This window comes from uncultured Pontibacter sp., assembly GCF_947495565.1.
Taxonomy (GTDB): domain Bacteria; phylum Bacteroidota; class Bacteroidia; order Cytophagales; family Hymenobacteraceae; genus Pontibacter.
Genome location: NZ_CANLZM010000004.1, coordinates 1 through 115,343 on the forward strand (window position 1 = coordinate 1; position 115,343 = coordinate 115,343).

At 46.5% G+C, this 115,343-nt stretch carries 102 protein-coding genes and 2 tRNA genes (1 of these 104 running past the window's edge); 45 read left to right on the forward strand and 59 right to left on the reverse strand.

Features of this window, described 5'->3' with window-relative positions:
• Positions 1 to 137: 137 nt before the first annotated feature.
• A complete protein-coding gene (locus Q1B04_RS06290; protein WP_299756962.1) occupies positions 138 to 1,244 on the forward strand; it encodes an AI-2E family transporter in 1,107 nt (368 codons plus the stop codon).
• 42 nt (positions 1,245 to 1,286) lie between these two features.
• Here the strand turns inward: Q1B04_RS06290 and Q1B04_RS06295 are convergent, their stop codons facing one another.
• Positions 1,287 to 2,024: a LytTR family DNA-binding domain-containing protein gene (locus Q1B04_RS06295; protein WP_299756965.1), complete on the reverse strand. Its 738-nt coding sequence runs from the start codon at positions 2,022 to 2,024 to the stop codon at positions 1,287 to 1,289.
• 150 nt (positions 2,025 to 2,174) lie between these two features.
• The gene (locus tag Q1B04_RS06300; RefSeq protein WP_299756968.1) at positions 2,175 to 3,188 is read right to left on the reverse strand and encodes a histidine kinase; all 1,014 of its coding nucleotides are present in this window, start codon (positions 3,186 to 3,188) and stop codon (positions 2,175 to 2,177) included.
• Positions 3,189 to 3,397: 209 nt separating this feature from the next.
• Here Q1B04_RS06300 and Q1B04_RS06305 point away from each other — a divergent pair, with 209 nt between their 5' ends.
• Positions 3,398 to 5,851 (forward strand): outer membrane beta-barrel family protein, encoded by a 2,454-nt coding sequence (locus Q1B04_RS06305; RefSeq protein WP_299756970.1) that lies wholly within the window; start codon positions 3,398 to 3,400, stop codon positions 5,849 to 5,851.
• A gap of 134 nt (positions 5,852 to 5,985) precedes the next feature.
• Here Q1B04_RS06305 and Q1B04_RS06310 read toward each other — a convergent pair whose 3' ends face one another.
• Entirely contained in the window at positions 5,986 to 8,760 is a 2,775-nt protein-coding gene (locus Q1B04_RS06310) for an outer membrane beta-barrel protein (RefSeq protein ID WP_299756973.1), read from the reverse strand.
• 296 nt (positions 8,761 to 9,056) lie between these two features.
• On the opposite strand from Q1B04_RS06310, the gene Q1B04_RS06315 reads away from it, so the two are divergent.
• Positions 9,057 to 9,578: a DUF2062 domain-containing protein gene (locus Q1B04_RS06315; RefSeq protein WP_299756975.1), complete on the forward strand. Its 522-nt coding sequence runs from the start codon at positions 9,057 to 9,059 to the stop codon at positions 9,576 to 9,578.
• Between the two features lie 93 nt (positions 9,579 to 9,671).
• Here the strand turns inward: Q1B04_RS06315 and Q1B04_RS06320 are convergent, their stop codons facing one another.
• The 4 genes from Q1B04_RS06320 to Q1B04_RS06335 all read right to left on the reverse strand — a co-directional run bounded on the left by Q1B04_RS06320 (position 9,672) and on the right by Q1B04_RS06335 (position 13,210).
• Positions 9,672 to 10,550, reverse strand: a complete 879-nt coding sequence (locus Q1B04_RS06320; protein ID WP_299756978.1) for an OmpA family protein — start codon at positions 10,548 to 10,550, stop codon at positions 9,672 to 9,674.
• A 157-nt stretch (positions 10,551 to 10,707) separates the two neighbouring features.
• Entirely contained in the window at positions 10,708 to 11,568 is an 861-nt protein-coding gene (locus tag Q1B04_RS06325; RefSeq protein ID WP_299756981.1) for a methylated-DNA--[protein]-cysteine S-methyltransferase, read from the reverse strand.
• 105 nt (positions 11,569 to 11,673) lie between these two features.
• Positions 11,674 to 12,390: a hypothetical protein gene (locus Q1B04_RS06330; RefSeq protein ID WP_299756984.1), complete on the reverse strand. Its 717-nt coding sequence runs from the start codon at positions 12,388 to 12,390 to the stop codon at positions 11,674 to 11,676.
• A gap of 91 nt (positions 12,391 to 12,481) precedes the next feature.
• Positions 12,482 to 13,210, reverse strand: coding sequence for a hypothetical protein (locus tag Q1B04_RS06335; RefSeq protein WP_299756987.1), 729 nt, complete (start codon positions 13,208 to 13,210; stop codon positions 12,482 to 12,484).
• 128 nt (positions 13,211 to 13,338) lie between these two features.
• Here Q1B04_RS06335 and Q1B04_RS06340 point away from each other — a divergent pair, with 128 nt between their 5' ends.
• The 3 genes from Q1B04_RS06340 to Q1B04_RS06350 all read left to right on the forward strand — a co-directional run bounded on the left by Q1B04_RS06340 (position 13,339) and on the right by Q1B04_RS06350 (position 15,787).
• The gene (locus Q1B04_RS06340) at positions 13,339 to 13,791 is read left to right on the forward strand and encodes an antitoxin Xre/MbcA/ParS toxin-binding domain-containing protein (protein ID WP_299756989.1); all 453 of its coding nucleotides are present in this window, start codon (positions 13,339 to 13,341) and stop codon (positions 13,789 to 13,791) included.
• Positions 13,788 to 14,252, forward strand: a complete 465-nt coding sequence (locus Q1B04_RS06345) for an RES family NAD+ phosphorylase (protein ID WP_299756991.1) — start codon at positions 13,788 to 13,790, stop codon at positions 14,250 to 14,252. Before Q1B04_RS06340 ends, Q1B04_RS06345 begins: the two co-directional genes overlap by 4 nt.
• A gap of 263 nt (positions 14,253 to 14,515) precedes the next feature.
• Positions 14,516 to 15,787: an ectonucleotide pyrophosphatase/phosphodiesterase gene (locus tag Q1B04_RS06350; RefSeq protein WP_299756994.1), complete on the forward strand. Its 1,272-nt coding sequence runs from the start codon at positions 14,516 to 14,518 to the stop codon at positions 15,785 to 15,787.
• Between the two features lie 54 nt (positions 15,788 to 15,841).
• Here Q1B04_RS06350 and Q1B04_RS06355 read toward each other — a convergent pair whose 3' ends face one another.
• Entirely contained in the window at positions 15,842 to 16,441 is a 600-nt protein-coding gene (locus Q1B04_RS06355) for a hypothetical protein (protein ID WP_299756997.1), read from the reverse strand.
• A 322-nt stretch (positions 16,442 to 16,763) separates the two neighbouring features.
• Here Q1B04_RS06355 and Q1B04_RS06360 point away from each other — a divergent pair, with 322 nt between their 5' ends.
• Positions 16,764 to 18,029 carry a serine hydrolase gene (locus Q1B04_RS06360; protein ID WP_299756999.1) on the forward strand — a complete coding sequence of 422 codons (1,266 nt, stop codon included), beginning with the start codon at positions 16,764 to 16,766 and terminating at the stop codon, positions 18,027 to 18,029.
• A gap of 81 nt (positions 18,030 to 18,110) precedes the next feature.
• Here Q1B04_RS06360 and Q1B04_RS06365 read toward each other — a convergent pair whose 3' ends face one another.
• From Q1B04_RS06365 to Q1B04_RS06395, 7 genes are all read right to left on the reverse strand, one after another.
• Positions 18,111 to 18,497 (reverse strand): DUF4625 domain-containing protein, encoded by a 387-nt coding sequence (locus Q1B04_RS06365; protein ID WP_299757002.1) that lies wholly within the window; start codon positions 18,495 to 18,497, stop codon positions 18,111 to 18,113.
• A gap of 286 nt (positions 18,498 to 18,783) precedes the next feature.
• Positions 18,784 to 19,740, reverse strand: coding sequence for an N-acetylmuramoyl-L-alanine amidase (locus tag Q1B04_RS06370; protein WP_299757005.1), 957 nt, complete (start codon positions 19,738 to 19,740; stop codon positions 18,784 to 18,786).
• A gap of 298 nt (positions 19,741 to 20,038) precedes the next feature.
• Positions 20,039 to 21,490, reverse strand: coding sequence for a M48 family metalloprotease (locus Q1B04_RS06375; protein WP_299757007.1), 1,452 nt, complete (start codon positions 21,488 to 21,490; stop codon positions 20,039 to 20,041).
• A gap of 357 nt (positions 21,491 to 21,847) precedes the next feature.
• Positions 21,848 to 22,978, reverse strand: coding sequence for a tetratricopeptide repeat protein (locus Q1B04_RS06380; protein WP_299757009.1), 1,131 nt, complete (start codon positions 22,976 to 22,978; stop codon positions 21,848 to 21,850).
• Between the two features lie 70 nt (positions 22,979 to 23,048).
• On the reverse strand, positions 23,049 to 25,598 hold the full coding sequence (gene gyrA, locus Q1B04_RS06385; RefSeq protein WP_299757011.1) for a DNA gyrase subunit A: 2,550 nt from the start codon (positions 25,596 to 25,598) through the stop codon (positions 23,049 to 23,051).
• Positions 25,599 to 25,675: 77 nt separating this feature from the next.
• On the reverse strand, positions 25,676 to 25,918 hold the full coding sequence (locus tag Q1B04_RS06390; RefSeq protein ID WP_299757013.1) for a hypothetical protein: 243 nt from the start codon (positions 25,916 to 25,918) through the stop codon (positions 25,676 to 25,678).
• Positions 25,919 to 26,049: 131 nt separating this feature from the next.
• Positions 26,050 to 26,820: an SDR family oxidoreductase gene (locus Q1B04_RS06395; RefSeq protein ID WP_299757016.1), complete on the reverse strand. Its 771-nt coding sequence runs from the start codon at positions 26,818 to 26,820 to the stop codon at positions 26,050 to 26,052.
• 169 nt (positions 26,821 to 26,989) lie between these two features.
• On the opposite strand from Q1B04_RS06395, the gene Q1B04_RS06400 reads away from it, so the two are divergent.
• A complete protein-coding gene (locus Q1B04_RS06400) occupies positions 26,990 to 27,721 on the forward strand; it encodes a hypothetical protein (protein ID WP_299757018.1) in 732 nt (243 codons plus the stop codon).
• A gap of 24 nt (positions 27,722 to 27,745) precedes the next feature.
• On the opposite strand, the gene Q1B04_RS06405 is transcribed toward Q1B04_RS06400, so the two are convergent.
• Positions 27,746 to 28,765, reverse strand: coding sequence for a metal-dependent hydrolase (locus Q1B04_RS06405; protein ID WP_299757020.1), 1,020 nt, complete (start codon positions 28,763 to 28,765; stop codon positions 27,746 to 27,748).
• 115 nt (positions 28,766 to 28,880) lie between these two features.
• Here Q1B04_RS06405 and Q1B04_RS06410 point away from each other — a divergent pair, with 115 nt between their 5' ends.
• A complete protein-coding gene (locus Q1B04_RS06410) occupies positions 28,881 to 29,918 on the forward strand; it encodes a potassium channel family protein (protein WP_299757023.1) in 1,038 nt (345 codons plus the stop codon).
• 42 nt (positions 29,919 to 29,960) lie between these two features.
• Here the strand turns inward: Q1B04_RS06410 and Q1B04_RS06415 are convergent, their stop codons facing one another.
• The 5 genes from Q1B04_RS06415 to Q1B04_RS06435 all read right to left on the reverse strand — a co-directional run bounded on the left by Q1B04_RS06415 (position 29,961) and on the right by Q1B04_RS06435 (position 34,305).
• Complete coding sequence (locus tag Q1B04_RS06415; RefSeq protein WP_299757026.1) at positions 29,961 to 31,127, reverse strand: hypothetical protein; 1,167 nt, start codon at positions 31,125 to 31,127, stop codon at positions 29,961 to 29,963.
• Positions 31,128 to 31,287: 160 nt separating this feature from the next.
• A tRNA-Thr gene (locus Q1B04_RS06420) sits at positions 31,288 to 31,360 on the reverse strand.
• A 57-nt stretch (positions 31,361 to 31,417) separates the two neighbouring features.
• Positions 31,418 to 31,490: transfer RNA gene (locus tag Q1B04_RS06425), tRNA-Thr, on the reverse strand.
• A gap of 133 nt (positions 31,491 to 31,623) precedes the next feature.
• A complete protein-coding gene (locus Q1B04_RS06430) occupies positions 31,624 to 33,708 on the reverse strand; it encodes a DUF349 domain-containing protein (protein WP_299757028.1) in 2,085 nt (694 codons plus the stop codon).
• 24 nt (positions 33,709 to 33,732) lie between these two features.
• Positions 33,733 to 34,305 (reverse strand): YqgE/AlgH family protein, encoded by a 573-nt coding sequence (locus tag Q1B04_RS06435; RefSeq protein WP_299757031.1) that lies wholly within the window; start codon positions 34,303 to 34,305, stop codon positions 33,733 to 33,735.
• Between the two features lie 262 nt (positions 34,306 to 34,567).
• Here Q1B04_RS06435 and pdxH point away from each other — a divergent pair, with 262 nt between their 5' ends.
• The 4 genes from pdxH to Q1B04_RS06455 all read left to right on the forward strand — a co-directional run bounded on the left by pdxH (position 34,568) and on the right by Q1B04_RS06455 (position 38,471).
• Positions 34,568 to 35,218, forward strand: coding sequence for a pyridoxamine 5'-phosphate oxidase (gene pdxH, locus Q1B04_RS06440; protein ID WP_299757034.1), 651 nt, complete (start codon positions 34,568 to 34,570; stop codon positions 35,216 to 35,218).
• A gap of 59 nt (positions 35,219 to 35,277) precedes the next feature.
• Entirely contained in the window at positions 35,278 to 36,576 is a 1,299-nt protein-coding gene (locus Q1B04_RS06445) for a DUF1015 domain-containing protein (protein ID WP_299757037.1), read from the forward strand.
• Positions 36,542 to 37,126 carry a Maf family nucleotide pyrophosphatase gene (locus Q1B04_RS06450; RefSeq protein WP_299757040.1) on the forward strand — a complete coding sequence of 195 codons (585 nt, stop codon included), beginning with the start codon at positions 36,542 to 36,544 and terminating at the stop codon, positions 37,124 to 37,126. Before Q1B04_RS06445 ends, Q1B04_RS06450 begins: the two co-directional genes overlap by 35 nt.
• A 160-nt stretch (positions 37,127 to 37,286) precedes the next feature.
• Entirely contained in the window at positions 37,287 to 38,471 is a 1,185-nt protein-coding gene (locus Q1B04_RS06455; RefSeq protein ID WP_299757043.1) for a class I SAM-dependent rRNA methyltransferase, read from the forward strand.
• A gap of 80 nt (positions 38,472 to 38,551) precedes the next feature.
• Here the strand turns inward: Q1B04_RS06455 and Q1B04_RS06460 are convergent, their stop codons facing one another.
• The 3 genes from Q1B04_RS06460 to Q1B04_RS06470 are packed head-to-tail and all read right to left on the reverse strand — an operon-like array spanning position 38,552 to position 41,439.
• On the reverse strand, positions 38,552 to 39,952 hold the full coding sequence (locus Q1B04_RS06460; RefSeq protein WP_299757045.1) for an rRNA methyltransferase: 1,401 nt from the start codon (positions 39,950 to 39,952) through the stop codon (positions 38,552 to 38,554).
• Between the two features lie 41 nt (positions 39,953 to 39,993).
• Positions 39,994 to 40,404 carry a (deoxy)nucleoside triphosphate pyrophosphohydrolase gene (locus tag Q1B04_RS06465; RefSeq protein ID WP_299757048.1) on the reverse strand — a complete coding sequence of 137 codons (411 nt, stop codon included), beginning with the start codon at positions 40,402 to 40,404 and terminating at the stop codon, positions 39,994 to 39,996.
• Between the two features lie 48 nt (positions 40,405 to 40,452).
• On the reverse strand, positions 40,453 to 41,439 hold the full coding sequence (locus tag Q1B04_RS06470; RefSeq protein WP_299757050.1) for an acyltransferase family protein: 987 nt from the start codon (positions 41,437 to 41,439) through the stop codon (positions 40,453 to 40,455).
• 121 nt (positions 41,440 to 41,560) lie between these two features.
• Between Q1B04_RS06470 and Q1B04_RS06475 the strand changes: the two genes are divergently transcribed.
• Entirely contained in the window at positions 41,561 to 42,067 is a 507-nt protein-coding gene (locus Q1B04_RS06475; RefSeq protein WP_299757053.1) for a hypothetical protein, read from the forward strand.
• 47 nt (positions 42,068 to 42,114) lie between these two features.
• Here Q1B04_RS06475 and Q1B04_RS06480 read toward each other — a convergent pair whose 3' ends face one another.
• Genes Q1B04_RS06480 through sdaAB form a run of 4 tightly spaced genes read right to left on the reverse strand, consistent with a single transcriptional unit; the run spans position 42,115 to position 46,650 of the window.
• Positions 42,115 to 43,104: an NAD(P)H-dependent glycerol-3-phosphate dehydrogenase gene (locus Q1B04_RS06480; RefSeq protein WP_299757055.1), complete on the reverse strand. Its 990-nt coding sequence runs from the start codon at positions 43,102 to 43,104 to the stop codon at positions 42,115 to 42,117.
• A gap of 5 nt (positions 43,105 to 43,109) precedes the next feature.
• Positions 43,110 to 44,495: an efflux RND transporter periplasmic adaptor subunit gene (locus tag Q1B04_RS06485; RefSeq protein ID WP_299757056.1), complete on the reverse strand. Its 1,386-nt coding sequence runs from the start codon at positions 44,493 to 44,495 to the stop codon at positions 43,110 to 43,112.
• A 4-nt stretch (positions 44,496 to 44,499) separates the two neighbouring features.
• On the reverse strand, positions 44,500 to 45,957 hold the full coding sequence (locus Q1B04_RS06490) for a TolC family protein (RefSeq protein ID WP_299757058.1): 1,458 nt from the start codon (positions 45,955 to 45,957) through the stop codon (positions 44,500 to 44,502).
• A 15-nt stretch (positions 45,958 to 45,972) separates the two neighbouring features.
• On the reverse strand, positions 45,973 to 46,650 hold the full coding sequence (sdaAB, locus tag Q1B04_RS06495; protein ID WP_299757060.1) for an L-serine ammonia-lyase, iron-sulfur-dependent subunit beta: 678 nt from the start codon (positions 46,648 to 46,650) through the stop codon (positions 45,973 to 45,975).
• A 265-nt stretch (positions 46,651 to 46,915) separates the two neighbouring features.
• Between sdaAB and Q1B04_RS06500 the strand changes: the two genes are divergently transcribed.
• From Q1B04_RS06500 to Q1B04_RS06510, 3 genes are all read left to right on the forward strand, one after another.
• Complete coding sequence (locus Q1B04_RS06500) at positions 46,916 to 47,875, forward strand: tryptophan 2,3-dioxygenase family protein (protein WP_299757063.1); 960 nt, start codon at positions 46,916 to 46,918, stop codon at positions 47,873 to 47,875.
• Positions 47,876 to 48,038: 163 nt separating this feature from the next.
• Positions 48,039 to 49,619 carry an FAD-dependent protein gene (locus Q1B04_RS06505; protein WP_299757065.1) on the forward strand — a complete coding sequence of 527 codons (1,581 nt, stop codon included), beginning with the start codon at positions 48,039 to 48,041 and terminating at the stop codon, positions 49,617 to 49,619.
• 157 nt (positions 49,620 to 49,776) lie between these two features.
• The gene (locus tag Q1B04_RS06510) at positions 49,777 to 50,139 is read left to right on the forward strand and encodes a CoA-binding protein (protein WP_299757067.1); all 363 of its coding nucleotides are present in this window, start codon (positions 49,777 to 49,779) and stop codon (positions 50,137 to 50,139) included.
• A gap of 202 nt (positions 50,140 to 50,341) precedes the next feature.
• Here Q1B04_RS06510 and Q1B04_RS06515 read toward each other — a convergent pair whose 3' ends face one another.
• The 3 genes from Q1B04_RS06515 to Q1B04_RS06525 form a co-directional block, all read right to left on the reverse strand.
• The gene (locus Q1B04_RS06515; RefSeq protein WP_299757069.1) at positions 50,342 to 51,175 is read right to left on the reverse strand and encodes an SDR family oxidoreductase; all 834 of its coding nucleotides are present in this window, start codon (positions 51,173 to 51,175) and stop codon (positions 50,342 to 50,344) included.
• Positions 51,176 to 51,374: 199 nt separating this feature from the next.
• Positions 51,375 to 53,957, reverse strand: a complete 2,583-nt coding sequence (locus tag Q1B04_RS06520) for an FtsX-like permease family protein (protein ID WP_366524642.1) — start codon at positions 53,955 to 53,957, stop codon at positions 51,375 to 51,377.
• Between the two features lie 54 nt (positions 53,958 to 54,011).
• Positions 54,012 to 54,710 carry an ABC transporter ATP-binding protein gene (locus Q1B04_RS06525; protein WP_299757743.1) on the reverse strand — a complete coding sequence of 233 codons (699 nt, stop codon included), beginning with the start codon at positions 54,708 to 54,710 and terminating at the stop codon, positions 54,012 to 54,014.
• 143 nt (positions 54,711 to 54,853) lie between these two features.
• On the opposite strand from Q1B04_RS06525, the gene Q1B04_RS06530 reads away from it, so the two are divergent.
• Positions 54,854 to 55,579 carry an arylesterase gene (locus Q1B04_RS06530; RefSeq protein ID WP_299757072.1) on the forward strand — a complete coding sequence of 242 codons (726 nt, stop codon included), beginning with the start codon at positions 54,854 to 54,856 and terminating at the stop codon, positions 55,577 to 55,579.
• 134 nt (positions 55,580 to 55,713) lie between these two features.
• On the opposite strand, the gene Q1B04_RS06535 is transcribed toward Q1B04_RS06530, so the two are convergent.
• The 3 genes from Q1B04_RS06535 to Q1B04_RS06545 all read right to left on the reverse strand — a co-directional run bounded on the left by Q1B04_RS06535 (position 55,714) and on the right by Q1B04_RS06545 (position 61,700).
• Complete coding sequence (locus tag Q1B04_RS06535; protein ID WP_299757075.1) at positions 55,714 to 56,868, reverse strand: efflux RND transporter periplasmic adaptor subunit; 1,155 nt, start codon at positions 56,866 to 56,868, stop codon at positions 55,714 to 55,716.
• 2 nt (positions 56,869 to 56,870) lie between these two features.
• Complete coding sequence (locus Q1B04_RS06540; RefSeq protein WP_299757077.1) at positions 56,871 to 61,256, reverse strand: CusA/CzcA family heavy metal efflux RND transporter; 4,386 nt, start codon at positions 61,254 to 61,256, stop codon at positions 56,871 to 56,873.
• 123 nt (positions 61,257 to 61,379) lie between these two features.
• Positions 61,380 to 61,700 carry a hypothetical protein gene (locus tag Q1B04_RS06545; protein WP_299757080.1) on the reverse strand — a complete coding sequence of 107 codons (321 nt, stop codon included), beginning with the start codon at positions 61,698 to 61,700 and terminating at the stop codon, positions 61,380 to 61,382.
• 256 nt (positions 61,701 to 61,956) lie between these two features.
• Here Q1B04_RS06545 and Q1B04_RS06550 point away from each other — a divergent pair, with 256 nt between their 5' ends.
• The 3 genes from Q1B04_RS06550 to Q1B04_RS06560 are packed head-to-tail and all read left to right on the forward strand — an operon-like array spanning position 61,957 to position 64,546.
• Positions 61,957 to 62,490 (forward strand): sigma-70 family RNA polymerase sigma factor, encoded by a 534-nt coding sequence (locus tag Q1B04_RS06550; RefSeq protein ID WP_299757083.1) that lies wholly within the window; start codon positions 61,957 to 61,959, stop codon positions 62,488 to 62,490.
• Between the two features lie 15 nt (positions 62,491 to 62,505).
• Complete coding sequence (locus Q1B04_RS06555; protein WP_299757085.1) at positions 62,506 to 63,414, forward strand: hypothetical protein; 909 nt, start codon at positions 62,506 to 62,508, stop codon at positions 63,412 to 63,414.
• A 10-nt stretch (positions 63,415 to 63,424) separates the two neighbouring features.
• Complete coding sequence (locus tag Q1B04_RS06560) at positions 63,425 to 64,546, forward strand: outer membrane beta-barrel protein (protein ID WP_299757087.1); 1,122 nt, start codon at positions 63,425 to 63,427, stop codon at positions 64,544 to 64,546.
• A 61-nt stretch (positions 64,547 to 64,607) separates the two neighbouring features.
• On the opposite strand, the gene Q1B04_RS06565 is transcribed toward Q1B04_RS06560, so the two are convergent.
• Positions 64,608 to 65,354, reverse strand: coding sequence for an RNA methyltransferase (locus Q1B04_RS06565; RefSeq protein ID WP_299757089.1), 747 nt, complete (start codon positions 65,352 to 65,354; stop codon positions 64,608 to 64,610).
• Positions 65,355 to 65,407: 53 nt separating this feature from the next.
• On the opposite strand from Q1B04_RS06565, the gene Q1B04_RS06570 reads away from it, so the two are divergent.
• Positions 65,408 to 67,813, forward strand: coding sequence for a BamA/TamA family outer membrane protein (locus Q1B04_RS06570; RefSeq protein ID WP_299757092.1), 2,406 nt, complete (start codon positions 65,408 to 65,410; stop codon positions 67,811 to 67,813).
• Between the two features lie 166 nt (positions 67,814 to 67,979).
• Here Q1B04_RS06570 and Q1B04_RS06575 read toward each other — a convergent pair whose 3' ends face one another.
• Entirely contained in the window at positions 67,980 to 70,058 is a 2,079-nt protein-coding gene (locus Q1B04_RS06575; RefSeq protein WP_299757094.1) for an alpha-ketoacid dehydrogenase subunit alpha/beta, read from the reverse strand.
• Between the two features lie 227 nt (positions 70,059 to 70,285).
• Between Q1B04_RS06575 and hemF the strand changes: the two genes are divergently transcribed.
• The 4 genes from hemF (at position 70,286) to Q1B04_RS06595 (ending at position 75,124) form a co-directional block, all read left to right on the forward strand.
• Positions 70,286 to 71,188, forward strand: a complete 903-nt coding sequence (gene hemF, locus Q1B04_RS06580) for an oxygen-dependent coproporphyrinogen oxidase (RefSeq protein WP_299757097.1) — start codon at positions 70,286 to 70,288, stop codon at positions 71,186 to 71,188.
• Positions 71,188 to 71,763, forward strand: a complete 576-nt coding sequence (locus tag Q1B04_RS06585; protein WP_299757099.1) for a phosphatase PAP2 family protein — start codon at positions 71,188 to 71,190, stop codon at positions 71,761 to 71,763. The genes hemF and Q1B04_RS06585 overlap by 1 nt, the downstream gene beginning before the upstream one ends.
• A gap of 108 nt (positions 71,764 to 71,871) precedes the next feature.
• Positions 71,872 to 74,184: a TonB-dependent receptor gene (locus tag Q1B04_RS06590; RefSeq protein ID WP_299757101.1), complete on the forward strand. Its 2,313-nt coding sequence runs from the start codon at positions 71,872 to 71,874 to the stop codon at positions 74,182 to 74,184.
• 4 nt (positions 74,185 to 74,188) lie between these two features.
• Positions 74,189 to 75,124 (forward strand): DUF4249 domain-containing protein, encoded by a 936-nt coding sequence (locus Q1B04_RS06595; RefSeq protein WP_299757103.1) that lies wholly within the window; start codon positions 74,189 to 74,191, stop codon positions 75,122 to 75,124.
• Here Q1B04_RS06595 and Q1B04_RS06600 read toward each other — a convergent pair whose 3' ends face one another.
• The 5 genes from Q1B04_RS06600 to Q1B04_RS06620 form a co-directional block, all read right to left on the reverse strand.
• Positions 75,125 to 75,946: an ion transporter gene (locus Q1B04_RS06600; RefSeq protein WP_299757106.1), complete on the reverse strand. Its 822-nt coding sequence runs from the start codon at positions 75,944 to 75,946 to the stop codon at positions 75,125 to 75,127.
• 99 nt (positions 75,947 to 76,045) lie between these two features.
• Positions 76,046 to 77,437, reverse strand: coding sequence for a TIGR00341 family protein (locus Q1B04_RS06605; RefSeq protein ID WP_299757108.1), 1,392 nt, complete (start codon positions 77,435 to 77,437; stop codon positions 76,046 to 76,048).
• A gap of 71 nt (positions 77,438 to 77,508) precedes the next feature.
• Positions 77,509 to 78,849 (reverse strand): DUF2254 domain-containing protein, encoded by a 1,341-nt coding sequence (locus Q1B04_RS06610; RefSeq protein WP_299757111.1) that lies wholly within the window; start codon positions 78,847 to 78,849, stop codon positions 77,509 to 77,511.
• A gap of 179 nt (positions 78,850 to 79,028) precedes the next feature.
• On the reverse strand, positions 79,029 to 79,568 hold the full coding sequence (locus tag Q1B04_RS06615) for a plastocyanin/azurin family copper-binding protein (protein ID WP_299757113.1): 540 nt from the start codon (positions 79,566 to 79,568) through the stop codon (positions 79,029 to 79,031).
• Between the two features lie 51 nt (positions 79,569 to 79,619).
• On the reverse strand, positions 79,620 to 81,359 hold the full coding sequence (locus tag Q1B04_RS06620; protein WP_299757116.1) for a L,D-transpeptidase family protein: 1,740 nt from the start codon (positions 81,357 to 81,359) through the stop codon (positions 79,620 to 79,622).
• Positions 81,360 to 81,688: 329 nt separating this feature from the next.
• On the opposite strand from Q1B04_RS06620, the gene Q1B04_RS06625 reads away from it, so the two are divergent.
• Complete coding sequence (locus tag Q1B04_RS06625; RefSeq protein WP_299757118.1) at positions 81,689 to 83,587, forward strand: M1 family metallopeptidase; 1,899 nt, start codon at positions 81,689 to 81,691, stop codon at positions 83,585 to 83,587.
• A gap of 155 nt (positions 83,588 to 83,742) precedes the next feature.
• Here the strand turns inward: Q1B04_RS06625 and Q1B04_RS06630 are convergent, their stop codons facing one another.
• Positions 83,743 to 84,234: a ferritin-like domain-containing protein gene (locus tag Q1B04_RS06630; RefSeq protein ID WP_299757121.1), complete on the reverse strand. Its 492-nt coding sequence runs from the start codon at positions 84,232 to 84,234 to the stop codon at positions 83,743 to 83,745.
• 320 nt (positions 84,235 to 84,554) lie between these two features.
• Here Q1B04_RS06630 and Q1B04_RS06635 point away from each other — a divergent pair, with 320 nt between their 5' ends.
• Complete coding sequence (locus tag Q1B04_RS06635) at positions 84,555 to 85,448, forward strand: cyanophycinase (protein ID WP_299757123.1); 894 nt, start codon at positions 84,555 to 84,557, stop codon at positions 85,446 to 85,448.
• A gap of 51 nt (positions 85,449 to 85,499) precedes the next feature.
• Here Q1B04_RS06635 and Q1B04_RS06640 read toward each other — a convergent pair whose 3' ends face one another.
• Entirely contained in the window at positions 85,500 to 86,432 is a 933-nt protein-coding gene (locus tag Q1B04_RS06640) for an isoaspartyl peptidase/L-asparaginase family protein (protein ID WP_299757125.1), read from the reverse strand.
• Positions 86,433 to 86,609: 177 nt separating this feature from the next.
• On the opposite strand from Q1B04_RS06640, the gene Q1B04_RS06645 reads away from it, so the two are divergent.
• Positions 86,610 to 86,981 (forward strand): DUF3127 domain-containing protein, encoded by a 372-nt coding sequence (locus tag Q1B04_RS06645; RefSeq protein WP_299757127.1) that lies wholly within the window; start codon positions 86,610 to 86,612, stop codon positions 86,979 to 86,981.
• A 195-nt stretch (positions 86,982 to 87,176) separates the two neighbouring features.
• On the forward strand, positions 87,177 to 87,797 hold the full coding sequence (locus Q1B04_RS06650) for an ATP-binding protein (RefSeq protein WP_299757129.1): 621 nt from the start codon (positions 87,177 to 87,179) through the stop codon (positions 87,795 to 87,797).
• A gap of 86 nt (positions 87,798 to 87,883) precedes the next feature.
• On the opposite strand, the gene Q1B04_RS06655 is transcribed toward Q1B04_RS06650, so the two are convergent.
• Entirely contained in the window at positions 87,884 to 88,366 is a 483-nt protein-coding gene (locus Q1B04_RS06655) for a hypothetical protein (RefSeq protein WP_299757131.1), read from the reverse strand.
• A gap of 288 nt (positions 88,367 to 88,654) precedes the next feature.
• On the opposite strand from Q1B04_RS06655, the gene Q1B04_RS06660 reads away from it, so the two are divergent.
• Complete coding sequence (locus tag Q1B04_RS06660) at positions 88,655 to 90,088, forward strand: PhoH family protein (protein ID WP_299757133.1); 1,434 nt, start codon at positions 88,655 to 88,657, stop codon at positions 90,086 to 90,088.
• 105 nt (positions 90,089 to 90,193) lie between these two features.
• Here the strand turns inward: Q1B04_RS06660 and Q1B04_RS06665 are convergent, their stop codons facing one another.
• Positions 90,194 to 90,739 carry an SRPBCC family protein gene (locus tag Q1B04_RS06665; protein WP_299757135.1) on the reverse strand — a complete coding sequence of 182 codons (546 nt, stop codon included), beginning with the start codon at positions 90,737 to 90,739 and terminating at the stop codon, positions 90,194 to 90,196.
• Positions 90,740 to 91,039: 300 nt separating this feature from the next.
• Between Q1B04_RS06665 and Q1B04_RS06670 the strand changes: the two genes are divergently transcribed.
• The 6 genes from Q1B04_RS06670 to Q1B04_RS06695 all read left to right on the forward strand — a co-directional run bounded on the left by Q1B04_RS06670 (position 91,040) and on the right by Q1B04_RS06695 (position 97,540).
• On the forward strand, positions 91,040 to 91,390 hold the full coding sequence (locus tag Q1B04_RS06670; RefSeq protein ID WP_299757138.1) for a YkvA family protein: 351 nt from the start codon (positions 91,040 to 91,042) through the stop codon (positions 91,388 to 91,390).
• A 232-nt stretch (positions 91,391 to 91,622) separates the two neighbouring features.
• Positions 91,623 to 93,911, forward strand: coding sequence for a S46 family peptidase (locus tag Q1B04_RS06675; protein ID WP_299757140.1), 2,289 nt, complete (start codon positions 91,623 to 91,625; stop codon positions 93,909 to 93,911).
• 96 nt (positions 93,912 to 94,007) lie between these two features.
• The gene (locus Q1B04_RS06680; RefSeq protein ID WP_299757143.1) at positions 94,008 to 94,811 is read left to right on the forward strand and encodes an alpha/beta hydrolase; all 804 of its coding nucleotides are present in this window, start codon (positions 94,008 to 94,010) and stop codon (positions 94,809 to 94,811) included.
• 288 nt (positions 94,812 to 95,099) lie between these two features.
• A complete protein-coding gene (locus tag Q1B04_RS06685; protein WP_299757146.1) occupies positions 95,100 to 96,287 on the forward strand; it encodes a dipeptidase in 1,188 nt (395 codons plus the stop codon).
• 112 nt (positions 96,288 to 96,399) lie between these two features.
• Positions 96,400 to 97,017, forward strand: coding sequence for a trimeric intracellular cation channel family protein (locus Q1B04_RS06690; protein ID WP_299757149.1), 618 nt, complete (start codon positions 96,400 to 96,402; stop codon positions 97,015 to 97,017).
• Positions 97,018 to 97,084: 67 nt separating this feature from the next.
• The gene (locus Q1B04_RS06695) at positions 97,085 to 97,540 is read left to right on the forward strand and encodes a DoxX family protein (protein ID WP_299757151.1); all 456 of its coding nucleotides are present in this window, start codon (positions 97,085 to 97,087) and stop codon (positions 97,538 to 97,540) included.
• A 19-nt stretch (positions 97,541 to 97,559) separates the two neighbouring features.
• Here Q1B04_RS06695 and Q1B04_RS06700 read toward each other — a convergent pair whose 3' ends face one another.
• Together Q1B04_RS06700 and Q1B04_RS06705 are read right to left on the reverse strand one after the other, a co-directional pair.
• Positions 97,560 to 97,865 carry a hypothetical protein gene (locus Q1B04_RS06700; protein WP_299757153.1) on the reverse strand — a complete coding sequence of 102 codons (306 nt, stop codon included), beginning with the start codon at positions 97,863 to 97,865 and terminating at the stop codon, positions 97,560 to 97,562.
• Positions 97,866 to 97,945: 80 nt separating this feature from the next.
• Complete coding sequence (locus tag Q1B04_RS06705) at positions 97,946 to 98,530, reverse strand: riboflavin synthase (RefSeq protein ID WP_299757155.1); 585 nt, start codon at positions 98,528 to 98,530, stop codon at positions 97,946 to 97,948.
• A 223-nt stretch (positions 98,531 to 98,753) separates the two neighbouring features.
• Between Q1B04_RS06705 and Q1B04_RS06710 the strand changes: the two genes are divergently transcribed.
• The 3 genes from Q1B04_RS06710 (at position 98,754) to Q1B04_RS06720 (ending at position 100,690) form a co-directional block, all read left to right on the forward strand.
• Positions 98,754 to 99,413, forward strand: coding sequence for a protein-L-isoaspartate(D-aspartate) O-methyltransferase (locus tag Q1B04_RS06710; protein WP_299757158.1), 660 nt, complete (start codon positions 98,754 to 98,756; stop codon positions 99,411 to 99,413).
• An 86-nt stretch (positions 99,414 to 99,499) separates the two neighbouring features.
• A complete protein-coding gene (locus Q1B04_RS06715; protein ID WP_299757159.1) occupies positions 99,500 to 100,033 on the forward strand; it encodes an acyl-CoA thioesterase in 534 nt (177 codons plus the stop codon).
• A 6-nt stretch (positions 100,034 to 100,039) separates the two neighbouring features.
• The gene (locus tag Q1B04_RS06720; protein ID WP_299757161.1) at positions 100,040 to 100,690 is read left to right on the forward strand and encodes a hypothetical protein; all 651 of its coding nucleotides are present in this window, start codon (positions 100,040 to 100,042) and stop codon (positions 100,688 to 100,690) included.
• Between the two features lie 89 nt (positions 100,691 to 100,779).
• On the opposite strand, the gene Q1B04_RS06725 is transcribed toward Q1B04_RS06720, so the two are convergent.
• The 3 genes from Q1B04_RS06725 to alaS all read right to left on the reverse strand — a co-directional run bounded on the left by Q1B04_RS06725 (position 100,780) and on the right by alaS (position 106,071).
• Positions 100,780 to 101,907 carry a TlpA disulfide reductase family protein gene (locus Q1B04_RS06725; protein WP_299757163.1) on the reverse strand — a complete coding sequence of 376 codons (1,128 nt, stop codon included), beginning with the start codon at positions 101,905 to 101,907 and terminating at the stop codon, positions 100,780 to 100,782.
• Between the two features lie 2 nt (positions 101,908 to 101,909).
• A complete protein-coding gene (gene gatB, locus Q1B04_RS06730) occupies positions 101,910 to 103,367 on the reverse strand; it encodes an Asp-tRNA(Asn)/Glu-tRNA(Gln) amidotransferase subunit GatB (RefSeq protein WP_299757166.1) in 1,458 nt (485 codons plus the stop codon).
• A 67-nt stretch (positions 103,368 to 103,434) separates the two neighbouring features.
• Entirely contained in the window at positions 103,435 to 106,071 is a 2,637-nt protein-coding gene (gene alaS, locus Q1B04_RS06735; protein WP_299757168.1) for an alanine--tRNA ligase, read from the reverse strand.
• Positions 106,072 to 106,270: 199 nt separating this feature from the next.
• On the opposite strand from alaS, the gene Q1B04_RS06740 reads away from it, so the two are divergent.
• Entirely contained in the window at positions 106,271 to 106,618 is a 348-nt protein-coding gene (locus tag Q1B04_RS06740; protein ID WP_299757171.1) for a MerR family transcriptional regulator, read from the forward strand.
• 22 nt (positions 106,619 to 106,640) lie between these two features.
• Entirely contained in the window at positions 106,641 to 107,762 is a 1,122-nt protein-coding gene (gene dprA / locus Q1B04_RS06745; RefSeq protein WP_299757173.1) for a DNA-processing protein DprA, read from the forward strand.
• Here the strand turns inward: dprA and Q1B04_RS06750 are convergent.
• From Q1B04_RS06750 to Q1B04_RS06760, 3 genes are all read right to left on the reverse strand, one after another.
• Entirely contained in the window at positions 107,757 to 108,302 is a 546-nt protein-coding gene (locus Q1B04_RS06750) for a ketopantoate reductase C-terminal domain-containing protein (protein WP_299757177.1), read from the reverse strand. The two genes, dprA and Q1B04_RS06750, sit on opposite strands and share 6 nt — an antisense overlap.
• Positions 108,281 to 108,697, reverse strand: a complete 417-nt coding sequence (locus Q1B04_RS06755; RefSeq protein ID WP_299757179.1) for a 2-dehydropantoate 2-reductase — start codon at positions 108,695 to 108,697, stop codon at positions 108,281 to 108,283. Before Q1B04_RS06755 ends, Q1B04_RS06750 begins: the two co-directional genes overlap by 22 nt.
• Positions 108,698 to 109,031: 334 nt before the next feature.
• Positions 109,032 to 109,328: an excinuclease ABC subunit C gene (locus Q1B04_RS06760; RefSeq protein ID WP_299757181.1), complete on the reverse strand. Its 297-nt coding sequence runs from the start codon at positions 109,326 to 109,328 to the stop codon at positions 109,032 to 109,034.
• Between the two features lie 170 nt (positions 109,329 to 109,498).
• On the opposite strand from Q1B04_RS06760, the gene Q1B04_RS06765 reads away from it, so the two are divergent.
• Together Q1B04_RS06765 and Q1B04_RS06770 are read left to right on the forward strand one after the other, a co-directional pair.
• Positions 109,499 to 109,900, forward strand: coding sequence for an STAS/SEC14 domain-containing protein (locus Q1B04_RS06765; protein WP_299757183.1), 402 nt, complete (start codon positions 109,499 to 109,501; stop codon positions 109,898 to 109,900).
• A gap of 23 nt (positions 109,901 to 109,923) precedes the next feature.
• Positions 109,924 to 110,184 carry a hypothetical protein gene (locus Q1B04_RS06770; RefSeq protein ID WP_299757186.1) on the forward strand — a complete coding sequence of 87 codons (261 nt, stop codon included), beginning with the start codon at positions 109,924 to 109,926 and terminating at the stop codon, positions 110,182 to 110,184.
• 2 nt (positions 110,185 to 110,186) lie between these two features.
• On the opposite strand, the gene Q1B04_RS06775 is transcribed toward Q1B04_RS06770, so the two are convergent.
• Positions 110,187 to 110,387, reverse strand: a complete 201-nt coding sequence (locus Q1B04_RS06775) for a hypothetical protein (RefSeq protein WP_299757188.1) — start codon at positions 110,385 to 110,387, stop codon at positions 110,187 to 110,189.
• Positions 110,388 to 110,541: 154 nt separating this feature from the next.
• Between Q1B04_RS06775 and Q1B04_RS06780 the strand changes: the two genes are divergently transcribed.
• Positions 110,542 to 111,303, forward strand: coding sequence for a pseudouridine synthase (locus Q1B04_RS06780; protein ID WP_299757190.1), 762 nt, complete (start codon positions 110,542 to 110,544; stop codon positions 111,301 to 111,303).
• On the opposite strand, the gene Q1B04_RS06785 is transcribed toward Q1B04_RS06780, so the two are convergent.
• The 5 genes from Q1B04_RS06785 to Q1B04_RS06805 all read right to left on the reverse strand — a co-directional run.
• Positions 111,293 to 111,646, reverse strand: a complete 354-nt coding sequence (locus Q1B04_RS06785; RefSeq protein WP_299757192.1) for a hypothetical protein — start codon at positions 111,644 to 111,646, stop codon at positions 111,293 to 111,295. The two genes, Q1B04_RS06780 and Q1B04_RS06785, sit on opposite strands and share 11 nt — an antisense overlap.
• A gap of 31 nt (positions 111,647 to 111,677) precedes the next feature.
• Positions 111,678 to 112,610, reverse strand: a complete 933-nt coding sequence (locus Q1B04_RS06790) for a J domain-containing protein (RefSeq protein ID WP_299757193.1) — start codon at positions 112,608 to 112,610, stop codon at positions 111,678 to 111,680.
• 185 nt (positions 112,611 to 112,795) lie between these two features.
• Positions 112,796 to 112,978, reverse strand: coding sequence for a YqaE/Pmp3 family membrane protein (locus tag Q1B04_RS06795; protein WP_046314625.1), 183 nt, complete (start codon positions 112,976 to 112,978; stop codon positions 112,796 to 112,798).
• Between the two features lie 563 nt (positions 112,979 to 113,541).
• The gene (locus tag Q1B04_RS06800) at positions 113,542 to 114,261 is read right to left on the reverse strand and encodes an N-formylglutamate amidohydrolase (protein ID WP_299757194.1); all 720 of its coding nucleotides are present in this window, start codon (positions 114,259 to 114,261) and stop codon (positions 113,542 to 113,544) included.
• Positions 114,255 to 115,343: the 3' portion of a glutamate-cysteine ligase family protein gene (locus tag Q1B04_RS06805; protein ID WP_299757197.1), read on the reverse strand. Its footprint extends 186 nt past the window's final position; only the last 1,089 of its 1,275 coding nucleotides appear in the window; its start codon lies off the right edge, out of view; it ends in the stop codon at positions 114,255 to 114,257. Before Q1B04_RS06805 ends, Q1B04_RS06800 begins: the two co-directional genes overlap by 7 nt.

Below are 115,343 nucleotides of genomic sequence, written 5' to 3' on the forward strand. Positions count from 1 at the left end.
ATCTGAGACAATGATACGAGTGGCTATGATTCACTTGATGCTTAAAAAATTATCAAAATAAAATCAAAACAGCCTCTTAGCAGCATGCTATATTAATAAGTATAACAAAAACAGCCTCTTAAGCAGTAGTAAGGGGTATGGTGAAGCATTCAGAAAAAATCAGGCATTATACATTTATACTTCTTTTCGGAATACTGCTAGTGTATGTGCTGGTGTCCGCCCGCGAGTTTCTGTACCCGATCTTTATGGCCATACTTTTCGCTTACCTGCTGTACCCCGTAGAGAAGTTTCTGGAGAAAAAAGGCCTGCCACGTATACTGGCAAATTTTATAACAGTGATAGTGGCGATGGCTTTGTTTGTGGGAGCCATCGTGCTGCTTTACAAGCAGCTGACTGTTTTTCTGAGTGATTTTCCGGCGCTGCAGGAGCAGGCCATTGAGAACCTGGACCGGCTGCAGCTGGCTATAGACAAGCGCTTCGGGGATACAAACCCTGATAACGAGCACTGGTTGCAGATGCAGGTGAGCAATGCCCTGGAGCTGAGCGGCAACTTCCTGAGCGATATTGTGATGGCTACCACGGGCACTTTGGCCAAGATTGGCTTGATGCCGGTTTATATTTTCCTTTTCCTATACTACCGCAATAAGTTTGAGCATTTCATTTACCGCCAGTTACCTACTCAAAAACTGGACAAGGTGAAGAAGATCATTTTTGAGATCTCGCATGTAACCAAGCATTATATGGCCGGAGTGGTAATTGTCATACTTATACTTTGCGTCATCAACTCCACTGGCTTGCTGCTGATCGGGGTAGAGTATGCGCTGCTATTAGGTATTATCTCTGCCTTTATAAACTTTATCCCGTACTTCGGCACTTTAATTGGCGGCGCTATACCGCTACTTTATACCCTGATGGTGCAGGGCGACCCAAACAAGGCATTGCTGGTGCTGGTTTTTTTCCTGCTTGTTCAGTTTACAGAAAACAATATACTTACTCCCAACATTACAGGCAGTAAGGTGAACATCAACCCGCTTTTTACTATTCTGAGCATTATTGTCGGCGGCATGATCTGGGGCTTGCCGGGCATGTTTCTGGCGGTGCCATACTTAGGCATGTTTAAAATTTACTGCGATTACAACGATGACCTATCCGCCTGGTCTTACATGCTGGGCACAGAAGGCACGGAGGAGCATGCGCTTACTTTGGAGAAGATAAAGGATAAGTTAGGTTTAGAAAAAAAGTAGCAGCTGATGCTGCAGCAGTAGTTTATACAGTGCAAATTACTTTTACCGAATCATGCTCAGGAAACTGTCGCGGTAGGTTTCTCCAATCGGGATTTCCGTGTTGCCAACGTATATGGTGTTGCCATCTATCATACTTACTTTATCAATCGAGATAATGTAGGAGCGGTGCACGCGGTAAAAAGGCGGCTGTGGCAGTTGCTCCGTTAAATCAGTTAATGATTGGTAGGTAACCAGCCGCTGGCCCGGCAAGTATAGCGACACATAATTTTTTAGCCCTTCCACATAAAGTATGTCGCTGTAAGCCACTTTCAGGAATTTGTTTTTGCTTTCGCCCTTCACAAACATGTAGTCAGGAGCCGGCGAAGGAATATTCTGATCGGCAGAGGGTGCGAGTTCTGCAGCCTCTGGCTTACCCACGTCCTGCAACTGCAGCATACTTTGCGCCTTGTGCACGGCTTTAAAAAAGCGGTCGAACGGAATGGGCTTTAGCAGATAATCCACCACGTCGTGCTCGTAACCTTCCAGGGCATACTCGGGATAAGCCGTGGTAAGTATAACTTTGCACTTGCTGCCGCAGATCTTCATAAACTGTATCCCGGTCAGCTCTGGCATCTGTATATCCAGGAACACCAGGTCCACTTTGCCGTCCTGTACCCAGTTGATAGCCTCAATCGGGCTGGTAGTTTTGCCAACCATTTCCAGGAAAGGCACTTTACTGATATAGTCAGCAATAATATTGGCAGCGTAAGCTTCGTCGTCAACGGCAATGCAGCGGATCATTTCAAGTTAGAAAGTTAAAGAGTTTAAAAGTAAGGATTTTGGATTTCAAGATGGACAGGATTTATGCGAAATGTTTTTGTTTTGATAATGACTTTTCATCCTCTTCAACTATCAAAGTCCTGAAAGTCCTTTAATCCCGCAAACCCTGACTCAGAGGGTTTGCAGCTTTAGCGTGGCCGTATACTGCTGCCCATCATCCTGTACCTCCAGCTCATACTTTCCGGGGTAGCTCAGCTCCAGCCTCCGGCGGATATTTGGCAGGCCGATGCCGGTAGTATGGTCTTTTTGGTTTTGGTTGATGCGGTTGCTCACGTTAAAGTATAAATTGTCTTTTTCCAGTTGCAGGTTTATGGTGATGGGCGCAGCCGCGTTATCTACCACACCGTGTTTCAGGGCGTTCTCTACAAAAGGAATCAGCACCAGCGAAGGCACCCGTTGGCCGTTTACATGGCCTTGGATGTTAAAGTTCACAAAGAAATTATCTTCAAAGCGCAGGCGGTAAATCTCGAGGTAATTGTGCAGGTAATCTACTTCCTTCTGCAGTTCTACCTTCCCGTCTTTGCTCTCGTGCAGCATGTAGCGCATCAGGTCGGATAATTTGATAATAGCATCGGCCAGTTTGTCTGAAACCGGATAAGCCAAAGAGTATAAATAGTTTAACGAGTTGTATAGAAAGTGCGGGTTGATTTGTGTTTTCAAGAAGGCCAGCTCGGCTTGCGTTTTTTCCTGTTTTAAGGTGCGGTTTTCGCGTTCCTTTTGCAGGGTTGCCTCCAAAGCCCAAACCACAGCTCCCAAAAAAATGCCCGGCATGGCCCAGTACAGGTTATCGAAAAAGTAATAAGAAAGTGTAATGGTAGTGTAATTACTAAAACCGAAAACAGCCATAAAGAACACTTCTTCTATGGTATACCGTAGGGCGATGTAAGTAAACATCACGCCAATTATACTTAATGCCAGCACCCACCATTGCTTATACTTTAGCCAGAGCGGAAAAACCAAGAGGTAGCAAAGGTAAAACTCAATGATTTGCAGCACGTGCTGCGACAGCGTCAGCATCAGCACCTCAAACCTCCAGTTGTAGAGGAAGTAACCTAGTAAACTATAACCGATGTAGAGCATCCAGCCCAGCAGGTGCAGCCCTATCTTTTTTTGTAGCGCATTCATGTTCTAAAACTATAAATAAGTTATCTCAACCGCACTTTTATTATATCAATCCGGTGGATTATTATGCTAACCCCCAATTTTACTGATTCCAACCCGTGTTTGGTGGCTTAATCAGCTTAGCATAATATTTTGGGAGGTTGGGATAGTATAATTTATATAGAATAAGCCGTGCTGCATCTTTGGCTCAATCAATAAACGAAACGTGAGCCATGAAAAAATCTTCTACACCCAACCCGCATAACCAGGTGCAGCATAAGCTAAAAAGTATAGTCCTGATCATTATGTTCTGCTTTTTCGCAATCACTGCCTGGGCACAGTCTGCAACTACTTTGAAAGGTGCCATAACCAATGCTGCCACGCAAAAGCCGCTGGATTATGTGTCTGTGGTGTTGCTGCAGTTGCCAGATTCGGCAGTGGTGGCCTCTGAGATGACGGATGCTGCAGGCGCTTATAGTTTTGCGCAGGTGAAGCCAGGCAGGTATATTGTAAAAGCCCTGATGGTGGGATTTGCCCCGGCCCAAAGTATAGCATTTGAGGTGCAGCAGCAGGAGGTGCAGTTGTCATTAATAACTATGCAGGAAAAAGCTAATGCGCTGCAGGAGGTAGTGGTAAAAGGCCAGAGGCCGCTGCTGGAGCAGGAGGCAGACCGCGTGGTGATGAACGTGGAGCAGCTAAACACGGCAGGCGACAACGCCCTGGAGGTTCTGAAGTATGCGCCGGGTGTGCGGCTGGACAAAGACGATAACATTGTGTACAGAGGCAGCAGCAGCGTGCAGGTGATGATCAATGGTAAAATGACTTATATGAGCGGTGCGGAACTGCAAAGCTACCTGAAATCGCTGCCCGCCACGGCTGTTAGCAAAGTAGAACTGATCGCCAATCCGCCGGCCTCGTTTGATGCTGCAGGCACAGCCGGTATCATCAACATCAAATTAAAAAGAGACGAGACGCTGGGCATCAACGGTTCCGCGAACCTGGGCGCTGGCTATGGCAAGTATGAGAAAGTATGGGGAGGCCTGAACCTGAACTATAATACCGGAAAGGTGAGCCTGTACACACGCCTGGATGCCGGTCATTACAACTCGTTTAACCGCCTTACCCTAAAGCGTAACATAAACGATAGCCTTTATAACCAGGTAAACTACTGGCACCCTGTTACCAAGAGCTATAACCTGACGGCAGGCGCCGATTATTTCATCAGCAGGAAGCACACCATTGGTGTTATGGCCAAAAGTTACGCCTCTCCGGAAGAAACGCTGACCACCAGCAACTCTACTAATTTTGATGCGGTTGGCAGGGCTTTCGGAAGTATGAGCATGCGGAACCCTAAAACCTCCGGCACCGACAACTACAGCCTAAACCTAAACTATAAGTATGAGATAGACAGCACCGGCCGCAGCCTCACTTTTGATGCAGACTATGTAAACTACAGCACCGATGCCGATGAGCTGTTTACAAATAACTTTTACGCCGCCACCGGTGAGGCTACGCAGGCACCGCTTGAGTTACGCAGTCTCAGCAAAGCCGAGGCAAGTATAAAAGCATTTAAACTGGATTATGTGCACCCCTTCGGGAAAGGCTTTAAGGCTGAGGCTGGTTTAAAAACGAGCAGCGTCAGCAACAACAGCAATATCCGGTTTGAGGAGCAGCAGGAGCAGGGCTGGGTAAACGATGCGAACCGCACCAACAGCTTTGCCTATTCCGAAACTATACATGCGGCCTACCTGAGCCTGAGCGGTAAGCTCAGCGAGAAACTAAGTTTAAAAGCCGGGCTTCGGGCAGAGCAAACCCTTGCAGATGGCCATTCTGCCACAACAGGTGAAACAGTAGACCGTGACTATCTTCAGTTCTTCCCAAGCATATTTGTAAGCTACAGCGCGAATGAGAACAATCAGTTTTCGGCATCCTACAGCCGCCGCATCAGCCGCCCTTCTTACCGCAGCTTAAACCCTTTTACTTTTTACTCTGATCCTTATACAGCCATACAAGGCAATCCTTTTCTGGAGGCTTCTTTCTCCAACTCGCTGCAATTTAATTATAACTACAAGAGCTTCCAGTTGCTGAGCCTGAGCTACATTGAATCGAACAATTTTGTAACGGATGTGATCAGGCAGAACGATGGGACTAGAGTGAGCATCAGCAAACCTGAAAATCTGAGCAAAGCAACCTACCTGAGCGCCAGCAGCGGCGGTACTTTACCGGTAAACGACTGGTGGACAACTACACTGCAACTGGAAGGATCCTACAATACCGTTGCATCGCCATTACAAGGCACTAACTATAACAGCTCCCGCTTCAGCTGGTCGGCGAGTGCAGAAGAAAGCTTTAACCTGCCTCATGATTTCAAGCTGCAGCTTTCTGGGTATTACATGTCGCCGTCGGTGCAGGGTCTGTTCCAAACTAAATCTAACTATCAGGTTGACTTAGGAGCACAGAAAATATTGATGGACGGCAAAGCTACCCTGAGCCTGAAACTGCGCGATGTGTTTAACACCAGCCGCTCCAGAGCGACACTAGCCTATAACAACGTGGATATGTACTGGCAAAACCAATGGGAGAGCCGCCGCCTGAACCTAACCTTTAATTACAAATTTGGCAGCAACAAGGTAAAAACAGCCCGTAACCGCAAAACCGGCACCGGCGAAGAGGAGGGAAGGCTGTAAGAAAGTATGTCTGCAGTGCTCAATCAAAAGTATGAGTATAGCAGATGTAGCCACCATACTTATACTTGCTCACGTTAAATAAAAAAGCCCGGACCAACAGGCCCGGGCTTAAAGACAGGTATAAAGTAATTTAATTAATTTCCTCCGGGTCTGCCGCCCCAGTTGCCTCGGCGGTTCTCGTTCGTGTCAGGCGCGTCTCCGCTCACAAACTTCCTAAGGTTGTAAGTAAAGGTCAGCATAAAGTAGCGCTGCAGCACATCAGACTGCACATCCTCCACATAATCAGGAGTGATATTGCGCTGGATGCTTATATTCTGCTTCAGCAGGTCATTTACGCTCAGGCTAATTTCTCCCTGCTGGTTCTTGAATACTTTTTTGCCAAGGCTCATATTCCAGAGCAGGTAGCTATTGTCTATGCCTTCAGAAAGGCCTGAATTGTACTGGTGGTTCAGCTCGGTACGGTACACGATGCCTTTCCAGATAATCGAGTTCAGGCGAAGATTGGTGGCATGTGTGTAATAATTGTTGTTCTGGGTGGTGCGCAGTGTATTTTCCACCAGGTTGTAAGTGCCGCTGGTAGATACATTAAAGTCTACTTTCTCGCTAATGTTGCTGCTCATGTTTAACCCTACCCTGAAGTTAGTATTGTTGGCGTAGTTGATTTCTTCGTTAATCATGCCCGGTATCCTGGAATAGCCTACGGATCCGTTCAAGTCTAGATTAGAACTTAGAACATTGATCGGCTGGCCGTAGTTAAAGAAAGAGCGCACACTCCAGAAGCCGTCCAGGTTAACAGGACGCGAGAAACGGGCACCTGCTCTGCGAACGTAATCTTCAGGCAGCTCAAAGGGCGCATCTCTGGTATAAATGCTGTTGGTGATGTAGTTCTGCGTCATCGTTCCGAAAATACCCATAAAGAATACCTTATTTGTTTCGGCGTTAAAGTTGCGGAAGCGCACGAAAAGCCTGTTTTGGTATTCCTGGTTTAGCTGCGGGTTACCAATGTTTGGCTGCAGCGGGTTAGATAAATCCAGTACGTTTTGCAGCTGCTCCACAGACGGCTCGTTGGTGCCGGTGCGGTAGTTGATTCTTAAGTTTGTTGACTTTGAAAACTTGTATTCATACTCTGCCGATGGCAACACATTGCTGAAGTTCCTCTTTAACGGAGACTGCTCCGGAAACTCGCTTTCGCCGCGAAGTGTGGCGTGCTGGTACCTGGCGTTCAATTGAAAGTTAGACTGCTCGGACTTAAACTGATAGCTTGGCCCGAAACGCTGTGTTAGGTAATCACTCTCAAACGTGTTGCTCAGCGGTATGTTGAAGTCGTTATAGCCTTCTCCTTCCACAAAATCAAAGGTTCTTCTATCCAGGTCATTTTCTCGGTTGCTGATGTTATACTCCAACTGCAGACGCGATTGCTCACCTAGACGCTGCGAATAATCAAGGTTGCCAGACCATTCAAACTTTGTTTTATCGAGGTTGATGAACTGGTTGCGGTTCACGTTCAGCTCTGGGTCTGAGTTGTTGATCGTGTTCTCGCGCTGGAACGTTTCCCCGTCAGTGGTGCTGTAGCTGGTGTTAACCTCCGAGGTCAGAATTCTGCCTGAATCGCCGAATCGGTGGGAGTACAGGATGCTGTTGCTGAAGTTAAGCGTGGTGTTATCCGCGTTATCCGAGTTGATGGAGTTCGTGATTTCCTCTGCGTTGGCAATTGTGCTTGCGTTCCTGCCTACTAAGGATTCCCTGCGCTGAATAGAAATGTTAGGCTTTACCAGCAAGCGGTTGTTCTCGTTGATGTTATACTGTAGCCTGAAATTAAAGCGATGGCTATCAGTTATGTTCTGGTTCAGGCTGTTTTCAGTGTATGTCGTGTCGCTGTTCACATAGTCACGGAAGCGGTACTGGTTGTTTACCACATCCTGGTTGGAGTAGTTATAGTTGCCGCCAACCTCTATGCGCTTGCCCCACATATCATTATAATTCAGGCCTAAGGTGTTGGTGTTGATGATGCCGTTAGGAGAACCGCCGCCCCAGCCTCTGCGACCACGCATGCCTCCGCCCGGTGTCTCGCCGATGGAGAAGTCAAACATGTTGATGTTGTTGGTAAGGCCGGTTGCTGTAATGCGCTGATCCCCGTTAAAGTAGTTTACCGTAGCGCCAAGCATATAGCGCTCATCTGTACCGTAGCCGGCAGATGCTTTCCCGACATAGCCTTCGCGTCGGTTTTTCTTCGTTACAAAATTGAGTGTTTTTACGCGGTTGCCATCATCAAAGCCGCTGAAGGCAGCCCGGTCGCTGGGGCCGTCAAACACCTGCACGCTTTCCACCATATCCGCGGATAGGTTACGTACCGCCGAGTTTACATCCTCGCCAGTGAATCGTTTACCGTCGATCATTACCTGCTGCACGTCTTCACCCTGGGCTTGCAATTTTCCGTCCTGCATGGTTACGCCAGGCATCTTAGTTACCAGGTCTTCGGCGCTGGCGTCAGGTAAAGTTTTAAAGGCCTTGGCATTAAACTGTGAGGTATCGCCTTTCTGCTCGCCCAGCGGTGCACGGCCGATAATCTGCACCTCCTTTATGGCCGTGGAGCCGTCTTCCAACAGCAACTGGCCAAGGTTAACAGAAGCGCCACTAACCTGAAAACTGCGCTTGAAACTTTGGAAGCCAATGTAGTTAATCTCTAAAGTATACTGCCCCTGTGCCACACGCTCAAACTTGAAGCGGCCTTCAGCGTCTGTGGCTGTTACGGCTTTGATGGCATCTGCTGCTCGTGTCAGCACAACGTTGGCGCCCGGAAGCGCAGTCTTATCGCTGTTGCTCTGCACTGTGCCGGAAACAGAGCCTGCCTGTGCAAACGCCTGCAGCACGGCTACAAGCATCAGTAATGTGGTAAAAAACCTCTTCATTTTCTGGTGTGAATATGGAATATTATCTCGCTCGATTAGACATGGGTTTAGTTATTTGGTTTAACACACTTATCAAATATTGTTAATATTTAGTAAACCCTTCATCTACAGGTAAAATGTTGGATTTTCTGCTGCAAGAAATTTAAAACTATTTAGCACTAGGCAGGTTACTTTTGCGTTGATGTAAGTATAAAAAGCAGCTGCAAAACATTTATCTGCAGCATGTGCCATGAGTGGCACGTAGCTCTTTGCTTTTTATGTGTAAAGCATCTTTCCTATATCTTAATTTACCTCCAGTGGCCGCTTACCAAGTCATTACCGATTTTCTGAAACGAAGGCTGCTGCAGCCGGTTTCTAACTTGCTGCGGCAAGGTATGACGCCGCGCAGCTTGTCGGCTACAGTTGTGGTAGGCAGTGTTATTGGAGTAGTGCCGGCTATAGGGATAACCACACTGCTGAGTACTGCCGTTGCTGCCCGCTTTAAGTTAAACATTGCAGCCACAGTGCTGGTCAGCTACCTGGTGCAGCCACTGCAGCTGCTGCTGGCTATCCCGTTTATTCGGTTAGGTATTTCCTTTTTTGGACTAGGGGAGCTTCGCCTGTCAATTGCGGAGATTCAGGCTATGTTTAAAGCGGATTGGCTGGATGCCATCAGCAAACTATGGCTGGCTAATTTGGCCGGTATTGCAGCCTGGGCCATACTTTCTATACCTGTTGGAGCCGTTCTATACTTTATGCTTCTACCCATATTCCGGCAAGTGCTGCCAAAACCTAAAATGGTTGCCGTAGCGACTGAGGGAGTAACGCAGGAAGTATAGATTTTAAAAAATAAATCTTAAAGTATAAAAATGAAACAGCCAGCTTCTGTAAGGAGGCTGGCTGTTTGTTTAATGTGTATTCTGTTCAGTGGTTTAAGTTGTCTCTAGTATTTTGAACAGTTCGTCAAGTTTCGGTGTCAGGATGATCTCGGTACGGCGGTTTTTCTGGCGGGCTTCTTTGGTCTTGTCCTCAGCCAGAGGAATATACTTAGAGCGTCCAGACGGTGTTACTCGTGTTGGGTCAACTCCTGCGTTTGCCAGTATACGTGTAATCTCAGTGGCGCGCAACACGCTCAGGTCCCAGTTATCCTGCATGCCTACAGTGCCTCTCGCAATCGGAACATCATCCGTATGGCCCTCTACCAGCACGTTTACATCCTGCTGCTCCTTCAGTACGCTAGCCAGCTTACGCAGGGCGTCTACACCTTTAGGGTCTACTTTAGTTGAGCCGGAGTTAAACAGCAGCTGCTCTGCCAACGATACGTATACTTTACCGTTGCGCACATCAATAGTCAGGTCCTTGTCGTTGAAGCCAAGCAGGGCTTTGCTTACGCGGTTGCGCAGGTTGGCTACGGCTGCATCCTTCTCATCCAGAATACGCTGAAGTTCTGCGAGTCTTGCCTCACGGGCTTTCAGGTCTGCGTTCAGGCGCTCAATCTGCGATTTGCTCATATTCAGGTTCTCGCCCAGCGCTTTTCCTTCTTTCAGGGCTTTGGCCAGGCTTTCCTCATACTCGCGTTTCTGCTGCTCTAGCTGTGCACGCTCTTCCTCCAGGCTGGCTTTGGCTGCCTCTAAATCGGATTTCTGCTGCTCCAGTGTAGATTTCTCTTGCTGCAACCCGGCTTTGTCTACCTCTAAGGCATTTTTACGGGACATCAGGTCATCGTACTTTTTCTTAGAAACCACGCACGACGAAAGCGACATACTACCAGCCAAAAGTATGATAGAAGCTTTAAATAGATGTTTTCTCATTTGCTTTAGCTAAAAATTTGTAATAGGGTGTTAGCAAATATAGCAAAAAACCAGTGATTTACTCAGCTTACTCTATATATGGAAATGATGCGCTAATATTTCACACCAATCTTTAATCAGCAGGTTTTGTAGATCAACTTAAAGAGTTGCTTAATAATTAATCGAAGTCGAATGTTAAACCATGTGTTGGAGCAGGAGGAGTAGATGCAGCCTCACGCCCGATCATCGCCATTTTTCTTTCGCTTCCCCAGCGGTATTCCCCAATGCCGCCCACACTTTTAATGACGCGGTGGCAGGGGATAAGAAAGGCAATAGGATTACTGCCGATAGCAGTACCCACAGCACGACTGGCCTTGGGCATATTTATGTGGCGCGCCAAGTTGGCGTAGGAGCTAAGGTGCCCTTCCGGAATGCGCAGCAGTGCCTCCCATACTTTAAGTTGAAAGGGCGTACCGCTCAGGTGAAGCTTTATTCGCCCCTGCGCCGGCGCTATTGAATTTTGTAAGAAGGCGTTTACCTGCAGATGCATCGCTTCCTGCTGCTGCACAAGTATAGCCTTAGGCCATGCCTGCTGCAGCTCCTGAAAAGCCTGCTCCTGGTTTTGGTAAAAATGCAGGTGGCAAATTCCTTTATCTGTGGATGCTATAATGTATGCTCCGAAAAAGCAGTTGCCATAGCTGTAGTTAAGCTGAAGCTGACTTCCTTTCATTTTATACTGACCGGGTGTCATTCCCTCTATACTTACAAAGAGATCGTGCAGCCTGCCGCCGCCAGAGAGACCGGTGGTTGAGGAAGCCTCAAAAACCGATGCGCTTTGTGCCAGAACGGTTTTAGCGTGGTGCAGGGTTAGGTACTGCAGGAACTTCTTGGGGCTTACGCCTGCCCACTCTGTAAATACCCGCTGGAAATGGTGCGGACTTAAGTGTACATGGCTTGCCACCTGGTTTAAGGTAGGTTGCTGCTTGGCGTGCTGCCTGATGTAGCTTAAAGCCTGCGCAACAATATCATAATGATTCATGGGGCAATTAGCTAAAACACGGCCATACTTTCAACCCGATTCTTGCGGATTTTATACTTGGTGCTAACAAAAAATCCCCGGCCTTTGGGGCAGGGGATTAAGTTTTTATTTTGAGGCACTCTCAGTGGTAGTGGCGTTAAAGAAACCTTGCGGGTCTGGCATCTGCGCTACCAGCTCCATAATGTAAGTATAATCTATGAGAGTCATGTTGATGTTGCGGCTCTTATGCAGGTAATCCCAGGCGTCGCTGTATTTTTTCTCGTGATATTTCACCATCGATAGATTATAGAGAGCATAAGCATTGGTTGAGTCCGCTGCGGTAGCTGTTTTCAAGTATGCGGCAGCCGCCTTCAGGTTTTTCTTCTTCTTTTTCTCCTTATATACGGCTAGGTATGATGAAGCCGCGTCTGAGAGCAGCAGGGAGTTGTTTGGTGCCAGCGCCATAGCTTTTTCGTACATAGAAATGGCATGCTGATGGTCTCCTCTGGCTGATGTTACCAAGCCAAAAGCCCAATAAGCATCTTTGTTATCCGGGTTCAGAAGCCAGGCTAGGTTAAAGCGGTACATGGCTGTATCAGCTTGGCCCTCGTTCAGGTACTCCCAACCACGCGCCATAAAAAAACTGCTGGCCTCCTTGCGGTCCCTGAAGTTTTTATCGCAACTGGTCAGGAACTTCTCGTCTTGTTTTTGTTCGGCTTCGGTTTTCTGAATTTCACCGAACATCGGTAAAATTTTTGGGCTAAGCTCAGCGGGATGTTCCTGGGCAAGGCTAAGGGTTGTGGCGCATGCAAATGCCAAAACGGCTAAAAATATTCTTTTCATAAAAAGGTTAGAGCTATACTATAAAAGACATGGCGCTCGCTATCAGGAGCGGTAATGTATAAAAGTAGCACAGCCGCGCTATACTTGCAAATTACCTTTCCGGTTGGGCAACATAAATTCCTTGCGGGTCACGCTCCTGCGCTAACAGGGCTGCTATAAATGTTTTGTCTTCTTTCTCCTTATCCTGCCGGATGCTCTGGTGCAGGTAGTCCCAGGCCGGCCCGAACTCAAGCAGATAGTAGCTACTCACGGCAAGTTTATAATATGTGTCCGCCGTGTCGTCAGGGTTTAGCTGAAGGGCCCGCTCCAGTAGTTTTTTACTTTGCTGCAGATCGTCCGGTGTACTGTATTGGTAAAAGCGGGCCAGGTGGGTTGTAGCCACATCTGTTAGCAAGCGTGCGTTCTCCTTATCTTTGTCCAAGGCGCGGTATAGGATGTAAAGCGCTTTGTCGTACTCTTCCTGCTGCCCGTATACCAAACCGTATCCCCAGTAAATTTCGTTGTTGCTGCGGTCCATAAGCCAGGCGCGGTTAAAAAACACCAGTGCCGAATCCAGCTTATCCTCATTGAAAGTCCGCTTTGCCTGCAGCACATAATAATCGGCTGCCAGTTTCGTGCTCTTAAATTTACCTTTGTTCTCCTCCAGAAATTTATTCTGCTTGGCCGCGGCTTCTGGTGTGGCTGGCGCCATTGGCGGAATTACTTCCTGCATCGTCAGCCTTGCCTGCTGTGGCTGGTGGTTTTCTGTCAGGGCATTTTGCATGTTACATCCACTTAAACCTAAGGCTAATGCTCCTGCCGCTGCTATCCATTTCTGCATTTTATACTTTAACTGGTTTTGCTCTCTAACGCAGTTGCACCTGCTTTAGTACCAACATGAGTCAGATACTGGCATCGAGAAACTATAATGCGACAATTGGCGTTATAATACCGACAAGTTTCTTATATTTGAAACACTTAACAGCCAACACCATGGGACAAGCCTTCAGTCTGGACAGTAGCATGAGCTACAAATTAATAGATGATAAGGACGTATTTATGCTGATCAGCACAGTGCGTGAAGGTATAAAATACGCCTTGTTTCAGACCATTGCCGATAAAATACCCTTTAGTGTAGGGGAGTGGTCTAATTTCCTGCATCTGTCGGAACGTACTTTTCAGCGATACAAAAAAGAGAAACGCACTTTTGACCCGCTGCACTCTGAGAAGATTCTGGAGATTACGCTGCTGTATAACAAAGGCACAGAAGTATTTGGCGACAAGGCAAATTTCAATGCCTGGCTTGAGGCTAAGAACGTGGCGTTGGGAGGCTTAAAACCTAAAGAATTATTAGACAGCACCTTCGGTATTAACCTTTTGCGCGATGAGTTAACGCGCATCGAACATGGTGTGCTGGCATGATTGTTTACCGCCTCAGCAGAGGTCCCTATCGTAACGACCTTTCAGGGCGCGGTGCGGAAATAGCGGGCGGCCGCTGGAACAGCAAAGGCACAGCCATACTTTACACCAGCGAGTCTATAGCCCTTTGCACCGTTGAGATTGCCGTACATATGCCGCTGGGTATTGTGCCGAAAGATTATTACCTCGTGCGCATTGAGATTCCGGATGATGTAAGTATAAAAACACTGTCCGAAGCAGATATGCCCGCTGACTGGAAATCATTGCCGCACGCTAACAGTACGCAAGAGCTCGGCGACAATTTTGTGCAGCAGCAGGAGCATTTGGTACTGAAAGTCCCTTCAGCTACAGTGCAGGGCAACTATAATTTTCTGGTAAACCCATACCACCCTGAGTTCAATAAAGTAAAAGTAATAGACACAGCTATTTTTGAGTTCGATAAGCGGCTATTCGTTAAAGAATAGTAAGGTATAACTTTACCAGGTGCAGAAATCATACTTTGTAATAAGTCCATCAGCACCTTTGAAAGGCTCAGGTTAGCACTAATTTCCAGGAACAGCGCTAAATGGTCTTCAGGCAATATATTTCTCCCCTCGCAGCGTGTTCAGACATGTTTACAACAAGTAACATGAGAATACAGGCTGATAAAGCTACTAAACTGATGGCTTAACATTAAATTGACTTCAGGTATATATATTGTTTCCGTTGTAGATCCTAACTTAGCGGCATGAAACGTTTTAAGACTTTACTACTTGCCCTGTTTATGGCAGCGCCCGCAATGGCGCAAAGTATAACAGCGCAACAGGTGGTGGAAGGGCGCAGCAACAGCCCTGAGCAAATGGAGAAGCCGTATGTGATCATGGTCTCGGCGGATGGTTTTCGCTACGATTATGCAGAAAAGTATAGGGCCAAGCATTTAAAAGCATTTGCAGCAGAAGGTGTGCAAGCGGAGTCTATGGTGCCGTCGTTTCCGTCTAAAACTTTTCCGAACCATTATACGTTGGTAACCGGCATGTATCCTGTTAGCCACGGCCTGGTTGGCAATAGCTTTTATGACCCAAAGCGAAATGACACTTTCTATATCAACGACAGAAAGAAAGTAACGGATGCCAGTTGGTATGGAGGGGTGCCGCTGTGGGTATTGGCTGAGCAGCAGCAATTGCTTTCTGCCAGTTTTTATTGGGTGGGTTCTGAGGCGCCCATTTTAGATACTTATCCTACGTATTGGTATCGTTATAACGAAGATGTGAAATTCAAGAAACGTGTGCAGGCAGTGGTTGACTGGTTGCAGTTGCCGGAGGAAAAGCGCCCGCACCTGATCACCTTTTATATGCCGGAAGTGGACCATGCTGGCCACACATTCGGACCTGAGTCGCCGGAAACGTCTTCTGAAGTAAGGCGATTGGACAAGCGGATGAAGCAGCTTACAGACGCAGTTGCCAAAACGGGGCTGCCTGTCAATTATATTTTTGTGTCTGATCATGGCATGACGCAGATAGACCAGCAGTCTACTATTTTGCTGCCGCCCTTTATCAATGAAAATGATTTTAAGATAGTAAGTGGAGGTACAATGACAGAACTCCATGCCACCAATGCAGCGGCCATACTTCCTCTCTACCAAAAACTGAAGTCTAACCCTAGCCAGTATTATGATGCGTACCTGAAAGATGAAATGCCGGCGCATTTAAACTATAGCGGCAAACAGGATCGTTACAATCGGGTGGGAGATATAGTGCTGGTAGCAAAGGCGCCTAAACTGTTTGCCTCGTCTTCAGGGCGTATGCCAGCGCCAGGCAACCACGGTTTCGACCCAATAGCTGTAAAAGATATGCATGCCACGTTTATAGCCTGGGGCCCGAATTTTAAAGAAGGCCTTAAAGTCGGGACTTTTAGCAATGTGCAGGTGTACGCGATAGTGGCAAAGTTACTGGGCCTGCCATACAGCCACCAGATTGACGGGGACGATACAGTTGCTGAGCAAGTGTTAAAAGCTGAATAATGAACGGATGGAGCTGCTATACTTTAGTAGCTCCATCCATGGTTCTGAAAGAAGTTATCTGCCCGGTAAATACACCTGCAGGCCAAGTGCCAGGTTCAAGCCGGACTCACCGCTTCCCACAGATATATCGGCGCTGGTGCGGGTGTAGCCAAGTATAGCTTCAAGTGCTACGTTTTGAGCCACAAAATGAGCATAACCTGCTCTTAAGCCAAATACACCTGAAAACACGGAATCTCCTTCGCTATCTTCTTCGGAGCTACCTCCTATACCTGCAACTACCTCACCAAACCAGCGGTGTGTAGGGGCGGCACCCTCCGGGAAGTAATACCGTGCAAACGGTGTTAAGCCATACCTGAATGTTTCTCCTCCGTCATAGATATCGAGCCCTAGCTGTATTTCCGTTCCGATAGCCGCATTATCGCTTAAAAAGTAGCCTGCTCGGGGATTAACGTTCAAGGTAAAGAAATCTGAATCGAAGTTGAACCCGATATTGCCTATACTTGCACCCACAAGCCAGTTGCCCTCCCGAATAGCCTCTGCTGAGACAGGGGCAGTGGTTTGCGGTCCTCTTTGCCTTATTTCTTCTTCAACCTGCGCCGAGGCGGAGATAGTTACTAATATCAGCATTGCAGCCAGTAAAATTGTTCGTTTCATAATATACTTGATATTTAGATACAGATAATTCATATTTTTTTGTGATAAAATTAGTATTTATATTAACGATACAATATTTTAAGAGTTATTTAATATGGTAAAGCTCCTTGGAAATCAAGTGTTTAGCTGTTTTAAGTAAGTACATGTACTTAGCAGATTGTGAGCTTTGATTGTACTTAAAAGATTTTAGTAACGCAATTAATTTAGCCAGAGCATTGCCGGAAGCTAATCATCAGGAATACAATAATTTATAAAGGACAGGACTCCTTTAGTATAAGAAATTCATATATAGTATATTAGACCATAAATCAAAGTAACTGATATGTCAAAAACGATTCTTGTGCTGCTTCTGCTGTTTTTGCCCATTACTTTTGCTTCGCATGCCCAGTCCAGAAAAGATAAAAAAATGCTGGAGCGGCTCCTGAAAAAACAACAGGACTCGCTGGTTAAGGCCGTCATGCAGAAACCTGAAAAATATCACCTTCAAATTATTTATACTCAGATTGACCGGGATGACAAGAACAGGGCTATATTTAAGACTTACTCTTTTGGCGTTGATACAACCCGCTACTTTTACCCTGCCAGCACAGTAAAGCTAGCCGCCGCTGCCGCTGCCCTCGAAAAACTGAATGATCTGAACATAGATGGCCTGAACAAGTATACTCCGCTCCGAATTGACAGTGCCTATGCGCAGCAAACCCGAGTTTTAACGGATAGCAGTGCTGTCGATAACCGCCCATCTGTGGCTCATTATATCCGGAAAGTTTTTTTGGTAAGTGATAACGATGCCTTTAACAGACTGTATGAGTTTGTGGGCCAGGAGCGACTAAACAAGACCTTGCATGATAAAGGCTACAGAGAAGTGCGCCTGCTGCACAGGCTGTCGGTTTTAGACGGGGAGGAGCGGGCGCGCTACACCAACCCAATGACTTTTTATACTTCAGAAGGAAAGATTGTTTACGAACAAGCACTTGCGTTAAATGCCCATACTTATTCTAACAGACTTAAGACAACTAACCTGGGTAATGGCTACTACAGCAAAGGCAAATTGGTAAATAAGCCAATGGATTTCTCAGATAAGAACTACATTTCCTTGGCAAGCCTGCACGGCATTTTACAGTCTTTGGTGTTCCCGAAAGATGTAGCTCCTGAGCGCCGGTTTAACCTGACGGAGGAGGACTATACTTTTCTGTACCGTTATATGAGTATGCTGCCCCGTGAAAGCGACTACCCAAAATATGACCCCTCAGAATATTATGACAGCTATGTGAAGTTCTTTATGTTCGGAGATAACATAGGGCAAATGCCTGAAAACATCCGGATATTCAATAAAGTCGGGAATGCCTATGGCTACATGATTGATAATGCTTATGTGGTTGACTTCGATAACCGGGTAGAATTTCTGCTATCAGCTGTGATACTTGCTAACGAAAATATGGTGTTTAATAGTGATGATTATCAGTATGAAACGGTTGCCCTTCCGTTTCTGACAAAATTAGGCCAGGCAGTTTACCAGCATGAGTTAAACCGTAAGCGCAAGTATAAACCAAACCTGGCGCGTTACAAAGCTGCTGCCAATATGCCCTAAGTATGTCAAGTTATATGAGCTTAAACGATAAGCCCTGTATCAGACAGGGCTTATCGTTTAATGTTTTTGACGTGGAGTTGATTACATCAGCACGCTAATAGTAACTGATTCTTCTGCAGTGTTTCCTTGTTCATCTGTAGCTTCTACTGTTATAACGTAAGCACCTTCCGGAGCATCATTAGGAAGCGTAATATTAATGTCTAAGTCCTTCTCCCGGTTATCGTTTAGGAAGTCACTAATGTCATCGTCCTCTACTTCGCTCGTGGTGCCGGTAGGGTTAGTTACCCAAACCCTTACATTTTCCAAACCTAAATTGTCTCTGATATCCGCTCTCAGTTCAACTTCATCTCCCGGTGCATAAATAGTATTTTCAGAAGGAGAAGATATCGTTATAGTCGGAGCCGTTACATCCAGGTCAACATCATCATCGTCATCATCGCATGCAATAAATGCAAAACTCAGGAGCAAAACGAATAGCCAATTTAACTTTTTCATAGCTTGGTGATTTTAAATGTGAACAAATAAATAGCTGTAATTCAATAATTTAATAAAAAAATATATATGCTTTAAATATACTTGCTAAGGCAGTACAGCACTTATAACGAAGAAGTATGCATTAAGTTTTTAAGGACCATTTTGTGCAAAAAATAATAAAATTGCATTCTTTGATAAATTATATTGATTCAGTTTGAAGCTTTAGCAATAAAAAAGGAGCTCCGTCTGAAGCTCCTTTTTAAAGATAGATTTATCAAGATCAGTTACCTGCTTTAAAATCATCTATGATACCGTCGCATAGCCAGTTTGCTAGGGCTTGTCTGTTATTCGGAATCACAAATCTTCTTTGGTCTTTGTCATTTTTAATATTGCCCAACTCCACAAAAACCGTGGGAGGGTTGCTATACTTGATCACATATAGACTACTGCGCGGCGTTACTGTACCAAAATAATCGCGGTTTGGCTGATATTGGTTATACTTTGAAGTAAACACTTCATGTATCCGCTGCGCTAGCGCAAGGCCGGGTGCGCTGTTTTCATGGTGGTAAAAGAACACATCAATGTTCTGGCCTTTGCTACGGCTGTCTATATGGATGGAAAGCATGCGCTGATGCGCTCCAATGTGCTTCTGATACAGCTTGTTTACATCCGCTACTCGGTTCCGAAGCCTCTGTTTATGATCATAAGGAATGGGCTTGCCAAAGTAGCTCACTTCATCTGTGTCCATTTTAAGGATGTTCTCATCCCGTATGCCATCGTCCTCATCCTGAACAATCATATAAACAGTAGCGCTGTGCTCCATTAACCGGCGTGCCAGCCGGATGGTAACGTCATATGCATACTCATCTTCACTTAGCAGATACGAGCCATACTTGCCGATTGCGCCTGGGTCCGGACCGCTATGGCCGGCAACCAAATAGTAAACAGCTCCCTGAAGCTGCCTATCTTTAATTTCTACACGTGCGTAGTTTTTGCCAAACAATGGCTCAACGAGCACAGCGGGAGAGGGGGAAGCTATTTTTTCGACTGGCTTTATTTCCACAGCTTCAACTGCTGAGCCAGATATGGGCAGCAAGTATGTTTTACCTGCATAAATGCTGTTGCCCTGGCCCAGGTTCTTTTGGTTAAGATCCAGAAACGGCTGCAAATGCTGACTTGGGTCTAAGCCGTGCCTACGAAGTAATACAAAAATGCCATCACCGTTCTTTGCTACCACTTTGGGGTAGCTTTGGCTAAAAAGGGTAGAGACATTTAAAAAAAGGATGAAGAAAAGTATATATCTACGCAATGCTATTACTGTTTATATCCTACTATATGTTACGAACTGGTAGCAGAAAAAATTTTACAAGCGTGAAAATATTCGGTTGTAACAGAGATAAAGTTATACTTTTTAAGCGAGAATTTGCCAATGGCAAGGGCATCAATCAATTAAAATTTTAGTGAATGGAAAAAAGGGTAGGGGCACTTCCATGCAAAACCCTGCTTCAGATAGCAGGGCTCCGACTCATAGCATCTTATTTCGAGATAAGTTTGATCATGGTGCCTCTCTCAACCTGGTCAGTCAGTTCCAGTCCATTAAGTATAGCCAGTTCCTCCATACGATCTTTCGAAACGTTATTATTCTGGAATATCTGGGATAAACTAGCTGGCTGCTGCACTGTTACAATTTGGATGCGTTTTGGTTGCCTGTTTAGCTTGTCAGCTTCTGTCAGCTCTGCAAAATTCTGCATGGTATTGCTGAAGGTTTGAAAATAAGTGTTAAAATCATTCGCCGTGGTAATGCCCATCAAACTATAGTTATAACCGCCATACCTGATCAGGTAAGTCAATGTTCTGATAACCTGCTGTTGCTGCTGCTGCTGCTGCTGTTGTTGGTCTGCCACAATCGCAATTGCAGGCAATCCGCTTACTGTTATGTTTTTAGACTCAACCGGCTGCAAATTATAGCCTTGCATTAACTGTTGCGCAGCCTCCTCAAGAGTTTCTCCTGGCACCAGCATCAGGTTCATCATTGCCTTGCCATCTTTAGGTGCCATTTGAAAAACCTGGGGAGAGTTCATGTAGTCCCAGCCTGTTGGTACCGGAAACCTAAACTTTAGCTCCGGATGATAAAAGGTATTATTTTCTACAAACCCTTGGCGCGGATCTTCACCGTAAACCATACCTTCAATTCGTTTCAAGTAGCTGTTGCGCTCAATCTGGGCTGTCGTAAGATTTTCCTTTTTTTTCCATTGCGCAGCCAGTTCGTGCACCGTAGTATAACGGTCAGCGGGGTTCGGGTGCGTCGACAGGAAATCAGGAATAGCCTGACCATTACCGGACTGTTTACGCTGAAGTGTAAGGAAGAAGTCGGCCATTTCAGCTGCATCATACCCAATCTTAGTGGAGTATTCTACACCAAGTTCGTCTGATTCACGTTCATCATCGCGCCCAAACTTCAGGAATAAAAGACCAAGGCCTTGCGAGGCCAAGTCGCCAAATTGCGCAATCTCCGGAGAGATAACCATACCGGCTATCAGGCCGATCTGCGCTAAAGTAGCTTTGGATTGCTGCTGAACAGAGTGTCGTGCAGTTATGTGGCCGATTTCGTGGCCAAGTACACCGGCAAATTGTGCTTCATTATTAAAATGGGCCATAATGCCGCGCGTGAAATAAACGTATCCGCCTGGCAAAGCAAAAGCATTTATAACCGGTGAATCAACGATTTTAAATTCAAAATCGAGATTTGGACGGTGCGAAACGGCCGCCATCGCTTGGCCTTTTTGCTGAATAAACTGTTGTAGCGCCTTATCTTCATACAAACCGAACTGGGCTATCACGGCAGGGTCTGATTGCGCTCCAAGCGCGATTTCTTGTTCCTCAGACATCAGAACAATATCTTTTTTGCCAGTAACCGGATTGGTTGCACAAGAGTTAAATAATAGAAGTATGGCTGTAAAACTTGCTACAAGCGTGCTTTTCTTCATAATTTGATTGTTTATACTTAAGAGGCGAGTAGATATAAGCTTATATATAACTATTGCATAATCTTTGTATGAACGGCGCAGCAAAATGTTTAGTTGCGAGATGTATTTAGCTTAAGCCATGGCAATGCGTGGTCCTGATAAACAATTATCTCTATTTAACATAAAGTAAATTATAAGTGACACTTCAAATAGATATTTTATATCGTACATTTTAAGTCTTATAATTTATATTATGTTAAGTAGCAAATGTAATTAGCCTTTGTTCTTATATGTTTCCTGCTCCTTATGAAGTGATTAAATAAAAAAAGGAGAAGCTTTTAAAGCCTCTCCTTTTTTTTTTATTTTAAGCAGTGTTGCTTAGTTCATCTTTGCAGATAATTTAGCAGCATCTGCTTTACGGCCTAAACGCGTGTAAACGTTTACAAGGTTCTGCATAGTTGCTTTATCCTCTGGCTGAATCTCATGCGCTTTCTCAAAGTATGGTAAAGCAGCCTGATAATATTTCTTTGCTTCGGCTTCTACAGCTTTACCGCGTTTCTGGTAAGTTGCATAGTCCATTTTAGCAGCTTTGTTATTAACCTCAGCGCCTTTGTTATATTCTAACACACCTAAGTTGTAGTAAGCATCAAAGTTAGTCGGGTCAGCTTGTATAGCTTTTTTATATACTTCTCTAGCGCCTTCGATGTCTTTTTTACGCTCCAGCAAGTTGCCTTTTACTGCGTAAAGGCTGGCATTTTTAGGATCTGCTTCGATAGCCTTGTCTAATTTAGCCATTGCCTCGTCAGCGCGATCGTTCTTCAGGTAGTATTTTAGCTCTTCCTGCATCAGGTACACACTGTTCGGGTGCTGCTCAAGGCCTTTAGATAATGTTGCCATCACAGCATCGTCGCTGGCTTCTGTAGCCTGCTGCAGCTGCACCTTAGCTTTGTATACGTCTTCAGTATTATGGCCCATGTTAATCAGCTCGTCATAGAAGCCAATTGCCTGGTCATACTTGTTATCCGCTGTGGATGCGTAAGCTGCGTAAAGTACTGCAGTTGTATCTTCAGGGCTGATTTTGTGCGCCAATTCATACTTTTGAATTGCGTTTGGCCAATCCTGGTTATTATGAAATTCAACAGCCTGGTTCAATACCTGGCCGTAAAGCATTTGCTTACGCTCTGGCACCTGCTTGCCATACTCACCGTTCTGGCCATCAAGTTCTAAAGCTTTGTCAAAAGACTCCAGTACTACTGTAGGTGTTTTATCATCAGTTAGTTTACCATAAATCGGGTTGCCGATCATGTCCTGATAAATCACGCCTCTGTAGAACCAGGTTTTAGCCTTATCTTTTGTCTTTTTATGCTCTGTAGCCTTTTCAATGTCAGTCAGGGCCTTATCAAGCGTACCATTCTTATGGTTTAAGACTGCACTGTTCACAGCCGAATTTTGAGCACTTGCAACCGAAATGGTACCGGCTACTAAGGCTGTTAAAAGTACTTTTTTCATGCTTTTTATAATGGTTTGAGTTGTTGTTTGCTTAACGTATTATGTTTGTAAATAATTCGTTCTTAACAATTTAGGCTTCCTCAGAGGTTTCCGGATCAATCATGGTGTCAGGCTGCAGAGAGTCATCTACTGATAGTTCAGACTGCTCCATTACCACTTCCTCCACATCTTCCTCGTTCTCCACCTCTACTTTAGCCACAGACGAAATCTGATCGCCTTCATTAAGCTTGATCAAACGGACGCCTTGCGTAGCACGACCAATTACGCGCAGATCACTTACGCGCAACCTAATGGTAATGCCCGAGCGGTTAATGATCATCAAATCATCCGTATCGATAACGCCTTTTATAGCAACGAGTTTACCGGTTTTGTCAGTAATATTCATTGTTTTGACACCCTTGCCACCTCGGTTGGTGATGCGGTACTCATCCAATGGAGAGCGTTTGCCAAAACCTTTTTCAGAAACTACCAACACGTCTGTGCTCTCATTCTCTACACAAACCATACCAACAACCTTATCATCTGGGCCCGCAAGCGTTACGCCGCGTACACCGGCAGCAGTTCGGCCCATTGGGCGCACTTGCGTTTCGTTAAAACGGATTGCTCTACCAGACTCCAGCGCAATAATAATCTCGCTGCTCGTATTGGTCAGTTGAACATCTAGCAGACGGTCACCATCATTAATTGAGATGGCATTGATACCGTTAGTTCTTGGACGCGAATAAGCCTCTAAAACCGTTTTCTTGATCGTGCCCTGCTCCGTAATAAAAACGAGGTTGTGGTTGAGTACGTAATCCTGATTTTTTAGGTCATGTACATTAAGCACCGCACGCACCTTGTCTTCTTTTTCAATCTGGATCAGGTTCTGGATAGCACGTCCTTTAGTCGTCTTCCCTCCTTCCGGAATCTCGTAAACCTTAAGCCAGAACACGCGCCCGAACTCTGTAAAGAACAGCATGTGATGGTGCGTATTCGCGATAAACAAGTGTTCTGTAAAGTCACTTTCCTTAGATGCAGCCACACCTCTGGAGCCTACTCCTCCTCTACTCTGGCTACGGTACTCGTTCAAGGAAGTACGCTTGATATAACCTTCATGAGAGATGGTGATTACCATATTCTCCTCCGGAATCATGTCTTCATAAGAGATATCGCCTGTGCTGGCTTCTATACCAGTGCGGCGGGCATCTCCATAGCGCTCCCTGATTTCTATTAATTCATCTTTGATGATCTGCATGCGCAGGGCTTCATCATTCAGAATAGAAGTCAGGTAATCTATGAGTTTCATTATCTCCTGGTACTCTGCCTGAATCTTATCACGCTCCAGACCGGTAAGGCGCTGCAGACGCATATCCAAGATAGCACGGGCTTGTATCTCGCTAAGTGCAAAGCGCTCCATCAAGCCATTGCGGGCGATTTCAGGGTCCCGAGATGAACGGATCAGGTTGATAACTTCATCCAGGTTATCAAGGGCAATTAATAAACCCTCCAGAATATGCGCACGCTTTTTCGCTTCATCCAGTTCATACTGTGTTCTGCGGATAACCACTTCATGTCTGTGGTCCACAAAGTGCTTGATCAAGTCCTTCAGGTTCAGCGTCATCGGGCGACCTTTAACCAAGGCCACGTTGTTTACGCCAAACGAAGACTGCAGCGCTGTATACTTATACAGGTTGTTGAGTACCACATTCGGAATGGCATCGCGCTTCAGGTCATACACAATGCGCAGGCCATCACGGTCTGATTCATCGCGTAAATCCGCAATACCTTCAATCTTTTTATCATTGATGAGCGCAGCTGTTTTCTCTATAAGAGAGGCTTTGTTCACCATGTAAGGGATTTCGGTAACGATGATTTGCTCTTTGCCGCTTGGCGATGTTTCAAACTCAGCTCTGCCACGCATCAGCACACGGCCACGACCAGTTTCGAAAGCAGACTTTACACCATCGTAACCATGTATGATACCACCGGTTGGAAAGTCTGGCGCAGTAATGTGCTGCATCAGCTCGGCAATGGTGATTTCAGTATCGTCAATAAAAGCAATGATGCCGTTAACTACCTCTGTTAGGTTATGCGGTGCCATGTTTGTTGCCATACCCACAGCAATACCGGACGTGCCATTGATAAGCAGGTTGGGGAGCTTGGCAGGCATTACGCTCGGCTCTTTCAGCGAGTCGTCAAAGTTTGGCACAAAGTCTACCGTATTCTTTTCCAGGTCGGCCAGCAGTTCATCGGCAATGCGCTTCAGGCGAGCCTCAGTATAACGCATGGCAGCCGGAGAGTCTCCGTCTATGGAGCCGTAGTTACCCTGGCCATCAACCAGCGGGTAGCGCAGCGACCAGTTCTGAGCCATACGCACCATCGTTTCGTATACAGAGGAGTCACCGTGCGGGTGATATTTACCCAGCACCTCTCCTACAATACGAGCAGACTTCTTGTAAGCCTTGTTATAGGATACGCCAAGCTCAGACATGCCATAAAGCACGCGGCGGTGCACTGGTTTTAATCCATCCCGCACATCGGGTAAGGCTCTGGAAATGATAACAGACATTGAGTAATCGATATACGCACCGCGCATCTCATCTTCAATGTTGATCGGTATTATTCGTTCGCCTTCTGTCATGTTAAAAGGTCTAAATAATGTAAATGGTGTGATAGAAAAGGCAAGTTAGGCAAAAATGGCCTTAACGCCTATATAGCTTAATTCTTATTTTTGGCTTTTGAGTGCCCCTCGTGAGTTTTTTCCTCCGAAACCTTATTCATTTTCTCTCCCATTTTAGGGTTCTGCTTTTTCCAGATAGGTTGTCCGCGGTATTCCTGATCGCCATGGATATGCTCCATGCGGACCTGGCAAGGACCAATAGGACAAACTGGTTTACAGGAAACTATAGAAGCAGAGAAAAGCGCGAAGGCAAGTATGAAAAGCGGTTTTTTGTGTGTCATGAGTTAAGTTTATGAGCAATGCATAAAACTAACGGGCGCTCAAATCCATATCATACAAAAATAAGCATTTTTGCTGACATTCAACATTATTTGACACGTTTATTGCCCCTTTTACAGGGCTTTTGAAGGTTTTACAGGGGATGAAACCCATTCACGGTGAAACCTCCGTCTACGGCTATGGTTTGCCCTGTAATATACGCTGCTGCAGGCATGCAAAGAAACGCCACCGTACCGGCCACATCTTCCGGTTCTCCAACTTTTTGCATAGGCGTGCGGCTAACCACATTGTTATAAAACTCCGGGTTCTGCAGCACAGTCTGGGCCAATGGCGTGCTGATGTACCATGGTGCCACCGCATTTACACGAATGTTGTCTTTTGCCCATTCTGCAGCCAGGTTGCGGGTAAGCTGCGTGAGTGCGGCTTTTGTCATGCCGTAAATGCTGCCGGTGCGCACATGTACCAGTCCGGCCACGGAGGTTACATGTATGATATTGCCTTGTTCTGATTTCTGCAGCAGCGGGTAAAGCAGCCTGTTAAGCTCAAAAGCAGACTGCAGATTTGTTTGCATGATAAAGCCGTATTCTTCCGAAGTATAGTCGGCGGTAGGTTTACGGATATTTGTGCCCGCGTTATTGATAAGCGCATCCAACACACCCCACTTTTGCTGCACCCAATCTGCCACAGCGGCTCTGCCCTCTGGCTGGCTTACGTCTGCAGATAATACATACAGCCGCTCCGGATGCTGCTGCTTTAGAGCATCCAGGTCTTCTTGTTTGCGGGCTACAGCCAGCACCTTAGCACCGAGAGCCAAAAACTCTTTAACGGTTGCCTCTCCAATACCTTTGGACCCTCCGGTTACTACAGCCTTCTTTCCAGATAGCTGCCATCTATTTTGTGTCATTATAAGTTTATTGTAAAGTGTACTAATCAATAAAACAAAAAAGAATTTAAAATCCTTAAGCTATAGACAATATTCTAGCTAAAAGACATCAAGATTAGCTTTCAAAAGTATAAATTGAACTTTGTTAAAAGGGTGCAAATCAAACTATCCTCAGCAAAAGATTATCGTTATGAAAACATTAATTTTGTTAGCAGCACTTGCTTTGCCTGTTCATGCTGCATTCTCGCAGATAAATAATACGCCAGCCGGCATCAATGCTCAAAGAAACCTGCAGGTTTTGGGTGAAGATGGCAATAGTACCCCAGTACAATTGTTTGATAACAGGTACGAAGGTGTGAAGGGTAGCCCATACTTTTTAGAAAACTGGGGGAAAGGCTCTATTACTGTTAATAACGTGACGGTGGAGGGTGTGCAGCTGAAGTATAATGTTTTTAAAAACCTGCTACTATACATAAATGCCAAGGGGCAACCTTATGAAACAAGCCTTAATGGCATCCATCAGTTTGAAATACAAGACAGCCTGACCTCGCAAAAGTATGTTTTCAAGCGCTTACCTCCTTTAGGCGCAACGGATACTGAACTGGCGCACCGCCTAGTTTTGTCGCTGTACGAAGGGCAGCAATTAAAGCTTGTTATGGTGCCCACTAAAGTATTCTTGAAAGCAAATTACCGGGGAGCCTATTCGGCGCATAAGGCGCATGATGAGATAAGAGATGAAGCTGTATTTTATCTGATTGGCCCGGACGATGCTGTCTCTAAAGTTAAACTAAACAAGAAGAACCTACTGAAGGCGCTGCCAGGCAAACAAGAGCAGGTTCAGGAATTTATGGCTAAGCAACAAGTTGATGCCAATACTGCCGAAGGCTGGAAAAAAGTGCTGGCGTACTATGAAGGACTTTAATGCACTAAGCGTAAGTTGATTAACTTACTTTTTGCCAAGTATGCGGTGCCAATAGGCAAGCAGGTAATTCTTATCTACTTTAGGCCGATTGTTTACTTCCTCAAATTTTAGCTTACCCTGCTGGTTTTGCCATACTTTATACACAAATACATAGTCGCCGCCACTCTCCTGCCAGCCGTCAAATTTGCCAAAGCGGAGGTCTTTTATCAGTAACGTGTCACTTTCTGTTTCTTCAACAGCGTAATAACCTTTCGTGATCTGGAGCAGCCGCTCTAGCTTTGGATGGCCGCGGTACGGCGCAAGGAGTTCGGCATGTTTAGGCTCAAAATCATACTTGATGGTTTTGTCTTCATCGAGCAAAGAGTAAAAGCCATTGTAGAAGCCGTCTGGGCCTTCAACTGTAACAGACCAGAAAACCGTATTTAGCGGTGTCGGTTTGCTGATGTAGGAAGTATACGGAATGCATTGCTTATCCATGCTCTTCTCAAAAGTATGGTCTGCTATACTTTTAGCCACGAAAGACCATAGTAGATAGCCTGTGCTGATAAACAAACCAGTATAATTCAAGCGTCGTCTTGTTGGGTTGTCACGGCTGTAAAAGGCAGCTGCAATAACCAATGCAAAAAAAGGCAGCGTGTACAGCGGATCAATAACAAACACATTATAAAAAGCTACCCCATAAGTTGAAAAGGGCCAGAAAAGCTGGGTTCCCCAGGTGGTGCAGCTGTCTAACAGAATGTGAGTGATAAACCCGAAGAAAAACAAAAGTGACCAGTCCCGGAAGGTAGCCGCGCTGCTTTTGTAAAGCCGGTGCAGCAGCCAGCCAAGTAAAGGCGACACCACCAACGCAAATAAAATGGAATGGGTAATGGAGCGGTGAAAGCTTAACTGTTGCACCGTATCAAGCCATGGGTTTAACAGCACATCCAAATCCGGAATGGTGCCGGCTATGGCCCCCCAGAGCATGGCCTTGTTTCCAAGCCTCTTCCCTGCTACAGCCTCTCCAACTGACGCCCCTAAAACAATCTGCGTTAATGAATCCATTTTAATTAAAAGTAAAGGTCATGGCAAGATTAAGTAGCTGCTGCAACCATGCCTTGCCTGTAAAGGTATAAACAAGCTGCTTTGCTGCAAAAGCGGCAGCCTATACTTGCACATTATGAACGAAAACCTTTACCTGATTTTAGGGATTTTAATTATTTGTCTTGGCACCTATGATTTGCTCTATACCACATTCGCGCCTAGAGGTGCCGGACTGTTGAGTGGCATTAGCTCCACGTTTATCTGGCGAGTATTTCTGGGGATGAGCAACCTACTGAAAACAAGAAAGGCTTTAGCAGGAGCTGGCATCGTGATTATTATGACAACCTTGCTGAGCTGGGTTTTTATACTTTGGGCCGGCCACTCTTTCATTTATTTATCTGATGTAGATGCCGTGATAAACAGCACGACAGAAGTGCCCGCCACTGCCTTTGACAGGGTTTACTTTACCGGCTACACGCTTTCTACATTAGGCAACGGCGATTTTAAAGGCGGAACTGATAACTGGCGAATCTACAGTGCCTTTATTTCTTTTTCCGGATTGATACTGATTACCATCGCTATTTCGTACATGGTGCCTATACTTTCAGCGGTTACAGAACGTCGTGCGCTGAGCATTCGAATCGCCTCCATTGGCCACAGCCCGCAGCTGATGCTGCTAAACAGCTGGAACGGAAAAGACTTCTCAAGTATAGAGCAACACTTCAGCGGTTTGGCACAGGAAGTTGCAAAGCAAGGGCAGCTGCACTTGGCATACCCTCTGTTGCACTACTTTTATCATTCCGAAAAATATGTGGCGCTCCTGCCTAACCTGGCAGCGCTAGACGAAGCTATCTCCATACTTCTGCTTTATGTTCCGGAGAACAAGCGGCCGAGTAATCAAACACTGGTGCCGCTGCGCCGCTCCATCACTACTTTTCTGCAGTCCTTAACTGCTATCACCCCGACACCTGAATCTCTGGAAGAGCCGGTTATAGACATAAAGCAGTTGGAAGATGCAGGAGTTCCGCTTCAGTTGCCTGAGGCTGAGCAGTTGGAGCAGCTGTGCAAAAGGCGCAAATTCCTCAACGCCATGCTAACCTATACTGGCTGGGATTGGGAGGAAATCGCAAACCCTAAATTTATAAGTGATCTGGACCTTCAGGAGATCAGGTGATTTTGTTTATACCTGATCTCCTGAAGACCATCCAGGCCAAACTTAATGTATAATCTTAGCTCGTTTAAATTCTTTTGATCTATCAAAAAGGTAGCGGTAGGTGATATGGGTTTTATAGATTTTGCCGCCGATCTGCTCCACTAAGCGCATCATTTTAGGATTAAAATCGCCAATCCAGTTCATCTGCAAATCATAATAAGGAATGCTGGGATTGTTGATTACTTTCTGGCCCGCAGCCACAATGATAGCAGCCTCCACTCCTTTGCCCTGATGCTCTGGCGTTATGCCGAATACAATTCCGTAGATGGTTTTGCAGGCGCCTCTCCAGCGGTGAAACAAGAACTTAAGTTTCCCCCAAAGGTTCAGTTTGCCGTTGTTGTACTTAAATAGCTGATTAAGCTCAGGGATGGCTATGAAAAAGCCAACAGGCTGGTCGTTGTAATAGGCAAACCAAATAATGCGCTCATCCAGAATTGGCTTCAACTGGTTCATGATGGCTGTAGCTTGCGCCTCACTCATTGGCTTTACGCCCTCATGCTTGGCCCAACCTTTATTGTAAACCTCCCTGAAGTCGCTGGTGTACTTGGGCAGGTTCTTCTTATCAAGGTGCCTGAAATGATAGTTTTTATCGTTTAGTATACGCTGTGCCTTTGCCTCATATTTTTCCGGAATCGGATCATGAACGGTGCGGTAATAGGTGTACTGCTTAAAAAACAGCTGAAACCCATAGTTTTCCAGCAACTGTTGGTAGTACGGGAAGTTGTAAGGCATGCAATAAGTCGGCTTGTGAAAACCATCCACCAGCACTCCCCACCACTTATCGCGCTCACCAAAGTTAATTGGGCCGTCCATTGCTTCCATTCCTCTTTCCTGCAGCCAATCGCGGCAGGCGTTAAGTAAGGTATCAGCAGCTGCCTGATCGTTGATGCAGTCAAAGAAGCCCATGCCGCCTGTTGGCTGTTCATTAGCTTTCGCCGTTTTCTTGTTAATGAAAGCCGCTACTCTGCCAATCGACTTGCCCTTGTCATCTTGCAGAATCCAACGGATAGCTTCGCCATCGCGCAGGAGTTTGTTTTTTTTGGGATCAAAAATATTATGAATGTCCTTGTCCAGCGGACGAATATAATTTGGGTCTTCTTTGTACATCCGCACCTGCACCATCAGGAATTCTTGGGCAAGTTCAGGTGTGGTTACCTCTAGTAGTGTCATAGTATGCTTTAATTCGGAATGCTAAATAAACTATAATCCCTAAGAAAAAGAAGTATAAACTGTTCGCTTAAAGTATGGCAAGTTCAATTTGGCGGATTTGTGCGAAAAGCCTATAAAACAAAAAAGCCTTTAGATTTCTCTAAAGGCTTTTTTGTTTAAGAGCCCCCTGCCGGGATCGAACCAGCGACCTACTGATTACAAGTCAGTTGCTCTACCAGCTGAGCTAAGGAGGCTTGTACTTATTTTGAACTTAAAAGCAAATGCAGTACAAACATTTGCTTTTGGAGTTGAGCCCCCTGCCGGGATCGAACCAGCGACCTACTGATTACAAGTCAGTTGCTCTACCAGCTGAGCTAAGGAGGCTTAACTTTTTTTGTGCTGCTTTATTGTGTTAAAGCGTTGCAAAGGTATGGTTAAGATTTTATTCTGCAAATACCTGGTTCAAATTTTTCTCCTGACTTTCTCTAAAAAATTGAGAGTCAGGAGAAAAAAATTTTTAACCTCTATAGGCATGGAGCTGGTGCTGCAGGTTAGATATGCGTTTTTGAGCCTCTTCTATGCGGCCTTCATACTCCTCTCGTAGCTTGTCCGCGTTTTTAGAACGGCCGAAGAATTCAATGTTAGTGCGCAGCGTCTGGATGTCGTTCTGCAACTGCGAAATCTCGCGCTTCAACGTGTTTTCGCGCTGGTGCAGTTTTTGGCTGGCATCCGGGCTGTGCTTAATGCGCTCCACTTGCAGCTTCACAAGCATATCGGTTCGCTCTTCCAGGTTCAGCTCCGGTACACGTTCCAGGTATTTCTCCATTAAAGAGATAAACTTATCTTCTGCTTTAGGGCTTGTGCGCTTGCCGCCTTTGTCTGTGTCACGCCACTGCTGTACAAGGCTTTTAAACTCTTCTACGGAGCCTGTGGCGCTTGGCTGAGCCAGTTTATCAGCTACTTTGTCACAGATCTCCATTTTCTCTGCAGAAAGCTTTTCAAGTTCCGCAGATTTTTGCTGCTCATTTACCTGTTTGCGGTCAAAGAACTCGTTGCAAGCCAAGCGGAAACGCTGCCATATTTTGTCAGAATGCTTGTCTGGCACACGGCCGATGGTTTTCCATTTTTTCTGGAGTTGTATGAGTTTTTCTTTAGTGCTGGCCCAGTCTGTGCTGTCTTTAAGGCTTTCTGCTTCTTCGCATAACTGCGTCTTCAGCTGCAGGTTTTGCATCTTCTGCTCATCAAGCGCTTTAAAGAAATGATTTTTACGCTGGAAGAATGCCTTGTAGTTGCTCCAGAAAGTCTTGTTAACATCTTCGGCATTCTCTTTAGGCACCAGGCCTGCTTTGTCCCACTCCTCCTTCAGTTTCTGTATCTCGTCCGTCTTGTCGCGCCACTCGTTTATTCGATCTGTATCGAAGCTTGCAAACGGCTGCAGACGCTCTAAGAGCCCTCGTTTTACAGTTAGGTTCTGTAGTTCACGGGTGGATCTTTCTTCGTGGTAGGCGCGGCGGCGGTCATGGATTTTTTCAGATGCTTGGGTAAATTGCTCCCAGATCGGGTCGCGCTGATCGTTAGGCACCGGCCCGATGTTTTTCCACTCCTCGTGCAGATGACGCAGCTCCTGCAGCGCTTTGTTTATACTTGGTTCCTCCTGAAGTGACTGCGCACGCTCTATCAGCTGTAGTTTGGCTTCCAGGTTGCGTCTGCGGTCCAACTCCTTCATCTCAAAAAACATGCTTCTGTTGTTGTAGAAGATGTCGAGAAGGGCGTGGTACGAGTTCCAAAGCTCCTGTGCTTCTCCGGCTGGCACAGGCCCTATCTGTTTCCACTCCGCCTGAAGCTTTTTAAGCTCATCACCGCTGTTCTTAGTCTCAGCTGACTCCACTAACTGGCGCAGCTGGCTAAGCAGTTCCTGTTTGCGGTCCAGGTTACGCTGGCGCTGCTCTTCCTGGCTCTGGCGTTGCTGGTAACGTGAATCACGGTATGCAGTCAGTAGCTTTTCGAGGTCCTGGTGCTCTTTGGAAGTATGGTAGTCAAAGTCTTCTTCAGTGCCGCCTTCCTCTTTAAACTTATTCAGAGCCTCCTGCCGCTCCGCCTGAAACTTAAGGTCATACTGGCGCTGCATTTCATTTATAGCTTTGAATTTGCGCAGAGCTTCCGTATTTTTCAGCACACTGCCCAACTGCTGCCGCAGCTCCTCTAAAGATAGCTGGCTATAGTCGGTATGGTCTTCTTCATCCTCCTCCTCATCGGAGTGGCTGTTTGAGTCTGAACCTTGATTTGCAGTTGTGGGTTGATCTTTTGCCTCTGAAGCTGTTTCGTCAGTTATACCTGGCTTCGCCTCTTCCTCTACCACATTTGTATTAGCGGCTGCAAAAGCTTCTGTTATATGTTCGGATTTCTCGCTTTCCTGCACGGATGCCAGGTCTGGTTTCACCTCAGGCTGTTGCTCCTTGGGCACTTCCTGCTCCGCTTCGGCATTTAACTTATTGATGTTGGTTTCTGGCGAGGCTGTGTTTTGCTCGTTTGCAGCAGCCTGGTTCTCTGGTTTGTTAGCCTCAGCACCGGTGGTGTCCATATGATTTTTATCAGTTGTCATGTCTACATTGTTAAGTACAACGGTTCAGTTCAGGCGTGGGTCGTCGGGGTAATTGCTTAGCACCTTAAACTTGCCTCCCATTTGCCGCAGAATGCTGCGCCAGAGGGTTTCTGTATCCAAAGTAAATAATTTATTTGCAGCATTGTTGTTAACGATCCAAACATTTTTATCTATTTCCTCCTGCAGCTGCCCAGGCGTCCAGCCGGAGTAACCGAGAAAGAATTTTATATCCTCTTTATCAACCAGGCCAGTCTCGATCATGGTGCGAAGCGTACTGAAGTCGCCGCCCCAGTAAAGGTCATCGCTCAGCTTCACGGCTTGAGGCAAATCAGGCATACGGTGAATGTAATGCAGCGTATTATACTGTACTGGTCCGCCAATGCCTAAAACCATATCAAACGAATCATCAAATACATCCAGCACATCCGAAAGGTGCAGGTTAGAGGCACGGTTCAATACTAATCCAAATGAGCCCTCTTCTTCTTCGTGGCTGCACAGCAGTATAACACTGCGCTCGAAGTTAGGATCGCCCAGATACGGTTCTGATATTAGTATGCTTCCGTTTTGCGGTTTTAAAACCTTGCTTTCTGCCATCATTCTTTCATCACGTTTATACATTGGTACCTTCGATAGCCCAAGGAAACCTGTTTTATTACAAATTTCTAGATAGTTATAATCATGTTAATATAACTACGCAAACCAGTGGATATGGTAGTAAAACAGTGCCCGGTGCTCGGCATTTTTGATGCTATACTGTAATAACTACTTTACAGTTGGCTTGTTAAGGCAATGTATTGCATAAAGAATTACTTTAGGGGCAGCGGATATTTTTATAATTTTGAACAAAACGATCAGATCAATGGCGCTAACTCATAATATTGCCGATATCCGGATTAACTATAAGAAGCACGCTTTATCGGAGGATTCTGTGGCAGCAGACCCAATAGAGCAGTTTCAAGTATGGCTTCAGGAGGCTCTCAGCTCGCAGGTGGAAGAACCCACCGCTCTGGTGCTCTCCACAGTAAATGCTGCCTGCAAACCATCTGGCAGAGTAGTTTTGCTAAAGGGAGTCGACAAACGAGGCTTCAGTTTTTACACGAACTACGCTAGCCGCAAAGGCCATGAACTGGAGCAGAACCCCTATGCCTCCCTCACGTTTTTCTGGCCCGCCCTGGAGCGCCAGGTGCGTGTAGAGGGAAGAGTAGAGAAAGTAATGCCCGAGGAGTCTGACGCATATTTCCACAGTCGCCCGAAAGGTAGCCAGATTGGTGCATGGGCCTCTCCGCAGAGCCAGGTTATACCTTCGCGCCAGGTGCTGGAGGAGCGTGAAAAAGAGCTGAATACACAGTTTACCGCAACGGACGCAGTACCAAGGCCGCAACACTGGGGCGGTTACCGCTTAATGCCCGTTTACCTGGAGTTCTGGCAAGGCCGTCCAAGCCGCCTGCACGATCGTATTGCGTACGAATCTGAAGGTGAAAGATGGGAGATAAAGCGCCTGGCTCCTTAGTACCTAAAGCAACCCGGGTTAGCTGCTAATGGCAAAATCATACTTTGTAAATTAAACGAATGGCTGAAATATTACCTCTGCGCGCCTGGCGCTACAACGACATCCTGAATGATAATATTGAAAAGCTCACTTCCCCGCTTTTTGATGTTGTGTCGCAGAAGCAGCGGGAGGCGCTGTACTTAAACCCTAACAACAGCATACATTTGTCTGTGCCCAGAGGCCAAAACCCTGCAAAAGATGCAGCCCGGCTGCTGCAGGATTGGAAGGAAAGCGGCTTGCTGCAGCAGGACGAGTTACCCGGTATTTATGTTTACTATCAGTATTTCAGGCTGCCTGGGAGCGAAAAAGAATATGTGCGCAAAGGATTTATATGCAACATAAAAGCATATGATTGGCACGAGCAAGTGCTGCTGCGCCACGAAAACACAATTCCGAGTGCAGTTAATGACCGGATTCAGCTTTTAGAGGAAACGGAGCTTAACTCAAGCCCGACCCATGGCCTCTACACCGATCCTGCTTTTACGCTGGAGCCCTATATGGATGAGAGTATCCGCACGCCGCTGTATGAAACGGAGGATTACCAGGGTGTGCGCGATGTGCTTGCCGTTATACATGACCACGAGGTGCTCAAGCTGATTTTACAGACGCTGGCGGATAAACAGATTCTGTTAGCGGATGGGCACCACCGGTACGAGGGATCACTCTTTTACCGCCGCAAAATGATGGCCCAAAACCCGGATCACACAGACCTGGAGCCATACAATTACCACCTCATGTACCTGACGAACTCTGAGCACGACGACCTGCGCATTTTGCCTACACACCGCCTGCTTCAGCATTTGCCTATGCCTGACGGAGAGTTTGTGGAGCGATTGCAGGAGTTTTTTACGGTAACGCCCAAAGAAGACCCTTACGAGCTGAATGAGGTGATTGTAGGCAAACCCTGGGCCTTTGGCTTGTACATAGACGGCAATGCTTACAAACTGCGCCTGAAACCGGAGATCCATAAAAGTATAGAGTGGAATTTTCCAGAGGAGGTGAAGCAGCTGGACTTGACCGTGATGCATTATTTCATTTTTGAGAAGGTTCTTGGCATCTACCGCCAGGAGCAGCGGGATTACAAAGGCCTCAGCTACGAGCGTAATTTTACAGCCTGCATCCAAAAAGTAGACAAAGGGGAAGCGCACCTTGCCCTGATTACCAATGAGGTATCTATGGAGCAGGTGAAGCGCGTGTGTAACAGCGGTGCCGTCATGCCTCAGAAGTCTACTTTCTTCTACCCAAAAGTTATCTGCGGATTTTTGTTTAGCTCAATTAAAGAAGATGAATTTACAACGGCCGCTGCTGCTTGCCTCTAACTCGCCGAGGCGCAAAGAACTGCTCTCTAGCCTTGGGCTAACGTATGAGGTGCTGGTAAAAGACGTTCCCGAAGACTTTCCGGCGCACCTGAAACGTGAGGAGATAGCAGAATTCCTGGCTTCGCACAAAGCCGATGCCTATGTTACCGATATCACCAATCATGCCCTGATTACAGCGGATACAATTGTATGTTTGGGCGATAGGGTTTTAAATAAACCAGCTGATTACCAGGAAGCAAAAAAAATGCTGCAGGCGCTATCAGGAACTCATAACGAAGTTATCACCGGCGTGTGCATACTTACCCGGGAAGGCAAAAGTGTGTTCCATGATGTAACCAAAGTATACTTTAAGCGGCTCACAGAAGCGGAGATTGACCATTACATCACCTATTTTAAACCCTACGACAAAGCCGGAGCCTACGGTATTCAGGAGTGGATCGGTATGATCGGAATAGAGCGTATAGAAGGTTCTTATTTTAATGTGGTGGGCCTGCCGGTGCAAAAGTTGTACGCAAAGCTGGAGGAGCTGGAAATTATAGCTGCCGGTTAATAATTGCTGATCGTTTTTCCTCATTAAGCTGTATTGCCACACCCTACAACTAATAACGCCGAAATGGCTACCTTTGCATAAAATTATACTTTGGTTGATTGTTTATACTTAGGCTCAGTCTAAAGTATAAACAATCAGCAATCAACCATTAGCAATTAAGATGTCACTTATTAAATTATACTTAGCGCCAGGTAAGGAGCACTCCCTCAAGCGCCAGCATCCGTGGGTATTTTCCGGGGCTATTAGAAAAGCAGACGGTGAGCCGGCGGAAGGCGATGTAGTAGAAGTATACTCCAGCAAGCGTGAGTTTCTGGGTATGGGCCATTATGCACCGGGCTCTATTGCCGTGCGTATTTTCTCTTTTGAGCAAGCAGAACCGGACTATACGTTCTGGAAAAGTAAAGTGCAGAAAGCGTTTGATTACCGTCAGGGCCTGGGCCTGATAGATAACCTGGACACAGATGTTTACCGCTTAGTATATGCTGAGGGTGATGGCGTGCCAGGTCTGATCGTGGATTTTTACAAAGATACTGCTGTTGTACAAACACACACTGTGGGCATGTATAATGTGCGGGAATACGTGACGCAGGCGCTACAGGAGATCTACGGCGACAGACTGCGTGCTGTATATGATAAAAGCGCGGAGTCGCTGCCACCAAAAGCACCTGTTCAGGCGCAGAACGGCTACCTGTATGGCCAGTCAGAAGGTGGCGTGGTCGTAACGGAGTATGGCAACAAGTTTTTTATCGACTGGGAAACCGGTCAAAAGACAGGTTTCTTTATTGACCAACGCGAAAACCGCGACCTGCTGGCACGTTACGTGAAGGACAAATCAGTCTTGAATACTTTCTGCTACACAGGCGGTTTCTCGGTGTACGCCTTAAACGCAGGTGCTAGTCAGGTACACTCTGTAGACGTTTCTAAGAAAGCAATTGAGCTGACGGTGAAAAACGGGGAGCTGAGCCAAGCACCCGAAAAGCATGAGGCTTTTGCCGTTGATACTTTCGAGTTTTTGAAGGGCAAGGAAGACTTGTATGATGTCATTATACTGGACCCTCCGGCTTTTGCCAAGAGCCAGAACGTGCGCCACAATGCGTTAATGGGCTACAAGCGCCTGAATGCAGAGGCGATGAAAAAGATTAAGCCCGGCGGTATTCTGTTTACCTTCTCCTGCTCCCAGGTGGTCGATAAATACCTGTTTAATAATACGGTGATGGCTGCCGCTATAGATGCCGGACGCAATATTAAGATCATGCACCACCTCTCCCAACCCGCTGATCATCCTATTTCCATCTTTCATCCGGAAGGAGAATATCTGAAAGGCTTGGTGCTGTTTGTAGAGTAAAGAGGAATAGCATCAGCAATAAACGGCAAGGCCGGAGCTAAATTAAAAGCTCCGGCCTTGCCGTTTATACTTTACAACTATCATTTAATAACCAGTCCGTCTTCGGGCAGCTCTGCAGGAAGCTCCATCCGGATGCGCCACTCTTTTGGGTAATAATTATTGAGTCGGCTGCCGATTTGCTTTGCCCAACCAAGTGGCAGGCCTTTGTACTGCAGCAGCAGCCAGTTATTTCCGCTTAAGCCCAGGCTGATATCCTCTTTGCGCAAATAGCGCAGCGCCTGCTCCAAATCAAGATCCGCAACCTCGAAAGCCTCCTTGTTGAGGTGCTGTGAGAGCGCCATTCCCTGCAACGGCTTAAGCTTTTTACCTTTAACTTCGGCTACCTCAGTGCCAGCGTAGATCACATACAGGCTTTGGTATACTTCATCTGCGGCTTCAAACAGGTTAGCAGGCAACGCCGAAATAACCTCGCCGTACTGCAGGAAAGTATACTTCTCAGGTTGCAGCAGCCAGTTCTGCACTAGCGCCTGCTCTTTCTTTCCGGCAGCAGTCAGCTTATACTTCTTCTTCCGGCTTTTGCCGTGGCTAACAACTTCTGCGCTACCTGCTTTCCTCACCACAGCCATAAAGAAACCTTCGCCTTGCACGCGGTGCGGGTAAAAGCGATAACCCTCCACGCCCTCAAGCTGCGTTGGAACCACTCCCCACTCCGGCTGCAGCTGCAATTTTATACTTTCCGCACCTTCCTGGTCCGACAGCCAGGCAATATTTTTCTCGTTTTCCTGTTCGTTCCAAGTGCAGGTGCTATAAATCAGCAATCCTCCCGGTTTCAATGCCTCCCATACATCCATCAAAATACGTTGCTGACGCTGTGCGCAAAGGTTCACGTTCTCCTCCGACCACTCTCCTATGGCTTGCGGATCTTTACGAAACATGCCCTCGCCACTGCAAGGAGCATCCACTACCATCACATCAAAAAAATCAGGAAGCCTGCCGAAGTCACGCGGGTCGTTGCTGGTGACAAGCACATTGCCGCTGCCCCACTTGGCAACATTTTCAGCCAGTATGGAGGCTCGGCTACGAATCACTTCATTCGAAACCAGCAGGCTCTCCTCAGAAATAAGGCTTGCCAGAAGTGTAGATTTTCCGCCTGGTGCGCCGCAGAGGTCCAGTACCTGAAGCGGCTCATCCAGGTTTGCCGCCTGCCTTAGCGCTTGCTCCACAAACATAGAGCTTGCCTCCTGCACGTAGTAAGCACCCGCATGTATGGCAGGATCTAGGGTGAACAGTGGGCGCTCAGGCAGATAAAAACCAGTTTCAGCCCAGGCTACAGGCTGTAATTCGGCTGCCGCTACTGCTTTGGCTTTGTTGATGCGGACACTCACAGGTGGCGTCTGTTGCAGGGCTTTCAGAAAATTTTCATAGTCCTCTGAACCCAACAGGCGCTGCATGCGCTCAGTAAATGAAACAGGAAATTGCATGGCACAAAGGTACGGCTAAATTGCAGGTTCTGAAAGTATGGCTATCGGCAGGCATTTCTTAGCTGCAGGTATTCCTGAACTATTGGCACATCAGCTGGGCACCAATTATAATGAGGCAGTTCATCTGGAGTTGCCCAACGGTAAGCCCGGTGCTCATGCAGCTTAATAACACCGTCGGTATAATGGCAGATATACGGGATCAGTTCTATACTTCGGATTGGGGAGTGATGCAATACTGGCGACAAGCGCTGGTAAGGCTGAACAGTTATATTGAGTTCCTCCTGCAGTTCTCTCGCTACGCACCCAGTTTCTGTCTCCCCCGGCTCCACTTTGCCGCCCGGAAACTCCCAAAGCAGCGCCTCATGCATCAACTCACCTCGTTGCGTAATAAGCAGATTACCGGAGTGCTCCACCAACGCGCAAACTACCTTAATCACTTTCTCTTTAGCCATAACTGTATAGAAGCAATGTCAGCTAATCTCCTGAATATTTAAAGTAACTCAGCCAAACAGTAATTTGGGTTCAAGCTTGTAAAACATATACCCTAAAGTGATAGGTATGAAGATGTTGGCCAGGTGCGGCAGGTCTTGATTGGCAATCCCAAAATATACCACCTGCACCAGAAAAATATGGTACGATGCTTTGCCCAGTTCCGACAGCACAAGCAGTGGTATGAAATTAGAATAATTGGGAAGCAGCTTAATCAGCAACCATATAAGCAGCGCAGCATAGCCAAAGGTTAGCAGTTGCTGGGTTTGCCATTCAGGCCGGATTATATTCTCAATTCTGATCTCTCCGTACTGAAGCAAGTATAAAGAATAGCCTGCCACCAATCCTAATGCGGCAAGAAGTATGAGATACCTCCACCTGAATGGCTCCCAAACCAATTTAGATAACCACAGCCCATATGCAATTGCGGTGAAATAGCGCGGAAAAGCAGCATCATAGAGATAGTTATTATTATTAAAAAACGAAAAATGTGCCGCCCACAGCTGAAAAGCTACTTCCAGAAGTATAAGTATAAGTGTGGTAACCATAGGAACTCTACTGAAACCAAACCCTATAACGGGCAACAGCAGCACAGATTGCAGGAGGAGCGTAATAAAGTAGTTGCCACGGCCAGTTATAGGTAACACGCCAACCCAGGTATAACCGCTAAATTCCAGCAGCTTTTCTCCTGTCAACCACTCCCATAGCAAACCTATAAGTATGGAAAGCAGGAAGATGATGATGAAGGGCACAAAGATACGCGCGGCTTTTTTTGTAAAGTATTTTCTGGTGTACAGCAACTGCAAATGCTGTGTTTTTCCGTGCAGCGATAAACTGAGATTGAGCCCCATAACGACCATAAACAGCGGCACAGCCTGCCAGATATGATACACGGCAAAGCTCTGCTCCAGCGACTGCCGTGTAAGGGAGTGCAGCAGCAGCACGGCCAGCATGGCAATGCCTTTTATAACGTCTATCTGCTGGAGGTGCTGTTTCATGCCTGTTTAAATTTGTGTTCTCAACAGCCGTTGCTAACGCAAAGATTTGCAATTTCTTGTGCTTCTATATCCTTATGGCTCATTAATAAGTATAGGTAATTGTACAGAAAAGGTTGAACTCATGCATATAAGCCTGAACTATAGGTTTTTACTTTCGCTGGCAGCTATACTTGCGGTGGCCTCCGTCACCCTTAGTATGTTGCTTACGGCTATCATGTGGATGCCCTACAAAGAACTTCCGCTTTGGGGGCAGCAGAGCATTGCGACACACCTATTCGCCTATAGTATGATAGCCGGATTTGCTATCGGTTGGGTAGCCACCATAGCCACACGCCGTGCGTTGCGCAGCCGGAAGGTTTTGCCGCTGCACTGGCACTTAAGAAGCCAGACGCTAATAGACAGATTGCCTTCCAGAATGTTTAATCGGGCTTTTATGTTTGCCTTGGCAGGCTTTGCTATTGCTTCTATCATGCTCCTGCTCCTGGATCTGCTGCAGCTTTACCATATACCTTATACTGAATTTCAGGTGCTTGCCAGTGTCTATAGTATTTGCTTTTCGGCGGCTATTACAATCATGGCAGTTTACCGAGCTCTTGGCGATAGCATTATGCGGCATTCCAACTTATAAAAAAGGCACACCTGATTCAGGTGTGCCTTCTATGTTTGTCAATCCTTTTATTTAAGCTTCTCTTTCAGAATCTCAAATTCTACAGCCGGAGAAATACGCTCGTACAGTATATGGTATACAGCCGTTGTAATAGGCATACTAACCTTTAGCTTCTTGTTGAGCTCATAAATACTTTGCACCGCATAGTATCCTTCAGCCACCATGTTCATCTCTATTTGCGCCGATTTTACGGTATACCCCCGCCCTATCATATTACCGAATGTGCGGTTGCGGCTAAACTGGGAGTATGCGGTTACTAATAAGTCGCCGAGGTAAGCGGAGCCGCTCAGCGCCCTGTGTATCGGCATAATAGCATCCAGAAAGCGCTCTATCTCAAACATCGCATTGGAAACCAACACTGCCTGAAAGTTATCTCCGAAGTTCTGGCCACGGGCAATCCCGCAGGCAAGCGCAATAATGTTCTTCATCACGGCGCAATACTCAATCCCGTCCAGATCGTCCAGCGGGTTTGCCTTAACGTAACGGTTCCGGAGCAACTCGCAAAAATGCTCTGCAGTGGCTAAATTGTGAGAGCCGATGGTGAGATAAGACTGCTTCTCCAGCGCTACTTCCTCAGCATGGCATGGTCCGGCAATAACCAGCAGGTTCTCACCAGGCACATGATAGGCATGCTTCACATAATCCGTAATCAGCACGTTATCTTTCGGTATCATACCTTTGATAGCGGAGATGATCACTTTGCTGGTAAAAGCATCTTCCTGTAAATCGGCAAGTGCCAGCTGCACGAATGCGGCTGGCACTGCTAGAATTACCCAATCCGCAGAGGCTACAACAGCCTGTATATCTGTGGATGGTTTAACGTAAGTAAGATCAAACGAAACCTGGCTTAAATAGCGCGGGTTATGTTTAAATTTGATCAGGTGCTGCACATCATTTTCATTGCGCATCCACCAGTTTACTTGGGATTTGTTTTCGGAAAGGATTTTGACCAAAGCAGTCGCCCAACTTCCTCCTCCCAGTACTGCTACTTTTTCCAAATCTGTTAGTTGTCTTTAGTATCCGCAGCGATAGCCTGTTTATTTAGAGATTCCTCTTCTTTAACTGCTACCTTAGCGCCATTTTCCAATGTTTTTGAAACTGCTCTAAATGGCCCTGCTACAATTTTCTGCCCAGGTTTAATGCCGCTTAGTATCTCAATATTCTCAAAATCGCTGATGCCGGTTTTAACGTTTACAGCTTTTACTGTGTTAGTGGCTTCGTCATAAACAAAAACTACTTCGTTAACTTCTGCCGGTGCAGCTTCTTCCTGATCGTTCTGCTGTCCGTTCTCCTCTTCTTCTGCTTTAGCTTTATTCTCGGCTTCTGGTTTGGCAGAGCGGGTAGTAACAGAAGACAAAGGTACAGATAAAACATTAGGTTTTCGCTCCGTTATAATATCTACAGAGGCTGTCATGCCGGGTCTGAACGGGCGGGACGAGGTGCCGCGTAAGTGGTCGTAAGACTTATTCAGCAGTCGGATGCGTACTTCAAACTCAGTAACGGCCTCAAGTGTGGTGGCATCTTTGGCCGTGTTGGCTATAGCTGTTACTACGCCTTTAAATTTTTCGTCCTGACTGGCGTATGAATCTACTTCTACTTCAACAGAGTCGTTTAAATTAACGCGGATAATGTCGTTCTCATTTACATTTACACGCACCTCCATGTTGTTAAGGTTGGCAATACGCATAATCTCCGTACCGGCCATCTGCGAGGTACCCACTACGCGTTCGCCTTGCTCTACGTTCAGCTTAGAAACCGTTCCGCTTACAGGGGCGTAGATCGTTGTTTTGTTAAGGTTTTCACGAGCATCTTTGAGTGATGCCTGGGCGTTCTGAACATTATACTCAGAAGCTCTTACACTTTGGCGGGCAGACTCAACCTCAGACTTAGTAGCCAGGTAGTTTGCTTCAATTTGTTGCCACTCAGATTGAGAAATAACTTTTTTCTCGAATAGAGGCTGGTTACGCTTATAGTTTTGCTCTACCTGTGCAAAATTCGCCTGCGCCTGTGTCAGCCTTGCTCTAGCCTGAGCTAAATTTGCGCGCTGGGTATTTACAGATGCCTGCTGTGCATCCACCATTGACTGATAATTGTCTGGGCGAATGCGAAGCAGCAGCTGTCCTTTTACCACAGAGTCGCCCTCCTCTACATTCAACTCAATTATCTCACCGGATACGTCCGGGCTGATCTTCACCTCAGTCTCAGGCTGCACCTTTCCGGATGCGCTTACTTTTTCAATGATGTCTACTGGTTTAGCCTCAGCCAGCACAACTTCAGTGCCTTCTTCCTGGCCTATCCAGCCGGCTTTTTTAGCAACAACGATAAATCCTATCAGCAATACCAGTACACCGATCAGGATAGGGATAAGCCTTGATTTTTTCTTAGCCATAGTTTTAGAAAGATATGTCTTTGCCCTGGTAGAAGTCCAGAACTTTTAATTTGAAAATATAATCATACTTTGCCTGCAGTAACTCTGACTGTGCACTGCGGAAGGTGTTGGCTACTATAACATACTCTACAGAGTTTATAATGCCTGAATTTAGCCTAAGCTCAGCATTGCGCACATTTCGTTCAGCAGCTCTTACCTGTTCACGGGAGGCGTTATACTTGCGCTTTGCAGCCACGGCATCCACATAGGCTTGCTCAATAGTCTGGCGCAGGTTGTTGCGTGCTATATCAGCGTTCAGGTTAGCGTTCTCCTGAGAAATTATAGCCCGCTGCACACTGTTTCGCACCTGAAACCCATTAAAGATTGGCACCGAAAGTGTGAAACCATAGTTCTTGCCCACGTTATCTTTTGCCTGGTCTAAAAATGAGTAATCGTCATAAATCGGTGCAGGCTGGAGCAGGTAAAAAGACTGCTGTTCCGTGCCTTGAGGGTTGGTGTAGAAAACCTGCTCTATAAATCTGTCTTCACGGCCAACAATAAAATTACTCGTGCTTGAGTAACGTGTATTTATACCGGCGCCTAAACTTATACGAGGGAAATAATTGCCTCTGGCGGCGTCAACACCTTTTTGTGCGCTTTGCACCCTTAGATCAACAGCTTTAATAGCTGGCAAGGTTTGCACCGCTATATCGTATACTTGTGATCCGTCTACAACAAGCGGGTATTGGTCTGGTTCCGGCAGCTCAGGTATCTGAATAGAGAATTCCTCATTCGCTTTGATGTTAAGCAGTTGCATCAGGTTCAGGCGAGAGATATCGCGCTGATTTGTAGCGTTAATAACGTTCAGCTCATCTGTAGCTAACTGAGACTCCAGGTCCAGCACCGAGTTTTCGGCTACACTGCCGGCATCGAAAAGTATTCGAGTGCGATCCAGTTGCTGCCTGGTGGCATCACGTTGCAGCTCCGACGTCTTTATTAGCTCGTCTGAGAAAAGGATGTTCAGGTAAGACGTTACAAGCTGAATAGTGATGTCATTTTGTGTAGACAGCACATCTTGCTGGCTTGCTTCTAACTCAAGCTTATTTTGCTTAATTAAGTTGGTCTGCCTAAAGCCTTGAAAAAGAGGGACAGAAGCACTTGCCGAGAAATTGGCTGTTTGCGCCTCCTGAGTCTGTACCGAAAACGTTACCGGGTCCTGAAATGAACCTGTGTTAAAGAAGTAGCTTCCGTTAGCATTAAGGATAGGCAGGCGATCCAGCTGAGACTGCTTATAGTCAATCTCGTTTATTTTGCGGTTAAGGTTTGTTTGCTTTACCTGCAGGTTATTTACCTTGGCATACTCCACCGCCTCCTGGAGTGTCCATACGCCATCGCCACTCGGGTCTTGCTGAGCCCAGGCGCCGGTGGTGCCAGCCAGCGAAATACCCAACGCCAATAACAGCGTTTTTGATGTTTTTTTCATAGTAGCTATACTTGTTTAAAGGTCAATATTAGGAATATAGACCACATGCTTTACCCAGCTCAGCTGTTTAAGGTATTCGAGCGTTATCGGTTTAATTCCTGAGTCCATTTCAATAAACTGTCGTGCCCGCTCGTGCTTTCCTTTCCGCGACACGCTCATGGTAGCAATATTACAGTCATCATGAGCCAACACCGACGCAATAAAAGCTATACTGCCTTTCACGTCAGCCGCATCTATGATGAGTGTGTGCAGCGTAGCCGAGAAATTTGCTGAAAACCCATCTACTTCTGAAATATTGATGACCCCACCTCCACGGCTTTGGCCAACAACCTCAACCTCACGCCCTTCGGCTTTCAGGTTGAGTTTTATAGTATTGGGGTGCATGGTAGAGGCATTGCCAACCGATCTGAAAGTATACTTAAGGCCTCGCTCCTTTGCAAAGTCAAAAGCTTCTTTAATCCGCTTATCGTCAGTTTTAAAATCCAGTAAACCGGCTACAATGGCGCGGTCGCTGCCATGTCCCTCATAAGTGCGTGCAAATGAATTGTAAAAAGTGATAATTACCTCTTGTGGCGCCGCTCCCAAAATACGAATGGCAGCTCTGGCAATTCGTACCACCCCAGCCGTGTGGGAACTGGATGGCCCTATCATAACTGGCCCGATCATATCAAAAACACTACTTTTCTCAGCCATACGCTCTATATCGTGAAAACCAAATTTAGCAATTTACTAGCAGCTTTGCGCTATTCTGGGTTTAAATTAGCTTTAATTCTACAAACGCCTGTATTCCATCTACAAAATTGAACCGAATTTCTATTAAGCAAATGCGGCTGCTTCTTAATCCGCAGCGAATTGCAATTTGTAAGGTTGTTTTATGCCGCAGTTTAAAACAAAGCTGAATTTAATGCTGCCTCTAAATGTTTTCTTATTTTTGCATGGATCATCCCAAGTTATAAAAATGGAGCATTCTTTTAAACCTGAAGTACTGGAACAGCTAAAGCGGCTGGAGGAAAAATACGTGCCTTTGGGCCAGGATCTTGCCGCTTATCTGGAAGGGCTTTATCACACCAATTTTCTGACTTACTGGGATTACATTCATCTGGACACCCTGCTGAGTTTACAGAACCCGCGCACCAATATTCCGGATGAGAAGATCTTTATCATGTATCATCAGATTACCGAATTATACTTTAAGCTCTGCCTTGAAGAATATCGGCAAATAGGTGAAGATAAGTCAATTAAAGTTGATGTGCTGTTGCTTAGGTTGAAGCGCATTAACCGGTATTTTGATAACCTGATTAACTCTTTTGATGTGATGGTGGATGGCATGGACCCTAAGCAGTTCCTGCAGTTCAGGATGGCTTTGATGCCCGCCAGCGGGTTTCAATCGGTTCAGTATCGCCTTATTGAAATCGCATCCACGGACCTGCGCAATCTAGTGGATAAAGCCAAGCGCGCCGTGCTTGGGCTGGAGAGTACGCATGAGGAGATGATCGGCTGTATTTACTGGAAAGAAGGTGCGACCGAGGTTGCCTCCGGCGCTAAAACCCTTACTCTAAAGCAGTTTGAGGATAAGTATACGGCTCATTTAATCAGTTTTGCCAAAGAGTACGCTGATAAAAACGTGTGGCACGTTTATAAAAACCTGCCCGAAGAGGATCAGCAAAACCCTAAGCTAATACAGGCATTGCGTAACCTGGATAGCAATGTAAATGTGAACTGGCCTCTGATGCACTACAAATCCGCTGTTCGCTATCTGCAGCGCGACCCGGAAGTTATTGCTGCCACAGGAGGCACTAATTGGCAGAAATACCTGCCTCCCCGCTTCCAGAAACGCATTTTTTACCCAGCGCTTTACACAGAGCAGGAGATGGAGGAATGGGGAAAAGGATGGGTTGAGAAAGTACTTAACGATTAACAGTAATCAAGCCTAAAGCAAGTAAAGTCTGCAACATGTTTTGCAAGGCAAATTTATACTTTAGTTTGAATTACGCCGACTTCCTTTTTGTTGGTAAGTAACGCATACATCCAAGCGAATTATTAATCTATAAGTTTAAGGTTAACTACCTTACCTGTTAAGAATGAGAAAAAAGGAAATTGACCTGGTGCTTCCGCCAGAGTTGGGTTTTGATGCCCAGCAGTTAGAAAGGGAAATTTTAAAAAATGCTAACGTACAGCCAGAGGATGTTAAGTTTCTGCACCGAATAAAACGCTCTGTTGATGCCCGTGGTCGCCAGGTGCAGGTTCGGGTGCGGGCAGATCTATACTTGGACAACCCTCCTACTGAAATCATCTCTCCTCGGTATGATTACCCGGACGTAACAAATGCCAATAAGGTAATCATCGTGGGCGCAGGGCCTGCCGGACTCTTCGCTGCACTGCGATGCATAGAACTTGGCTTGAAACCGATCGTGCTGGAACGTGGCAAAGACGTAAGAAGCCGCCGCCGGGACTTAGCAGCCATCAACAAAGAACATACGGTTAACCCAGACTCTAACTACTGCTTCGGGGAAGGCGGAGCCGGAACATACTCTGACGGAAAACTTTATACCCGTTCTAAGAAGCGTGGTGATTTGCAGCGTATTCTGCAGATACTGGTGCAGCACGGCGCCACTCCTGATATTCTGTTTGATGCCCACCCGCACATTGGTACAAACAAATTACCCAAGATCATTGAAGCCATACGCGAAACTGTCCGTAACTCCGGCGGTGAAGTGCATTTCGATCAGCGCGTTACTGATTTTATACTTCAGCAGGGCAAAATACGAGGGGTTTTTACGCATAATGGCCAGGAATACACCGGAGAGTCAGTTATACTTGCCACAGGCCACAGCGCACGCGACGTCTTTGAATTGCTGCACCATAAGGGTATAACTGTTGAGGCAAAGCCTTTTGCCATGGGAGTGCGTGTAGAGCATCAGCAAAGCTTAATCGATAAAATACAGTATAAATGCGAAGATAGAGGGCCTTATTTGCCGGCATCTTCTTACGCACTCGTGCATCAAACGCACTATAAAAATAAACAGCGCGGGATATTTTCGTTTTGCATGTGCCCCGGCGGGTTTATAGTGCCTTCAGCCACTGCTCCCGGTGAGGTAGTGGTAAATGGAATGTCTCCCAGCCGCCGCGATTCACGTTTCTCAAACTCCGGTATTGTAGTAGCCATAGAGCTTGAGGACATGGACTTGCATAAACACGGAGCTTTGGCAGGCTTGCGCATGCAGCAGGCCTTGGAGCAGAGAGCTTGCCAAATGGCGGGTGGCACGCAAGCTGCACCTGCGCAGCTTTTGCAGGATTTTACAAAATTCAAGTCGGGCGGAGAGCTGCTCGAAACATCCTACCAGCCAGGGCTTGTACCTGTAGATATGAATGAGCTTTTCTCGGATGATATGGCTTATCGTATGCGGGAAGGTTTCAAGGCTTTCGGCAACAAAATGCGTGGCTACTTAAGTAACGAGGCGCAAATCGTGGGGGTTGAAAGCCGGACTTCCTCCCCTGTCCGAATCCCTCGTGATCGGGACACACTGGAGCATGCGCAGGTAAAAGGCTTATATCCGTGTGGTGAAGGAGCAGGCTATGCCGGTGGTATAGTTTCGGCAGCCATGGATGGCGAACGATGTGCTGAGAAGGCAGCTATAAGCGCTGGAATAGCAATAAGTTAAATCTGCTTACTGAAAGTATAAATTTATATTTTAAAAAGCCTCCCGCCCAGATGGACAGGAGGCTTTTTAATGGTCTATTAGCGTCTTGGATTAACTTTTTACGGGGCTGCAAAGTACAAGAGGTATACAATGTTGAATCTGAACTGAAATTTAATGTATGAAAAAAACAGTCGTATTAGGAGCCTCTGACAACCCAACCCGCTATGCTTACAAAGCTGTGCACAGGTTGCAGCAGCATGGCCATGAGGTTGTGCCTGTAGGTATAAAAAATGCTGAAGTTGGCGGGCAGAAAATTGTAACTGATAAATCTGAGCAAATTACGGATGTAGATACCGTGACTTTATATGTTGGCCCACGCAACCAGCCTGTTTGGTATGATTACATACTGGATCTAAAGCCTAAGCGCATCATTTTTAACCCTGGAACGGAAAACCGGGAATTAGAGGAAATGGCTCAAAAGGCTAACATAGAAACGCTCCATCACTGCACGTTGGTTATGCTGGCTTCGGATAGCTATTGATAAAAATTTCTAGGACAAAGTATAACCTGCCAATTAGTAAACCGTATATAAAAATAAGAAGAACAGATGGCATTTGTTGTCTATGTTCTATATAAACAGGGATTCTTAAAAGATCCCTGTTTTGCTTTAGTCACTAAAAAGGCGCCACCGATATAATATACTTATAACGGTGGCGCCTTTTGGTTTTATACTTACTTAGAAATTATCTGTTCTCTTCTGCAGGTTGTTCGTCCTCCTCTTCTTCCATTAAATGCCGCATGTTAGCTGCCAAAGCCATATCCGGCATAATGTTAGCGCTGGTAGCCTGCAGTTTATTTTTAAGACCTGATATGGTTCGCGTTTCCCCATGCATCAGTGCGTCATAACCGTCTTTAGCTACTTCTGCAGGCTCTGATAAGGATCCGTTTGCTGCGCGGGTATGTGCTGCGCCTGCTCTCCTGAAAAACATGGTGTTGCTTGCCCCAGGGCAAAGTGCGGTAACCGTAATGCCCGTGTCCTTTAGCTCGTTGGATAAAGCCTCTGAAAATGAAAGTATAAAGGCTTTAGTGGCTCCATAAATAGCCATCAACGGTGATGGCATAAATGACACAACTGAGGCTAGATTCAATATCTTTCCTGATTTTCTGCGCTTCATATCCTGCAGGAAAAGCTTTGTGAGCTCCACCGGCGTATTAATGTTAAGCTGTATAATAGCTTTTTCACGATCAAGATCTGTTTCAGCAAATAGGCCATGTATGCCAGCACCAGCATTGTTGATCAGGATATCTACTTCAAGTCCACTGTTTTTAACTTCTTCGTATACTTCTCGCGGCGCTTGCGGACGTGTCAGGTCTGCCGTTATGATACAAACGTGCTCTAGCTGATGTTCGTCCTGCAGGAAATAACCAAGTTTTCTTAGTCGCTCTGTGCTGCGGGCCACCAGAATCAGGTTATAGCCGTCTTTCGCGAAGATTTTGGCAAACTCCATTCCGAAGCCATTAGAGGCTCCTGTTATTAATACTGTTTTGTTTTTATTCTCGTCTTTAGATGTTCTCATAGCCTTACAAGTCTTGCTTTTGAATTATGCATTAGTAATATAACGTATTACCATTTCGCAAGCATTAGGGTTACTTATTAAGATATTGGTAAGTACTAAAAACTTGTATGGAGCAACTTTTCCGGAAGATGCTCCTTGTTATATACACTACCTTATGAGGCTGTTTACTGTCTAAAAATCAAGTTATTTAGTTCGCTATTTATGCTGCTTCACGGCGCAAGACCTCTAACGGCGGCCGGTTCAGAATACCACGGCTATTAAGCATGCCAATAAAGACAGTAAGCACTGTAATGCCAATAAACACAGGAGGCAATGGCGACAGGTCTGGCACAAAAGCCACCTCAAAACTGAAAACAGCCAGGGCCCAACTTGCCACTACAGAAAGTATAATGCCTGTGCCGGCTGCTAATGCGCCCAGCAGTAGGTATTCGAAAGCATTTATACTTAGTATCTGCTTACGGCTAGCACCAAGAGTACGCAGTAGCACACTTTCCTGCACGCGCTGGTACTTACTGTTGTTAATAGAGCCTATCAGCACTAATAAGCCTGTACTGATACTGAAAAACGCCATAAAGCGTATCACAAAGGATATCTTGCCGAGAATGTCGTCTAACGTTTCCAAGATCAAGCCAAGGTCTATAGCCGAAACATTTGGGAACTGGCGGACGAGCGTCTGCTGAAATAGCGCCGCCTGCTCATCGGTTTTGGTGCGCGTCATGAGCACATGAAACTGCGGCGCCTCTTCCAGTACGCCTTTCGGGAAGACGATGAGGAAATTGGTTTGTACACGGTTCCATTCCACCTCTCGTAAATGCGTGATCACAGTAGGTAAGCGTGCGCCCTGCACATTAAATAATAGCGTGTCGCCAAGCTCTGCTTTAAGCCTTTCGGCATAACCCTCTTCTACAGAAATAGGTATAGGCGCATTCTGATCTGTAACTTCTCCCTGCCACTCGCCGGCGTTAGTTTTTTCTGAGCTGATAAGGGAGTCGCGGTAAGTCACACGGAATTCACGGGTAAAGGCTCGTTCAGAGATACCTAAGGTAGTATCTGCCCGAACATCTGCAGCGGTAAATCCATTAATTTCTTCCAGGCGCATTGTTACCACGGGCACCAACTGTAGTACTGGCAAACCCTCCTGCCTGGTAAGCGCAGCCACTTCGTCTCTTTGCGCATTCTGTATGTCGAAGAGCACCATGTTTGGTTGGTTCTCGCTGGCTGCAAAAGCCACTTCGCTTAAGAGTATGCGTTGCATCAAAAACAGAGTGGCAATTAGAGCTGTGCCAAGCCCGATGGACACTGTAAGGAGTAAGGTTTGGTTATTGGGCCTGTACAAATTTGCTAGGCTTTGGCGCCACACATAACCCCAACTCACAGGAAAGAAACGTTTTACCAGCCACATCATCAGCCTAGCAATAAGCGCCAACACAACAAATCCGATTAATACACCACCTGTAAAGCCCAATGCTCTTAGCCAGGTGCCCAGCTGGAAGTATGAAAACATGAAAATAAACGCAATAATCAGAAAGTACACACCCCAGCGCAGCTTATCTGGTTTCTTAGAGACATGCTCTATGCCGGCGCGAAGTGTGATCAGCGGGGAGATGTTGCGAATAGAAAGCAGCGGCAACAGGGCAAATAAAACAGCTACCACCACACCAATTGCTATACCTTGCAGAATGGCTGACCAAGATACGGCCAACGTCACCTCCACCGGAAGGAAAGATTTAAACAACTCAGGTAAGTATAACTGAATCAGGCTTCCAAGTATGGCTCCCAACACAGATCCGATTAGACCCATTGCCAGCACCTGAAACAGGTAAATCAGAAAAGCCTGACTGCCGCTTACGCCCAGGCAACGGAGCACACCTATCGTGGCCAGTTTCTCCCGAATGTACACATGCACTGCACTCGCTACGCCCACACAACCTAATAGCAAGGCCACAAAACCTACAAGCGCCAGGAACCGGGCCAGGTCTTCATAAGACTTGCCCGTGCTTTCCTTGCGGCTTTCGATCGTGTCGTATCCAAAACCGGCTTCATCCAGCCTTTTCTCCAGTTTGGCAACCAACTTGTCTGCGTCTGTATTGTCGGCCAGTCTGTAGTAATGATAGTAACTGACGCGGCTGCCTTTCTGAACCAGACCTGTTTCGGCCAGGTACTGCTTAGGTATGTAAACAGCCGGCGCTATGGTAGCCGTCATGGCAGACTGCCCCGGTATTTTGTGTAAGGCACCGGCTATCTCGAATGTTTGGTTGCCAACACGTATGGAGTCTCCGGGCTTGGAATTGTACTGCAACAGCAAAGTTTGGTCTACCAAAGCCTTGCGTCCTTCTTCCCTGAAGGTAGTGCTGGCATTTACAGGCTCAGTTTCTATGGCGCCGTAATACGGGAACCCGCCTTGCTCCAGCGCCCTAACCTGTACCAGCCGAGTGCCCCCGGAAGACTTGAACAGCACCATAGACACAAACCGGACTTCATCTGACCGTTCGCCGCCAATTGCGATAGAGTCTAGTAGTTGCTGCTGATCCTCTTCAATTTCTTTGTTAGCGGCAATTACTAAATCAGCGCCTATCAGTGATTTAGCTTGCTTGTCTATATCGGTGCGCAGGTTGTCAGAAAATGAATTGATCGCTACTAAAGCCGCTATGCCCAGCACAATAGAGGAAATAAACAGTGCCAACCTGCCTCTGTTGCGGCGGCTGTCGCGCCAGGCCATTTTTAAGAGCCAGCGCAGGCGTAAAGGTCGTTTCTCAATTGAATGTATGTTGGAGTCTGACACAGTTACTTTGTTTGATTGTTGAGGATGAACAGAGATTTAGGCCTATACTTTGTATTACTCTTTGCTAGCAAAAGCCGTCACCTCGTCAGAAACTACGGTACCGCCTTTAATGCGGATAATACGGTCTGTCTTGGCGGCCAACTCCAGGTCATGGGTTACAAGCACCAGCGTAGTGCCTGCTTCCTGGTTCAGGTCAAACAGCAGTTTCTCTACACGCTCTCCTGTTTCTTCATCCAGATTCCCGGTTGGTTCATCTGCAAAAAGTATGGTTGGTTTATTAGAAAAAGCCCTTGCCAGCGACACCCGCTGCTGCTCTCCTCCTGAAAGTTGTGTCGGGTAATGGTCGTGGCGCTCGGCTAAGCCAACTCTGGCCAGCAGTTCCATTGCTTGCTGCTGCACGTTGCGCTCGCCCCTTAGCTCCATCGGCACCATCACATTCTCCAGCGCTGTGAGGGTAGGAATCAGCTGGAAGTTCTGAAAGATAAAGCCCACATGCTGGTTGCGCACCTGTGCCCGCTCATCCTCAGAAAGCTGATCCAGCTTAATGCCGTTAAGTATAACAGAGCCTTCAGAAGCTCTATCTAAGCCGGCGCAAAGGCCAAGCAGTGTTGTTTTGCCACTGCCGGACGGCCCGACAATAGAGCAGACATCTCCAGCCTGTAACGAAAAATTTATACCTTGCAGCACGGTCAGGTGGCGATCGCCGCTGTCATAGGTTTTCTTCAGATTCTGAATATCAAGTATAGTAGGCACTTGCGAAGTATAAATTAAAGGTGGACGAAAGAAAGGAGGCATTTAAAGGCTAAGGCAGCAAACGCGTCCTCCGAACAAAATAACTCTTTGCATACGTTATAGGTTTAGCTCAGGCCAAGTATAAATTTAGTAAAAAATAAAAGATGACGATAAAGAATCAATTTTTAGCCATAGGTTTAGCAGTCATTACCACCCTGAGTGGCTGTAGTGAGAACCAGGCAAACGAGCAAATTACTGATCAGCAGGAAACCAGAACTGTAGGAGATGCAAATGCGCAAGCCGCAGCAGAGGCTGAAACAAAAACTATCTTGTTCTTCGGCAATAGCTTAACGGCAGGTTATGGTTTAGACGACCCTGATCAGGCATTCCCGGCGCTTATTCAGCAAAAAATAGACTCTCTGGACCTACCCTATAAAGTAATAAACGCAGGTTTGAGCGGAGAAACAACAGCCGGAGGCAAAAGCCGTGTGGATTGGCTTCTGAAGAAACAGCAGGTGGATGTATTTGTGCTGGAGTTAGGCGCAAACGACGGTTTAAGAGGAATTGCTACCGAAGAAACGTATGCAAACCTCAAAGCTATAATTGAGAAAGTCCGTGCCAGCAACCCTGATGTGGAGATAGTGCTGACAGGTATGCAGGTGCCGCCAAGTATGGGGCAAAAGTATTCTATAGACTTCAGGGAGGTGTTTACCCGTGTTGCTCAGGAAGAGAATGTTGCCTTGGTGCCTTTTCTGCTGGAAGGTGTGGGCGGAGAGGCAGACTTAAATCAGTCTGATGGCATACACCCAACAGAAGAAGGGCAAAGGATACTTGCCAGCAATGTTTGGGAAATTCTGCAGCCGCTACTTCAGGAGAAAGGGCCCGCTTAAAATTTTTTCCTGCTTTGTAACCTTCTTTAACTACAGGCGTTAGAGAGAATGGCTAAAAGTTGAAAATTAGATTTTCAAAACCAAAAGGGCTCCTCAATAATGAGGAGCCCTTTTGGTTTAAGCTAAAAATACAGCTACTCAGCAACTTCAGTCTTCATTTTTTCAGCAAGTATATAGGAAGCCCCCTGCTGCACAAATTGCGCATCCTGCGGTAGCTCTTGCCCTATCCTTACTTCTGTAAATCCTTTTTCTGTTATACCTGTTTCCACAGGCACCATTTTAAATGTTTTGTCATCTAACTGCTGAAATATGTACTGCTGATTTTTGTATAGCACGATGGCTGCCTCCGGTACAGAGGATGTGGTATGCTTGCCCGTAAGTATAAAACCATTTATATACATGCCAGGAAGCAGCCCTTTATTTTGATTGTTTTTAATCTCCGCGTGGACCGGCACTACCCGCGCCTCCCCTTCAAATGATTTTCCGATGGCAAAAATCTCTCCTTCCACCTCTTCACCGGATACATTGGGTAAGGAGAACACTACTTTCTGCCCCTTCTCCAGCCTTTGGAAATCCTTTTCAAATACATTCAGGTCAAGGTGCAGATGGCTATCATCTATTATTTGCAAAATAGGTGTGTTGGGTTCTGTATAGGAGCCCAAGTTTACTGCTATGGACTGAACAAATCCTGAGATAGGAGCTCGTAGGCTTAATGATCGCGTGATACGGCCCTTCTCAACATTATCTGGTGAAATCCCCAAAGTTTGTAGCTGCTCACGTAACGAATTGCGCTTTGCCTCCAGCACCTGCACATCAGCTGATGCCTGCTGATACTTTTTCAATGCGCCCACTTGTTCATCCGATAACATTTTCTGGCGCTCGTATTCCTGCCTGGCCATGCTTAACTGGCTATTTACTGAAAGATATGCTTCCTGTAACTCTAAAATACTCGGGTTCTCTATAGTGGCTAGTACCTTGCCTTTCTGAATATAGTCACCTTCTATCACATGTATGCTGCGTACCATGCCCCCTACAAGCGGGCTGACACTTGCCTTGCCCTGAGGAGGCAAAGATAATTGCCCCTTTGCCGGCACACGAGTGGAGAGGGTGCGCTCTTGTAGCGGCCCCACCTCTACCTGGCTAACCTGCTGCATTTCTTTTGTAAAAACTATGATGTCTGTTGCCGTTTCCTCTGCAGCATGAGGCTCATTTACCGCCTCCGTTTGCTTTGAACATCCGGCTGCTAATAAAGTAGCTGCTAGCGCTGCTGGTAAAATATATCGTTTCATGCTTATTCTTCTCCGGTTAAATACTGTAGGTTAATGATACTTTGGTTGTAATTCAGCAGCGTAACAAGGTACTGTAGCCGAAGCGTATAAGCCTGCTGCATAGCCTGCACAAACTCAATGTAGTCTGCTTCGCCTAATCTAAAAGTTAATGCTGCGGCTTTCTCCAACTGAGCCGCCTGCCGCAGTGCACCTTGCTCATAGTACAGCAACTGCTGCCCCTGTTTTTTTAACTCATAAAGGGCGCTCTGTAAGTCAGCGCGAATAATAGCTTCTCTGGCCTCTGCTTGTTTCTGCACGGCCTGCTCGTTCAGTTTGGCAGCATTTATTTTGGCTTTTTGAGCTCCGAACCATATCGGAACGGCTATGCCGGCTTCCACGCCTGCGAAGCGGTCAGAGCTGTTATAGATATGAGAAGGGTCACGAGCCGGACTCTCTCCAACAAAAGTTTGGTTAAAGTACCCTATGCTAAAGTCAGGCAATAGCCTAGCTTTTTCCAGTTTCGTCTGCGCTTGTGCCACTTCCACCTCATTTTGTAGCATCTGAAGCCAAACCTTAGCAGCGGCAGTATCGGTAAGTATAACAGCACTATACTTTTGATGCGGTTCTACTACAAAGCTTATTGTGCCTTCAGGTGCGTGCAGCAACTGGCGCAGTCGGGTCTGGGCTTTGGCTGCGTCTGCGTTTACCTGCACCAGTTCAGCTTTCATGCTGAGTCGCTTGGCTTCTGCTGTGGCTCTCTCCAAAGCCCCTGTTTCACCGGCCTGTTGGCGGACACGGGCTGCCTTCTCGAAGTTTTCGTAAAGCGAGTCTTGCGCCAGCACCAATAGCCTAACAGCCTGCATGTGCTGCCATTCTCCGTAAGCAAGCTTTACATCGCGCAGTACCTGCCGTTCCACTAGGCGCTGACTAATTTCCGCCTGGCTTGCTTGCGCACCCGCTAAACGGGCCTGCCGCCCGTAAACTGTCGGGAAGGCAAATTGCTGTGCAACTGTAATCTCTTCATCGGTTTCGTTAGTACTTATCTGGCCGCGCCTATAATTAACCACTGCCTTGGGTAAATCAAACGCGGCACTTTGCAGCATTCTTTGCCGTTCGGTTTCGAGTAGTGCAGCGCGTAGTGTTGGGTTATTCTCTTTGGCATACTCCAACGCTGCCTTTAAATCCAGTTGCTTTGTCTGTTGCTGCGCTTGCGTGGATAAGCTGCTTCCAAAGTATAAACTTATACTTAATATTATAAGCACAACATTTTGTACCACTGAAACTTGAGGTTTTCTCTCATCTCTGGATGTGAAAATAAAATACAGCACTGGCAAGACTACTAGTGTTAACAGAGTGGATGTAACTAAACCGCCAATTACCACAGTTGCCAGAGGCTTTTGTACCTCGGCACCAGCCGAAGATGAAAGCGCCATAGGCAAGAAACCGAGGGCTGCCACCGAGGCTGTCATCAGTACTGGCCGGAGCCGCACAGTGGTTCCTTCAATAATGCGCTCGTATACATTATCCCAGCCATCTTGTTTGAGTTGGTTCAGGTAACCTATCAGTACAATGCCATTTAATACAGCTACACCGAAAAGGGCTATAAAACCAACGCCTGCCGAGATGCTAAAAGGCATGCCTCTAAGCCACAAGGCAAAAATACCTCCAATTGCAGCCAGCGGTATAGCACTGAAAATTAGCAGGCTTTGTTTTACCGACTTAAAGGTAAAGTATAGGAGCACCAGGATAAGCAGCAATGCAGCAGGCACTGCAATCTGCAGTCTTTCTCTAGCGTTCACTAAGTTCTCGAACTGACCACCGTAGGTAATGTAATACCCAGCAGGCAGCTCAAGACGCTCAGCAAGTTTTTGTCTTACCTCCAGCACAATTGACTCCACATCACGGTCACGCACGTTAAAACCGACAACAATGCGCCGCCTGCCTTCTTCACGGGATATCTGCATCGGACCATCCTCATAGCGGATGTTGGCTACCTGCAGCAGCGGCACCTGCCCTCCATTAGGCAAGGGAACAAACAGTTCTTCTATATCGCTCAGGTTGTTACGGTAATTTTGCTCAAGCCGTACCACCAGGTCAAATCGACGGTCACCTTCGTAGACAGATCCAGCAGTCTCACCTGCAAAAGCCGTTCGCAACACACGGTTTACGTCCTGCACATGCAGCCCATACTGCGCCAGGCGATCTCGCTTGTATTCAACCACAATCTGGGGAAGGCCGGTTACCTCTTCCACATATAAATCCTGTGCACCCTGAACCGGCCTGATCAAACGTTCTGCCTCACTGGCAAGCTCACTTAGTTTTTCCAGGTCTTCTCCATAGATCTTAACTGCTACGTCCTGACGGGCACCGGTAATAAGTTCATTGAAGCGAAGCTGAATTGGCTGCTGAAAACCATAATTTATACCTGGTATAACCTGCAGAGCAGAATCCATTTTGGCAGCTAGTTCTTCACGGGTGCTGGCGCTTGTCCATTCGTCACGGTCTTTTAGCAGGATCATCACGTCTGCCGCCTCTATTGGCATAGGGTCAGTAGGGATTTCAGCCGTACCTATTTTACCGATTACCTCTTTTACCTCCGGGAATCTGCTTTTTAGTATCTCGCTGGCTTTTAGGGTTGTATTTATAGTTTGCTCAAGTGAGGCTCCAGGCACGAGCCGCAGGTCCATGGCAAAGTCTCCCTCATCCAGCGTAGGTATAAACTCACCTCCCATGCGGCTAAATATCACTAAGCTAATAGCCAACAACCCTATGGCAAAACCCAAAATTAGCATTTTGCTGTGCAGTGCGAACCGTATTACAGGCTGGTACAAGTGCATGATCTTGTCCATGATTCGGTCTGAGATATTGCGCTTGTGCTTAGTCTTTTTGCTCAGTGCCAGCGTTGAGATCATAGGAACGTAGGTGAGTGATAGTATGAATGCGCCCATAATGGCGAAGCTCACTGTCTGCGCCATCGGCTTAAACATTTTCCCCTCAATACCCACCAACGCCAAAATAGGCAAGTATACAATCAGGATAATGATCATCCCGAAAGCCGCTGAGTTCATGATTTTTGATGCGGCACCCTCCACTTCCAGGTCCATTTCGCGCTGCGAGAGTTTGCGGAGGGGCAGGTTAGTGTTTTTGGCCACAATGAAGTGCAGCACAGACTCTACAATAATAACAGAGCCATCCACAATTAACCCGAAGTCTATGGCACCCAAGCTCATAAGGTTGCCAGACACGCCGAAGATGTTCATCATAGTGATAGCAAACAGCATGGAGAGCGGTATAACTGAAGCAACCACTAAACCAGCACGCAGGTTACCAAGAAGCAGCACTAATACAAAAACCACTATCAGGCCTCCTTCAATCAGATTTTTGGTCACTGTGTTCACGGCCCTATCCACCAGTTCGCTCCGGTCTAGGTATGCATCAATCACAAGGCCCTCCGGCAAAGAGGCTTGTATTTCTTTCACTCGCTTCTGCACCTGCTTTATCACCTGGGATGAGTTGGCATCTTTATACATCAGCACAATGCCGCCTACTACTTCTCCCTCGTTGTTTCGGGTAAGGGCGCCGTAGCGAACAGGATGGCCATACTTCACCTCCGCCACATCAGTCACAAGCACTGGCACACCACTTTGGTTACTTATTACGATTTGTTCAATATCAGCCAGTTCGTTAACCATCCCGAGGCCACGGATAAAGAATGCGCTGTTGTTTTTCTCGATGTAGGCAGCGCCAGTGTTTTCATTGTTTGTGCTGATGGCTTCCAGCACGTCAGGCACTGTTAGGTTGAGGCTGCGCAGGCGGTCAGGGTTCAAGGCAACCTCGTACTCCTTCAAAAAACCTCCAAAGCTACTTACATCGGCTACACCAGGCGTTCCGAGCAGTTGCCTTCTTACTATCCAATCCTGCACGGTGCGCAACTCCATGGCAGAGTATTTTTTACTGCTGCCTTCTTTGGCATGTATGGTGTACTGGTAAATTTCGCCCAATCCGGTACTTACAGGGGCCATTTCCGGCGTGCCTACTCCGGCAGGAATTTCTTCTACGGCCATATCCAGTCGTTCCTTAATTAATTGCCGAGCTAGGTAAATATCCACGCCATCCTCGAAAACTACGGTAATAACGGACAGGCCAAACCGTGAGACTGAACGCATTTCAATAGCGTCTGGTACGTTGGCAAGCGCAATTTCTATGGGTGTTGTGATAAAGCGTTCTACTTCCTGGGCGGCTAATGTTGGGGAAGAAGTAACGACTTGTACTTGATTGTTGGTAATGTCTGGTACAGCATCTACAGGCAGTTTAGTGAGGTTATATAAACCTATCACCACCAATGCCAGCACCATCAGCCCTACCACCAATTTATTATGTATGGAGAAACTAATAATCTTCTGAAACATGATATTTTATTTAATTCATTGAATGATCCGGTATAAACCTGCGGCAACTCAACTAAAAAGTAAGCTGCGCAATATGGACTAGCACAGCAGGGCTGGCTATGGGTTTACCGTATTATTTGGGAATTAAACTGCCAGCCGTGGCGGGTGCCACAGTACAAATGCGATGTGCTTTTCCGGCTGTTCTGCCAATTGCAGCGGTACAGCCTGCGGCTCGACAGGAATACGGAAAGCAAGTTGCAGCGCATCTTGGGTAACTATAAGCGAGGCACAGCAATTACAGGAACAGAAGATTGGGCAGGAGTCTTCATGAAAAGGGCTCTCGCCGGTAGTTTTAGCAGGATCAAGCAGGTGCTCGTGCTCATGCTGGGGTAGCACCATATCAGTGCACGGCTGCCAGACCATCCAAAGCATAAACAAAGACATCACTAACGCAGGTATCCGCATAGGGCAAATTTAAGACATCAACCTTTTTTTCATATAGCTAAACCTTATACAGAATTAATCTAAACAAAAGCAGTAATATTTTTATGGCTGATGATCAGGTATTTATAGTTTAAGAGTTGGGGGCATCGAAAAAAAGATGAAAATTTAAATATCCTCAGGCAACCACCTTGTGTGTACTTTACATCTTAAGGGTACAGAGCAACAGATGATGCTCTTGATAAATAGAAAACAGCTATAGAATAAACCTCTACAAAGCGTGACAGAAGCAGAACTGATAGCGGGATGCCAAATGGCAGACGGAAAGGCGCAGAAGCTCCTGTACGAGCGATTTGCCGCGCAAATGTATGGGGTTTGCCTACGCTACCTCAAAAACCAGATGGATGCGGAAGAAGCATTGCTCAACGGATTCATGAAAATCTTTAAGAACGTAGATCGTTTCGAGGGCAAAGGAAGTTTTGAAGGCTGGGTGCGCCGAATTATGGTAAACGAGGCGCTGGCTTTTCTGAGAAAGAAAGAGCCGCTGCACATAGCTATAGAAGACAGCTACATACAGGTGGCTACCACTTCCGGTGCAGACCAAGACCTGGCTGAAGGCGAGCTGCTGGAGCTACTCAAAACGTTACCCGCAGGCTACAGAGCGGTTTTTAACCTGTACGCAATTGAAGGATACTCACACAAGGAAATAGCTGATATGCTCGGTATTACCGAAGGAACCTCTAAGTCGCAGTTAAGCAAGGCACGACACATGCTGCAGCGCCGGCTGGAGGGACAAGAAGCTATAGCCGGTTAATGAAGGAGAAAGACAATGAAACCAGAAGACATAGACAAAATATTTAAAGAGGGCCTGGGCAACTCCTCGCCCACTCCTCCTGCCGATCTTTGGAGCCGTTTGCAGGAACGGATGGAGCCGGAGCAGGAAAAGCCTATAGTTTTAATGGTGCCAGAATCGGAGCAGAAAAATCGAGGCAAACAGCGTAACATGTGGTTCTACTCTTCTGTGGCTGCTACCTTATCGCTGCTGCTGGCGGTTGGAGTTGTGTTCTATAACATCAACACCGGCACTCCTGAAATAAGTGAAACCATTACTAAGTATGACCTTAAGCTGCCGGAAAGCCAACCAACTGCCGCCCCTATACTTATAGATGTGCCGCAAACTGCACCAGGAGAAAGTATGATGGCTCAGAACGGAGTTGCTGAAGAAAACCTCTCCTCTCAGGAAAAAAATCTTACACCTCAGGCAACCGCCGAAGCCAAAGCCGCATCTAACATTACAAAGCAGCCTGCAACTAAGAAGATGTTAGCTGAGGCAAGACCTAAAGCTTTACAGCAAGCAAGCCGAACTAACACAGCTGTAGAAAAGGAAACTAAAAGCGATGCGCAGACGGCCATCGCAGCAAACTTAACACCAGAAGCACCTGCCGCAGAGGCAGCTCCGGCAAAAGAACCTGCAGGTTTTGCCAAGGCCAATCTCAACGCTGAGCCAGTTGAAATTATCATTAAACGCGCTGTGGCCTCTCAGACTGCTATGCCAGAAGAAGTGCAGCAGACAGGCCGAAGCAGCAAGAAAACACTGGCTAAAAACATCTTCAAACAGGTGCGGAACCTTGCCTCCGGCGAAACCCTGGAGCTGGAGGAGCTGGGCATCCGGGCCGACCGGGTAGCTCTTGAAACACAAATCGGCAAACAGAAAATATCAAAAGTTATCAATCTCTAAACCCAAGATCATGAAACGGATTATACTACTCGTAATGGCCATTTGCATGGCTGCCGCTACCGGTGTGTCTGCTAAAGGCGGCTCCACCCTTAAAGAGCGCTTACAAACGTCTAACCAGGACACCATTGTGGTGAAAATGGCAAACGGCGCCAAGATGATCCTGCACCTGGAAAACATTCAGCAACTGCAGGCTTTCCAAAACTACAGCCTCGACTCCCTGATGCGCGAACTGACCAAGTATGTGGAGCGCGTAGACCAAATGGAGAGCTCCAACAAGGAATCCAAGGAGATGACTGTTACCTTTAACAAGCAAGAGGCGCAGGCTGGGCAGACGGAACAGGTAACCATCACAGTGCAAGAGCAGGATTCCATTAAAGGGCAAGGCACAAACAAAGAGACGCATGAAGTGCGCATCAATAAAAGCATTGTGATAAAGGTGGATGTGGAAGAAGACAATGGCAACACGAAAGTAAATGTGGACATGCCTTCCAAACAGGAGCGCGACAGTACCAGGGAAGCTAAAGAAGCAGAAAGCTATAAAGCCACACGCTTCGGTTTTGATATGGACTTAGGCTTTAACACCTTCACAGACATAGATAACACACCGGATCTGAAAGCCTGGGGCTCTCGCTACGTTAGCCTTAACTGGCGCCTTACCTCGCAGATAGGCGGCCGTAAAAGCCCGGTATACTTACTCTCCGGCCTGGAGTTCGCCTTTAACAACTATATGTTTGAGGATGATGTTCTGGTACAGGATATAGACGGAGTTACGGTTTTCTCCATAGACCCGGAAGTGAACTACGAGAAGAGCAAGCTCACCCACTCCTCTGTAAACCTGCCCCTGATGCTTATGCTGCAATCTAAGCGCGACAATGGCAAAGACGGTTTTACGATAGCTGCCGGCCCTTTTATAGGCTACCGATTGGGCAGCCACTCTAAGCTGAAGTTCAACGGCGATAAAGAAAAAGACCGTGACAGCTTTAACCTAAGCGATATTCAGTATGGCGCGGAAGGTGTGATTGGATACGGTTCTTTGAAGCTGTTTGGCAAGTATAACATGAACGACCTGTTTAAAGATAACCGTGGCCCAGAGACAAGTGTAGTGAGTTTCGGACTTCGCCTGTTCCTGTAGCAAAGATGTTGTTTGTTTAAGTTGAGTTTAAAGGAGGGGCTTTTGCAGGTCCCTCCTTTTTTTAGCTGTTGCGCATAAAGTTATCAATGATGATGGCTGTAGCCGTAGCCACGTTTAAAGACTCAGCACCTCCGAAAGCAGGAATTTTGATGAGTTGATTTACCTGCTGCGCTACCTCTGGCCGAATACCGTTCGCTTCATTTCCTAGCACAACAATACCTTCCGGCTTCAGCTGCATGCGGTGCAGATTGTTCCCACTCAGAGCCGCTCCGTAAATTTTATACTTGTAGGTGTGCTGCTGCAGCCAACCTGGTAAATCAAGATAATGCACCTGGATGCGCGTAAAAGAGCCCATTGTAGCGGAAATTACTTTGGCGTTGTAAAAGTCAGCACAAGTTTCTGAACAAACCACATGCTTCATACCATACCAGTCCGCAATGCGAATGATAGTGCCCAAATTGCCGGGGTCACGAATATCATCCAGGGCAATTACAAAATCATCCTGCTTTAGCTGAAGCGCCGGCAGCTGGCGCATACTGGCTACTGCCAGAGCGGCGTTATTACTCGAAAAGGAGCCGGCTTTTACCAGATCGTCCTCCTTCACCACCTCGTATTTCAAACCTTTGCTAAGCAAACCTGTATGTTCTGCAAGAAAGTGCTCGGTAACAAACAAATGCTGCAGCTTAAAGTCAGATTGAAGCAGTTCCAAAACACTTTTGGCTCCTTCCACTACAAAGGCTTGGTGTTGGTTGCGGTATTTTTTTACTTGCAACGATTTAATGTACTTTACAACTGCTTTTGATAACATAGCTGGTTACGCGTTTGAGATCACGATTATACATAGCTGCCCTGAGTTTTACAATGCTTGGCTTACATGCTTGCATCCCTACCAAGAACTTGGGCGAGAATGAGAAGCTGCTTGTAAGTATGGAGCCTAAGGGCTTGCAGACAGTAGAACCCACTGCCATTCAGAGCCTTTACCAGCAACAGCCTAACCGCATGGTGCTTGGTTCAACACCTTATCTGGCCCTTTACAATTTCGGTAAAAAGTTTTACGATCCGCAAAATATCCAGCAACGGATAGCGAAGCAGGAAAGCCGCATGGACCGCAAAATTGCAGAGGCAGGCACTGATACGCTTAAAATTAACAAACTACGCGATAAGTTTAGCAACCGGATAGATCGGCTGAAGGACAAACTGCAGGAAGGTAATTTTGTGATGCAGCTTGGTGAGCCTCCCGCCATTTATGACTCCCTGCGCATGCAGGACACGATGGACCAAATCGATATTTACCTCAACTCCAAAGGGTATTTCAACCATAATATAGACTATACCAAACAAGTAAAAAAAGACAAACTTGTTTACATAGATATAAATATTGAGGAGAATCGGCCTTATAATTACGCCGAGCTAAGCTACGATATCAAAGACCCGAGAATACTGCGGATCGTGAAGGCCACAGAAAACCGCTCGCTCCTACAGTTAGGCGAAAGGTATGACGAGGATCAGCTGACCAAAGAGCGGGACCGTTTATATGAATTGCTGAAAAACCGTGGCTACTATGATTTTGCCCGTGCCTACATAGCGTTTGATGTAGATACCAGCTACGCTCAGAACACAGCGCGCGTCAAAACTATAATTGAAAGCCCGGAGCAGGACTCAACTCACAAGGTGTACACCATTAAAAATGTATACTTTAAAACAGATGCCGACAGGTTTGGCATACCCCGCGATACGCTTGTTTACAATAGCATCAAGTATGTTGCTTATGATCATAAGTACTCTCCGCTGATACTTGATAAAAAAGTAGATATATACCCTGGCCAGCGGTACAGCCAGTTTCGGACACTCACCACGCAGCGTAAGCTTGCAGATCTGGATGCTTTTCAGTTTAACAACGTGTTCTATAACAAGGTACAAGCTCCCACAGACTCCACCTATGAGTTAAATGCTTTGGTGAATGCCCTGCCTGCTAAAAAATTCCAGGAAACGGCAGAGTTGGGTATGAACTTTACAGAGAAAAGGCCTGGTCCATTTTCTAGCCTCTCGCTGCGGGTGCGCAATGTATTTGGCGGAGCTGAAAACCTGGACTTCGGCATCAGGGGCGGTATTGAATACCAGGCCAGCCTTAGTGATGCAGGTGAGGCCGTGATGATCAAAGAGTTTGGCCTTAATTCCTCCTTGTCGTTTCCGGTTATACTTTTTCCGTTTACCAACAAGAACCTGCTTTCGGAGTTTAGCCCGCGCACGCGTGTGTATACTGGCTACAACAGCGAAGACCGGCAGGAATACATCCGCTCTACCTATGAACTTGGCCTTGACTACATTTGGCAACGGTCTCGCAACCCGCTGCAGCCGCCAATTATGCAGTTTATTTTCTCGCCGGTCAACTTTAACATTGTGCAGGGCGAGATACTGGATACTGACTTCAGGAGCAGACTGGAAAATAACAGTACAGGCAGCCGTTCTCTGTTAGGCAGTTTTGATGACGGTATCATTTCTTTCGTCGGCTTCAATTTTATCTATAACACAAATGATATTACCCAGACCCGGAATGCCCGCTATTTTCGTACGCTTGTGGAGCTGGGCGGGCTGTCAAAGGAACTGGGGCTAAACTTAGAAATTAATGACCTTCGGACATACCAGTATGGGCGCATTAACCCGGATTACCGCCGTTATATACCTTTAGGCGGTCAGCGCTTTTTTGTTTACCGTGTCAATGCAGGTGTTGCCTCTCCCATGTTCAGCGGCAATACAATTCCTTACGACAAGTTTTTCTTTGCAGGTGGAGCATCCAGTGTCAGAGCATGGCAGTCGCGGCGGCTCGGCCTTGGATCTTATACTTCTCTAACGGTAACTGAAGATAAAGAAGGCAATAAACAGATTGTCAGGGATTTCAACATAGAGCAGCCTGGTGAGGTACTGGTGGAGGCAAACGTAGAATACCGCTTTAATATGTTCAGCTTTATAAACGGCGCTTTGTTTGTGGATGCAGGCAATGTTTGGTTGTTAAAGCCAGATACGATTAGGCCCGGTGCTGACTTTCAGTTTAACCGCTTCTATAAAGAGCTTGCTGTAGGTACAGGCTTTGGCCTTCGTTTTGACCTCTCCGTGCTTATTCTGCGCTTCGACTTTGCTACCAGAGTGTATGACCCAGCTGCTTACAAAGAAGACCGGTTTGTGCTTCCCAACTTCAACCTAACTGATTTCTTTACCCAGGATAGCTATCAAAGCACCCTACAGATTGGTATTGGCTATCCTTTTTAAATTGATCATTGCCGGTTATTCCAACAACAGAGTTTGACCGGGTGGAAGGTTGCCACAACTTAATAGTTGAATTCTGTTTCAATATAAGTACTTTAAGATCACAAGTATTAAAACAGAAAGCCCCGCTAGGAGTAGCGGGGCTTTCTGTTTTAATACTTGTCTAAGCTTAATAGTTTAGCAGTTCCTTTAGTTTGGCAGCTACTTTATCGGCATTTGGCAGCATTTTTTTCTCCAGCTCCACGTTAAGCGGAATGGCAGGCAAATTGGCCGCACCCAAAGTATAAATCGGTGCATCCAGTTTTTGGAAGCAGTCTTTAGACAGCCTGCCAGCCAGCGATTCAGCGAACGAGTTCATCAGTGGCTCCTCTGTCAGGATTAACGCTTTGCCATGTCGTTCTACAGATGCTTTAACAGTTTCGTAATCAAGCGGGTTAAGCGTACGCAGGTCAACAATCTCTATACTTCCAGGATACTGTTTAGAAGCTGTTTTTGCCCAGTATACTCCCATGCCGTAGGTAATAACAGTCATGCTGTTGCCCATTCGCATCTCTTGCTCATCCGCCTGCTGCACAACATTGGCTTTGCCCAAAGGCAGAATGTAATTCTCGTCCGGCTCAATTGTTTTGGCATCCTCAGTGCCGGGCACCTTAGACCAGTAAATACCTTTATGCTCCAGCATCACAACAGGGTTCGGGTCCAGGAAAGCTGCTTTCATCAGGCCTTTCATATCAGCCGCATTGCTTGGGAATACTACTTTTATGCCACGGATATTGAGCAGCGTAGATTCTATACTTCCGGAGTGATAAGGTCCGCCGCCACCATATGCGCCAATCGGCACCCGGATAACTGATTGAATCGGGAATTTGCCGTTGCTTAAGTAGCAGCTCTTAGAAAGCTCCTCAACCAATTGGTTGATACCTGGCCAGATATAATCGGCAAACTGGATTTCTACAATGGCTTTAGCTCCCACTGCAGACATGCCTGCTGTTGAGCCTACTATGTAAGCTTCCTGAATAGGTGTGTTAAAGACGCGGGCATCTCCATACTTTTTAGCTAACAGCGCCGCCTCCCGGAACACGCCTCCCAGTTCGCCGCCCACATCCTGGCCGTAGAAAAGTGCCTCTGGGTACGACTTCAGGATATCCTCCACAGCGTGTAGAGCAGCATCTACCATAATTGCCTTCTCTGCTCCCGCCGGGCTGCGTTCTCCTTTTTCCTCGGTTACAGGTGTCGGAGCAAACTCGTGGGTATCAAAAGTTTCCGGGTCAGGATTTGGGGCATCCAGAGCACGTTTATAATCTTCGGCAACCGTGCGCATTGCCTCTTGTTCCAGCAGCTTTACTTCATCCACGCCTAAGCCTGCTCCTAAAAGCACTTCACGCAGCTTTGGGATCGGGTCGTCAACGGTGTGCTGCTGCAGGTTGTCTCCGCGGTACCATTCTCTGCGCACACCCGATGTATGGTGGCCCAGCAGCGGCACCTTGGCATGTACTAGTATGGGTCTTCTAACCTTACGAGCGTATTCTATAGCAACGCGCATTCCTTCATAAGACTCTTCAAAGTCAGAGCCGTTTACCCGAAGGCGCTCCATACCTTTAAAGCCAGCGGCATACTCAAAGGCATCCATGGCACGCATTTCTTTGCCTGTGGCCGATATACCCCAATCATTGTCTTGTATCAGGTAGATGATCGGAAGCCCCTTTAAAACAGCCATCTGGAAAGCCTCCGCTACTTCACCTTCCGTTACCGAACCATCACCAAGCGAACAAATCACGATAGGTTTCTCATCTCCCTGCAGCAAACCCTGTCCTTCCAGGTAGGCCACACCATGCGCCATACCTGTGGCAGGAATAGCTTGCATGCCCGTTGCAGAGCTTTGGTGCGGAATTGTCGGGAAGCCCTCTCGCTTCAGCGACGGGTGCCCGTAATAAGTACGCCCGCCACTGAAAGGGTCATCGGCTTTGGCCATCAGCTGCAGCATGAGTTCGTAAGGCTGTAAGCCCATCCCCAGCAGCATGGAATCATCGCGGTAGTAGAGCGAAGCGTAGTCGTAAGGCTTGAGTTGCATGGCCGCTGCCAGCTGTATGGCTTCATGTCCGCGCGATGTGCTGTGCACATACTTGCTACAAATCGCCTTGTTCTCTTCGTAAGTATCTGCCAGCGTTTTGGCAGTAATCATCAGTCGGTAAGCCGTTTTGAGTAGTTCCAGATCGAGTTTGGTGGCTTCCAAGGTATCTTTAGACATAGGTTGCTTTAAGGTTTGCCCGAAGTTACAAATTTTAAGAATTAAGTAAAATACGGAATGGGTTCGGCAATGCGCCTAAGAATCGGTATTTTTGCCAAAATTTCAGTGTCACAAGACTTCAGCCTTGGAACAAAAGAAATTTTGAAGGCCAGAGCTGCTTTATACTTTGTACTAAGTCTATTTTCTTGTGCCTAACGTCTAAAATCATACTTCAAGCATCTATAACAATGTTCAGAGAAAAAGTTGAGGCGTTTATGCGCCAGTTTCAGTCAGACCTTTGCCATGCACTTGAAACCTGCGACGGTGGCGCTACCTTCAGCTCCGATGTATGGGAGCATGAGGGCGGCGGCGGCGGCAACTCCCGTGTTATAGAGGGCGGAACGGTTTTGGAAAAAGGAGGCGTTAACTTTTCTGCTGTTCAGGGCGAGCTTTCACCGCAGTTCCTGAAGGCGCTGCAAATGCCTGATCCGCGTTATTTTGCCACAGGTGTATCGGTAGTTATGCATCCGCACAGCCCCATGGTGCCTATTACGCACATGAACGTGCGCTATTTTGAGTCTGGAAACGGACAAGCGTGGTTCGGAGGCGGCATAGACCTGACCCCAATTTATGTAGATGTGAAGCAGGCGCGCGAGTTTCATGAGCAGATGAAGGCTGTCTGCGATAAGCACCATCCAAGCTATTACACAGAGTTTAAAAAATGGGCGGATGATTATTTCTATAATGAGCACCGGGACGAGACACGTGGCGTAGGCGGCATTTTCTTCGACAGGTTAATGGCAACCGACGAGATAAGCCTGGAAGACCGGTTTGACTTTGTGCAGGATGTGGCTTACGCTTTTATACCTTTCTATACTTCTATCATGAACCAGAACCGCGAGTTGCCTTACGGAGAGCGTGAAAAGCAGTGGCAACTGATCCGTCGCGGGCGCTACGTGGAGTTTAACCTGGTTTACGACCGAGGCACCAAGTTCGGGCTCCTGACAAAAGGCAGAATTGAGTCTATCCTGATGAGCTTGCCAACACATGCCTCCTGGGTATATAATTTTAAACCTGAACCAGGGAGCCCCGAAGAGCAGACAATCAATTATTTAAAGAAGGATATTGACTGGCTTAACGAAGGCAAGTAATGATAGAGGCACTGGAGCAGCTGGATAAGGATGTTTTTGTTTACCTGAACAATATGCACAGCCCTTTCTGGGACGCGGTGATGGTGTTTGTGTCCGAGAAGCTGGTATGGATTCCCTTTTACGTGGGCCTTATTGGTTACTTGATTTGGCGCTACCGCCGGCAAAGTATACCCATGCTGCTGCTCGTGGTTATTGCCATCGGCTTAGCTGATTTTATTGCCTCCGGTCTCATGAAGCCATACTTTATGCGTCTTCGCCCTTGCCACGACCCTACCCTTTCCGAGCTGATAAATATTGTGGAGGGCTGCGGCGGCAAGTATGGTTTTATCTCCTCGCATGCAGCCAACACGTTTGCGCTGGCAGTTTTTTTCAATTTGATACTTTCAGACCGTTACCTGATTTTTAAAGTGGTGCTGGTGGCCTGGGCGGTGGTGGTAACGTATAGCCGTATCTACCTTGGCGTTCACTTTCCGGCTGATGTAATGCTGGGGGCACTTTTAGGTGCTGTTTTAGCTTTCATAGCCTCTCTGGTTTACCGTCATTCAATAAAGCGATACAGCTACTTCAGAGGCTAAACCTTTCCCGGCAACTGCTGTTAAACCATAATTAAAACAGCGAACGTATTGCGGAGCTTCATCTACTATTTCATTACCCTTTTGGGCTTGCTATGCCTGCAACCAGCTGTGGCACAGTCTGTTTACACGCTGTCAGGGCGTGTGCTGGATGCGACATCCGGTGAGCCGCTTCCGGGAGCCGCTGTGGTGCTAAAAGAGAGGCCGGCTGCCGGAGCCATTACAGATGCCTCGGGCAAGTATAGCTTTGCCGCTCCGGAAGGTATGTACACGCTCACTATCAAATACATCGGATACAAGACCTTCGAGCAGCCGCTGCAGCTAAATCAATCCCTTAATTTAACCACCCGATTAAACTCGGCAGCCTATCAGGTGCAGGAAGTGGAAGTTGTGGCCGCACGTAAACCTCCGATTAATGAAACCGCCGCCATGGGCCAGCTGGAGCTGCCGCTGGAGACGCTCAAAACGCTTCCGGTTATTTTCGGGGAGGTTGACATACTGAAGACTATTCAGCTGATGCCAGGAGTGAAATCTGCTGGAGAAGGCAGTACAGGCTTTTATGTGCGGGGTGGAGGTGCCGACCAAAACCTTGTCCTGCTTGATAAAGCCACCGTTTACAACCCGGGCCACCTTTTTAACTTCTTCTCCGTTTTTAACAGCGACGCTTTAGACAACACCACGCTTATCAAAGGGAACATGCCCGCTCGGTACGGAGGCCGCCTTTCCTCTGTGCTGGATATCGGCATGAAAGAAGGAGATTTCCAGAATTTCAGAGCTGATGGCGGCATCGGCCTAATCTCTTCCAGGCTCTCTGTGCAAGGCCCTTTAGTGGAAGACAAGGCATCATTTATACTTTCAGGTCGGCGGACGTATGTGGATGTGCTGCTGAATCCGTTTCTGAACAATAGTGAACAAGGCGGTGTGCCTTACCACTTTTACGACCTCAACGGCAAACTAAGCTTTATACTTTCTGATAAAGACAGACTGCACCTGAGCGGGTACTATGGCCGTGACGTAGGAGAATTTACGCTATCGGATGGGCGCTTCGATGCTGATTTTTTTTGGGGCAATTCCAGTGCAACCGCCCGCTGGAACCATACTTTTAGCAATAAGTTAGAAATGGACGTGTCGGGGGTGCTGAGCAAGTATGACTTTGAGTTTGGCTGGGATTTTGGCGGATTTGCCACCCTTGCTGAAACAGGTGTGCAAGACTATACCGCTATGGTGGACTTCAACTATAAGCCGAACGCTCGCCACCACCTGCAGTATGGCCTGCATTATACCTATCATAAACTGCGCCCCAGATCAGGTGAGGCGGAAAGTGCCAATGGCGAAATCTTCGGAACGGATCAATTGAGAACCAAGTATGGCCATGAGTATGCTTTTTACTTTTCAGATGATATACATCTAACAGACAGACTACTGCTTAGCCTTGGCTTACGAAACAGCTACTTTACCCAGGTGGGGCCATTTACGTTATATCAATTCAACGACAACCAGTTTGCGACGGATTCTGCTACCTACGGGCGGGGCGAAAAAGTGAAAACCTACCATGCCTGGGAGCCGCGTGTATCCATGAAGTATGATTTAAGTAAAACAGCCTCCCTAAAAGCCGCTTATACTCAATCTGCCCAGTACCTGCACCTGGTTTCCAATGCCTATACTACCTTGCCGCTAGATGTGTGGGTGCCTAGCTCGGCACTGGTAGAGCCCCAACGAGCCACACAGTATGCCTTGGGTTATTTCAAAAGTATAAAAGATAACCAGTATGAAGGCTCTGTGGAAGTATACTATAAGGAACTGGAAAACCAGCTGGAGTACAGAGAGGGTTTTGCGCCTGGCCCAAGCAACCGCGATTTGGAATATGAGTTTGTGAGCGGCAGCGGCAGATCTTATGGTGTGGAGCTTTTCCTGCGTAAAAACTATGGCAATTTACAAGGCTGGTTTGGCTATACCCTTTCCCGCACCACCCGCACTTTCCCTGGCCTTAATGACGGCGAGCTTTTCCCGGCGCGTTATGACCGTCGGCACGATTTGTCTGCCGTGGCCAGTTATAAGTTAAACGAGCGCTGGATATTTGGAGGAAGCTTTGTGTATGGCACCGGCGAGGCTACTACTTTACCAATGCGGCGATACTTGCTGGAAGGAACGGTAAACTACCAGTACGGAGATCGGAACAGCTTTAGAATGCAGCCAACGCACCGCTTGGATCTTTCAGCCACTCTGCAGGGCAAGAAGTGGAAGAACATAGAAAACAGCTGGACCTTTTCAATTTACAACGTGTATGGCCGCAAAAACCCATACTTATACTACATAGATAATGAGGGCAGCGCCTATGAGGGCAGCGTGAAGCTTCAGGCAAAAAAGGTATCTATCGTGCCATTCCCGTTACCCTCTGTTACCTTAAACTTTACCTGGAAGTAAAATTATGCTGAAGTATAAACTCATACTTGCACTCATAAGCGCTCTGCTCCTTTTAGGTTGCGAGGAAGATATTACCATTGCTATACCAGAGGGAGACGAGCAGTTGGTGGTAGAAGGCCATATCGAGCAGCAGGCGCCGCCCATTGTCATACTTACCAGAACAGTTCCTGTTTTCTCTGACATTTCAGCGGAGGTGCTGGAGCAGAGCTTTGTGCATGATGCAGAAGTAACCGTAACTGTAAACAACCAAAGCTATACTTTAAAAGAAACTTCTTCAACTGCTTTTACAGAAGATCTTAAGCAGGTGATTTCAATGCAATTTGGGCTTAGCCCTGGAGTGTTAAATAGCGCAAGCGGATTTTCCTTTTACGTGTATACGACTGACGAATTGCTCGGAGAAGTTGGAAAAACCTATAATTTGAAGGTCAGCCATCAAGGTAAAACCCTTACTTCTTCTACTACCATTCCTCACTTAAACCCGATAGATTCTCTTTGGACGATACCGCACCCTAATCCCGAAGAAGATAGTCTGCGCCAGCTCTACTATCGTTACAATGACCCGGACACGCTGGGGAATTACATTCGGTATTTTACCAAACGCAACCAGGAGCCGTTTTACCCTGGGCTTTTGGCTTCTGTGTTTACGGATGAGTTTGTGAACGGCGCTACAATAGATTATCCCCTGGACCGTGGTGAGCCGAAAGGTCAACCCGAGGTAAATGAGGACCTGTACGGCTACTTCGGCAAAGGCGATACTGTAACTGTACGCTGGGCAGCCATAGACCGCCCCCACTACAGCTTTTGGTTTACCTTGGAAAATGAGCAACTGAATAACGGCAGCCCCATTTCATCTCCCAACATTACGCAGTCCAATATTACAGGCGGCTTAGGTATATGGGGCGGTTACGCCGTAACGTATCATACTATCATAATTGATTGATTAAGCGCTTCTGTCGAACTTATAGCCGCAGTTGAAGCAAAAGTACGCGTTGTTGGGGTGTCCTTCCTGGTGGCAATTCGGGCATACCCGTGTGGGAGTCATCTGCCTCTCGCTCCGGGACATTTCTACGGTAACGATGCCTGTGGGCACAGCGATAATCCCATAGCCCATAATCATCACAAAACTAGCCACTATCTGGCCAAGAGCCGTTTGAGGCGCAATATCTCCATAGCCTACCGTCGTGAGCGTTACAATAGTCCAGTAAATGCTGGTTGGGATGCTGGTAAAACCGCTGGCAGCACCCTCAATAATATACATGGTAGACCCTATAATGACGATCAGGAGCACCACTGTGCCTATAAAAATAAGGATTTTAGTAGCGCTAGCTCGTAAAGCAGACGACAGCACCTGCCCTTCGTTGATGAACCTGGTTAATTTAAAAATTCGAGCGATACGCAGCAGGCGTAGCACCCTTACCACCAGCAGGTACTGCGATCCGACTATGAAAAGGCTCATGTAAGTCGGGATAATAGAGAGTAAATCTACAATACCGAAAAATGAGAAAACATACTTTAAGGGTTTTGGTGTGCTATAGATGCGTAGAATGTATTCTATTGTAAACAGAATCGTAAACACCCACTCCATAGTCAGGAACAGCGTCAGGTAATTGCGGCGTAAGGCTACAATACTTTCCAGCGATACGATTATGACACTTGCAATAATCAGTACGAGCAACAGGACGTCAAAAGCTTTTCCGGCACTTGTATCAGCCTCAAATATAATGCGAAACATTTTCCTTCTTACATCGCTTTTAGTTGGCATCAGGCAAGTGTATATATAGTTTATAGTTGTTACGGAAATCTGCCGATAAAGCTTAATTGCTTAATATATAATTAGTTAAAAGCTAAAGCTGCAGTAGTACTAGAAAGTGGAGATAACCTGTACGGAGTCTCGCTGCAATTTGTAGCTGAGGTAGCCTTTGATGCGGTTTTCATACTCCTGCACCTGCTTGGCCTGTAACTTCGGCTTTACTGGTTTTTTAGCGGCTGGTTTTGCTTTGGCTACCGTTTCCTGAACAGTTGGTTGCTGTTGCTCTCTCCAATCAATCATCACTAATGTTATTGTATCAGGTTTGGCGGGGTTCGTAGTGCTTACCATATCGCCAACCTGTACTTTTTGTATTTCCGGAAAAAGCATCCTCAGGTCGCTGGTCGCGCTGCCATTAACCTCTAGATTTTGGCGCCTCCGCAAACTGTCGGTGTGTTGCTCCTGCAGTTTCTGCAGCTCCAGCGTCTTCAAGAGGTCCTGGGTCATGTTGTTGGTAATGTCGTAAGCGATTTTCTGCACCTCCTCCGGCGACACATCCAGCTGCACCAGCTTCACTTTATACTTGCCGAGCTTGTTTTGGGCCAATACTTCATCGTAGTAGTTAACCAGGTTTTCGTCCACTTGCTTTCCTACGCTATAGATTTTGATGTAACGCAGAGAATCGCCGGGCTGCAACTCCCATTTTATGATTTCGTTATTGCGTTCTTTAAAATCCGTGATGATAAGCTGCTCAATCTGCTTCTTCGTTTTTACATCGTTGTAAATGTTGTAGAGGAAGTAGACGCTTGGCAGCACCACAATTACCAGCACCGCCACCATAGCCTGCGCAACCCGTTTCTGCTTGGCCTGATCTACGTATGCTTTTGTATGAAAGTGAAGGTACTTCACAATCATGTAAGTGGCCAGGCTGATAAAGACCGCATTTATGAAAAACAGGTAAAATCCACCGAAAAAGAAATCATACCGGCCTACAGCTAAACCGTAACCAGCCGTGCAGAGCGGCGGCATGAGGGCTGTGGCAATGGCAACTCCAGGTATGGCATTAGATTTATCAGCCCGTGAGATGGAAACGATACCGGCCACTCCGCCAAAAAAGGCTACACCTACATCTAAAAGAGTCGGGGTTGTCCGGGCCAGCAGTTCGTTGGTAGGCTCCCCAAGCGGTGTTACGCTGAAGTATAAAGTACTCACAATTAATCCTGCAGCCGCAGCCAAAGCCAGATTCTTAATAGAGTCTATCAGCATTTCGCGGTCGTTGATACCCACCGAGAGCCCCACGCCAAGTATAGGCGACATAAGCGGGGAAATTAACATGGCTCCGATAATCACTGCACCGGAGCTGGTATCCAGGCCAATAGAAGCAAGCATTGCCGAGCAGATGAGCATCCAGGTGTTATTGCCCCTGATCGGGATTTTATCGTTTATCTCACGGATTGTGCCTTCTTCATCGGTCTCATGCTGAATATTTAAGATATTACTCAGCATTGCTTTTAAGGATTTTAGCAGCATACTATAATAATGTAAGGCTGCAAAATTAAGCATTTTAACCACAGCGCCTAATGCGCACCTTTCAGGGTTGGCAGTAATTTGTCCATCACATCCATCTTATTTATCTGGTTTACAAGAAGATTTATTTTCTGCTTATCGCCGGGGTTTAGGATCGCCTCCTCTGCATCGTGCAGCAACAGCACAGCCTCCTGGTGCAGCACCGGTAGCAAGTGCGGATATGGTTTAACCTTGTGCAGCAGGCTTTGCAAGAGCAGCAGCATCTTTAGCACAAGTATGCTGTTCTGCTTGCCATACAAACGCAAGGGAGTAAGGCAAATAGCGTAGATATCTTTGAAAGTCTGGTGTTTGAAGCGAACTCGCCCTGCTCCGTCATCATCATATAAAATTTTTTCGTCTGTAAGCTGCATGCGTTTGGCAAACAGGGCTGTAAGGTAATCAATAGCTTTTATGGCAGTGCCGGGGTCGTTAATACCAGGGCTGAGAGCTTTAACCGCACTTTCTGTGATGTGCTTAAACCCAAAGATATAGTTGATGCCCGGTCGCTCTTCCCTGAAAAAGTTAACGTGGTCGAACAGGCGGTCTGTAAACTCATCCATGTTCTCCACCCTTTTGTTGATGCGGGCAAACGGGATTCCCTCCACCAGAAAGCTGCCCAAGGGGTATTCAAAATCAAGCACAACGTCAAACTCCATCAGCAACTTCATGACAGCCACCTGATCCAGGCTTTGCACGTATCCGGTTTTGGGGCTTTTCAAGTATAACCAGTCCTTCTGATTAAATATGTTCGGCATGTTAGTGCCTTTATCACGCTCAATTTCTTCCTCCAACTGGCTTACGGTAATGTTATAAATGCCTTCTAATATACTCTCTATCTGAATGGATTCTGAAATAGAATGTATGAAGTACACAAAGAAGCCCAGGCAGGCTATAGCAAACGCCATAGACAGAAATATGGCAAAACCGGGTAAGTCTACGCTGTAAAACTCTGACCGCACGTTTACCATCACCACCAATGTATAAATCAGGGTGCCGAGGTAAAGACCTGTTACAGTTTGGTTAGCCTTATAAGTAATTAGCCCCGGAATAACTCGAGGAGAAAAGTTAGAGCCAGCCTGGTTTAGCACCAGCATCACCATTGTAAAGCTGAAAACCGTGAGCGAAATAACGCCAGTGGCAATTGTGCTAAGTATAAGTCGGGCTGTCTCTCCGTTGCTGATGATCAGGAAAGGAAGGGTTTCTTTTAATGTCACGCTCAGCCCCGTGGTTTCGAGATAAAGCATCAAAATAGCCAAAAGAAAGAAAGCCAGCGAAATAACCGTAGGTATAAACCCTAAACTTGATATAATGTATTGATAAATGAACTTGATTCGGCTAAATATTTTATCCATAAATATTGGTTGTGGTAGCTGATGATACGTTTTGTGGCTGTTTGCTATTACTCGTATTCGTTGGCTGAGGTTATAAACCAGAAGGGCAGGCTGTGTTGCAGCCTGCCCTTCTGGTTTTGTTATACTTATAATAGCGTTGATGCTGAACAAGTTGTGTAACTGATCATCTTCAGTAGCAACTATTTCACAATCATTACGCCATTCATTCTCTTCCAATAGCCGGGGTAAGTACAGACAAAATCATACAGCCCTGGTTTTAAGGGTGCCGTAAATTCTATCTCTACTGTCTGGCCGGGCAAGGCCATTGGAGAAGCCGCAATAACAGCCTTACTATCGGGAACGTAATTTCCAGACGCACCCACGTTAGCACCGGCAAGCGCCACTTGCTTATACTTGCCCGGAGCTGTAATGACAACATTATGCACCATGGGCATGTCAATGCCTTGGTTTATAAAAGTTAGTTTAATTAATGCGCCGGCTTTAGCCTCTAAAGTGTCTTTGCTATACCTGATTTCTTCTACCGTGTTCCCTAAGGCGCGCAGTTCCAGGTGCTGAACCTCCTGCAGTGTGGTGTCTTTTGGCTCCACCAGCGGCGCGCTGGATGCTGTGGCAGTGTCTCTTCCAGAGGCAGTTGCTTCTGGCTCTCCCTCAGTTTCTGGTGGGCTGCAGCTCCAGAGCAGTAGCATAAAGGGCAGTATGCTTGCAAATAAATTTCTCATGGTACTATTTTATAACAACTGTGGCAACCGTATTGGCTGCCACAGTTCATGCTATCCAAAATATTCTGACTTCAGCTTCTTATCGTGTCCATAAAGGTCTTCCCTGAAATGAACATTGCCTTCTTCATCAACCCAGCTTGTAAAGTATACCAAGTATACCTGGATTTTTTTCGGCAACGTTACCCATTTTTCCTCGCCGCCGTTAATGGTCTGCCTGATGCGGTCCTCATCCCATTCCGGCATATTCTGCAGCACATACTTGCCAAGCTCCACTGGTTTTTCCAGGCGTACGCAGCCATGGCTAAAGTTTCGGGTGGTCTGGCTGAACAGGGCATCGGCCGGTGTGTCGTGCAAGTATATGGCGTGCTCGTTAGGGAATAAGAATTTAATCTGGCCTAAAGAGTTTTTCGGTCCCGGCTTCTGGCGCACCATGTACTGGAAATTACTCTCCGTTACATTTGCCCAGTCAATTGAAGACGGCGAAATCGGTTTAGGGTCTCGCTCCTTCGTCACGATCTCCATGTTCTGAGTGTTAAGCCAGCCGGGGTTGCGCAGCATTTTAGGTTTAATTTCTTTCGCAACAATACTGTTGGGCACATTCCAGTAAGGCGCCAGCACTACATACTCTAATTTCTCGCTGAAAATAGGCGTTGCGTTCATTGTTTTACCTACAACCACACGCATGCTCATCACTTCTTTATAAGCTCTTTCAGCTTCCGGGTCGTTGTTAGGGTCTTCGTAGATATAAAGTTTATACTCCGGAATGTTAACCCAGATATACTTCTGATCAAGGTTTTTGGGCACCATGCGCTTCGGTATCCAGCGCCAGCGCTCCATGTTAATCATGATCTGCTCGATGCGCTCTTCCAGCGGCACATTCATAGTGGCAAGCGTGTTCCCGCCTACAACACCGTCCTCTGCAAGGCCGTTCAACATCTGGAAATTCTTTACCTGCTTGTCAAGCTTATCATCAAACAACCACAGGCGCTTGTCCTTTGGATCAATTTGTAGGTTAGGGTTTAAGCGTTTGCGGATGGTTGCTACAGCCTGTGCCGTGTCTCCTTTCTGCAGTGTCTTTCTGTTGCCTAACTCCACTTTTGGCCAGCCGCCCTTGTCCTGTAAACTTCTATAATCCTGCAGTGCATCGCGGAGCCTGGTATAGCCGGCATGCAGTGCCTCAAATTCATAGTATGGATAAGTGCTTTCGCGCTCTTTCAGAATGGTTTGAAGCGCCTTATGTAGTTTTATCTTATTTTTCTTGACCTCCCAGTTCACATTATTCTGAGCTGTGGGGTCTACACGGCCACGGTAAAAGTCGGAGGCATAATTAAAGTAAGAGGCCGTAAGAGCGACATCTATCTGCTGCTGCAGGTCCAGGCGTGCAGAGTCCTGGGCATCTATTTGCTCATACTTTTGGAAAAGCTCTTTAAAATTTACAAGTTTATATTTGTCAGGGTTAAGGCCTTCTACTGAGGATGAGTCAATTACCTGCAGAAACTTATTCGCCTCCGGCACCAGGTCATTGTCACGGAACCAAGCCAGCGAGTAGTCACGGTCGCTGTAGAATTTAAACATCAGGTCCTCGTGTTCCTTAACAGCATCCTTCTCAGCAATGAAATTCTTGACGAATAAACTATCCGTGCTTGCCTGCGGTAGCTCTTTTTTCTTGAAGATATCTGTAATTCCGCCGGAATCGGTTTTATTCTCATCGCTCTGGTTACAGCCCGAAATCCCGAGCAGGACGGGGGCTATGGCACTCAGAACAAATAATCTGATTTTATAAGGGTTCATATGTTAACTGTTTAGCTCAGGTTAGTTCCAGCTTTTAAAACTTATACTTTACTGTTTTAAGAGCTCTTACTTAAGTACAATACTGGAGCCGCTGAGTAGGTTTTATTACGCATTTTAGCCTTTTGTACTGCAAAACCAGGTAAAATGTTTTAATGCTTAAGCTGTTCCTACGCCAGCAGATTTAGGGATAAAGTAAAGCGATCAGTACATTGATGAAAGTATAAAATATGATCAAAGGGCGTTTCACATTTGGTTCGGTTGTTGTGGATTCAAGGTTTTCCGAATTCGTACAGAATTCCTATCTTACGTCGAAAAGCATATATAGCCCTATGAAATATTATCACCGTTGCTTACTAGGACTCGGTTTGGCCGGCAGTTTACAGCTTGCCTCCTGCTCCTCCACCACCACTAACGACAACGAAACTATGACAACTGAACAAAACGCCCTTGCGCAAACCTCGGGCGATGTGCACAGCTACGCCAAAGCTGCCGAGGCTGTGGCAAAGCATCTGGACCTGGATATTGAGGTTAACTTCGACCAGAAAATACTCAACGGCACTGCCTCCTACCTAATCGAAAACAAAACCGGAACAGATCAGATTATTTTTGATACACGCGGCCTTCAGGTAGAAAAAGTATACTTGGGAGACGCCATGGAAGAAACCACCTTCTCACTTGGTGATGAAAAGGAATTTTTGGGGCGCCCGCTTACCGTCAACATCAAGCCTGATACTAAAAAGGTAACTGTAAAGTATAAAACATCTCCCGATGCCGCCGCCCTGCAATGGCTAAACCCGCAGCAAACAGCTGGCAAAAAGCATCCGTTTCTCTTCACGCAGTCGCAGGCTATACTTGCCCGCACCTGGATTCCGATCCAAGACAGCCCCGGTATAAGGATTACTTATAACGCTACAGTAAAAGTGCCGAAGGAGCTGCTGGCTGTGATGAGTGCAGAAAACCCGGTGGAGAAAAATGCGACAGGCGTTTATACTTTTGAGATGAAGCAGCCGATCCCGTCTTATTTAATGGCCTTATCCGTTGGTGATCTGGTGTTTGAAAAGATTGGCCCCCAAACCGGTATTTACGCAGAGCCTGCCACCATCAAAGCTGCTACTTACGAGTTTGCAGAGATGGATAAAATGCTGACAGCTGCCGAAAAGATTTACGGAAAGTACAGATGGGACCGATATGACCTGCTGGTGCTGCCGCCGTCGTTTCCGTTTGGAGGGATGGAAAACCCGCGCCTGACTTTTGTAACGCCTACCGTACTGGCAAAAGACCGCTCCCTTACCAGTCTGATCGCTCATGAGTTGGCCCACAGCTGGAGCGGCAACCTGGTAACCAACGGCACTTGGGATGATTTCTGGCTGAACGAGGGCTTTACCGTATACTTTGAGCGCCGTATTATGGAGGAAATTTACGGGAAAGATTATGCCGCGATGTTAAATGTTCTGGGCTATCAGGACATGATGAGCACCATAAACGATATCGGGCCAGAAAACGAGGACACCCGCCTGAAGCTGGACCTGGAAGGCCGCGACCCTGATGAAGGACTGACGGATATCGCTTATGAAAAAGGAAATTTCTTTTTACAGAACATCGAGAAAGCCGTAGGGCGAGAGCGTTTCGACGAGTTCATCAACAACTATTTTAACACCTTCGCATTTCAAAGCACGGATACGGACAAGTTTCTAAATTTCCTGCGCACTGAACTGATTAAAGGTGACGAAGAACTGGCTGAGCAGATTAATATTGAAGGATGGGTATACTCACCAGGTCTTCCAGAAGGGTTTGAAGCTCCTACCAGCACAAGATTTGCGAAAGTAGAGAAAGCCTACCAAGACTGGAAAGACGGCAAGCCAGCAGCACAGCTCAACACGCAGGATTGGTCGAGCCACGAATGGCTGCACTTTATACGGATGTTACCGGAAAACATGAGCCAGCAGCAGTTGGCTGATCTGGACAAGGCCTTTAACTTTACCAATTCCGGCAACTCCGAGGTGCTGGCTGCCTGGTTTATACATGCTATCCGCAATAATTACACTACAGCAGACAAAGCGTTAAATACTTTCCTGACCAATGTTGGCCGACGCAAGTTTCTGGTGCCTATCTACAAAGCGCTGGCGGCTACTCCGGAGGGCAAAAAGAAGGCGCTTGAGATTTATGCCAGAGCAAGGCCAAATTATCACGCTGTATCTACTGTTACTTTAGATGAAATGCTGAAATAGCAGCAAAGTATACACTGTAAAATCAAAAAGCGGCTGCCAAAGTATGGCAGCCGCTTTTTGTTGGTATCCACGGAAAAACAGAAAGCTCTGTGACCTTCTGACCTGCTTGGTGGAGCCAGGCGAAGGTACAGAGCCTTCCAAACATATCTTATCGGTTATTTTTCAGCTTTAAGGTTAATTGATTTCTCTGCAATCATGGTTAGTTGTTCGTCTGTTTGTTTTTCTTCGTTCAACGTCTCCACTAGCAGTTTCACCACATCATCCATACCCAATTGCTTTGCATATGTGCAAACTGTACCGTAGGCTGCTATTTCATAGTGCTCCACACGCTGTGCAGAGGCTATAAGCGCAGCATCCATTACGCTGGCATCCGCTTTTTCGCTCATCATGGAGTCAGCTTCTTTAATGATGCCCTCCATGGCTTTGCATTTCTCTCCTTTCGCCTTCTCACCTATCAGATCAAACACTTTTTCAAGTCGCTCAATTTGCTTTTCAGTCACGTTCAGGTGGTCCTCAAATGCCATCTTTAATTTGTCAGAAGATGTTGCTTTAATCATCTTAGGGAGCGCTTTTGTAATTTGCTGCTCAGCATTATAAATGTCTTTAAGTTCGTGGATCAGGAGATCCTTTAAGTTGTTTAGTTTCATAGCTTGGAAAGGTTACGCGTTAATTTGCAAAAGCTTCTCGCTTGTTACAGACCTACTATACGGGCTGATACCAGCCGGGTTTAGAGATATGATTTTTTATTTGCTAACGCATTAAAATTAACTGCAACCGCATTATTAAATATAACTTATTATATATAGCTAGATATAAACCAAGCAATACTTAAGGTGTCAGCTAGCAGCAAACCATCATACTTTGTGTAAATTGAAACGATTTTAGCTAAAAGCTGTAATCATACTGTACATATACTCTTATGTGCAGTGGTAAATAGAATTACGAGCATAAACAGATTCAATCACCCGTGGATACACCTAAAGGAAAACTAATTGCAATAGGCGGAAACGAAGATAAAGGCAGTTACCCCAACCCAAAGTCTAAGAGAAAATACTACCTTGATTTTTTTGAGCTAGGCATACTGAAGCGTTTCCTGAAAGAAATTCCGGTTAAAAACCCCCACATAGAAGTGGTAACCACAGCCTCTATGATTCCAGAGGAGGTAGGCGAGCGTTATACCAGTGCTTTCGGTATTCTTGGCGTTGAGAACGTGCAGTTGATGCACATCCGAACAGAGGAAGACGCGCTTATTCCGGAATATATTGAGCGGGTAAAAAAGTGTGACGGAATTATGTTTAGCGGCGGTGACCAATCCCGGATTACCCGCATGTTCCTGGACACAGAGATTCTAGACGTTCTCAAGAACCGTTACCAGAACGAGAATTTTATTATAGCCGGTACCAGCGCCGGGGCCATGGCCATGTCTAAGGAAATGATTAAAGGAGGAAGTGCCACAGAGTCGTTGCTGAAAGGCGCTATAAAAATGGGCCGCGGGCTACACCTGATAAACGGGGTAATAATTGACACTCACTTTGTAATTCGCGGGCGATTTGGGCGCTTGATGGAGGCTGTGGTAACGCATCCCAAAACAATCGGCATCGGCTTGGGCGAGGATACCGGCGTATTGATAACCGAAGGGCACATGATTGAGACAATCGGCTCTAACTTGGTGGTGGTGGTAGATGGGCACGATGTAAAGTATACTAATATTAACGATGTTGACGCAGGCCGACCCGTGGCTATTGACCATATGGTGATGCATGTGCTGGCCAAAGGCAACCTGTTTGACATGGACTCCCGAAGATTTTACCAGAGCGAAGAGGCTTACCATCTGGCACAACTACAGGAACTGAACCGCTGATAAGTAGCAGCAGGTAAAGCAGTTCCTTTAGTTGTGCCCGGAATTAGTATCTTACCTTTTATAAATCTCTACGAAAGTCTCCTGCTGCGCCACTTTACTGGCTCGGTACATTCCCTCAGAATTAAAAGGCATAGCCACCTCTCCTGCTGTTGATACGGCGATTAGCCCGCCTTCTCCACCAAACGCCACCAGTTTCTTCATCACCACCTCGTCACAAGCTTGTCGTAAAGTATAGCCTTTGTACTCTATCAGGCATGATACATCATAAGCTACTACGGCGCGCATAAAAAATTCCCCATGGCCGGTGCAGGAGATGGCGCAGGTGCGGTTATTGGCATAGGTGCCCGAGCCTATAATCGGCGTATCCCCAATACGGTTGTAACGTTTATTGGTCATGCCTCCGGTAGAGGTCGCGGCAGCTACATTTCCTGCCTGGTCTACAGCAACAGCACCTACTGTCCCAAATTTTTCATCGCGCTGCTCCGTGTGATCCAGCATAAAAATATCCGAGTCCCGCACCTCGCTCCACTGCTCATACCTATACTTGTCAAAAAAGTATTTTTCAGGAGCAAACTCTATTCCGTAAGCCAGCGCAAACTCTTCTGCACCATAGCTGCTCAGCATGACATGTTCTGAGTGCAGCATGACGGCACTGGCAAGTTTTATAGGGTTTTTTATACTTTTGACGCCCGCTATAGCGCCCGCTTCCAGCGTTTTGCCGCACATAATGGAGGCGTCCATTTCATGCTTTCCCTCTTTGGTGAAAACTGAGCCTTTGCCGGCATTAAACAACGGTGAGTCTTCCAGGTACACTACTGCTAATTCTACTGCCTCTAAAGCTGTTCCGCCCGCTGCCAATACCTGGTGCCCCGCCTCCACGGCTTCTTTCAGAGCTGCTTTGTAGGCTATGTCCTGCTCTGCTGAGAGTGTGGCCTGGGTGATAGTTCCGGCTCCGCCATGTATGGCTATTGCTGTTTTCTGCATGCTGCTTGTACTTATATTGTAGTTTGCTTACCCTCTACGCCAATATTGCTGCGGCTGTTTAACTACGCTCCTGCTCTACCCATTTTTGTTTAAATGGAGCCTCTAAAAGAACCTAATTCCGGGGAAAAACAGTTACCTTTGTGAGTAGTAAAAACAACCACATTAACTTATTTCATTATGTCTTTTGATATCCAAGGTAAGCTGTACGAAATCTTTGAGGAGCAACAGATCAGCGATAAATTTAGAAAGCGCGAGTTTGTTCTGGAGATTCCGGATGGTTCTTACACGCAATACGTAAAGTTTCAGCTGACGCAGGACAAATGCAACCTGCTTGACTCTTACAAGAGCGGCGATGAGGTGAAGGTAACTTTTAACCTTACAGGCAAGCCTTTCACCAAAAACGGTCAGACGATGTACTTTACCAACCTGCAGGCCTGGAGAATGGAGCCAGCGGCGAATGACTTTGGCGGTGCTCCCGGAGCTGCTGCCCCTCAGCAAGATGCGCCGTCTTTTTACAGCAGCGATGCGGATAACGACCTGCCGTTCTAACCAACAGCGGTTTTTATCAGAACTATACTTGAAAGCGGGCCTTAACGGGCTCGCTTTTTTTTAACCCCCAGCTAAAACTCAGTTATAAAGTATGAGCAGAGCAATACGCTTTATAACAGCTGCAAGCGGAAACTTAAGCCTTTGGGTTCAGTTATAGTAAATAGCATCTGTAAAGCATCTCAATCTACTACCACTATGGACGAATTACAGCGCCTGATCTGGGAAGGCGAAAACGACACAGTTGACTTCAAGCAGCGCATCACTAAACCCGAAAAAATAGCCCGTACGTTGGTTTCTTTTGCAAATACTCGGGGCGGTGTTATTCTGGTGGGCGTGAAGGATAATGGCTATGTATGCGGCGTGGACCCCGAAGAAGAAAAGCATACGCTGCAGCTAGCGGCAGATTTTTACTGCGATCCGCCGGTGCAGGTGCAGTATGAGGAAGTGGATCAGGAAGACAGGGTGGTGCTGAAAGTAGTGATACCAGAGAGTAAGAATAAACCGCATTTCGCCAAACTAAGCGAAGACGATTGGCGTGGCTATGTCCGTGTTAAAGATACGAGCGTGCAAACCAGCAGAATGGTAAACAAAACGCTTGCGCAGGCGCCTGAAACATTCGAAACACTTCCTTTAAACCGACACGAGGAAGCAGTGCTGGAGTACTTGCGGCTGCACCCGCGCATTACGCTGCGCCAGTTCATGAAAATGGCCAACCTTTCCGAGCGCCGAGCTTACAGTACCTTGGTAAAGCTTGTCATACATGGGTATTTGCTTCTTCATGATAAAGAGAAAGAAGATTTTTATACCCTGGTCTAGCAGCAGCACCGTTTCTAAAGCATAAGCTTTCTTGAAAGTATAAATTGTAAATTATAAAGTATAACTCCAGTTTAAAAAACTGTCTTTTATTCTGATTTGCTGCTACTCACCAGTTTTCCGCTACGGTAGGTTTCTGTATGCGATAAACTCCCCTGCTCATCATATACCTGCCATTCTCCAAACCAAAAATAGTGCTCTTGTGTAGGCGTTCTTATTATCCGGGCAGTACCTTTTCTAGCTATGTTCCCGTTCTCATGGAATTTCTCAATTAGAATAATATTATTCCGTCTGTTGTATCGCTCCACCATAAATAGGCTGCCATTAGGGTAATAGTATTTCCATTTTCCGACTTCTATTCCATGCTTAAAACGTCCATTTCTCACTAGCTGCTCGTCTACATATACTTTCCAGCGCCGATGGAATTTGCCATGCTTATCAAATCTGTTTACCTTCCAAAATAAGAATCCCTGTTTGTCAGCCTTTATCTTTTTAGATGCAGTCTCTTGCGCAAAGGCTAGCAAAGGCAGGTTTAAAAGTATGAAAAGGCTGATGATTCGCGGCAGGTCCATATCTTATCATTTATATATTCTCTTCTATACTTAAAGAAAAATATAAAAACATTTACGAACAACTAAATCTTTAGTTTATTATAATTCTAATTTTAATGCTCTATTATTCAACACTATATAGTGTGACTTGAATTCTTAGCGGATTTCAGGCAATAGCTTCTGCTGCTACAGCGGCTATAGAACTTCGTCCTTGGCTTGAAATATATCGTAAACAAGATCAAAGCCGCATTTATACACGCTGCGCTTTTAAGAGTTTCTAAAACAAGGTTTCACCCTAACCCCACGCTTATGCCTAAAGCAACAACAGAAACCAGCGTAACCGGCAAAACCACGCGCAAAGCTGCCGTTAGCAAATCACCAACCACCAAACCCGCCTCAGCAAAAGGAAAAACCACGGGAGAAAACGGAAACAAGATTTTCGTGTTAGACACCTCCGTTATACTTTATGATCACAGCGCTGTCCGTAACTTTCAGGAACACGATGTAGCCATACCGATTACGGTTTTGGAGGAGCTGGATAACTTTAAGAAAGGCAATGATATTAAAAACTTTGAGGCCCGGGAGTTTATCCGTTTTATAGACAAGCTGTCTGCGGAGCATAAACTGCAGGAATGGATTCCGTTGAACGGTAAAAACAAGGGCAGCTTTAAAGTGCTGATGAACAGCTCCACTTCTGGAGTGGATGCAGTAAATATCTTCGGAGATAAGAACGACCACCACATCCTGAACTCAGCTCTTAAGCTGCAGCAGGAAAAGCCTCATAACCGTGTAGTGCTCGTAACCAAGGATATAAATCTGCGCCTGAAAGCACGTGCTCTGAATATAATTTCAGAAGACTATGAAACAGGTAAGATTCAGGATGTAGCGGATCTTTATACTGGTTGCGATACCATAGAGGATGCGCCTGCCGCCGCTATTAACGAGCTGTATGAACACGGCTTTTGCGATGCAGATAAAGTACTCTCGGCTAGTCCAAAGGACAATCACTTTTTTGTGCTAAAGAGCTTTAAGAACTCTGTGCTAGCTTACTACAACACAACTGAAAAGCGGCTGGAGCGGGTAGATAAGCAAACTGCCTACGGCATAAAGCCCCGCAATGCCGAACAGGCTTTCGCCCTGCATGCCCTTACCAGCCCACACATCAAATTAGTTAGTATACAGGGAGTGGCAGGCACCGGTAAAACTCTACTGGCGCTTGCCAGCGCGCTGGAGCAACGCCGTGAATACAAACAAGTTTACCTGGCGCGTCCGGTGGTGCCGCTCAGCAACAAAGATATCGGTTACCTTCCCGGAGACATCAAATCGAAGCTTAACCCCTACATGGAGCCGCTTTGGGATAACCTTAAGTATATTCAAAACCAGTATCCCGAAACCAGCAAAGAGTACCAGCGGCTGCGCGAAATGGTGGAACTGGAAAAACTGATGATTACACCGCTGGCTTATATACGTGGCCGTAGTTTGTCTAACATCATCTTTATAGTGGATGAAGCGCAGAACCTGACACCCCACGAGGTAAAAACCATTATATCCAGAGCCGGCGAGAACACTAAAATCATCTTCACCGGTGATGTTTATCAGATTGACACGCCTTACCTGGACTCGCAAAGTAATGGCCTTTCTTACCTGATTGACAGGGCTAGAAACCACCCGCTGTACGCGCACATCACCCTGCAAAAAGGCGAACGGTCGGAGTTGGCCAACCTGGCAAATGAACTGCTGTAGCGCTTTAACTTTTATACTTATATAACAGCAGGGGCCGCAGTTGGTTAATACCGCGGCCCCTGCTGATGTTTATACTTATTTAGTACAGTAGCTACACTAAAAATACTAAATTTTAATCTTCTTGCTTTGGAGCAGTTTATGAAGCCCCACTAAACCCTGCTCCACCTCCTGCTGCATCTTATACTTGTGCCACAAGCCATACATTTTGGAAAGCGGCGTTTGCTTTAGAACTGCCTGCTGCCGCCATACTAGCTGTGTGCCGCCATTGTTCGGTGTTAGTATAAACGTGCCTAAAGTGGTTGTAGAGTCGCTTGAGTCGCTTTGCTTGTAGATTAGAGAGTGAGATTCTATACTTTCTGTAAACAACAGCTGACCGCTGCCTACCCTGTCGCCGCTCCATTGCAGACGGGCACCCTTGCCCTGCATAGGTCCGCCGTACAGATGGATCATGCTGGGGTCGTTCAGCTTGTTCAGCACGCTCCAGTTCTCCCATTCGGTAGGGTTGTTCAGGAAAGGGTAAATATCCTCCGGTAACTGCTGCAGATGTATAGACCGCTGCACCTCAATCTTGGAAGGCAGAAAGTATGCGGCACCGAAAAATGCAGCTGCTGTGCAGGGCAACGCTATGAGCATGATTCTGAGCAATTTCATATGTAAGATGGCAAGTTGGTGAGGTTGGTATTATTGCAGGCTATAAAGTGTCAATTTTAAGGAGGTTAAGTCACCAAAGCAAGCATTACTGTTAGAAAATATTTGTTAATTTTAAATTGATAAGGCGGCCACATGGCATAAAGGCAGCTTTTAACAGGCGATACACGTACAGTGGATTAAAAGATATTAAATAGAAAATGCTTTATGCTACAAGATTGGATACAAAAAGGATATAGCTACTCCCAAAACCCTATCTTCAAAAAGTTTACAGGTAAAGCAGGTGCCTTGCTCTCTAAACCAATGAAAATTGGGCTGTTGCTGACAACTGCTTATAATAAGCTGGTAGATGTAAATGACAACGAAACAGGGTTTCAGCAGCTAAAGAGCCTGATGCTGACGTTTATGCGCATGGCCAGAGCCTACATTAAGGGAGACTACCGAGACGTTTCAAAAAAATCAATGGCCATTGGTGTGGCTGTACTGCTCTACCTTGTTACACCCCTGGATATTATTCCTGATTTTATACCAGTAATCGGCTTGATGGATGATATTAGCTTGATGGCGTGGTTTGTGGATGCGTTCAGTAAAGAAATAGCCAAGTACCGCGAGTGGGAAACCCAAATCAGTTACGAAAATATCGGCCGCTTTTAACAGAAGTTTGGTCTCTTAAAAATATTTTAAAGCATCCTGAACAGAGGGATGCTTTTTTTATGTCTTCTCCATCTTGAGCTTACATATAAAATATGAACAAGCATAGTATCAATTTAAAGCGCGAATTTATACTTGCCGGTCAGTTTGCAGCGCACTTAAAGCCTGTTGTTGAAATTCAATAAAGTAAAATGGTTAACTTTAAGCATTAAAAACTAACCAATCTATACATTACATGATCAGTAAACGCATATTATCTTTTTTTGCGGCTGCTTTGCTTAGTATTGGCATAACAACTGCTCGCCCTGATGAAGGCATGTGGCTGCCAATGCTTCTGAAACAGCTAAATGAGGCCCAGATGCAAAACAAGGGCATGAAACTCACGGCGGATGATATCTACAACGTGAACCAGTCCAGCTTAAAAGACGCGATTGTTTCTTTTGGAGGGTTCTGCACCGGCGAGATGATCTCTGCAGAAGGCCTGCTACTCACCAACCACCACTGCGGCTATGGCCAGGTACAGCAGCACAGCACAGTAGAAAACGATTACCTTACAGAAGGTTTCTGGGCCATGAACCGGGAGCAGGAACTGCCTAACCCAGGTCTGACAGCTACCTTTATTGTACGCATGGAAGACGTAACCAAGCAGATTCTTGCTGGTACGGAGGCGGCAGAAACAGAGGCAGCACGCGAGTCCATTATCCAGCGCAACATCTCTAAAGTAGGCAAAGAGGCGACAGCCGGTACGCACTACAGTGCCGTTATCAAGCCGTTCTTTTATGGCAACGAGTATTACATGTACATCACCGAAACATTTAAAGATGTACGTCTGGTTGGTGCGCCACCTTCCTCGATCGGTAAATTTGGAGGCGACACTGACAACTGGATGTGGCCGCGCCACACCGGCGATTTTTCCATTTTCCGTATTTACGCAGGCCCGAACAATGAGCCAGCGGAGTACTCGCCCGACAACAAACCATACAAGCCAAAGCATCACCTGCCAATCTCGCTAAACGGCATTCAGGAAGGTGATTTTACCATGGTTTTTGGTTTCCCGGGCCGTACCAATGAGTACCTGACATCGCAGGCTGTGCAAGAGATTTACGAAGTTTCTAACCCAGCTAAAATCAACATCCGCGAAACAAAGCTCAACATCCTGGATAAGGATATGAAAGCCTCTGATGATGTGCGCATAAAGTATGCGGCTAAATACGCCAGCATAGCCAATTACTGGAAAAAGTGGATCGGCGAAAACCGTGGCATCCGTAAAGCCAACGCTATTGCAGAAAAGCAGCAGCTGGAGCAGCAGTTTGCGCAATGGGTGGCTGCCGATGCAGGTCGCAAAGCCAAGTACGGAAACCTGCTCTCTGATTTTGAGAAAAACTACAATGCACTGGAAGGCATAACCATCTCAAGAGACTATATTAATGAGGCAGCCTTTGGAGTAGAGATTGTGAAGCTGGCAAACAACTTTACAACGCTGCAGAGCATGTTGGCGCAAAAAGCTCCTCAAAGCGATATAAATGCACAGGTGACAAAGCTGGAAAACTACTCTTCCGGCTTCTTTAAAGATTACCACGCACCTTCTGATAAGAAAGTATTCGCGGCATTACTGGACCTTTACTATAGTAACATCGATGCTAAGCTGCACCCGGAGGCGTTCAAGATGGTTCGTACTAAGTATAAAGGTAACTTCGAGAAATACGCTGATGAAGTATTCAACAGATCAGCGTTTGCATCAGAGGCTGGCGTTAAGAAGCTGTTGGCCGACGCCAAGCAAGGTAAAAACTCCATTGCTAACGATCCTGCTTTTGAGCTGGCAAACAGCATAGCAGAATATTACCGTGTGAATGTAATGCCGACTTATACCACGGTTAACGAGAACCTAAACCTTTTGTACCGTATGTACATGGCCGGTTTGCGCGAGATGCAGCAGGATAAAAACTTCTACCCGGATGCTAACTCCACCCTGCGTGTCGCTTACGGTAAAGTAGAGCCTTACAAGCCTTTGGATGGGGTGCAGTACACCTACTATACTACTTTAGAGGGCGTGATGGAGAAAGCCGCCTCTGGCGTGGCTGAAGATTATGCCATACCTGCCAAGCTACGCGAGCTGTATGAGAAAAAGGATTACGGCCGTTACGGCGTAGACGGCAAAATGCCGGTTGCTTTTATAGCTTCCAACCATACCACAGGCGGTAATTCAGGCTCTCCTGTTATCAATGCAAACGGGCAGCTGATCGGTACTAACTTTGACCGTAACTGGGAAGGCACGATGAGTGATATTGTTTACAACCCAGATCAGGTTCGCAATATCTCTGTGGATGTACGCTATATGCTTTTCATTGTCGATAAATTTGCCGGAGCAGGCCACCTGGTAGAAGAAATGACGCTGGTGACGGATGACACCTCAGGTTTAGCGCAGGTGGATGCCCGTAAAAAGGAAACAGAGCAGTCTTCTAAAAAGGACAAGAAGAAAGACCGGAAAAAGAAGAAAGCAAAGGCCGAGGCCACTGCTTATTAAATATTACAAGTATAAAAATCCCGCCTGAAGCCTCAGGCGGGATTTTTGTTTTAACGGCTCCTCTTCGTATTTTGAGAATCATTTAGCATACTTAGAATGCCCCATACCACCCTGAATTTTAAAGAGAACTTTGTACAACTGGATAATGTCACGCTGAAGCTTAAGTGGATTAATTCAGCACCTGAGGGTGCAGCAGACAGACCTATACTTGTATTTCTGCATGATTCCTTGGGCTGCATAAAGCTATGGCGCGATTTCCCGGAGAAGTTAGCAATGGCAACCGGATGCACTGCATTGGTGTACGACAGGCAAGGCTATGGCGAATCAGCTCCATTCACAACCTTAAAGCGCGATCATGATTATCTGGAGCGTGAGGCGGATGTGCTGCACAACTTGCTGGAGCAGCAACAGGTAAAAAGCGCCATTCTGTTTGGCCACTCAGACGGAGGCAGTATAGCGTTGCTGGCGGCGGCAAAGTATTCAAAATTAATTACCGGGGTCATAACTGAAGGGGCGCATGTGTTTGTAGAAGATGTAACGTTGGCTGGCATAAGACTAGCCGTAGCAGCCTATAAAGAAACAAACCTGCGGGAGAAGCTTATGAAGTATCATCAAGATAAAACAGATGATGTTTTTAATGCTTGGACGGAGACGTGGCTATCAGAGGGTTACCGCAATTGGAATATAGAACTTTTTTTGCCTGCCCTATTTTGTCCGGTTTTGGTTATACAAGGTGAAGCAGATGAATACGGCACACTGGCGCAGGTGGAAGACATTGTGCAGCAGGTACAGGGTCCTGCGAACCAGTTAATCATACCTAAGATTGGCCACACGCCGCACCGCGAAGCTGAGGTTGATGTGCTGCAACATTCAACTGACTTTATTAACCGATTACGATAATTTGAACAGTCAGTATTTTTAAAATGAAGCTGTTTAGATTTATTGGTTATAGGGCCTACACCCGCCATTGTTGGTGTTTTTCACCAACAATGGCGGGTGTAGTTAATCTTGCTGGTGAAAACACGCTGCAAGGGCAGGGAGTGCAATGAATAAATTCTAAACAGGCTCAATGCCTGTGGCTTGATATTTAGTGAAAACAATGAGGGATTAAGCCTAAAAACTATTAATTTAAGAAAACACTGGTTTGCTAAAGTATGGCTAAACTGGTTGCAAGTATAAATCTATCAGATGATGATGAAAAAACGTCAGGTATACTTAAGTATAAGTGCAGCGTTGGTTTTTGCCTTGTGTGCTAAGTCCTCCGCAGCTCAGGATTATAAACAGCTTCACGAAGAGGCAATACTGGTTGACACACACAACGATGTGCTGATAGCGGTAATGGATGGCTTAGATATTAGCAAAGATCTCAGCGGCCGCACTCACTCGGATTTGGCGCGTTTTAAAGTGGGTGGTGTGGATGCCCAGTTTTTTTCGGTGTGGAGTGATGAAACCGGCACTTTCAAGTATGCAATCCAGCAGATTGATTCGCTGGGGGCTATTGTAAAGCGGAACCCCGACAAAATGATGCTGGCCACCAATGCGCGGCATATACAGCAGGCCGTTGAGGAAGGTAAGCTGGCAGCCCTGATTGGTGTGGAAGGCGGACACATGATTGAAAGTGATTTGGAGAAGCTAGAGCAGCTGCATAAGCGCGGGGCGCGTTACCTGACGCTTACCTGGAACAACTCAACCCCTTGGGCCACCTCCGCCATGGATGAAACTTCCGGCAAGTTACCGGCTGCCAAAAAAGGCCTGACTAGTTTTGGGAAGCAAGTTGTGCGCCGCATGAACGAACTGGGCATGATGGTAGACGTAAGCCATGTAGGCAGTAAAACTTTCTGGGATGTAATGGCAGTCACGAAGAAGCCCGTACTAGTATCACACAGCTGCGTGCATCAGATAAATCCGGTGTTCCGAAACCTTACCGATAAGCAAATAAAAGCTGTCGCTAAAAACGGAGGCGTTATCCATCTTAATTTCTTTTCCGGCTTTTTAGATCCTGAGTTTGTGCCGCGCGTAAATCGTTTTCAAAAGGCTCATAAAAATGAGATTGATTCTCTTAAAACGAAAGGCTGGAATAATGATGCCATCATGGATTTTCTGGCGGAAACATATCCGACAGACGTTCAGAACCTGCGGCCTCCCCTTTCGCTGCTGCTAGATCATCTCGATCATATTGTTAAACTGGTAGGTGTTGACTATGTAGGCTTAGGCTCCGATTTTGACGGCATTACCTCAGCTCCTCAGCAACTGGACGGTGTGCAGGATTTCCCACTCATTACCAAAGAATTACTAGCCAGAGGTTATAGTGAGGCTGACATTAAGAAGATATTAGGCGGCAACTTTTTACGGGTTTTCAAAGCTAACGCCGAGTAAATTTAACTGATAAGGTATATTCTGTTTTTTTATGAGTTATACTTCCCGGTCATACTGTATAGAAAGTATGATGACTCCTCTTTAACTTGCCGTCTCTTTAGAACAGGTACACGTGAGCATACAGTATATTTTAGAATTGATAGGAACTGTGGTTTTCGCCATGTCCGGGGCACTGGCCGTTAGCGAAAAAGATAAGGAGCAGGACTGGTTTGGGGCAGGCTTTACTGGATTCGTGACGGCTATTGGCGGCGGCAGCTTACGCGATATTATGTTGGGAAGCTATCCCTTAGTATGGATTCAGGATGTGACTGTGCTCTACACAATTATAGCCGCAATTATCTGCAGCGGCCTGTTTTATAAATGGCTTTTACAGCTGCGCCGTACCTTCCTGCTGTTCGATACATTGGGTATTTCTATTTTTACAATTGTAGGTATGGAAAAAGCGCTCAGCCTGGGAGCTAGCCCGGAGATAGCGGCAATTATGGGCATGTTTTCGGCAGTGATGGGTGGTGTTATCCGGGATATACTTACAAACGAAGTCCCTGTGCTGTTCCGGCAGGAGATTTATGCCAGTGCCTGCTTGATGGGCGCATCTTTCTACCTGGCACTCGAGTACCTCGAAGTATCCAGAAATGTCAACTTTATCGCCTCCGTTCTACTGATTATTTTCATTCGGCTTATTGCTGTGCGTTACAACCTGAGCCTGCCCAAATTCAACCGCTTACATTAGGCAACCTATCCATACAGTATAAATTCCGTAAGCTGTATGGGTTGTATAACAAAGTATAGCGATGGCTTTGAAAGATAGAATTTTATTTACGCATGATACTTGGAGCTTAACCATAGTGCGGGCATTTTTAGCATTAGTAATTTGGCCGCACGGTGCGCAGAAGCTTTTTGGCTGGTTTGGAGGCCACGGACCAGCAGGTTTTATGGATGCGTTTCAGATGATGTCTGGATTACCGGGATGGTTGGGTTGGCTTGTCATCATCATTGAGTTTGTTGGCGCCATGTGTCTGCTTCTTGGCTTCTGGGTCCGGTTCTGGGGTTTGGCACTAATAGGCTTATTTGCAGGAATCATACTGACAGTACACTTGCCCAACGGCTTTTTTATGAACTGGTCAGGAAACCAGTCCGGCGAAGGTTTTGAGTATCATTTGCTTATAATAGGTATGGCGTGGGCTTTGGTAGTAGGTGGTGCCGGCAACCTGAGCGTAGACCAAAGTATGGCTAACCAGGAACGAAAGTTTTAGGCCGCAAAGTATAACCCAGCTAATCTTCAGCCTCCTCGCCTCTCTCCACTATATCTCCTTCAGAAAACAGTATAAGCTTCATCATGTCGCGCCAAACGGGCTTTTTGCGCAGCAGAAACTCCAGGTTCATTCCGAAATGCTTAAATTCCTCGTGCTGCGCATTTTGCATGATGGCCTTAGCCACTGCATCTTTTTCTACCGATATCCGCTGCTCATACCAGTTAATAGCCTCAGCCTCCTCAATTACTGAGGTTATCATACGCGCAAACGTGCGCGTTTCTTCCGATAATTCATTGGCCGGTTCGTGATATTGCTCTGTTGCCATGTTTTCGCTCAGTTAAGTTTCATACTTCATCTTAACGAAGGCAACAGAGCGATGGTTGATACTATACTTTAACCCGGATATTACTTGTTCAGTAATCTGGCCACATACTTCCCGATAATATCAAACTCGAGGTTAACGGTATCTCCTGGTTTTACAGCGTGCAGGTTTGTGTGCTCGAAAGTATAAGGTATAATGGCTACCGAAAATCGATCTTCCTGAGAGTTTACCACTGTCAGGCTTATCCCGTTTACGCAGATAGATCCTTTTTCTACGGTTACATTGCCTTTACCGGCATCATAACGGAAGGTAAATACCCAGCTGCCGTTCTCATCCTTTACATCCTCGCATACGGCAGTCTGGTCTACGTGCCCCTGCACTACATGCCCGTCAAAGCGGCCATTGGCTTGCATGCAGCGTTCCAGGTTTACAACATTACCTACTTTCAGGCTATTTAAGTTGGTTTTCTGCAGCGTCTCGTCAATAGCTGTTACGGTGTACTGCTCTCCTTCTATGCGTACCACTGTCAAACAAACGCCATTATGAGCCACACTCTGGTCTATTTTCAGCTCATTTGTAAACGGACATGTGAGCGTGAAATGCTTATTTGTGTGCTCTTCCTGTATATCGGTTATGTGGCCCAAAGCCTCAATAATTCCTGTAAACATAATTTGAAGTTAATTGTCTTTTAATCGGCTGAAAGTATTAATGCTACCGCTCTAAATATGTTTATCAAAATTAGCAGGTTTAGATGTTGAAGCCGAAGCATTTTAAAATAATATGGAGGAAAAGATCTTTTATACAAGAAATATTGCTCTCAGATGCTTATTTTCGCAAACCTGCCATTGAGCCAGGTAGTACCCACATTAAGAACCTGAACTTTTTACCACCATGCAAACTGACACGTACAGGCACAAGGGCATGCGCCGGGCTCTAGTAAAACAGCTACGCGAAAAAGGCATTCGTGATCAGCGTGTGCTCAACGCCATCGAAACTGTACCGCGTCATTATTTCTTTGATAAGGCTTTTCTGGAGCAGGCTTATCAGGACAAAGCATTTCCCATTGGCGAGGGGCAGACCATCTCCCAACCATATACTGTTGCTTTTCAATCTGAACTGCTGCAGCTAAAACCAAACGATAAAGTACTTGAAATCGGCACCGGTTCTGGTTATCAATGCACTGTTTTGCTGCAACTCACCCCCAATGTATATACAATAGAGTATAACCGGCCTTTGTTTGAAAAAGCACGTTTATACTTCCGGAATCATGGACTTAATCCCCACACCTTCCACGGTGACGGCTCCTTGGGGTTGCCAGCATACGCTCCTTATGACAAAATTATTGTTACTGCCGGAGCGCCGGTAGTACCCAAGGAACTGCTGCGGCAGTTAACGGTAGGCGGAATTTTAGTTATACCTGTAGGCGATGAAAAAACCCAGCGAATGCTTCGTATTACAAGGGTAGAAGAAAATGAATTTACAAAAGAAGAATTCGGCGACTTCAAATTCGTGCCTTTGCTAGGCCGTTCAGGCTGGAGCGGCGGCGAATAATACAGCTCATTTAGCCTTTGAGGCCAAAGTTGATTTTAACCTTTGCCTCATGCAGAGTATCTTTGCCTCACTAATCAATAATTGGAATGCGTAAACAAAAAAAAGTATCCGACTCTTACGTTATCATGACGGAGCTGGTGTTGCCTAACGACACCAATACCCTTCATAACTTAATGGGTGGTAAAATGATGCATTGGATGGACATTGTGTCTGCCATTGCTGCGCAAAAACACTCTAACCGAATAGTTGTAACAGCTTCGGTAGATAACGTGTCTTTTGCAGAAAGTATAAAATTAGGTAACGTAGTTACATTAGAGGCAAAAGTAACACGCGCTTTCAACTCTTCTATGGAAGTGCATATTGTGGTATATGCAGAAGATATACCTAGCGGCAAGAAAATGATGTCGAACCAGGCCTTCTTCACGTTTGTGGCTGTAGACCAGTTGGGCAATCCAATTGATGTTCCGGAAGCAATACCTGAAACCGAAGACGAAATTAAACTTTATGACGGAGCACTGCGCCGCCGCCAGCTGCGTTTAGTCTTAGCCGGACGTATGCAGCCAAGCGAAGCAAATGAGTTACGCTCTATCTTCGACATCAAAGAAGATACACAAGGATAAGTATAAATGGCAGGTTTGCAGGCAGATATCAACCACGGGTTTCTTAAAAACTTTATTTCGGAAACTGTTTATTTAGTAGATGGCGATATAACTGTGCCTGCCCCTGCTGATCAAAATTTTGCACCTGCGGCAAAGGCCCAAGAAGTGGATGCTACCTCTCCGGCTACTGTATCTGCCCCAACCGAAACTATAGCGCCGGAACCGGTTTTAGAAATACAAGCGCCACAGGATACACCTAAAATTCCAAAGCAGGAGGCAAAGCAGCAAAAGTATAAACTCACTGGTGAAAACCGTAAAGGCGTTGTGGTGCTTGTTACGCTGCCGGAGACGGAGTATACACAGCTGCCGCAGTTGCAGTTTCTGCAGAAGATACTTTCAGCTATTGGTTTAAAGCCAGAGGATGTTGCTTATGTAAATAATGTATCGGGTGAGCTGTCGCTTTTTGAGGAGCTGCAGCAAGAACTGCAGGTAAACTACATCATCAGCTTTGCCAGCCGAATCGAAACGGCATTTCCTCATGATAAATTCACGCTTTATAACCCGGTGAAGGTTGACGACGTGCCTGTCATTTTCTCGCAATCTCTAAGTATGCTGGAGCATAATGTGGAGCATAAAAAGCTGCTATGGGGTGCACTGCAGAAGATATTTAATATTTAATAATCCAGTAATAAGTATAAAAAAGAGCGGCCTTCCTTACTTTGGGAGGCCGCTCTTTTTTATACTTATTTTTATATTCTGAGCTCGTTCTACTGCAGCAACGATTGCAGCTTATTTTCCAGCTCCTCTCCTCGTAAACCTTTTGCAACAATTTTTCCTTCCGGATCAATCAAAACTGTTTGCGGGATTGCAGTTACGTTATAAAGTTGTGCTGCGCTACTCTCCCATCCTTTTAGGTCAGAAACCTGAGGCCAGGTTAGTTTGTCTTTCTCAATGGCTGCCAGCCACTTATCCTCCGATTGGTCAAGCGACACTCCAAAAATCTCAAAGCCTGTGCCCTGATCCTTTAGCTTATTGTACATCTTTACCACATTCGGGTTTTCTTTGCGGCAAGGTCCGCACCAGCTAGCCCAGAAATCAATCAGTACATACTTTCCGCGCAGCGAAGACAGCGATTTTGTGCTACCGTCAGGGCTGGGAAGTGTAATATCTGGGGCAGTTTGGCCAACGGCAGTGCTGCGGTGAGGCTGCAAAAGCTCGTTTACCTTAGTCGTATACTTTGAATTAGGAATATGCTGGTTATACAGCGTTGCCATACTATCGGCAAAGGCAAAATCATTTACCGGATCTACCAAATTAGCCGTGCCAAACGCAGACACAACAGATTTTGGATGACTTGCTATAAATTCCTTGATCTGGTTCTGTAACCTGAAGTATTCGCTTCGCAAGCGCGCACCCTCTGCTTCATTACCTTCCTGCATTACTTTAGAGTACTGCTGCTCCAGCTCTGCTTGCTGCTGACGGGTTTCGGTCACCAGCTTGTTCAGCTCAATAAACAGCTTGGATTCTTCAGAGCCTTCCACTTTTGCGGTACCGTTCATATCCATGGCATCAGCTTCCACTACAATCTTGCCTTCTTCCAAAACAAGCATCACGCCATTCTGCTCATTCAGGGCAATACGGTACAGAGTGGGCTCCTCTACATTTCCTGAAAAACTAAAAGTACCTTCAGTGCCAACCTCTGCAGTGTCCCGCGGTTCAAAACTCTGTTCCCCCAGCTCGAAAAGGTAAATCTGGCCTGGGGTAGCATTGTTAAGTTTACCTTGTATCGTGTAGTTGTCCTCACCGTTTGTGGCGGACTTGTTACCCTGGCAACTGGCAAGTATGGCAGTAGCGCAGGCAACAGCAAACACGTTTTTAAATCTTATTTTTAGCATATTTATGCGTTAAGTTTCTCTCTAAGAAGTTGGTTCGTTACTTTAGGGTCGGCCTTGCCCTTGGTGGCTTTCATGATTTCTCCCATAAACATTCCAATCAGCGACTGCTTGCCGGCCTTATACTCCTCCACTTTAGCAGGATTATCAGCTAACACCTGCTGCACAATTTGTGCCAGTTCGTCCATATTAGATTCCTGCAGCAAATTCTGCTCCTCTGCAACGCGCTGTGCGGTGTAATCCGGGTGCTCCAGCATGAACGGGAAAACTTTCTTAGCCGCTACAGAGTGGCTCACTTTGTTCTCGTCAACTAAAGCGATTAGCTCTGCAATTTGTTCAGGCTTCAGCGGAAAGTCCTTGATGTGCAGCTGCAGCTCATTTAAGTATGATTTAACCGGCCCCATCACCCAGTTAGAAGCCGCTTTGTAGTTTTGAGTGTGCTGCGCCAGCTTTTCAAAGTATAGTGCAATTTCCTTTGCATCGGTCAGTACGGCTGCATCATACTCTGGTAAGCCGAATTCCGTTACAAAACGCTTGTAAAGCTCCTGTGGCAAACTTGGCATGGCTTCTTTCACAGCATTCAGCCACTCCTGCTCTATAATCAATGGCGGAAGGTCCGGCTCCGGGAAATAACGGTAATCATTTAATGTTTCTTTTGAGCGCATGGCCGTGGTAGAGCCGGTGTTTGCATCAAAGTTTCTGGTTTCGCCGTCAACTTTACCGCCATTCTCCAGCACCATGATCTGGCGCTCTATCTCGTGTTCGATAGCGCGTTGTACATTGCGGAAGGAGTTCATGTTTTTCACCTCTACCTTAGTACCCCAAAGCGGTGAGTCTTTCAGCATCACAGAGATGTTGGCATCGCAACGCAGCGAACCTTCTTCCATGTTGCCGTCACATATATCTAGGTAGCGCACCAGGCGCTTGATCTCAATCAGGTAGTTATATGCTTCCTCCGAATCCCGGATATCCGGCTCCGACACAATCTCGATCAGCGGAACACCGGCGCGGTTAAAGTCCACCAGCGTCTCAACCTCACCTGGCAAGTGCATCGATTTACCGGCGTCCTCCTCCATGTGGATGCGTGTGATACCGATATTTTTCTCCTCGCCGCCAGCGTCCTTAATTAAAAGATGCCCTTTTGTACAGATGGGCGTTTTGTCCTGAGTAATCTGGTATCCCTTCGGAAGATCGGGGTAGAAATAGTTTTTGCGGGCGTACACGTTATGCTTGGTGATCTCACAGTTCGTGGCCAGTCCCATTTTAACCGCCATCTCTACTACACGCTTATTCACACGCGGAAGCGTGCCCGGATGACCCAGCGTAATCTCGCTTAGGTTCGTGTTCGGCAGCATACCATACTCTGTCGAGTCAGATGAATAGGCTTTGCTGGCAGTAAGCAGCTGTGCGTGCACCTCTAAACCAATTATGGCTTGATATTTATCTCTTATCGCTTTATCCATTTCTTTAAGAAAGCTTGAAGTATGGGGATGGCCTAAAAACCCTTCTCCTATACTTCAATAATAATTATTATCCGTTAATTAAAGACTTTACAAGGTCAATTGCTTTGGCAGGCACTGCGCCCAAACCGGAAACATCTTTACCTCCCGCCGTGGCGTAGAAAGGCTGGCCGCCACCGCCGCCTTTAATCTCCTTGGCCAGTTCGCGCACCATCTGGCTCGCATTCATACTTTTATCCTGCACCAGGTTATCCGACAGCATAACCGCGATCTGTGGTTTTCCGTCAATTTCAGCGGCAAGTACAAGCACTAAGTTATCAACTACTTGGCGCATGTCAAAAGCTAGTTTCTTCAGGTAATCAGCAGAGCTCAGGTCTACTCGCTCCGTTATCAGGTTGATGCCGTTCAGTTGCTGTGCTTTTTGTGCAAGCGTATCCTTTAGGCTACTCAGCTGTCTCAGCTCAAAAGCCTCTAGCTGCTTCTGCATAGCTTTCAGATCGTCCTGCATTTTCTGTACCGCTCCCGATACGTTGCTCTGCGTGTTCAGCACCTCACGCACCGCATTCAGCTCGTTTAACTGCTGCTGCATATACTCTTCAGCTGCCTCAGCGGTGATAGCCTCGATACGGCGAACCCCGGCGGCTACAGAGCTTTCAGATATAATTTTGAAGTAGCCGATGTTGCCGGTGTTGTGCACGTGCGTACCGCCGCAAAGCTCTACAGAATAATCATTGCCAAAAGTGATGACACGTACAAAGTCGCCATACTTCTCTCCGAACAGGGCTGTGGCTCCCATTTCTTTGGCTTCGTCAATTGGAACATTACGGCGCTCATCCAACGGAATAGCCTGGCGCACGCGTTGATTGACGATATGCTCAATCTGGCGCATCTCCGCATCTTCTACTTTGGCAAAATGAGAGAAGTCGAACCGAAGTATTTTTTCGTTTACCAGAGAGCCGCGCTGCTGCACATGGTCTCCTAAAACTTTTCTTAAAGCGGAGTGCAGCAAGTGCGTAGCAGAGTGGTTTCTTCGGATCATGTTGCGGCGCTCAGCATCAATTTCAGCACTGAAGCCAGCCTCTACATTTTGCGGCAGCTTATTAGTAATATGAAGTATAAGATCGTTTTCTTTCTTGGTGTCCAGCACCTCTACTCGCTCGCCGTCTGAAACCAAAAAGCCAACATCGCCTATCTGCCCGCCGCTTTCAGCATAGAAAGGCGTTTTGTCTAGCACTATATGATATTCGCTTTTGCTTTTGGTCTTTACCTGGCGAAACCGCACAATATGCGAATCAGAGATATCGCAGTCGTAACCGACAAACTCGTTTACCACATCCGGCTGAAGGATAACCCAGTCGCTTTGCTCAGAGGCAGAGGCGTTGCGCGAACGGCTTTTCTGCTGCTCCATCTCCTTGCTAAAGCCAGCTTCATCTACTTTCAATCCCTTTTCACGGGCAATCAAAGCAGTCAAATCCAGCGGGAAGCCGAAGGTATCGTACAGTTCGAAGGCAGTTTTGCCATCGATGGTGTTGCTATTCTGCTTAAAGGTTTCCTCCAGGGCGTCCAGTCGCTTCAGACCGTTTTCCAGCGTGCGCAGGAAAGCATTCTCTTCCTCCTCAATCACGCGCTGTACAAAGCCCAGCTGCTGCTTCAGTTCCGGGAACACATGCGAAGTCTGTTCAGCAAGTACTTCTGTTAGTTTATACAGGAACGGCTTTTTAAAATCAAGGAAAGTGAAACCATAGCGAACTGCACGGCGCAGAATGCGGCGGATTACGTAACCGGCTTTATTATTGGACGGCAGCTGACCGTCGGCAATGGTAAAGGAGATAGCACGAATGTGGTCAGCGATAACGCGAATGGCGATATCCTGCTTCTCGTCCTGGCCATAGGTTATGCCAGCTTCCTTGGCCACATACTGAATTAGCGGCTGGAATACGTCGGTGTCATAGTTCGAGCGCTTACCCTGTATGGCCATGCACAAACGCTCAAAACCCATACCCGTATCTACGTGCTGGGCAGGCAGTTTTACAAGCGAGCCATCGGCCAAACGGTTGAACTCCATGAATACGTTGTTCCAAATCTCCACCACCTGCGGATGGTCGGCGTTTACCAGTGTCTTGCCATCCACCTGAGCGCGCTCTTCGTCCGTACGAAGGTCTATGTGTATCTCAGAGCATGGCCCGCATGGGCCGGTGTCGCCCATTTCCCAGAAGTTGTCCTTCTTGTTGCCCATCAGGATACGGTCTTCTGAAATCATGGTCTTCCAGATGTTGTAAGCATCCTGATCCCTCGGCAGGTTCTCAGACTTATCACCCTCAAAAACAGAAACGTACAGCCTATCTTTAGAAAGCTTGAATTCCTCCGTCAGCAGTTCCCAAGACCACTCCAGCGCCTCTTTTTTAAAATAATCGCCAAATGACCAGTTGCCCAGCATCTCAAACATGGTATGGTGGTAGGTGTCATACCCTACCTCTTCCAGGTCGTTATGCTTGCCACTCACACGGAGGCACTTCTGCGTATCGGCCACGCGCTTATAGGGCGCAGGTTTGTTGCCCAGGAAGTAATCCTTAAAAGGCGCCATGCCTGAGTTAATAAACATCAGGGTTGGGTCATCCTTCACCACAATGGGCGCAGAGGGCACAACCTGGTGTTGTTTGGAAGCGAAGAAGTCCAGGAACTTTTGTCTAATTTCAGCTGAGTTCATGTATGAGTGTTAAGCCTTTAGATACTAAGTGCTATACTTGTTGTTTAAGAGCGAAAAATATCTAATTTTTGCCAAATGGTAATGCCACTTTAAAAGCGCATGCCAACAAGTACATTACTGGCAAAAGTAGCATATTTAGCTGTAATCAGGAACTATTGCACAAAAATTACGCCTGCTTTGCCCGATAAACGACACGATTATGCCATACAAGGAAAAAGAGATAGAGAAGCAGTATTATACCATTGGCGAAGTTGCCACCATGTTTGACGTAGCCCCTTCCCTGATCCGCTTCTGGGAAACAGAGTTTGAGCAGCTAAAGCCGAAGAAGAACAAGAAAGGCAACCGCCAGTACACGCAGAAAGACATTGAAACGCTGCGCACAGTGTATCATTTGGTGAAAGAGCGCGGTTACACCATACAGGGAGCCCGTGATGTGATGAAAAACAAGCCGGTGCAGGCCAAAGATAAGATGGAAATTGTGGAGTCTTTGGAGAAGGTAAAAGCTTTTTTGCAGGGTATTAAAGAGCAACTGAACACTAAAGCCTAATTGCTTCGTAAGTTCTTTACTTATGGTGGAAGAACATAGTATTTATGAAATTGCTATTACCCGCATGCCTGGTGTGGGTGCGCAGCTTACGCGGCAGTTAGTAAGCTACTGCGGCTCACCCAAAGCTATTTTTGAGGCGTCTCCAGGCAAACTGCTGAAAATTTCCGGGGTTGGCCCTAAGCTGATCCAGAATATACAGCAACATGCCAAAGCCTCCTTGGTGCAAGCAGAGGAGTGGGTGAAACGTGCGGAGGCAGAGGATGTAAAGTTGCTATTCTATACGTCAGCCAAGTTTCCAGACCGGCTGAAGCAGATACCAGATGCCCCGACGCTTTTATACTTTAGAGGCAACGCTAACTTAAACCAGCGCCGCATCATCAGTATGGTAGGCACCAGGCAAATAAGCTCTTATGGCCAAACAGTAACTGAGCGCATAGTAGACGACCTGAAGCCATACAACGTGATGATCGTGAGTGGCCTGGCTTATGGCGTAGATGTGGTGGCGCATCGGGCGGCGCTGCAGGCTGGCCTACCTACTATTGGTGTAATGGCAAGCGGACCTGATATTGTTTATCCTGCCGTACATCGTAAGTATGCTGAGCGCATGCTATCTAATGGCGGTTTGCTTACAGAAAATCCTTTTGGCACCAAGCCAGATGCGCCTCGCTTCCCGGCCCGTAACCGCATTATTGCCGGCATGAGCGACTGCACTATAGTGGTAGAGGCAGCCATGAAAAGCGGCACACTCATCACCGCCGATATCGCTCACAGCTATGACAAGGAAGTGATGGCTGTACCGGGAAATATCACCTCTTCTGTATCTGAAGGTACGAACTACCTGATAAAATCCCTAAAAGCTGTTGCCTATACTTCGGTGCAGGACCTGGTGGAGTTACTAAACTGGGATTTGGAAGATGAGGCCGCACAAAAAAAGAAAGCCTCCTCTCCTGCTTTTGACCCCACCGAGTTTAATGAGGAAGAACTGAAGGTGCTGCAGGTGCTGCAACAGAGCCGCGAAGAACACATGGATAACCTGAGTTGGAAGGCGCAGGTGCCGGTAAGTCTCTTGGCTTCGGTGCTTTTAGGGCTGGAGTTTAAAGGAATAGTAAAAGCTATGCCGGGTAAGCGCTTTGTGCTATTATAATGTTTGTTGCCGTTGTCGTAAGTCCTCGTATACCTGCTGATACTGCGGCACCGGCAAGCCAAACTTTTCTGCCTCTCGGACGATATAGCCTGTCAAGTTCTCCAACTCAGTTCTGTTTCCGCTGGCAAAGTCACGCTCCATAGACGATGTAGCCTCCTGCGGCAACTTCTCCACTACTGCCAGGTTACGCTCCACCATATCCAAGGGTAAGTTAATACCTTTGGCTTTTGCCACCAGTACCAGTTCCTGCATCAGCTGCTGCAACTGTAGTTTTAACTCCTCATTCGCCATAATGCTGCCCATGCTTTTATGAGTCAGAGAGGTTAAACTAGCTACAGGTGATATAAACGAGAACTTCTCCCATACCTTCGCCTCTACTTCCTGCCCGTAGAATTCGTGGTTGATTCCAGCCTCGTCGAAAAGCCATTTTAGATGCTCTAGCTTCTCCTGCTTAAGCTTAGGGTTACCCCATACCAAGCGGTTGTATTTGCCCTGCACCTGCACGACACCGGGCGATTTTATACTTGAAATAATGTACACGCAGCCCCACAGCGCCTGCGCCTCCGGAAGCGTTGCTGCAGGTATTCTATACTTTCTATACCGTTCAGCAGCGGCAGCAGCAGCGTATATGAGTTTATACTTTCGGCAAACTGCTCGGCCACCTGCTCCAGGCTATAGCTCTTCACGCAGAAAAGTATGAGATCTAGCTGTCCCATTTGTTTTGGATCAGAAACCACTGAGTCAGGCTTTATTGTCTGCACTTCCTCTCCCAGCTCCAGTGTAAGACCATACTGTTCTATAGCTTCTTTATGTGCGCCTCTTGCAACAAAGATGATTTCATACTTATAAGTGCGCGCAAAACGCTGTGCCAACTTCCCGCCGTAATAACCGCCTACACCACCAAGGCCCACTACTGCAATTTTATACTTCCCCATAGTTGTTGTTATGTACCTGGCTTACTTTCTGGAATGACTTTCTGAAAACACAACTCTGCCCGCTACTTAAATTTTAGACAACCGAGGCTACAATTTCCTATAAATAAATGGAGCAAGAGGAGTTTAAATACCGTTCTGGGCTAAAGCAGCAGGCTTAAAAGCAAAAAGGCACCAGTAGCTACACGAGTGATAAACTCCAGCGCATCAGTAAGTATGGCATTTGGATTATTTGTAAAGGTAAGGAACTTCAACTTTCATTTGCCAAGCCTGGAAAGCAAAACGAGTTTTGCCTGTTGCGGCAGATGGCAGTAGCTATATTTTAAAGATCAGTTTTTTATTCGTCAAGCGTATCGCTGAGATCAAGCCAGTTGGGATTCATGGATTCTATGAGATGAATGGTGGAATCCTTGCTTTCTCCCTTAAGCTGCTGCTCCCTTGTAATGGCTTCGTCCTCGGCCTGGTAATGCTCATAGTACACCAGTTTCGGGGGGGTAGATGTACTTTTTCCCGGCTGGTCTGAGGGTTTAGAATGAGTGAGTTGGTGCAAATCTCCCGCTACACCAATTTCAACGTTTTGGCGGGGCTGATCACCAAAAATATAAACAAAATAATGTGGCTCCTGTGCTTGCATAACTTGACCTTCTTTTCGTAATGAATATACGGTTTACTGGCTGCTGCGTTGATACCTGGCAGCCATTTCTGAAGTATAATCTTCAAACGCTTTTACAGCACAACTAATATGTACCCCACCGCTTTTTTCTAATATTCGTAAAATTCAAACATCGCCACTAAACGATGCTTATGAATATATTAGATAAAGATTTCGCCTCAATAAGCGTTGATAATGAAAACAGCCTTATAGAAATAACCTGGCATCGGCAAACGACTGAAGATGAATTTAAGGAAGCTTATATACTGGGCCTGGAAACTGCCTTGAAAGAAAAGCTGCGTTTTCTGCTGTCAGATAACTCAAGAGGTATAAATCTGGTGCTGGCGCAGCAGCATTGGGTAGCAGCCTACGGAGCTAATATTGTACAAAGTCTTAAACTGGAGCGCTATGCCAGGGTTGTGCCGCAGGATGCTTTTCAGGAAGTGGTGTCCTATAAGATGTTTGACTGTGTTAGCCGAATAGATCATGGCCAAATGCAATTCAGAGTGTTTTATAGCAGAGAGTCTGCACTGAATTGGCTGTTAACGGACTAAATAAAAATCTCTCTATTTATACTATGAGCATCAACCCTAAACTACAGCAGTTACTGGAGAAAGTTTACAAGCCGAACACGCGGTACGACCAAAATTTTGCCGGCAAGGATATTACCTACATTACCAATGAGCTGGGCGAACCGGTCACGCTGTTTATCGGCAGGCGCAACGAAGATGGAAGTATAGCCGGTGAGCGGCTTGTACGGCGTATTGTGCGACAGCCGCAGGGTAACATAATTCTAAAAAGCCACTGGGAAAAGAAAGGCAACGTGCGCCGCAGCTAAAGCTACAGTTCTTCCAAGTCATAGTCTTTGCCCTTTCCATATTTAATGAGCTCGTTCAAGAAGTAATTCTCCAGGGTAAGCAAGTCCTTCACGCGATACATATTTTCCTCCGGCATGTCCATCACCTGAAACTCAAATGTTTCCCCGTAGTTTGTCAGTCGGTATTTTTTGCCTTTCCGGAGGTTGTCTATTGATATGGCCATGCACTATGTTTTGTCGAAATTGGATTACAACAAATATACGGGCAGCTTTAACAAATAACCTTTTAAATCATGAATTTCGCCCTGCTCCACAATTAAATTACACGCTGGAGTTTAACCATAGCTGCTGTGCAAGCCTGAGGATTCTCTTATCTTTGTGAAAAAAGTAAGAGTGCTAGAGATAATTTATGAAGATGCGTATTATGTGGCCATTAACAAACCGAATGGCTTACTTGTACACCGCACGCGCATAGCCGAAGAGAAAAAGGAGTTTGCCCTGCAAATGCTCCGCGACCAGTTAGGGTATCGTTTATACACCATACACCGATTGGATCGCGGCACGTCCGGGGTGCTGCTGTTTGCTAAGTCTGCTGAGGCGACCACACCTATTGTCCAGGCTTTTGAGGCCCGGGAGCCGGATAAAACATACTTTGCCATTGTACGCGGCTACACACCGGAGGCTGATGTGATAGATAACCCAATTCGCCCCGATAAGGACCACAAGCATAAAAATCCCCAAGATGCCAAAACCCGCTACGAACGTCTTGCTACCGTAGAACTTCCTATACCTGTGGGCAGGTACAGCACGTCACGCTACAGCCTGGTTAAAGTGATGCCGGAAACAGGGCGAATGCACCAGATACGAAAGCATTTTGCGCACATTCGCCACTATATTGTGGGTGATAAGCGCCACGGTGACTGGCGCCATAACAAGATGTTTCTGGAGGAGTTAGAAAGCTCTTATTTGCTTCTGCACGCAGCTGAACTGCAGTTTAAGCATCCTTTTACAGGCGAGGATATAAGTATAAAGGCCCAGATACCGCAAAATACGCTGCGCCTATGCGAAAAATTTAACTGGCTGGATGTGCTGGCGGAGCAAACTGCCCTACCACGGCCTTTGCCACAGCTTATAAGTTAAGGAAACGCTTCACCATCTCGACCTGCGTGCGAGCAACCAGATCGTTTTTGGCATTGGCATTCAGTACCATCAGCATATAAGCCATCGGAGAAAGGCGCCAGTCCTGCACTACCTCGCCATTTCTGGAGCGGTACACCACTTTAAAATTCTCCTGTAGCGGCAGGTGCATGCTGTTGCAAACTTCTGTGGCTCTTTTTATGGCCTGGCTGAGCTCATTCATACTTTCACAGCCGTGCTGCTGCAGCAAGTCAGAGGCATAGCAGGTGAGATCTTTTTCTGCAAGGCTGTCCAGGAAGTTATCCAGCGGAGAATAAGTACGCGATTGTTCAATGGTTACTAACATGGCAAAATTGGCTTGTAACTATACTTGTTATTTATGCTGCCCGTGCTTTGCGCATATCGCGTAGCCGCTCCAACAGCTCTCGTTCTTCTGGAGTGATGTTGGTTGGCAGCGCTACCTCTATTTTTACGTAAAGATCGCCGTGTTGGCTGGCTTGTCCGTAGCGTGGCATGCCTTTGCCTTTCAAGCGCAGGGTTTTGCCAGGTTGCGTGCCTGCCGGAATCCTCAGCTTTACCGGACTGCTCAAAGTGCTTACCTGAGCTTCGCCGCCAAGTATGGCTGTGTACATATCCAGTGGTAAAACGGTTGTCAGATCATCTCCATTACGCTCAAACGCTGGGTTCTGAAGCACGTGCACGTTAATGTATAAATCGCCCGGCTCGCCTCCTGCAGGTGAGGGTGCTCCTTTGGCTTTAATGCGTAAGACCTGACCATCGGCGACACCGGGTTTAGTAGTGATGCGCAGCTGTTGCTCGTTTACTTGCAGCAAACGGCTGGTGCCGGTAAAAGCCTCTTGCAGCGTAATCTCCATATTGGCTTGGTAGTCCTGCCCTTTCCGGGTTCTTTGGCCACCAAAACCGCCACGTGCGCCGCCACCGCCAAAAAACTGTTCAAAGAAATCTGAAAAGCCGCCGTTGCCCCCGCCAAACATATCCTCGAAATCACCGCCCTGGTAAGAGCCCCGGAAGCCGCCTCTAGGTTGGCCGTAATACTGTCCGCCAGCACCGCCTGCCTGCTGAAACTGCCGCCAGTTTGCTCCTAACTCATCATACTGCTTCCGCTTTTCCGCATCCCCCAACACTTCGTAAGCTTCGCTGATGTCTTTAAATTTCTCTTCTGCCTGTGGGTTGTCTTTGTTTTTATCCGGATGGTATTTCTTAGCCAGGGCACGATAGGCCTTTTTTATATCGGCTTGCGCTGCTTTCTTTTCTACACCTAATATTTTGTAATAGTCCTTGTATTCCATTGCTCACTTACAATTTCTTTATGATACGTCTGCTTTACAGCATAATGTTATCAAGCTATTTTGTTTTCTTACTTTTCAGTATTTGACGGCCGTTTAAACATACTTATCTTAAATCTTTATGAACTTGTTTAAAAAAAAAGCACCGCTTCTGCGGTGCTTTTCATATTCAGCTATTTAGCTTTTACTTAAATCGTGTCTGTTACAACCAGCAAGGCATGTATAATACCTGGCAGCACAAAAAGCAGCGTAAGTATGATGTTGATCCAGAACGATGTTCCGATACCATCATGCAGGAACACGGCCAACGGAGGCAGTAGGATGGCAAGTATGATTTCTACCACAGAGGTACGGGAACCGCTTTGGCGCATCATTTCTTTTACCTCCTTCTTCAGTTCTTTCTTTTCAGCCTTGGTCATGGTGTTGAGGCGCTCTTTTGCCATAGCCAAAGCTTCTGCCTCTGCCACAGTCATTTCACGCTCAACCAGTTTCACTTTTTCTGTTGCTGCAGGGGCCTTCACCACGGCGGCTGTTTTACGAGGAGCTACAACCGGCGTAGGCTCAGCGTTAGCCTCTAGTGTTAAATCGGCTTCTTTCTCTTTTTCAGCTGCAAGCGCAAGTTCAGCTACAGACGGCGATACTTCCTCCACCTCGTTTACTGCCGGGGCAGGTTTCTCTTTTACTGTATTATATGCTTCTGGCTTATCAGGAGAAAATTTATAGTATTCTGCTGAGCTACAGGAGAAAAGGAATTGACCTAATGCCAGTACCACAACTAAATGAAGTAAATTTTTAATTCTCATAGTCTTTCTGTTTTTTTAAAAGTGTTTGATTGTCATTATCACCCCCGCATACGCTGCTAGCTGATTTTAGGAAGGGTAATTTTCAATTAAATACTATAAATGAAGATATTTTGTTTTCATGATACAAATATTTAACGCACTTGCTCTTCTGCCTTCATTTGCAATATTACACTTTTAAGACTGCTTTTGATTGCTTTCTGTATCCGCTCCCACTGTTTATCATGTTCAAGCGGAAATTTCTGATTAACCTCTAACTCAATGCCCATGTATTGCTCGTTCGTAAATCTCCGCCGTAAATAAGTCGGAAATCCGTCAGCAATACCCAGGTAAGGATAGTTAAACCGAACCTTTAGATCCTTTTGCTGATGCAGCAAAGCTTTCTTCCAGGAACGGCAAAATACCCGTTCTCCTTCTCTACGTGGATCATACAGTAAACCTATATCTGCTTGCCGCTCAAGGCCATCCATTACCGGAGTAAAAGTATGTATTGCAACATGCAGAACCTGATGCCCAACCATTGTCAGGTCATGCACCAGCTCCTCCACCCGCTCTCGGTATGGGTAGTAATAATTTTTTAAAATATCTGATTTTCGATTTTTAGGGAGATTTTGAGTAAGCTCAGAAAAGAGGGTTTTATGGTGCGGCGACCGATTCAGCTCAACCAATAAGCGGGAATTGGTTGCATAAAATGACTTGTCGGCTAGGTCTTTTAGTGCATCAAAAAGCTCTAAAGCACCAATATCGTAACCTTTATGCGACTCTAATAATGCTTGCTCTGCTGCAAACAGCTCTGCATAAGCTTCAGGAATTTGGTTGCCTCCATGCTCACAGGTTATAATTACTTTTAACATGGCTCATCTGGTAAAAAAACGCTTCCCTTCTGCAGGCATGCAGCAAGTTCAGCGTATACTTCACGAATCTTTTCTTCTGAAGGATTACTGCCCAAAGCATTTAAAATTCGTTTGGAAAGATTACCTCTGGAAACTATTACGTTTATGGCGTTGGCGACCTCCGGCTGCTCATCCAAAGCCAACACTTCCTGCACCAGGTGCTTCCATAATTCGCCAACCGAGCAGTTCTGCGCACAATCATACTTAAAGAGGCGGGTATAATCGTGGTCAGCAAGGATGGCTTCCTGCCCTTTCGCAATCACTTCTAAAAGTATGGCTGAAAGCCTATCTTCGTGCCAGGTCATCAGCTGTTGCAATGGCGACCAGCGCTCTGATATCAGTGCCTGCAGTACCGCCACTATTGTCTGCAACACTGCCATGTCGGCCAGCGGACTCTCCTGAATATCCAGTAACCTTATCTCAATAGTATTGCGCTCGAAACGGGCTATCGCACCGCGTGAATTCAGAAACTCTTCCTGCAAAGTTCCTTCCGGATCATGCGGGGCTACCTCACGGTACATTTTCTGGAAAATCTGTTGCTCATAGTCTTTTTCAGAAAACACCGCTTCAGGAACTACCTTGCCCGTTATACTTGGCAACTGCTTCTGGTTCTGCCGGTACACCTCCAGGCGAGAGTCAGCCAGACCGGTTATCTTACCGTCAAGAACTGGTGTGGAGGCGCTAAGCGCAGGCATGATAGGCAGCAGCACACGAATAGCGGCATGAAGTTTTGCAAATTCATCATCATCATAAAAAGGCAGGTTCAGGTGTGTGCTCTGCAGGTTTGCCCAGCCGTGGCCGCGGCAGTCAAAAATACGATTGTATGCCTCATACACTGCATTATGCTCATGCGGCCATAATTTAGTATCCGTGTAAGGGTTCATAAGGGGGTGCGCCCCAGTCGGCAGCAGCATGGCGTTATACTTCTGCAGCATGCCATTTATTTTATTTACATGCCCCTGAAACTTTTGCTGCAGCTGCACAAGGCTTTTAACCGGCCCCTGTGTTTTAAGCTCCACCACGTGCAGCACCAGTTCATTGCT

Coding starts and splice junctions, on each gene's coding strand:
- Q1B04_RS06290 (WP_299756962.1), top strand. CDS start 138: ATGGTGAAGCATTCAGAAAAAATCAGGCATTATACATTTATACTTCTT.
- Q1B04_RS06295 (WP_299756965.1), bottom strand. CDS start 2,024: ATGATCCGCTGCATTGCCGTTGACGACGAAGCTTACGCTGCCAATATT.
- Q1B04_RS06300 (WP_299756968.1), bottom strand. CDS start 3,188: ATGAATGCGCTACAAAAAAAGATAGGGCTGCACCTGCTGGGCTGGATG.
- Q1B04_RS06305 (WP_299756970.1), top strand. CDS start 3,398: ATGAAAAAATCTTCTACACCCAACCCGCATAACCAGGTGCAGCATAAG.
- Q1B04_RS06310 (WP_299756973.1), bottom strand. CDS start 8,760: ATGAAGAGGTTTTTTACCACATTACTGATGCTTGTAGCCGTGCTGCAG.
- Q1B04_RS06320 (WP_299756978.1), bottom strand. CDS start 10,550: ATGAGAAAACATCTATTTAAAGCTTCTATCATACTTTTGGCTGGTAGT.
- Q1B04_RS06325 (WP_299756981.1), bottom strand. CDS start 11,568: ATGAATCATTATGATATTGTTGCGCAGGCTTTAAGCTACATCAGGCAG.
- Q1B04_RS06330 (WP_299756984.1), bottom strand. CDS start 12,390: ATGAAAAGAATATTTTTAGCCGTTTTGGCATTTGCATGCGCCACAACC.
- Q1B04_RS06335 (WP_299756987.1), bottom strand. CDS start 13,210: ATGCAGAAATGGATAGCAGCGGCAGGAGCATTAGCCTTAGGTTTAAGT.
- Q1B04_RS06345 (WP_299756991.1), top strand. CDS start 13,788: ATGATTGTTTACCGCCTCAGCAGAGGTCCCTATCGTAACGACCTTTCA.
- Q1B04_RS06350 (WP_299756994.1), top strand. CDS start 14,516: ATGAAACGTTTTAAGACTTTACTACTTGCCCTGTTTATGGCAGCGCCC.
- Q1B04_RS06355 (WP_299756997.1), bottom strand. CDS start 16,441: ATGAAACGAACAATTTTACTGGCTGCAATGCTGATATTAGTAACTATC.
- Q1B04_RS06360 (WP_299756999.1), top strand. CDS start 16,764: ATGTCAAAAACGATTCTTGTGCTGCTTCTGCTGTTTTTGCCCATTACT.
- Q1B04_RS06375 (WP_299757007.1), bottom strand. CDS start 21,490: ATGAAGAAAAGCACGCTTGTAGCAAGTTTTACAGCCATACTTCTATTA.
- Q1B04_RS06380 (WP_299757009.1), bottom strand. CDS start 22,978: ATGAAAAAAGTACTTTTAACAGCCTTAGTAGCCGGTACCATTTCGGTT.
- gyrA (WP_299757011.1), bottom strand. CDS start 25,598: ATGACAGAAGGCGAACGAATAATACCGATCAACATTGAAGATGAGATG.
- Q1B04_RS06390 (WP_299757013.1), bottom strand. CDS start 25,918: ATGACACACAAAAAACCGCTTTTCATACTTGCCTTCGCGCTTTTCTCT.
- Q1B04_RS06395 (WP_299757016.1), bottom strand. CDS start 26,820: ATGACACAAAATAGATGGCAGCTATCTGGAAAGAAGGCTGTAGTAACC.
- Q1B04_RS06400 (WP_299757018.1), top strand. CDS start 26,990: ATGAAAACATTAATTTTGTTAGCAGCACTTGCTTTGCCTGTTCATGCT.
- Q1B04_RS06405 (WP_299757020.1), bottom strand. CDS start 28,765: ATGGATTCATTAACGCAGATTGTTTTAGGGGCGTCAGTTGGAGAGGCT.
- Q1B04_RS06410 (WP_299757023.1), top strand. CDS start 28,881: ATGAACGAAAACCTTTACCTGATTTTAGGGATTTTAATTATTTGTCTT.
- Q1B04_RS06415 (WP_299757026.1), bottom strand. CDS start 31,127: ATGACACTACTAGAGGTAACCACACCTGAACTTGCCCAAGAATTCCTG.
- Q1B04_RS06430 (WP_299757028.1), bottom strand. CDS start 33,708: ATGACAACTGATAAAAATCATATGGACACCACCGGTGCTGAGGCTAAC.
- Q1B04_RS06435 (WP_299757031.1), bottom strand. CDS start 34,305: ATGATGGCAGAAAGCAAGGTTTTAAAACCGCAAAACGGAAGCATACTA.
- pdxH (WP_299757034.1), top strand. CDS start 34,568: ATGGCGCTAACTCATAATATTGCCGATATCCGGATTAACTATAAGAAG.
- Q1B04_RS06445 (WP_299757037.1), top strand. CDS start 35,278: ATGGCTGAAATATTACCTCTGCGCGCCTGGCGCTACAACGACATCCTG.
- Q1B04_RS06450 (WP_299757040.1), top strand. CDS start 36,542: ATGAATTTACAACGGCCGCTGCTGCTTGCCTCTAACTCGCCGAGGCGC.
- Q1B04_RS06455 (WP_299757043.1), top strand. CDS start 37,287: ATGTCACTTATTAAATTATACTTAGCGCCAGGTAAGGAGCACTCCCTC.
- Q1B04_RS06460 (WP_299757045.1), bottom strand. CDS start 39,952: ATGCAATTTCCTGTTTCATTTACTGAGCGCATGCAGCGCCTGTTGGGT.
- Q1B04_RS06465 (WP_299757048.1), bottom strand. CDS start 40,404: ATGGCTAAAGAGAAAGTGATTAAGGTAGTTTGCGCGTTGGTGGAGCAC.
- Q1B04_RS06470 (WP_299757050.1), bottom strand. CDS start 41,439: ATGAAACAGCACCTCCAGCAGATAGACGTTATAAAAGGCATTGCCATG.
- Q1B04_RS06475 (WP_299757053.1), top strand. CDS start 41,561: ATGCATATAAGCCTGAACTATAGGTTTTTACTTTCGCTGGCAGCTATA.
- Q1B04_RS06485 (WP_299757056.1), bottom strand. CDS start 44,495: ATGGCTAAGAAAAAATCAAGGCTTATCCCTATCCTGATCGGTGTACTG.
- Q1B04_RS06490 (WP_299757058.1), bottom strand. CDS start 45,957: ATGAAAAAAACATCAAAAACGCTGTTATTGGCGTTGGGTATTTCGCTG.
- sdaAB (WP_299757060.1), bottom strand. CDS start 46,650: ATGGCTGAGAAAAGTAGTGTTTTTGATATGATCGGGCCAGTTATGATA.
- Q1B04_RS06500 (WP_299757063.1), top strand. CDS start 46,916: ATGGAGCATTCTTTTAAACCTGAAGTACTGGAACAGCTAAAGCGGCTG.
- Q1B04_RS06505 (WP_299757065.1), top strand. CDS start 48,039: ATGAGAAAAAAGGAAATTGACCTGGTGCTTCCGCCAGAGTTGGGTTTT.
- Q1B04_RS06510 (WP_299757067.1), top strand. CDS start 49,777: ATGAAAAAAACAGTCGTATTAGGAGCCTCTGACAACCCAACCCGCTAT.
- Q1B04_RS06515 (WP_299757069.1), bottom strand. CDS start 51,175: ATGAGAACATCTAAAGACGAGAATAAAAACAAAACAGTATTAATAACA.
- Q1B04_RS06530 (WP_299757072.1), top strand. CDS start 54,854: ATGACGATAAAGAATCAATTTTTAGCCATAGGTTTAGCAGTCATTACC.
- Q1B04_RS06535 (WP_299757075.1), bottom strand. CDS start 56,868: ATGAAACGATATATTTTACCAGCAGCGCTAGCAGCTACTTTATTAGCA.
- Q1B04_RS06540 (WP_299757077.1), bottom strand. CDS start 61,256: ATGTTTCAGAAGATTATTAGTTTCTCCATACATAATAAATTGGTGGTA.
- Q1B04_RS06545 (WP_299757080.1), bottom strand. CDS start 61,700: ATGCGGATACCTGCGTTAGTGATGTCTTTGTTTATGCTTTGGATGGTC.
- Q1B04_RS06555 (WP_299757085.1), top strand. CDS start 62,506: ATGAAACCAGAAGACATAGACAAAATATTTAAAGAGGGCCTGGGCAAC.
- Q1B04_RS06560 (WP_299757087.1), top strand. CDS start 63,425: ATGAAACGGATTATACTACTCGTAATGGCCATTTGCATGGCTGCCGCT.
- Q1B04_RS06565 (WP_299757089.1), bottom strand. CDS start 65,354: ATGTTATCAAAAGCAGTTGTAAAGTACATTAAATCGTTGCAAGTAAAA.
- Q1B04_RS06570 (WP_299757092.1), top strand. CDS start 65,408: ATGCTTGGCTTACATGCTTGCATCCCTACCAAGAACTTGGGCGAGAAT.
- Q1B04_RS06575 (WP_299757094.1), bottom strand. CDS start 70,058: ATGTCTAAAGATACCTTGGAAGCCACCAAACTCGATCTGGAACTACTC.
- hemF (WP_299757097.1), top strand. CDS start 70,286: ATGTTCAGAGAAAAAGTTGAGGCGTTTATGCGCCAGTTTCAGTCAGAC.
- Q1B04_RS06585 (WP_299757099.1), top strand. CDS start 71,188: ATGATAGAGGCACTGGAGCAGCTGGATAAGGATGTTTTTGTTTACCTG.
- Q1B04_RS06595 (WP_299757103.1), top strand. CDS start 74,189: ATGCTGAAGTATAAACTCATACTTGCACTCATAAGCGCTCTGCTCCTT.
- Q1B04_RS06600 (WP_299757106.1), bottom strand. CDS start 75,946: ATGCCAACTAAAAGCGATGTAAGAAGGAAAATGTTTCGCATTATATTT.
- Q1B04_RS06605 (WP_299757108.1), bottom strand. CDS start 77,437: ATGCTGAGTAATATCTTAAATATTCAGCATGAGACCGATGAAGAAGGC.
- Q1B04_RS06610 (WP_299757111.1), bottom strand. CDS start 78,849: ATGGATAAAATATTTAGCCGAATCAAGTTCATTTATCAATACATTATA.
- Q1B04_RS06615 (WP_299757113.1), bottom strand. CDS start 79,568: ATGAGAAATTTATTTGCAAGCATACTGCCCTTTATGCTACTGCTCTGG.
- Q1B04_RS06620 (WP_299757116.1), bottom strand. CDS start 81,359: ATGAACCCTTATAAAATCAGATTATTTGTTCTGAGTGCCATAGCCCCC.
- Q1B04_RS06625 (WP_299757118.1), top strand. CDS start 81,689: ATGAAATATTATCACCGTTGCTTACTAGGACTCGGTTTGGCCGGCAGT.
- Q1B04_RS06630 (WP_299757121.1), bottom strand. CDS start 84,234: ATGAAACTAAACAACTTAAAGGATCTCCTGATCCACGAACTTAAAGAC.
- Q1B04_RS06640 (WP_299757125.1), bottom strand. CDS start 86,432: ATGCAGAAAACAGCAATAGCCATACATGGCGGAGCCGGAACTATCACC.
- Q1B04_RS06645 (WP_299757127.1), top strand. CDS start 86,610: ATGTCTTTTGATATCCAAGGTAAGCTGTACGAAATCTTTGAGGAGCAA.
- Q1B04_RS06650 (WP_299757129.1), top strand. CDS start 87,177: ATGGACGAATTACAGCGCCTGATCTGGGAAGGCGAAAACGACACAGTT.
- Q1B04_RS06655 (WP_299757131.1), bottom strand. CDS start 88,366: ATGGACCTGCCGCGAATCATCAGCCTTTTCATACTTTTAAACCTGCCT.
- Q1B04_RS06660 (WP_299757133.1), top strand. CDS start 88,655: ATGCCTAAAGCAACAACAGAAACCAGCGTAACCGGCAAAACCACGCGC.
- Q1B04_RS06665 (WP_299757135.1), bottom strand. CDS start 90,739: ATGAAATTGCTCAGAATCATGCTCATAGCGTTGCCCTGCACAGCAGCT.
- Q1B04_RS06670 (WP_299757138.1), top strand. CDS start 91,040: ATGAAAATTGGGCTGTTGCTGACAACTGCTTATAATAAGCTGGTAGAT.
- Q1B04_RS06675 (WP_299757140.1), top strand. CDS start 91,623: ATGATCAGTAAACGCATATTATCTTTTTTTGCGGCTGCTTTGCTTAGT.
- Q1B04_RS06680 (WP_299757143.1), top strand. CDS start 94,008: ATGCCCCATACCACCCTGAATTTTAAAGAGAACTTTGTACAACTGGAT.
- Q1B04_RS06685 (WP_299757146.1), top strand. CDS start 95,100: ATGATGATGAAAAAACGTCAGGTATACTTAAGTATAAGTGCAGCGTTG.
- Q1B04_RS06700 (WP_299757153.1), bottom strand. CDS start 97,865: ATGGCAACAGAGCAATATCACGAACCGGCCAATGAATTATCGGAAGAA.
- Q1B04_RS06705 (WP_299757155.1), bottom strand. CDS start 98,530: ATGTTTACAGGAATTATTGAGGCTTTGGGCCACATAACCGATATACAG.
- Q1B04_RS06710 (WP_299757158.1), top strand. CDS start 98,754: ATGCAAACTGACACGTACAGGCACAAGGGCATGCGCCGGGCTCTAGTA.
- Q1B04_RS06715 (WP_299757159.1), top strand. CDS start 99,500: ATGCGTAAACAAAAAAAAGTATCCGACTCTTACGTTATCATGACGGAG.
- Q1B04_RS06720 (WP_299757161.1), top strand. CDS start 100,040: ATGGCAGGTTTGCAGGCAGATATCAACCACGGGTTTCTTAAAAACTTT.
- Q1B04_RS06725 (WP_299757163.1), bottom strand. CDS start 101,907: ATGCTAAAAATAAGATTTAAAAACGTGTTTGCTGTTGCCTGCGCTACT.
- gatB (WP_299757166.1), bottom strand. CDS start 103,367: ATGGATAAAGCGATAAGAGATAAATATCAAGCCATAATTGGTTTAGAG.
- alaS (WP_299757168.1), bottom strand. CDS start 106,071: ATGAACTCAGCTGAAATTAGACAAAAGTTCCTGGACTTCTTCGCTTCC.
- Q1B04_RS06740 (WP_299757171.1), top strand. CDS start 106,271: ATGCCATACAAGGAAAAAGAGATAGAGAAGCAGTATTATACCATTGGC.
- dprA (WP_299757173.1), top strand. CDS start 106,641: ATGGTGGAAGAACATAGTATTTATGAAATTGCTATTACCCGCATGCCT.
- Q1B04_RS06755 (WP_299757179.1), bottom strand. CDS start 108,697: ATGGGGAAGTATAAAATTGCAGTAGTGGGCCTTGGTGGTGTAGGCGGT.
- Q1B04_RS06760 (WP_299757181.1), bottom strand. CDS start 109,328: ATGCAAGCACAGGAGCCACATTATTTTGTTTATATTTTTGGTGATCAG.
- Q1B04_RS06765 (WP_299757183.1), top strand. CDS start 109,499: ATGAATATATTAGATAAAGATTTCGCCTCAATAAGCGTTGATAATGAA.
- Q1B04_RS06770 (WP_299757186.1), top strand. CDS start 109,924: ATGAGCATCAACCCTAAACTACAGCAGTTACTGGAGAAAGTTTACAAG.
- Q1B04_RS06775 (WP_299757188.1), bottom strand. CDS start 110,387: ATGGCCATATCAATAGACAACCTCCGGAAAGGCAAAAAATACCGACTG.
- Q1B04_RS06785 (WP_299757192.1), bottom strand. CDS start 111,646: ATGTTAGTAACCATTGAACAATCGCGTACTTATTCTCCGCTGGATAAC.
- Q1B04_RS06790 (WP_299757193.1), bottom strand. CDS start 112,610: ATGGAATACAAGGACTATTACAAAATATTAGGTGTAGAAAAGAAAGCA.
- Q1B04_RS06795 (WP_046314625.1), bottom strand. CDS start 112,978: ATGCGCCAAAGCGGTTCCCGTACCTCTGTGGTAGAAATCATACTTGCC.
- Q1B04_RS06800 (WP_299757194.1), bottom strand. CDS start 114,261: ATGTTAAAAGTAATTATAACCTGTGAGCATGGAGGCAACCAAATTCCT.